Genomic DNA, 109,285 nt, shown 5'->3' with positions numbered 1-109,285 from the left:
GAGACTAGCGTCTCGATTTCTGTCGGCATCTTCAAGATGCGAGGTCTTGAATCGTGCATAGCAGCGACGTGCGGTGAGGAATGGTTGCCCCGTCCACCGCTTGACCGAGTGCCTTTCACTTGGCCTGATCGACCGCACCTGGCAGCCCGACATGGGGATGATAATCGTCGTGGCTCAGCGCAGCCGATGATAGTATTTCGTCGAGCTACATCAATCGCATCAGGGAGTTGTCATGAATCAGGTTATCTATCTCGTCGGCCTTGTGGTCGTCGTGGTCGCGGTGCTGTCGTTTGCGGGCATCCTGTAAGACGATAATTGTCGGCGCGATGTTTAGCGCACAGCAGTACGTGCCGGGATTTTTAAGCCCCACCGACTAAAGGCTGCCGACACGGCCCGTAGATAGAAGCGCCCGAAGTAACGGCTGCAATGGCCAACGCTTCGGGCGCTTTTTTCGTTGGGTAGCGCATGGGCGTCGGATGCGCACGATAGCGGCGGTAAGGTCTTACATTGTGTGTCTGAAATTTCGGATTCACTCCCCGATTAATAATACGTCGACCTCCATACTGGGCCGAATAGCAATTTTTGCGTTTAGCCTCGAAGGGTGTTGTAGGCAGACGACAGCGCCTGAAGCCTGTGCTTTAATCGATCAGAAGCGGCGTAGGCGCTTTTGGTGCCCGGCCGAGTCCGTTGGAGGGGAGACGGATGAATCGAAGCCGGGGCCCGCTATTCTGGGTTTATCTTTTCGTGCTTCTGCTTGGCACGAGCGCGTGCTCGGAGCAGGCCAACGATGCGGAGGCGCCGGCCGAAGCAGTATCGATGTCGGAAGACGCGACCGGCCAGGCGCCCGTCCCCGTGCCGGCTGCAGAGGTCGCGGTGGTCGAGGCGCTGCCACAGCCCGTGGCCACGGCGAGATCAGAAGAGTCTGTTCCGCGTGATCTCGTGGCCCAGACCCGCTACAAGGCAACGCTGGCGGTCGACAAGTCGCTGTCGCATCCGGGGCCGGCGGGCGAGCTGCGCGTGTGGATCGGGCACGAATCGCAAAGCGCCGATGTACCGGCCCATATGGTGTCGGACGATGCGGTGATGCCGGCACTCGGCGACTGGTCGGTCGTTACGCCGTTTGCGCCGGATTTCGATGTCGAGCCGGCTCATTCGGAATGCGTGAAGGTTCACCCCAGCGGTTCCGAACTGCAGTTCGCGATCGTGCCGAAGGCCAGCGGCACGTTCCCGGTGGGTGCGCGGGTGATGCTTTACGACAATGCTCAGTGCAAGGGCGCCGGGATCTCCAAGGCGGCGCGCACCCTGCGCGTGACCGTCGAGGTGAATCAGCGCAGCGTGATCGTCGGGCATCTTCTGCAGGTCTGGGCCGTGGTATGGGACAACATCCTCAAGTTCATCGGCGGCGCGTTGGCGATTCTCGTTGCCTGGCTGTTGGCGCGTATGCGGCGGCGCAGCGGGCAGAGCGAATAGGCATTCAGGCGCGACGGTCAAGACGTGTCGCTCTAGAGCCTTTGCAGCAGGTCCTGTTTCTTTGCGGCGAACTCTTCGTCGGTCAGCACGCCGTCGCGGTGCAGGGCGCCGAGTTCCTTGATGGCATCCAGTATCTCGGTACTGCTCTGTGTTGAACTCGCGTCGGCGCAGTTTTCGCCGTTGTCGGCCATTCGGTCGGATCGGGTCGGGCCGTCGGCGTTTTGCCTGCTGCTATCACAGCGTTCCAACTGCGCCAGCTCGAGTTCGCCGAACGGTGTGGTGAAAACCAGACTCCCGGTTGGGCCCTGCTGTGCCTGGGAGATGCCGGTGATGTGATGATCCGCTGTCTTGTAAAGATCGACATCGTGGCCGTGTTGAATGGCCAGACGCGCGGCATCGTCGAAGAAGGCATAGGCCAGATCGTCGGCCTGGCCGGTGGCGACCGGGTCGCCCCATTCGGCGGGCCACCAGCGTTGCCGGGGTGCCGCACTGGTATCCCAGGCGCGCGCCGTCGGGCTGATTCTTTTTCGGCCCGGCTGCTCCTGTACCTGTTGTGCGCGCAGCAGTGCCGAGAGGCGATTGCACAGTGACTCGATCGCGTTGTTAAGCACGCGGTCGCCGGGGGTGGTCGTCATGATCAAGCCGCCACGCATCCACTGCCCGGGGCCGTGGAATTCGTCGTGATCGAACATCGCCATGTCGCCGCCGCCTTCGGTCACGGCCTCGAACAAGTGGCGTACTGCCGCTTCGCTGAAGCCGTATTGTTCGGCGAGGGCGGCCAGGCGTGTTTCGTTGAAGGTATCGGTCATGGCTGGGACGACATCGTGTGGGGAGTTTCCGGTGCAGAACGCTCGAGTTCGAGACCTTGGCTTTTGCCCGTGACAAGGAAACTAGGGCCGTATTTCCACAGACCAAGTCCGTGATTTATCTCGGGCATGGATAGACTAGTAACGTCCAGGCCCGGTGCAGGCGGTGGACTTCCGGCCCATGCCGCATCGGCTGCATTGCGGACCGCAGTTAGCGTGTGTTCCGCACACGGTTGAAAATTCGTCGTTTCTTGTGTGGCTAGTGATACGATCGAGCTTGATCACAGACGCCGTGATCGTATTACGCATATTGGAGCCAAAAAATGCGCAACATCATCTATCTGATCGGCCTCGTGGTCGTGGTCGTTGCAGTGCTTTCCTTCCTGGGCGTCATGTAGCGACGTACGTCAAAGCCTGGGGCGTCGGCGGACGATGAGTGCCGACGATTCCCGGGCCTGCTGCGGCATGCTCGGACTGCGCACGCGCCATATTCGGGCGTGCGTAGTCCGGTGTGCTGGCGGTGCCTGTGTCGGTCTTCTGGTCTAGAGGGGAGTGGCGATGGCAGGTGAAGAGTTCGAAGGCGGCTGTCAGTGCGGCGCAGTTCGTTACCGCGTAACGGGCGAGCCGATGATGACGGCCATATGCCATTGCAGCATGTGCCGCCGGGCACATTCGGCGCCGGCCGTGGCATGGGCCTTGTGCGCGCAATCGCAGGTGGTGTTCTCGGGCCAGCCGCTCCGTGAGTTTTCCTCCTCCGATGAAGCGCAGCGCGGCTTCTGTGCCGATTGCGGTACGCAGATCAGTTTTACGGCGAGCTTTTTGCCGGAGCTGATCGATATTTCGATCGGCAGTCTGGACGACCCGGACGCCATCCACCCGCAGCTTCACTATTGGCATTCCCGCCATCTCGCCTGGGCCGAGTTTGCGGACACGCTCCCGCGTTATCTCGAGTTGCCGCCCTTCGGCGACGACTAGATATTGCGTTTGTCGGCATACCATGCCGGCCGCCGAATCGATCCCGGCGAGAAGCCCGCAACGGTTTTCGGGATGGGTGGGTTCGCTGGTCGCTTTTCGACACGTCATCCCGTTTTAGCTATACAGCCGCTTGATCCGCTGGCGTGCGCTCGGCAGGTCGCTGAAAGCCGTGTGCAAATAGATGCTTGACGTAGGCCGCCGTACAGCCAAAACTCGAAACGAAAGGCGGTTTCGAATAGTTACGATAAACGTGACTTATACATATAAATCATCCGCCACGAGATAATTACAACAAGCCCACACTCTGGAGGAGGAGTCATGGCGACCAACCCGGATGAATTTGCATCCAGCGCGTCGACGAACGCGCGACCTGCCGTAGCACCCATGCCCGAAGTCGACGCCGAGTCGCTGGCGCAGACCATCGAAGCTCATGCCAAGACCGCGCCCAACGCGCCGTGTCTCGAGTATCTCGGGGTGTCGATCAGCTACGGCGAGCTGGATCGCTGGGCGAATCGCTTTGCGAATCTGTTAAAGGACCTCGGCGCGGGGCGCGGGGACGTCGTCGGCTGTCATTTGCCGAACACGCCGCAGTACGTCATCGCGCTGGTCGCGGCATCGAAACTGGGTTGTGCCGCCTCGGGCGTGTCGCCGTTGCTGACCGCGCCAGAGCTTAAGTACCAGGTGGAGGATGCGGGCATCCGTTTCCTCGTGACGCTCGATCGCCTGTACGAAACAGCGCTTGGCCCCAACGACGGCAAGCTGCCGAACCTGAAGGCCGCGATCGTCTGCTCGCCGATCGATTTCCTGCCGGGCTGGAAGAAGACGCTGGCGCACCTGCTCAAGAAGGTGCCCAAATTCAAGCTGCCGAGCACGCAGCAGCTCAACCTCATCGAATTCTGGCCGGCCATCAACGGTGCGGACGACACGCGCGTGTCCAGCGAAGTGGCGATGGACGACGTCGTGCTCATCCAGTACACCGGCGGCACCACCGGCAAGCCTAAGGGCGCGGAACTCACGCTGCGCAACACGCAGTCGAACGCCGCGCAGAGCGAGGCGATGGTGCACTACGAAGTGGGCACCGAGACGTTCGCTTCGGTCTTTCCGTACTTCCATGTCGCGGGGCTGGGCGTGTGCCTGATGGGCCTGCGTAACCGGGCGAAGCTGATTGTGGTGCCCGATCCGCGCGATCTGAAGTCGTTCTGCAAGGCGATGCAGGCGCACCCGCCGACGTTCTTCGGCAACGTGCCGACGCTGTACCAGATGCTGCTCGGCGAGCCGGAGTTCGCGAAGGTCGATTATTCCAATCTCAAGATCGCAGTGTCCGGCGCCGGGCCGATGCCGGCGGAACTGATTCCCAAGATCGAGGCCATCATCGGGCGGGGCAAGTTCTGCGAGGTCTACGGCCTTACCGAGACCAGCCCTCTGTTGACCATGAACCCGCTCGGCAAGGCCAAGCCGGGCACCATCGGCGTCGCGTTGGCGGGCACGGATATCCGCATCGTCGATGCGGAAACGGGCGACGAGGAAATGCCGGTCGACGAGCCGGGCGAGCTGATCGCCAACGGGCCGCAGGTGTTCGGCGGTTATCTCGGCCTGCCCGAGGAAACCGCGAAAGCACTGCGTGATTTCGACGGCAAGCGCTTCTTCTATACCGGCGACATCGCCAAGCGTGACGCGGATGGCTATTTCACCATCTGCGACCGCAGCAAGGACATGCTGATCGTCGGCGGCTACAAGGTGTTCTCGGTCGAGGTGGAGAACGCGCTCAAGGCGATGGATGAAATCGATCTGTCGGCCGTCATCGGCAAGCCCGACGCGGAGCGTGCCGGCAATGACCAGGTCAATCTCTATGTCCAGCTGTCTGCGGAGGCCCAGTCGCAGCCGCAGGATCAAGTGAAGGAACGGATCATGGCCTTCTGCCGCGAGCACTTGGCGCCCTACAAGGTGCCCAAGCAGATCCACGTCATCGACGAGATTCCGCTCACGCCGGTCGGCAAGGTCGACAAGAAGGCGCTACGCAACTAGGCGCCGCGCAAACAGGAAGGCCGGCGCCCAATGTGGACGCCGGCCTTTTTTTTGCGGTTTGGCTTGCGGCCGCGGCTAGTTTTTCTTGGCGTTCTCGCTGCGGATCTTGGTCACCTTGTCGATGATGTTCTGATTGACCTCGGCACATTGCTTGAGCGAGGTGTCGGCGCCGCATTCGATCATCAAATCCATGGTATTCCCGTTGGCGTCGTTCACCTTGAAGTGAATCGACGGCGACGCGGCCGGCATGACCACCGCGCCATGCTTGCCCTGGGGCGGATGCTTGGGATGGTCCGAACCGCCGCAGGCGGTAAGCGCGAGACTGCCGGTGACAAGCGCGGCGAGGGTGACGGTCCTGAGCATGAATACCTCGGTTGCATTCAGTGGAAACAGCATGCTCGAGTATCCGGCCTGGATACCGCCATGCGCAACCGCGACAAACGTGTTGCCCGCTAGGGCCTGTTGCCGCTTCACGCGACACCGCGCCGAAAGCCATTTTTTCGCAAGACAATACGCAGCGTGCGTCGTGTAGCCGCGCTACATGAGCGAGCTGTAACGCCGTACTGCGGGGAAATGGCCATCGTCCCGGAGGGTTGCGGCCCAAAATCACGCCATCCGGCGTTGCAGGACTTGGCCTTGGAATGCCAAGGCCGGCGCCCTGCGCCTTGTCTGACGCGATTTGGGATGCAACGCGGGGCCGTGTGAAACAGCAACAGGCCCTAAACGTAGGCGTTGAGGAAGGATCGCAGCTGCGGTTCGCGCATGGCGCCGGTCTTGGTGACCTTTTCCTCGCCATCGACATACAACACCAGCATGGGCGTGCCACCCAGGCCGTATTGCGGCCGGGTGTTGTTCGTCGAGGCATCCATGCGAACGATGGTCAGGCGATCGGCGTAGGTCTGTGCCGCGTCGGCGAGCAGCGGTTCGAGACGGGCGCAATAGGCGCAGTTCGGTACATGAAACTCGACCAGGACAGGGGTTTCGGCGCTGGCAAGCAGGGTTTCGAGTTCGGCGTCGGTGGTGTCGGCAAGGTTCTGGCTCATGGCGCTTCCTAGGTTAGCGTTGATCCGGTATCCGGCCGGGGCGTTCTTTATCCGCTAGCGTGCCTTAAAACGCTCGTGTCTACTGCATGATGTCGGGCGCGATCACGGAATTGCCGCGCGATTGGATACGCCCACATCCGCGCCAAACCGGATAAGATCATAGTAGTTGCAGATACAAGGATAGTGATGATCGTTACGAATGCCGCTCGCGCGTCGCGCGCAAACCGCGCCGGCCGTTGCGGGGCATGGCACTGATGGCAAAGATGAAGCTCTCGTCGGTGCTCACGATTGCCAGTGGCGTGCTGGTGACGCTGGTCACGGTCGCACTAGCGCGTCTGTCCTTCGGGCTTATCCTGCCGCCGATGCGCGAATCGCTCGGTCTGAGCTACGAGCAGGCCGGCAATCTCGGTACCGCAACGGCGCTAGGTTATCTCGCGCTGGTGATGGTGGCCGGGGCACTGGCCTCGCGGCGGGGCGGGCGCATATCGATCCTGCTTGGGCTGATATTCGTGATCGTCGGTTTCGCCGGGCTGAGCGTGGCGACCGCCTACTGGCAGCTGCTGGTCTTGATGACGATGCTCGGTTTTGGGACGGCATTTGCCTATACGCCGCTCATTTCGCTCATCGCGACATGGTTTCCACAGCGGCGGGGGCTGGTTATCGGCTTGCTGAACAGCGGTGTGGGTACCGGCATGATGAGCGCGGGGTGGGTCGTGCCCTATCTCAGCCAAGCCTATGGCGACGACGGCTGGCGCTGGGTCTGGGCGTTGTTCGGCGCCGTGGGCGTGCTTGCCTTCGTGGGCGCCGTACTTTTCCTGCATAACCCGCCGCGTCCCGATGTGGCAGCGGCCGCCGGCGAGACGGCCGCCGCGCGGCGCCAGGCTGTACGTCGTGCCGTATTCCGCAATCCTTATGTGATAACGGTTGGGATGGTCTACGGCATTATCGGTATGACCTACATCGTGCAGGCGATTTTCATGTTCAGCTTCGCGCTGGATGAGGGCGTGGACCCCAAAATTGCCGGTTTCATGGCCTCGTTCATGGGTTTTCTGGGGATCGTGTTCGGACCGTTGTGGGGCAGCGTTTCGGATCGCCTGGGCCGTGGCCAGAGTCTGGCGTTGGCGATGGGCATGGCCTTCGTCAGCACCGTGATACCCGTGCTGTGGCCGACGCTGGCCGGGTTTGTCGCGCACTTCGTGATTCTGGGTGTGTGCGTAACCGGCATGTTCACGTCCGCTCTGGCCGCATCGACCGAGCGAGTCACGCCCCACGAAGCGCCCCTGGCGGTGAGCTATGTGACCGTCTTCTTCGCAGCCGGCCAGCTCCTGGGGCCGGCGGCGGCAGGCTGGCTGATCGGCTCGACCGAAGAATTCCGTCTCACCTTCGGCCTGAGTTCCGCGATCATTCTCGCCGGCGCGGTCTTGAGCTGGCGCCTGACCCGGCTCGGCCCGGCAGACGAACCGGCCGTAGCTGAGCACACAGGGCGAACGCGCTGACGCGAGCGCGTATCTGCCGCCTGGTCCGGACCATGCCCACATGCGGAACGTAAGCGGGTTTGGCCGCCCCGGGCTTAGCCTGCGCACGATCCGACCTAACGTATAGCCCGCGAAAACCCTGGTGGATCGATGGCCTGCGCTCGTCGTTCGCAAGGGCGGGTTTGCGCTCCTGTGCTTGTTGCGATATAAGATGCGAATGATTCGCAACTGCGGATAGGGCCGTTTGTCATTAGGACGTCCGGACGGGCGCTAAAACAAATGGATAACTCAGGGGAACGAAGCGCGGCTGGCAGCGCCAGCCCAGCGATTGGATGCGGCCTGAGCGGGCTGATTCATCCGACATCGCTTCGATTGGGGGGCACATGACATTTCGCCGCACCGCCATTACGGCGGCTATTCTTTCCGTCTATGCCGTGCCGCATCTCGCGCGGGCACAGGCCAACGACGCCGAGCAGCCGGAAACGCCGCAGACCGAGTCCGCGATCCTGCAGCTCATGCCGATCGCGGTCGACGGCAACCGAGTCGGCAGCTATCGCGCCCGCGAGATGCAATCACCCAAGTACACGGCGCCGCTGCGGGACACGCCGCAGTCGGTGACCGTGATCACCGAGGAAGTGATGCGTGACTCCGGTGCCACGTCGCTGGAGGAGGCGGTGCGCCAGGTCCCGGGCATTACATTCCTCGCGGGCGAGGGCGGCCAGCCGATTGCCGACCGGCCGGTGATCCGCGGTTTCAACTCCACATCCAACCTGTTCGTCGACGGCGTGCGCGATATCGGCGACCAGAGCCGCGACGTGTTCGATCTGGAAGCGGTGGAAGTCGTCAAGGGCGCCGATTCGGTCTATGCCGGTCGCGGCTCCGGTGGCGGTAGCATCAACCTGGTGTCCAAGACGGCCAAGTTCGCCGACTTTACCCAGGGCAGCTTCACCGTCGGCACGGCAGACAAGTTCCGGGCCACCGTAGATCAGAACTGGAAGCTCGGCGAACAGGCCGGCTTTCGTGTCGGCGTGCTGGCCGAGTCCAGCGGCGTGCCGGGGCGCGATGATGTCGACTACGACAAGTACGGCATTTCGCCGTCGCTGGCCTTCGGCATCGGCGAGGCCACGCGCGTGACGCTCGATTACTACCACCTCACCGACAAGGGCACGCCCGACTACAGCATTCCCTATGATCTCTCGACTGGCCTGCCGGTGACCGAGACGTTGGGCGTGGACTCGGACAACTTCTACGGTCTGCTCAGTCGCGACTTCCGCGAGACCAAGACGGATATCGGCACGGTCATCGTCGAGCACGAGCTCAACGACAGTCTGCGGCTGCGCAACGTCAGCCGCGTCGGGCAGTCGACCAACGATTACGTCGTGACCAATCCGGATGATTCGCGTGGCAACGTCGAGGATGGCTTCGTCTATCGCTCGGTGAAGCAACGCGCGAGCGAGACGGAAACCTTCGCCAACCAGCTCGATCTGTCGGGCGAGTTCAACACGGGCCGATTTGCGCACAGTTTCACCACGGGTCTGGAGCTCAGCCGCGAGAAACGCCGCTCGGACTCCTACAACGTGACCAGCGCCGCCGCGGCCTTCGGCTCGGACTGCAGCAGTACCGACGTGGACCCGGCGACCGGTCTGACGTTCGGCCAGCTGCTGCGCGACAACGGCGACTGCACGAGCCTCTACGATCCCGAGCCCTACGACGACTGGCAGGGCACCATCGAACGCGCGGGCGACCCGACCCATTACCAGACCGACGTTGCCGCGATCTACGGCTTCGACACGATGGAGCTCAACGAGCACTGGCTGGTCAGCGCCGGTCTGCGTCTCGACCACTACGAGACCGAAGCGCATACGCCCTCGGCACCGGGCAGTGATGTCGATGCGAGCGACAGCTTCGTGAACTACCAGGTCGGCCTGGTCTACAAACCGGTCGAGGCGGGTTCGATCTATTTCTCGCATGGCACCAGCACCACGCCGGCGCCGCTGGCCGGCAATGACAGCGACGCGCCGGACGCCGGTGGTGTGGGTCGTCGCGGCTTTACGCCGGATAACACCAATCTCGATCCCGAAGAGACGACCAGTTTCGAGATCGGCACCAAGTGGGAGCTGTTCGACCAGCGGCTGCTGGTCACCGCCGCGGCGTTCCATCTGAAACGCGACAACGCGTATATCCAGACCGGCGCGGGCGATCAGGAGTATTCCTATGCCGGCGAAACCCGGGTGCAGGGCGTCGAGTTCGGCCTGTCCGGGCGAATCACCCCGAGGTGGCAGGTTTTCGGTGGTTACTCCTATCTCGATTCCGAGCTTACCGAAGGCGGCTTCGAGAACGTGGCCGAAGGCGAGCAGCTGCCGAACGTGCCGGAACACAGTTTCACCCTGTTCACCAACTATGCGGTCACGTCGAACGTTGCCGTGGGTGGCGGCGCGACCTATGTCGACGAGGTCTTCGGCAGCCTGTCATCCGAGCCGCCCAAGCGCGTGCCGGACTACTGGCGCTTCGATGCCAATGCGTCCTGGCAGGTCTCACCCTCGACGCGGCTACGTCTTAACGTGCTCAATCTGACCGATGAGACGTACTACACCAAGGCGTACAGTTCGCACTATGCGGCGCAGGGGCCGGGCCGTCAGGTGCTGCTCTCCGCGGACTTCATCTTCGAATAGGCGCACGCGATGCTGATCACCATTCCCGACGTGCTCTCGCCCGAGCATCTGGCGCAGTGTCGTGCGCGGCTGGATGCCGCCGAGTGGGTCGACGGCAACGTCACCTCCGGCCACCAGTCCGCGCGGGCCAAGAGCAACGAACAGGTGCCCGAGGAAAGCGACGCCGCCCGCGAGGTGGGCGGCGCGATCATGCAGGCGTTGTCGTCGCACCCGACCTTCATGGCGGCAGCCTTGCCGCAGCACGTATTTCCGCCGCTGTTCAATCGCTACGGCGTGGGTCACCGCTTCGGCGCGCATATCGACAACTCGATCCGCCAGCATCGCCAGAGCGGGGCACGGATCCGGACCGACCTGTCGGCCACGCTGTTCTTTGCCGGGCCGGAGGAATATGACGGCGGCGAACTGGTGATCGAGGACAACTTCGGCACCCAGAAGGTCAAACTACCGGCAGGCCATCTCGTACTCTATCCGGCGAGTAGCCTGCACCACGTCACCGAAGTCACGCGCGGGCGGCGCATGGGCGCGTTCTTCTGGATCCAGAGCATGATTCGCGACGACGGCCAACGACGCATCCTCTGGGATATGGATCAGGCGATTCAGCAACTCACGCTGTCGGTCCCCGAGCACCCGTCGCTGGTGAGCCTGACCGGCACTTATCACAACCTGTTGCGGCGCTGGGCCGACGTTTAAGCCATAGCGCTTTAAACGCGAACTTTCGGTGCTTTGCTTCTAGGCCGAGCCGGTCGGGCGTTCGGGTTCGAACAGGGCCAGGGCATGCCCGGCACAGATGCGGGTATCCACCGCGGCACCATCGTCCAGCTGGTGCTCGTGGTTGGTGCGTACGCGCAGTTGGGCGCCACTGTTCAGGCGTACGCCGTAGAGGCGCGTTTCCCCCTCGTAGCGGCTCCATTCGATATGGCCGTTACCGTCGTTCGCGGCGGTCACCGAGAGATCGTCCGGGCGCACCAGTACATCGACTCGTGTGTCAGGCGAATGCGCGACGTCGCCGATCGGGGCATCGCCCAGCGCGGTATGCACATGCGTGCTGCCGAGCTCGCCGGGCAGGAAAGCTGCATCGCCAAGAAAGTGTGCGACGAAACGGCTCGCCGGCTTGCGAAAACAGGCATCCGGCTCATCGATCTGTTCCAGCCGGCCGTCACACATGATGCCCATGCGATCACCGACCGAGAGTGCTTCGGTCTGATCGTGGGTCACCCAGATCGCGGGCACGCCTGCAGCCTTGAGCGCCTGGCGGATCTCCCAGCGCAGCTGGGCCTTGAGCGCCGCGTCGAGGCTGGCCAGCGGTTCGTCGAGCAGCAGTAGTGCCGGCGCGTGGGCCAGCGCGCGGGCGAGGGCAACGCGCTGCTTCTGGCCGCCGGACAGCGTATCCGGCATGGCGTGCCGATGTTGTTCCAGGCCAAGTTGTTTCAGCCAGCGCTCGGCCGGTGCGCGATCCTTGAGCCGGAAGGCGATGTTGTCCTCGACGTTCAGGTGCGGGAACAGGGCGAAATCCTGGAACACCAGCCCGACGTGGCGTTTCTCCGGCGGCACGTTGCGCTTGCTGTCGATACGCAGCTTGCCGATCCGGATCTCGCCGGCGGCAGGCTGGATCAGCCCTGCGACGGTACGCAGCACGCTCGTCTTGCCGCAGCCGGTGGGACCAACGAGGGTGAGGATCTCGCCGTCGCCGAGTGTCAGGCTGAGGTCGCGCACGGCCGTGGCGTCGCCGTAGTGCACACACAGGTTGTGTATTTCCAGCATCGTCAATCCCTTGCTAGCCCGCGGTCAGACGTCGGCGCCGGGCTTCACCCGACAGCATGAGCACCAGTGCGACGCCCGAGACGAGCACGAGTGCCAGCGCGGGTACCGCGCCGCGGCCGAGGTGGCCTGCCTCGTAAACCCGCCACAGATAGGTCGCCAGCGTATCGAATCCGGTCGGGCGCAGCAGCAGCGTCGCCGGCAGCTCGCGCATGGCTTCAAGGAACACGAGCGCGGCCGCCGCCACGATGCCGGGCAGTATCAGCGGCAGGCTCACGCGCCTGAACACCTCGCCCGGTGTGGCGCCGAGGCTGCGTGCCGCGCCCACCAGGTTGTTTTCGACCCGTTCGGTGCTGGAGCGCACGGCGCCCACGGCCAGCGGCAGGAATCGCAGTATATAGGCCAGTACCAGCAGGGCCAGTGTCTGATAGAGCAGGGGTAGCCGCAGGCCCAGATAAAGCAGGGCCGTACCCATCACGATGCCCGGAATGCCGAAGCCGAGATAGGTGATGCGCTCGCACAGCCGCCCGAACCATCCGGCAGACGCCGCATAGGCCACCGGCAGGGCCACAATCACCGCACCGAGTGCGGCGAGCAGCGCAGCGTAAGCGGAATTGAGCGCGTAGCGTGGTTCAAAACCGACCACGCCTTCGCGTACCAGCCAGGCCCCGAACACGGCGACCGGCAGCACGATAGCGGCAAGCACGACCACGCCGGCGAGGGCGAACGCGGTACTGTTCACGGCGCGACTCAAGGGCAGCTGAAGTACGCGGCCGGGCCGCTCGCGGCGCACGCGTATACGCGACTCGAAAAACAGCACGATCACCACCAGCGCGAGCAGTTGCAGCGACATGAGCGCGGCGCTATCCAGACCGAACGCGTGGTAGTCGACGTAGATCATGCGCGTGAAAGTATCGAGATGCATGATCGCGGGCGTGGCGAAGTCCGAAAGCGTATAGAGCGCCACCAGCAGCGCGCCGGCGGCGATGCCGTTTGCCGCCCGGGGCAGTACGATCCGGAACATCGCGGCGGGCAACGTCAGGCCGAGAGTGCGCGCGGCATCCACCACGTTGGCGTCGAGACTTTGCAGTGCCGCACGGGTGGAGACGAGCACGAAGGGATACGTATAGAGCGTCATTACCAGCGACGCGCCAATCAGTCCTTCAGCGCGCGGCGTGGCAATGCCGGTAAGGGTTTCGATCTCGCCGCCAGGCCCGAACGCGGCGAAGAACGCGAAGGCGCCGAGATAACTCGGAATCGCCAGTGGTGCGGCCAGCAGCGCAACCCAGACCCGGCGAAAGGGCAAATCGGCATACGTCGTGACCACCGCCAGCGGCACACCAATCAACACAGCGCCGGTCACGGTCAGCACGGCGAGCAGCACGGTGTTGAGTACGATCTCGAAAGTGCGGCCGTCGAAGAGGAGATCGGCGCCGATACTCATGTAGACGAGTACCAGAACCGGCGCGAGGGCTGCGGCGGCGATCAGCGCCGCCGGCACATACGACCACGGCTGTCGCGTCATAACACCCGTGTTTCGCGCAGCAGGTCCAGCGTGGGTTTCAGGTCGCTCAGCTGGGTCAGGTCGAGACTCGGTGGATGGATGGCGTTCGGAAGCCCTTCCGGCAACGCTACGCCAGGCGCCATCGGGATTTCATAGGCTTCCCGGGCAAGATAGGACTGCACTTCCTGGCTGAGCAGATAGCGAAGGAAATTCCGCGCCAAGGGCTTGTTATCGAGCAACAGCACACCCGAGCTGTTCACCAGGCTGCCGGCATCGTCGTTGGTGAGCGCAAGCTTTACGTTGGCGTCCGGCTTACCTTGTTTAAGCCGCAGCGTGTAATAGTGATTGGCGAAGCCGAGATCCACCTCGCCGCGGGCTACGGCCATCACCACACCCAACTCGCCGGCAAAGCTCTTGGCCTGCTTCTTCACCCCGAGCAGCCACTGTTTGGTGCGTTGCTCGCCTTCGAGCAGTCGCATCGCGGTGATGAACGACTGGAACGCGCCGTAGGCCGGCGCCCATCCTATTTTCAGATCGGTATCCGCGAACGCCATGACGTCGTCGGGGATGCGATCCGCGTTCAGCCGAGTCGGGTTATAGGGCAGGGTGCGCAACCGTCCAGATATGGCGGCCCATTCCTTGTAGCGAAAATCCGGCTTGATCTGACGCTGGATCGAATCCGGGATCGGCTGGCTGACGCCTTCCGCGGCTACCGCGCCGAGCGAGCTGGCATCGATCGACCAGAACAGGTCGGCGCGACGCACACCGGCCTTGGCTTCGGCGATCAGCGTGTTGGCGAGCGCGGCCGACGGTGCGCGCCGGATGTTGAGTTCGAGCTCGGGGTTGCGCTTGCGGATGGCCGTGACGATGTCGTCATAGAGACCACCTTCGCCGCGACCCAGATAGACACTGAGCTCGCCGACCAGCGGCGGCAGATCGTCGGCCGACTCGGCCTGCGGTCCGGCATCGGCCGCTACCAGTACACGCGCCGGGCCGAGCAGGCCCAGCGCGGCAGCGCTCTTGAGCAGCGTGCGCCGATCGATCATTGCTAGAACACCGAGCTCTGGTCCTGCGCGGCTTCGTCGAGCAGCGTCTGGGCGCGGTCGAGCTTGCTGTTCATCTTCTCGATTTCAGCGCTCAGCTCGTTTGCGGAAGCTTCTTTCTCCATCAGCAGCGGGAGCGTGGCGTTAAAGTCTTTCTCGAGGTCGGTGACAAGATCTGCGTCGCGCTCGATCAAATCTCCTTCGATACCTTCAAAGCGTTGCATATAGGTCTGATGCAAAAGTGTTTCTGCGGCTTCCGCATCGCCGTCTTCGTAGTGATGCAACACGGTCTGCAGGTTGTCCTGAATGATGGTGATCGTGGGGCGGTCGTCGTCTTCGTCAGCCGCATTCTGGTGCGTCGCGGCGCTGGCATTCATGCCGTTCTTTTGCTGGACGGCGGCAAGCTTGAGCGCGCCGATGCCCTGATGGAGCGCCTGATCGAGACGCTGCTGCCACTGGACGACTTGCGCTTTCGCGTCCTGCTCTTCGACCGCTTCACGCAGCCCGCCCAGGGCGATCCAGATCGGCGGGTACAGCGCCATCGCGTGGGTTTCGACCGCCTCGTGGTATTCGACTTCTTCCCAGGTCTCGACCAATGCGTCTACACGGTCGGCGACGGCGTCGCCGGATTCATAGTCGGCGACGATGCCGTCGACGGTTTCGCTCATCGACGAAACTTCCGCTTCGTAATCGCTGATATGTGCTTGCAGATCCTCGACCTGATCGATATCGCCATGGGCGTGTGCGGTCGCTGAGAGCCCGGCCAGAATAGAGACGAGCAGCGCAGTGCGCGCGAAACGGGTGGGAATAGCGATCATGGGAGTATTGGGTAGGCTGGAAAGTTACAAATCTAACTGATACTCATTCCTATTCCAAGGGCCGCGCCCGCTTAGCTACTGCGGTGGGAATGATCAGGGTGGGTCCGCGCTCTCGCGGTGAGCGCCTGGTGGCTACGCCGTCGACTGACGTGGCAAGGAGGGCGGGCCGGCGCAGTTCGCCAGCCCGTCTCTTTCAGTCCGACAAACGATCGATGTACTTCATCGCCTGACGGGTTGCCAATGGCCCGGCGGCGCCCATCAAGCCCGCACGCAGACGCGGGCTGGCAGCGATAAGCACGCCGGCTGTAAGCGCGCCGATCGTGACAATGCCGCTATTGCGTTTTGCCCAGTCGGTAGTCTGGTTGCCGAGGAGGGGGCGGAGCTGCTGCTCGATCACATTGTCGGTCGAGTGCTCGACGTTCTTCTTCTCTTCCGGCTTCTGCTTCGGTGAAGCAGAGGCCAGCACCGCGACCAGAAGCAGCAGCGCAACGATCGCGATCAGACCGCCGCCCGTGATCAACAGTGCCTGCACCTGGCTCATCTGTGCCGCAAGCAGCAGATAGACGCCGCCCGCGCAGAGCAGCAGACCGCTGAGCACCAGCAGCATCAACATCCAGAGAACGACGTTGAGGCTCATCACCTTGATGAGCTTTTCCTTGATGCCCACCGGCTAGCGGCCGAGCAGCTTGCCCAGCACCAGACCGATGCCGAACGCGGCCATAACGCTCGTGAAGGGTCGGGCTTCGATTTCGCTGCCGACGTCTTGCGTCCGGCGCGAGGCTTCGTCACGAAGCTCGTAATACTTGCCGCGGGCAGAGTCCAGACCGGCCTCGGCCTGTCGTTCGCCGGCGGCCTTGTAGCTCTTGGCCAGCGCCGCGAGGTCGTTACGCAGCTGCTCGATATCCTTCTTGAGGGCTTCGTTCTCGGCGTTTTGACTCATGGGTTCTCCCGGTAGTCGTGATTGTTCAGCCAGCATAACGGGTTGTTCGCTCGACGACTATCGGTATTAGCGCGTGGTGTCGGCGCGGCCATTCGGGCGTGTCGCTGCTGTGGCTAGGCGCTGTCGAGGTTGAAAAACCGTCCGGCATTGGCATGTGTGAGCGCCGCGACCGTTTCCACTGACTGGTCGCGCGCCGCGGCGACGCTTTCCAGGACCCAGGGAAGATTCGCGGGTTCGTTTCGACGCGTCTTGGGCTTCGGGCGAATGGTTCTTGGCATGAGATAGGGCGCGTCGGTTTCGATCATCAGCCGGTCGTCGGGAATGCGCGGCACGTTCTCGTACAGGTCGCGGCCGCGGCGTTCGTCGCAGACCCAACCGGTGATGCCGATATAACAGCCGGCTTCGATATAGCTGTCCAGCGCGTCGCCGCTATCGGTAAAGCAATGAACCACGGCACGCGGCAGATCGGCCATGTGCTCCTTCAGGATCGGCAGAAAACGCTCGTGGGCTTCACGCTGGTGGAGAAAAACGGGCAGCTGGTAGTCGCAGGCCACGGCCAACTGCGCGGCGAACACTTCTTCCTGTGCCGCCCGCGGCGAGATGTCGCGAAAAAAGTCCAGCCCCATTTCGCCGACGGCCGCAAGGCGACCCGCCGCGGCCGATTCGCGCATGAGCTTCTCCAGCGGCGCATCCCAGTCGGTCGCGTGATGCGGATGCAGCCCAGCGGTGGCGAAACACTGGTCCGGGTAGCGCTGGGCGAGATCCAGTGACGCGCGACTGCTTTCCAGGTCGCTGCCGGTCACCACCAGGCGGGTAACGCCGGCTTTTCGCGCACGCTCGAGCACGTCGTCGAGGTCGTCGCTGAAGCTTTCGTGTGCGAGGTTGGCGCCGATGTCGGTCAGCTGCATGACTCTGTCGTGGTCGAATGTCGGCGCACAGTCTAGCGAGCGTCCGATTCGGATGCAGCGGCGATACCCGTCAGCCCTTGTCGGGCCTTGATCGCACGGCGTTTGAAAACAGTGGTCGAAGCCGCGCGGGGGTTTGCTACACTCGCGTGCTTGTCGATTGCCGTGCCTAGTTTCAGACAGGCGCGGCCTACCGTGCCGCAACCAGAGTGGATGGCCTCCCATGCGTTACAAAAACGGGCTGATCGCCGGCCTCATCGGTCTCATGATGTTCAGCACGGCGGCCACGGCCGCTACCCGCTATGTCAGCGACGAACTGTCGATCAACATGCGTCGCGGGCCGGGTACGGGCTATCGCATCAGTGAACTGCTGAACGCGGGCGAACGGCTGACCACGCTATCCGAAGCGAATGGCTGGACGCAGGTGCGCACCACCGACGGCTCGACCGGCTATGTGCTGACGCGTTTCCTGTCCGAGCAGGCGGCGGCCCGTACGCGCATCGCGACGATGCAAGAGCAGACCGAGCAGTTCAAGAAAGAGAACGAAGAGCTCAAGCAACAGATCGAAGAGGTTCGTAGCGGCTCGGAAGAGCTCTCCGAGACCAAGACGTCGCTGCAGGGTGAGAATGAGGACCTGAAAGCGCGTCTCCAGCAGCTGCGTGAAACCTCGGCCGATGCTGTGCGTATCAGCAACGAGAACGAGAAATTCCGCGAGGAACTGTTGTCGATGCGGAGCGAGAACGAGCGCTTGCGCCACGAGAATGCGGCGCTTCAGAGCCGTCGTGATGGGATGAAGATCGGTGCGCTGATCATGATCGGCGGCATCATCATCGGCCTCGTGCTGCCGCTGTTCCGTCGCAAGCGCAAAGGCAGCAGCTGGGATTCGTTGTAAGACGAACGCCGCCATGCAACTGTGCCTCCGGGCCGTTGTTGGTGGCGTACAGCCTCTCCATGTGGTTTTGAACTTGGCCCGCGAGCCCGTGTCGCGTAGCGGACCCTAATGGAACATCATCTTTCCCTAATCCTGATTTCGATCGTCGCGCTGGGCGTGTTCTCGCAATGGGTCGCGTGGTCGCTACGGATTCCCGCAATCGTGCTGTTCCTGGTCAGCGGCGTGCTTGCGGGCCCCGTGTTCGGCGTGATCAACCCGACCCACGACATCGGCGAAGTGCTGTCGCCGATGGTCGGGCTCGCGGTGGCGGTGATCCTGTTCGAGGGCGGGCTGAGCCTGCGCTTGCACGAGTTCAAGGAAGCAGCTTCGGGCGTGAAGCGGCTGGTTTCCGTCGGTGCGGCACTGTCGTGGCTTCTCTATACGCTCGCGGCCTATTACATCGGCAACCTGTCGATGGCCGTGTCGCTGTTGTTTGGCGCGATTCTGATCGTGACCGGCCCGACCGTGATCATTCCCATGCTGCGCCAGGCCGGGTTGAACCGGCGCACGGCGTCGTACCTGAAGTGGGAAGGGATCATCAACGATCCTATTGGCGCGCTGCTGGCGGTGCTGGTCTTCCAGTATTTCGTGTTCGCCGGTGCGGACGCCAGCACGGGCTCGCAGGTGTTCGTGGATCTGGGCTGGGCCATCCTGATCTCGTTTGCACTGGGCGGCGGCGTTGCTTTCGCGCTCGGCTGGGCGTTCAACCATATCTGGGTGCCGGAGTATCTCAAGGCGCCGCTGACCTTCGCCTTCGTGCTCGTCATCTACGGGCTGGCCAGCGAGATCTTTGCCGAAGCCGGCCTGCTGGCGGTCACCGTCATGGGCATGGTGATGGGCAACCTGTCGATCGCCGGCATGGCCGAGCTGCGTCGATTCAAGGAATACATCACGATTCTGCTGGTCTCGACCGTGTTCATCGTGCTCACGGCCGACCTGGACCCGAACGTGCTGCTGCATCTGGATTGGCACGCCGCCGCTCTGGTATTTGCTGTTCTGTTCGTCGTGCGTCCGGCCGCCGTCCTGTTGTCGACGGCTTTCACCGACATGAACTGGCGCGACCGTACGCTGGTCGCGTGGATCGCGCCGCGCGGTATCGTCGCGGCGGCCGTCGCCGGTGTGTTCGGCCCGCGCATGATCGAGGCGGGCTACGGCGGCGCCGAGCAGCTGCTGCCGCTGATCTTCGCCATCGTGTTTTCGACCGTCATCCTGCACGGCTTCTCGATCGGATGGCTGTCGCGCTGGCTGCGCCTGTCGGCCGAACCCAACGGCGTGCTCATCGTCGGCGCGTCGCCTTGGTCGACGGAACTGGCGCGCGCGCTCACCAACGAGCTGAACGTACAGGTTCTGCTGGTGGATTCGTCCTGGCATCGCCTGCGTACCGCACGGTTGGCTGGCGTGCGTGTGCTTTATGGCGAAGTGCTGTCGGACCAGATCCAGCAGTCGCTGGAACTCAACGAGATTGCCTGTCTGCTGGCGGCCACCAGCAACGACGCCTACAACGCGTTGGTGTGTTCACACTTCGTGACCAGTCTCGAACACGACCGCGTGTTCCAGCTGCCGATGTATGCCGCCGACGAGGACAACGACTCCAAGATCGTCGCGCGGCCGCTGCGCGGGCGTCCGGCATTTCACGACAATGCCCAGTACGAAGAGCTCTGGCGCAAGCATTTCCAGAACTGGCAGTTCTACAAGACGCGGATCACGGAAAGCTATACCCGCGAGGATTTCCGTCGCGACTGCCCGCCGGACGCCATCATCATCGCGACCCTGTTTGCCGACAGCACCGTGCTGTTCAATTCGGCCGGCGGCACCGCACGGCCGGAAGAGGGCGACACGGTGATCTATTACGCGCCCAAGAAGAGCGCGACCGAGCGCCGCAAGGTTCGCGCCGAGCGCGCCGAAGCGGCCAGCGAACGCGTCGCCGCAGCGGCCGTCGAGGGCGAGGGTGCCGACGAGGCGGCGAAGCCGCGCGAGCTCGAACAGCCGCCGGCGGACGATTCACAGACCACGAACTGAAGACCGACATGCTTGAATGGCCCGACGACAAGACCCACGCCAGCGGCCTTATCCCGGGCCCGGCCGGGGATCTGCAGGTCGACATCGACCTGCCCGACGACACGCCGCGCGGCCTGGCCCTGGTCTGCCACCCGCATCCGCAGCAGGGCGGTACCAAGGACAACAAGGTTGTGTTCATGATGGCGCGTGCGGCCACCATGGCCGGCTTTGCGGCCGTGCGTTTCAACTTCCGCGGCGTCGGTGAAAGTGAAGGGGCCTACGACGCGGGTGTGGGCGAGGTCGACGACGCCGCCGCTGTTCGCGACTGGGCATTGGAGGCCTCGGGGCTATCTCTGGCAGCCGTTGCTGGCTTTTCGTTCGGTTCGGCTGTTGCCCTGCGCCTGGCCGATCGTGACGCGCCGCCGAGCCTGGTGACGGTCGGTTTCCCTTCCGCCTATTTCGACGGCGCGCTGCCGCGCCCGGACAGCGACTGGCTGGCGGTCTTCGGCGATGCCGACGACGTGATCGACGTAAACGCGTCGATCGAGGCTGTGCGCGAGCTCGAGCCAGCGGTCGATGTCCAGATCCTCGAAGGCGCCGGGCACTTCCTGCACGGACGCCTCACTGATCTGAGAAAACGCGTGATCGCGCATCTGGACGAGGCAGAAGGCTAATGGGACTGTTCGAACGTCTGGCCGAGGCGCTCAATCCGCAGACCGAAGAGGGGCGCGATGTCGAACGTGCCCAGCGGATTGCAGCAGCCGTGCTGCTGCTGGAGATGGCGCATGCCGACCATCGCCACGCGGAAGAGGAATACGACGAGATCCGTCGTCAGCTCAAGACTCATTTCGCGCTCGACGACGCCGAGACCGATGACCTGATGAGCGCGGCGCAGCCCAAGGCGCAGCAGTCGGTATCGTTGTACAGCTATCTCAAGACGCTGAACGAGGGTCTGGATCCGGCTGAAAAACGCCAGGTACTGGAAATGCTCTGGCGCGTGGCGTATGCGGACCGGCATCTGGATGCTCACGAGGAGCATCTGCTGCGTGAGTTGTCGGAGATGCTGTACCTGCCGCACAGCGAGTTCATCAAGGCCAAGCTCGCCGTTACCGGCGAATAGGCGGGTCTCTAGCGGGTGTAGAACCGCTGGTTGAACTGCACCGGCACGGTGGCGCTACCGTCGACCGCTTTCACGTCCAGATCAAAGGTCAGCGTCTGGTCGTCTTTGATCGCCACCGGGGCCAGTGAATAGATGCTGCCGGCGCGGTCGACTCGGCGAAATTCCAGTGGCTTTCGGCCACCCATGAGCGAACGCACGCTGCCCGTCACGTTCGCGGCTACGGCCTGCAGCGGCGCTTCGCGCGTGGGTTTCTGCAGCGTGATCATCACGATGGCCGTATCGCCGTCGCGCGCAATATCATTGCCGGCAGCGACCGCTTCTGGAATATCCAGGCTGTTGACCGCGCTGTAGTGGACGACGTGGTTGCCGCTGTTGATCGAGCCGCCCGCGGCGAAAGCGGGCAGGCTTGCGAATAGCAGCGACGCCAGCGCGATTAGTCCGAGGTGCCGCGCCGCAGCTGATACAGGGCGATCTCGCCGAGCAGATTCGGGAAGGTGCGCATGCCGATATTGCTTCGATGCGCATGATTGACGACGTGTCGCCGTACGATTTCCACACTTTTGTGCCGACATAGCGTCTCGAAGTCTCGCACCGTGCACAGATGGATGTTGGGCGTATCGTACCACCGGTTCGGCAGTGATCCGGATACGGGCATGAGCCCGCGCAGACCCAGCGACAGGCGCGGTTTCCAGTGCCCGAAGTTGGGGAACGTCACGATCGAGTCGCGGCCTATACGCAGCATCTCGTCGATCAGTTCGTCCGGCCGGCGCACTTCCTGCAGCGCGCTGCTCATCACGACGAAATCGAAGCTGTTGTCTTCGAACTCCTCGAGGCCGGCATCGAGATCCAGCTGCAGCACATTCACGCCCGCGGCCACGCAGTCGATGAGATTGTCTGGGTCGATCTCCAGGCCATAGCCGCTGACTTGTTTGGTCTGCTGCAGGTGGGCCAGCAAGGCGCCGTCGCCGCAGCCCAGGTCGAGCACGCGCGCGCCGGGGGTAATCCAGTTCGAGATCAACGCCAGGTCGTCGCGCAGGCCGTCGTGAGTTTCGGTTAGGTGCGTGTTCATGCGCCGATCTCCCGGGCGACACGATCCAGATAGGCGCGCATGGTCTTCACGTAGTGCGGCAGGGTGAGCAGGAAGTCGTCGTGGCCAAGGTCCGAGGTGACCTCGGCATAGGAGACCTGCTTGCCGGCATCGACCAGCGAGTCGACGATCTCGCGCGAGCGGGCCGGCGCAAAACGCCAGTCCGAGGTGAACGAGATCACGAGAAAACGCGCGGTCGCCGGTGCAAAGGCCTTGGCCAGATCGCCGCCGTGGGCGTGGGCCGGATCGAAATAATCGAGCGCCTTGGTCATCAGCAGATAGGTGTTCGCGTCGAAGCGATCGACGAACGATGCCCCTTGATAGCGCAGATAGGACTCGACCTGGAACTCCACGTCGAAACCGTAGGAGATCCGTCCGTCACGCAGATCGCGGCCGAACTTGGCGCGCATCGCCTCGTCGGACAGATAAGTGATATGGCCGAGCATGCGCGCCAGCATCAGCCCGCGGCGCGGCACCACATCGTGTTCGTAGTAGCGCCCGCCATGGAATTCCGGATCGGTCACGATCGCCTGACGGGCGATTTCGTTGAAGGCGATGTTCTGGGCCGACAGTTTAGGTGCCGCAGCAATGACCACCGCATGGCGCAGCCGGTCGGGGAAGTCGATCGACCACTGCATGACCTGCATACCGCCGAGGCTGCCGCCGATCACGGCCGACCACTGCTCGATGCCCAGAGCTTCGCGCAGAATGTCCTGTGAGCGCACCCAGTCGCCGGCGGTGACGACCGGAAAGTCCGGCCCGTAGTGGCGGCCGGTGTCGGGATGGGTGCTGCCCGGGCCGGTCGAGCCGTTGTAGCCGCCGAGATTGGCCGGGCTGACGACGAAGAAACGATCGGTGTCGATCATCTTGCCGGGGCCGATGCATTTGTCCCACCAGCCCGGTTTGGTGTCGTCTTCGCTGTGGTAGCCCGCGGCATGGTGATTGCCGGACAGGGCGTGACAGATAAGGACCGCGTTCGAGGCATCGGCGTTGAGCGTGCCGTAGGTCTCGTAGACGATATCGAAGCGATCCAGCGTCTTGCCGCAGTCCAGCGGCATCGCCTGTTCTACGTGCAGGGTCTGCGGCTCGACCTGCCCGACGGAATGCGGTGCGTCGTGGTTCATCACCATCCGGTTAGCGGAAAAGGCCCGGTAGCGGCAGCAGGCGGCTGATGACCTGCAGGCCGATGATGATGACCAGCGGCGACAGATCCAGCCCGCCGATATTGGGCACGACGTTACGCACCGGGCGCAGCAGCGGCTCGTTGATGGTCCACAGGATCGCCGTCGCCGGCGAATGCTGGCCCGGCGAAATCCACGACATCAGCGCCTGGATCAGAATCGTGAAGAAATAGAAGTTGCAGACCAGCACCGCAGCCTTGAGCACGGCCCACCAGGCCGCCATCGCCGGCTGGGCGCCGAACTCGGGCGCGGCCAGTGCGAGATCGATCTCGATATTGATGAAGCACAGGATGACCGCGAACACGATCGCCGGGATATCCAGATTGCGCCAACGCGGGATGCCGCGCGCGAGTATTCCCACCGGCATCGACGTGGCGCGCCAGACGAACTGCGAGATCGGGTTGCGAAAGTCGGCATGCACCCACTGCAACAGCGCGCGCATGAGCACGACGACGATATACAGCGCAAAAACGGTATCGACGAGAAAGAGCAGGGCGTTGTTGGCGTTATTGAGCATCATGTCTATTTGTCGAGAAGTTCACGGGCGAGGCTGTCGGCCCGGTCGGATGCCGAACGCATAGCGCGCCCCACGAGCTCGCCGAGTTCGCCCTCGGAGAATTCGCCAAGGGCTGCAGCGGTGGTTCCCCCGGGCGAGGTGACCTTCTCGCGCAGTGTGGTCGGGTCGTCACCGGATTCGATGGCCATTCGCGCTGCGCCTAGCGCGGTATGAAGCACCAGTTCGCGCGCCGTGGCCTCGTCCAGACCGAGATCCATCGCGCCGGCCTGCATGGCTTCCATGAAGGCGAAGAAATAAGCCGGGCCGCTGCCGGAAGTCGCCGTTACCGCGTTGAGAAGGGATTCCTCGTCAACCCAGGCGGTAACGCCGGCGGTAGCGAGAATGGTGTCGGCCAGCTCGCGCTGGTCGTCGGTCACACGGTCGTCGGCGTACAGGCCGGTGGCACCCGCGCCGATCAGCGAGGGTGTGTTGGGCATGCAGCGCACATAGGCGTGATCGTTGCCCATCCATTCGCGCAGGCCGGCGATCGGTACGCCCGCGGCAATGGACATGATCAGCGGCTTGCTATCGCCCAGCGGTTCGACCAGGCCCTGTGCCACTTCGCGCAGCATCTGCGGTTTGACCGCGAGCACGACCACTTCTGCCGAAAGCACTTCGGCGTTGGCGCTCGTGGCGGTGTTTACGCCGTACTGACTGGCGAGCTGCTCGCCCTTGGCCTCGTCGGGTTCGATCACGGTGATGCGCTCGCCGGGGCAATCGGCATTGCGCAGGCCGCTGATCAGGCTGGTGGCCATGTTGCCGCCGCCGACGAAAACGATACTGGTATCCATTGCGGTCCCGCTCGACAAACTCGCGGCATGATACGCGATGGCGAGCGCTTACCGCGAGTCGTGATCACACGCGTTCCCCTCACTGCGGCGATGGTCTGCACGGCTCCAAGGGTTTAGCATTGACGCTTGTTCTAACCCTTGCGATTCATGAACAGCAGCCTGAAACAGACCGCCGAGTCGTCGTCCGCGTCGGCCGTGGATATCGGCGACGCCGACTATCTCAAGCGCATCAACACCGCCCGTGTCTATGACGTAGCAATCGAGTCGCCGCTGATGGTGGCGAACCAGTTGAGTGCGCGTATCGGTAACCAGCTTTTCCTCAAGCGCGAGGACTTGCAGCCGGTGCATTCCTTCAAGCTGCGCGGTGCCTACAACAAAATTGCCCAGCTCACGCCCGAAGAGCGCGATCGCGGGGTGATCTGTGCCTCGGCCGGCAACCATGCCCAGGGCGTGGCGCTTGCCGGACGCAACATGGGTATTCGCGCGGTGATCGTGATGCCGCGTACCACGCCGGCGATCAAGGTCCGCGCGGTTGCAGGTTTCGGCGGCGAGATCGTGTTGCACGGCGACGGTTATGACGAAGCCGCGGCCCATGCGGCCGAGTTGCAGGAGCGCGACGGCCTGGTCTATGTCCATCCCTACGACGATCCTGACGTCATCGCCGGGCAGGGTACGATCGGCATGGAGATCGTGCGCCAGCATCCGCAGGATATCCACGCGGTCTTTGTTTGCGTGGGTGGCGGCGGCCTGCTGGCGGGCGTGGCGGCCTATATCAAGAGTGTGCGCCCGGATATCCGCGTGATCGGCGTCGAGCCGGAAGACGCAGCCAGCATGGGTGCCGCGCTTGCTGCCGGAGAGCGCGTACGTCTGCCCGAAGTCGGACTCTTTGCGGACGGCGTGGCCGTCAAGCAGGCCGGCAAGGAGCCGTTCCGTCTGTGCAGCAAGCATGTCGACGCGATGATGACGGTCAGCGTCGACGAGATCTGTGCTGCGGTGCGCGATATCTACGAAGACACGCGCGCGTTGGCCGAGCCGGCCGGTGCGCTCGCCGTGGCCGGGGCCAAGAAGTATGTCGCCGAAACCGGGATCGAGAACGAGGATCTGGTTGCGATCACCTCCGGCGCCAACGTCAATTTCGACCGCCTGAGCTATATCGCCGAGCGCGCCGAGTTGGGCGAACAGCGCGAAGCACTGCTCGCAGTCACGATTCCGGAGGCGCCGGGTTCGTTCCGTCGTTTCTGCACCATCATCGGCGATCGCTCGATCAGCGAGTTCAACTATCGCTACGCGGACGCGGTATCTGCACAGATTTTCGTGGGCGTGAAGCTTTCCAACGGTGTGGCCGAGCGCGATGCGCTGATCGGCGAACTCGAATCCGGCGGCTATGCCGTGCTCGACATGAGCCGCAACGAGATGGCCAAGCTGCATGTGCGCCACATGGTCGGCGGCCGCGCCCAGGGCGCTGGCAACGAGATCCTGTTCCGGGTCGAGTTTCCGGAGCGCCCCGGTGCGCTGCTCAAGTTCCTCGACAGCATCGGCGATCGCTGGAACATCTCGCTGTTCCACTACCGTAATCACGGCCACGCGCATGGCCTGGTGCTGGTCGGGTTGCAGGTGCGGCCCGAGGATCAGGCGGACTGCCGCGCGGCGCTCGATGCGCTCGGCTACGAATATGCCGAGGAGAGCGACAATCCTGCCTACCAGCTGTTTCTGCACACCACCTGAGCATTTCGCGGCGCGCTACGGCGCGGTCATGCCAAGGGAGATAATTTATGGCCTCGGGTTCGAAGACCGTCATCTACGCTGCGCTGGTCGGCAATCTGCTGATCGCGGTGACCAAGTTCATCGCAGCATCCATCACCGGCAGTGCGGCCATGATGGCCGAAGGCATTCACTCTACCGTGGATACCGGCAATCAGGGGCTGTTGCTCTATGGCATGAAGCGCGCCAAGCGCCCGCCGGACGAGCGGTTTCCTTTCGGCTACGGCAAGGAAATCTATTTCTGGAGCTTCATGGTCGCGGTGCTCATCTTCGCGGTGGGTTCCGGTATTTCCATTTATGAAGGTGTGAACCGGCTGCTACATCCGCACCCGGTGGAAAGCCCGGTGATCAACTACGTGGTGCTCGGGCTCGCGATGATCTTCGAAGGCGTGGCCTGGTATATCGCTGCCAAGGAATTCAATCGCTCGAAAGGCAAGTGGGGCGTGTTCGAGGCCGTGCGCCGTGGCAAGGATCCGGTCGCCTTCCTGGTGCTGTTCGAGGACAGCGCAGCGATGCTGGGTCTCATGGTGGCGTTCGTCGCGCTATTGGCTGGCCAGATTACCGGCATCCAGGTCTTTGACGGCATTGCGTCCATCTGCATCGGCATCATCCTCGCGATAACGGCGGTCTGGCTGGCGATCGAGACCAAGGGGCTGCTGCTGGGCGAAGCGGCAAACAAGCACGTGGTCCGTGATATCCGCGAAGTCGTGTCCACGCGCGAGGCGGTAGCAAAGGTTAACGAGGTGCTGACCATGCACGTTGGCCCGAACTTCATCCTGGCCAATATCAGCGTGCGGTTTGCGAGCGGGCTGAGTGGAGAGCAGATCCAGTCTGAAATCGAGCATATGGATCGCGATATCAAGGCCCGCTGCGAAAACGTGAAGCGGGTATTCATCGAAGCCGAGCGGCAGGCGAATAGCAGCGCGCCGGCGCAGGGCGCGAGCGGGCACTGAATGGCGAATGTCGATCGCGCGCAGGTGCCGCGCCGTATCTGCATCCTGCGGCTGTCTGCGCTGGGTGACTGTGCCAATGTCGTGCCTACGATCCGCACGCTGCAGGCGGCGCGGCCGGATGCAGAGATCTGCTGGATCATCAACCGCGCCGAGGCATCGCTGGTGGCCGAGCTGCCGAGGGTGGAATGCCTCGTGTACGACAAGCACGGCGGACGGGGCGCGATCGCCGATCTCAAGCGCCAGCTTGCCGGGCGACGATTCGATGCCTTCCTGAACATGCACGCGAGTTGGCGTGCGAATCGCATCAGCTTGTTGGTGCAGGCGGATCGGCGGATCGGTTTCGATGCACGTCGCGCGCGCGACGCCCAGCGGCTGTTCGTACGCGAACGCATTCCGGCGGTCGCGAGTCGTCATGTGGTCGATGGCTTTCTTGCCTTTGCGGCGGAGCTCGGCGCGACCGAGCCGGTGATGGACTGGCGCGTACCGATCGCCGATGACGACCGGGCCAAAGCCCGGGAACTGATCGGCGACGACCGGCGCGATATCCTGTTCATCAGCCCCTGTTCCAGCCACACACGGCGCAACTGGCTGGCCGAGCGCTATGCCGCGGTGGCCGACCATGCGATACGCGAGCACGACATGCGCGTCGTGCTCGTGGGCGGGCCGAGCGATCTCGAAAAACAGATCGGTACGTCGATTGAGATGGCGATGTCCGAACAAGCCGACAACTTCATCGGCGCGACGAATCTCAAGCAGCTGATCGCGTTGTTTGAGCGGGGCCGTTTGCTCGTCACACCGGACTCGGGGCCGGCGCATATGGCGAATGCCACGGATATCACCACCATCTCGCTGCATGCGGCGACCGATCCACGTCGCAGCGGCGCCTATCGGTCACGGCGTTTCTGTGTCGACTATTTCGCCGAAGCTGCGGCGCAGTATCGCGATGCCACGCCGGATGCGCTTAAGTGGGGCACGCGGATCGAGGACGACGACCGGGTGATGGCGTTGATTCCGGTCGAGGCGGTCACCGAGCGTATCGATCAGGCGATGGTGCATCCGGTGTCTAAATCGTAGCGGGGAACTGCCCGGTCAGATAGCTCTGAGGAATTCGCGCGCACCCGGCACATAAGGCCGCACGCGGGCTCCCGCCTTTGGGTGAGCCGCCGAGCGCAGAACCCGCGATAGCGCTCTGCGGCCGGCGGGGTCGGCCTGAGAATGTCAGCTCATGCGCGAGCCTGAAGCATCTCTCCCATTTTCTGGTGGATCAGGTTCACTGCCTTCAGGGGGCGCAGCATCACCTTGAATTCGGTGATCTTGTCCGCGTCGTTCCACTTGATGATGTCGACGCCGTTGACCTGGATGCCGTCGAGTTCGAGCTCGAATTCCAGCATGGCGTCATGTGCGCTTTCGATCTCGCGGACATAGCGGAACGTGTCGTTGCCAAAGACCTGCAAGGCCGCGGCGAGATAAGCGCGGGTGATCGGCCTGCCGACCTGCGGCGTGTGCACGACGGGTGAGTGAAACACCACGCTCTCGTCGAGGAGGGCGTCCAGGCCGTCGTCACTGCCACTGTCCACGAGTTGATGCCAGGCGGCGATTACGTTGGTCGACATAGGCGTCCTTGTGATTGCTTGTTGTTGTTCGGGAAGACGTGACCGACCGACTCATTCGGGCGGGTTGTTCTCCAGATCCAGAATGAAGTCCCAGTGTTCCTTGTCCACCGGCATCACCGACAGGCGGTTGCCTTTGCGCACCAGCGGGAAGTCGCCCAGTTCCTCGGCGTGATCCTTGATCTCGGCGAGCGACACGATGCGTGAAAGTTCGCGTTCGAAGGTGACGTCCACCCGATACCAGCGCGGCTTTTCGGGGTCGGATTTCGGATCGTAATGCGCGTCCTTGGGGTCGAAAGCCGTATCGTCGGGATAGCCTTCGCGCGAGATGCGCATGATGCCGACGACGCCGGGCACCTTGGTGTTCGAGTGATAGAAGAAGGCGAGATCGCCTTCGGACATGCCGTCGCGCATGAAGTTGCGCGCCTGATAATTACGGACCCCGTCCCAGCCTTCGGTCTGGTTCTTGCGTTCCTGCAGATCCTGGATGCTGAACTCGTCGGGTTCGGATTTCATCAGCCAGTAGCGCATGCGCCTACGTCCTTGTTTGTTGCGATGAGTGAATCGCCCGCCAGTTTATCGTAGCCGCGGCGGGCAGGTCGCCCGACGGTAGACGCGAGCAGGGGCCGCCACTGCGTCCAGCGGGACGTCCCAGGGGCGGGCCTCGATCCGGGCGACCCGCTGCACGTCGAAGGCCAGGCCGAGCAGGCGCGGGCCGCGATAACCGCCACCCGCGGCCACTTGAGCGAGTGTGCGGTCATAGAACCCGCCACCCATGCCAATGCGCCGCGCGGCGCTATCGAACGCTGCGAGCGGCACGATGAGCAGGTCCAGCGCTGTGACCGGTCGTTGCAGGCCGTCTACCGGCTCGGTAATACCCAAGGCGCTGCGGCGGTGACGAAAGCGGGTGGGGTCGATGGCAATGAAGCGAAGGCTCCCGTCGACCACCCGGGGGAGATACGGCTTCTGCCGTGCAGAGAACGCTTCGAATAGAGGCCAGGGATCCGCTTCGTGGGTCATTGGCCAGTACAGGCCGATATCTCGTGCGCGCTTGAACAGGGGCAGGCGTGCAATACGCTCGCAAGCGCGCTGACTCGCGGCATGCCGCAGCGCGGGGTCGAGTGCACGGCGGGCGCGCAGTGCGGTACGGCGTTGATCGGTGACGCTGGCATTCATGGGCCGTAAGGCTCGATGATTGCTGTCGAAAAGGAAAGGACCGCCACTCCCGCCTGTGCCGTCGACCGTCCACTATCCTTGAGACGAATGCTCAAGTGGGGCGTTCCACGCCGCATTAGGTTTCCCGCAGCTAGGGCGGGCGTACTCACCTGCGACGGTTCCCACCCCGGTTTAGGTACTTAGGCTCAAGGGGAACCGGGAGGTCGTCGAACACCGCAGGAGTGCCGGCAAAACCAATAATACGCGGACAATGGACCCACTGACAATTAAGCCATCGCGTGGATGAGAATGTGACTCGCCGCATCGCGATCCCTGTCTCGTATTATGCCGGCGCATAGGGGCTACCGTGCTGGAAGCCTGCCAGATATGCGGGGCGAAAAGGGTGATTCGACAGTAGTCAGCTGTGTCTAGCCACGATCGTCCAGGGCGGATTCGATGCGCAGCTGCAGCTGCGACAGGCGGTCGGTGATCTCGTCGTCGGTGGCGGGCAGTCCGGTCGACTGGCGCTCCAGCTGGCGCTCGGCCGCGATCAGGTCGCGGGCGATGTTCAGCGCGGCCATAACCGCGATGCGGTCGATGCCCAGCGTCTTGCCCTTGCGCTGGATGGCGTGCATGCGCCGCGAAAGATACTCGGCCGAACTCAGCAGGCTTTCGCGTTCGCCTTCCGGGCAGGCGATCGAATAGTCACGGCCGAGGATACGGATGGTCAGCGCGGTCTGTTTTTCTGGCATATGTTTATCGCACGCTTATGGGCTAGGCGTTATCGGCTTCGGCTTCGAGCGCACGGATACGTTCGATCACGCCGTTGAGCCGTTCGCGGGTTTCGCGATTGCGGGCCTGCTCGTCTTCATGCGTCTTCTTGAGGGTCTCGTAATCGGACAGCAGCGCCTGGTAGGCCGTTATCAGGGCCTCCACGCGATCCTCGAAGTGCTTGATCTCGAACTGGCTCATGAACGCTCCCTGGATGGTGCTTCGAGTATAGCCGTAGCACCGGCGTGGGTGAAATCCGCGGCTTGGATGGCCGCCCAAAGAAAAGGCCCGGCATGGAGCCGGGCCTGTACAGGTCGACGTGTTCCGCGTTAGCGGATCAGCAGGAACAGCGCGCCCTGGCCGCGACGTACATGCAGCAGGAGCTGCTTGACGTCCGGGCCGGCAAGCTCGGATAGCTGCGATACATCGCTGATCGCCCGCCGGTTGATCGAAGTGATGATGTCGTCCGGGCGCAGCCCCGCGCGGGCGGCGGCGCTGCCGCGTTCTACGTCGGTGACAACCACGCCCTCGACTTCGCCGGCCATCGCGCTGTCTTCGGTGATCGGGCCGAATGTCGCGCCGTCGAGCCCGGCCGCCAGCTCGCTGGTCGATCCGACATCCGAGCCGCTATTGCTGGCCATCTCTTCAGCGTTGGCGAGCGTCGCCTTGAGTTCACGCTTTTTGCCGTTGCGCATCAGGGTCACGGTGACTTTCTCGCCGGGAGAACGCAGCCCGATGGCATTGGCGAGCTCCGAGAAGTCGTCGATCTTCTTGTCGTTGACGTGGGTGATCACGTCGCGCTCCTTGATGCCTGCCTTGGACGCCGGCGAATCCGGCATGACCTGGGCGACGACCACGCCCTGGGTGATGTCCAGATCGAAGGCGGAGGCGAGATCGCTCGTCAGGTTCTGGCCGACCACACCGAGGCGGGCGCGTTGCACCTCGCCATTTTCGGCGATCTGGCGGTAGACGCTGTTGACCAGGTTGCTCGGGATCGCGAAGCCGATGCCGATATTGCCCCCGGTACGCGACAGGATCGCGCTGTTGATGCCGACCAGCTCACCCTTGAGATTGACCAACGCGCCGCCCGAATTGCCCGGGTTGATGGAGGCATCGGTCTGGATGAAGTCCTCGTAGCGGTTACCCAGCCCGTGGCGGCCGAGGCCACTTACGATGCCGGAGGTGACGGTCTGGCGCAGGCCGAAGGGGTTGCCTATGGCGACCACGAAATCGCCGACGCGCAGGTCGTCTGAATCGGCGATCGGCAGTTCGGTGAGGTTGTCGTCGGCTTCGATCTCGAGCACCGCGATATCGGTTTCCGGGTCGTCGCCGATGAGTTTGGCGTCGTATTCACGATTGTCGTTGAGGCGTACGACGATCTTCTCGGCGTCCTTCACGACGTGATGATTGGTCAGCACGAAACCCCTGTCGGCATCGACGACCACGCCGGACCCCGCCGCCGTGGGCTGGCGCGGTGCGCGCCGCTGTTGCTGCTGGTCCGGCATGTCGAAGAAACGCCGGAAGAACGGATCGTTGAACAGCGGATTGTCGGGCATCTGCTGCGGCTTGCCCGTGACCACCACGTTAACGACGGCTGGCAGGGCCTTGTCGAGCATCGGCGCCAACGAGGGCTGATCGCCGGCGAGCATGCCGCTCGGCACGGCCGCCTGTGCGCTGCTCGTGGCTAGAAAAAGAAGACAGGAAAAGACAAGTGCGATGAAACGCGTGGAAGCTGTTGGCGTCATAGGTCCTTACTCGTTGGTGTCTACACCATACGACCGGCGTGCCCCGGATCGTCCCGTTGCCTATGACCGCTCAGAGGCGGCCAAGTTTCATGCAGGCCAGTTCGAGCGATTCATTGGAAGGCCGGCGCAAGCTGCTGATCACGCACGCCGGCCTCCGCGAGATCAACCGGTCCGATGGACCACGCGCGCGAGACCGCTCTCGGCGAATACCCGGCTCAGGGCGAGGCGCGACTGTTCGGTAAAGCGCGCGACCAGGCCGGTCTTGTGGTGCATGGCGACAGTGAAGACATCGCGGCCTTCCTTGGCCGCCGCGAGCATCACGTCATCGCTGGTCGAAACCTCGTCCACCAGCGCGAGATCCAGCGCCTGGCTGCCGTGCCAGTGCTCGCCGGTGGCGACACGATCGATATCGAGCGCCGGCCGGTACTTGGCCACGAAGTGCTTGAACAGGCCGTGGGTATCCTCGAGCTCCTCACGGAACTTGGCCCGGCCTTCCTCGGTGTTCTCGCCGAACACGGTCAGCGTGCGCTTGTGGTCGCCCGCGGTATGCAGCTCGAAATCGACCTGCTTGTCCTTGAGCAGGCGATGGAAGTTCGGGATCTGCGCCACCACGCCGATCGAACCGATGATCGAGAACGGCGCCGCCACGATCCGTTCGCCCACACAGGCCATCATGTAGCCGCCGCTGGCCGCTAGCTGGTCGACACAGACGGTGAGGCGCACGCCCGAGTCGCGCAGGCGCGCGAGCTGTGACGCAGCGAGGCCGTAGCTGTGAACCATGCCGCCAGCGGATTCGAGACGGATCATGACTTCGTCCTCCGGCTCGACCACCTGCAGCACGGCCGTGATCGACTCGCGCAGCGTGTCGACCGCCGAGGCGCGGATATCGCCGTCGAAGTCGAGCACGAACATACGCGACGGTTCATGACGCTTGCCGAGTTTCTCGGCCTTGCGCTTCTGTTTTTCCTCGACCTTGCGGCGTTTGGCGCGGGCCTTGCGCTCGCTGGGATTGAGCAGCGTGGCGTTGAGCGTCTCGGCCATGCGCTCGAGGCGGTCGTTCACATGGGTGATCCGCAGGCTGTCGCCGTCGCGCTCGGCGCGAGCCTCGGCGAAAATGCTCAGGATCCAGGCAATCGCCAGACCGATCGCGATAACCACAGTGGCCGCCTTAGCGAGAAACAGGCCGTAGTTCACGGCGAAATCGGCAAGCAGCTCCATATATATATGGGTTCCGGTTGGTAGCGCGCAGCGGCCGGTTGCGGCCGCCGTGAGTCCGGCGGCTAGAGCCAGCCGGAAAGCTCGCGCTTGATCAGTTGGGTGAACATGTCGATGTGATCGCCACGCTCGTTGAGCGCGGGAATATAACGCAGCGAGCCACCGCCCGCGTTCTCGAAATACTCGCGGTTTTCTTCCTTGATCTCCTCGAGGGTCTCGAGGCAGTCGGACGAAAAGCCCGGACACATCACATCGACGCTTTTCATGCCGGCCGCGCCCCAGGCCTTCATGGTTTCGTCGAGATAGGGCTGCAGCCAGGGTTCGCGACCGAATCGCGACTGGAAACAGACCTTGTACTCGTTGCGCGACAGGCCAAGCTGGGCGGCCAGCAGCTGCGCGGTGATGCCACAGTCGCGCGGGTAGGGGTCGCCCTGTTTCACGTAGCGCTTGGGAATGCCGTGAAAAGACAGCACGAGCTTCTCACCGCGCCCGTGTTCGGCCCAGTGCTCGCGCACCGAGTTGGCCAGCGCCTGAATATAGGCCGGCTCGTCGTGATAACGATTGACCTGGCGCAGCGCCGGGGGTTCGGGCCAGTCGGCAAGGACTTCGCCCACCTTGTCGAAGGTCGTGGCGACCGTCGTAGCCGAGTACTGCGGGTAGGCCGGCAGGATCAGAACCTGCTTGCAGCCGGCCGCATCGAGCTCGCTCAGACCGGCTTCGATCGACGGGTTGCCGTAACGCATGGCCAGAGCGACATGGACGGGCTGGTCGAGGTCCGCGTCGAGCCGAGCCTGGATGCGTTCGACCTGGCGGCGCGCATAGACCAATAGCGGCGAGCCTTCCTCCATCCAGACCGAGCGATAGCCTTCGGCCGAGTTCTTCGGTCGAAAAGTCAGAATGAAGCCGTAGAGGATGGGCAGCCACAGCGCGCGGTTGAGATCGACGACGCGACGATCACTGAGAAATTCCGCGAGATAGCGGCGAACTGCAGGGACCGAGGTGTCGTCGGGCGTGCCCAGATTAGTGAACAGCACCCCGATGGGGCGCGGCGCGCGGCGGGAAGTCATCATTTGTTCTCGCTATCGTATGGCGGCATACGATACGTAGGGACGATGGCGCGGGATGCAACCGATAGGCGGCATCCCGCGCTTATTCATCGACTCAACCGGACATTACGTCTTGTTGAAGTACGCACGTGTGAGCTTGAACACCACCGGTCCGAGCAGCACCAGGGCGATCAGGTTTGGAATCGCCATCATGGCGTTCATGACATCCGCGACCAGCCAGACGAAATCGAGCTGTGCGATGGCGCCCACGAATACCGCGATCACCCAGAGGATGCGATAGGGCGTGATCACCTTCGAGCCGAAGATGTACTCGGCACTGCGCTCACCGTAGTAACTCCAGGCCAGCATCGTCGAGAAGGCGAAGATCACCAGCCCGAAGCTCACGATCCAGCCGCCCGGTCCCGGCATGCCGGTGGTGAAGGCCTCGGCGGAGAGCTGCGCGCCGGTGGTGCCCGACGACCAGGCGCCGGTGGCGATGATCACGAGCGCGGTCATCGTGCAGACGATGATCGTGTCGATGAACGTGCCCAGCATGGCGACCACGCCCTGGCGCACCGGGCTGTTGGTACGCGCGGCGGCGTGGGCGATCGGCGCGCTACCCAGGCCGGCCTCGTTGGAGAAGATGCCGCGGGCCACGCCGAAACGGATCGCCATGATGATGCCCGCGCCGGCAAAGCCGCCGGTTGCAGCGGTACCGGTGAATGCGTCGGAGAAGATCAGGCCGATGGCCGCCGGTACTTCACCGGCATTGAGCAGCAGCACGAGCGCCGCACCCAGCACGTAGATGATGGCCATGATCGGCACGAGCTTCTCGGTGACCCGGGCCAGGCGCTGCACGCCGCCGATGATCACCGCGAACACGCCCGCAGCCAGTACCAGGCCGGTCAGCCAGGACGGGATGCTCAGAGTTTCACGAAAGACCTGGGATACGGAATTGGACTGCACCGTGTTGCCGATCCCGAACGCCGCCACGGTGGCGAACAGGGCAAAGGCGAAGGCGAGCCATTTCCAGTTCGCGCCGAGACCGTTGCGGATGTAGTACATCGGCCCGCCGACATATTGGCCTTCGGCGTTGGTCTCGCGATACTTGACCGCCAGAACCGCTTCACCGTACTTGGTGGCCATGCCGACGATGGCCGTGACCCACATCCAGAAGATCGCACCGGGGCCGCCAAGATGAATAGCGGTAGCCACGCCGGCGATGTTGCCGGTGCCGACCGTTGCCGCCAGCGCCGTTGCCAGCGCCTGGAAGGGGGTGATGTCGCCCGGTTCCTTGGTCTCCTTGCGGCCCGCAAACATCATCGAGAAGCCGTAGAAGAGCTTGCGCTGCGGAATGCCGCGCAAACCGAAGGTCAGGTAGATGCCGGTGCCCAGTAGCAGGATCAGCATTACCGGGCCCCAGACCCAGCTGCTGATGGTGCCGAGCACGTTAGATAGCGTTTCCATGATCGATTCCCCCAGGAAAAACGGTGAAACGGCCGTGATTGATTGACGTTAGCCGAAAAAGCCCTGAATCAGAATCCAGGCAATGCCCAGCGGTGCCACGAAGCGCAGGATGAACAGCCAGAGGCCGGCCAGCGGCATCGACTGTTCGGGATGCGATTTCAGTGCCTCGACCGCACGCGGGCCCATGAACCAGCCCACGAACAGGGCGATGAACAGGCCGCCGATCGGCATCATCACGGACGATGTCATGAAGTCCGCGAAATCCAGGAAGCTCTTGCCGGCGATGGTGACGTCTGACCAGACGCCCTGCGAAAGGGACACGGGAATACCGATCATGAAAATCACGAGACCCGCCCCGGATGCTGCGATGGTTCGGCTGAAGCCTTTCTCGTCCACGAAATAGCTCACCACCACTTCGAGCAGCGAGACGGCCGAGGTCAGTGCGGCGATCGCCAGCAGTACGAAGAAGGCGATACCGAAGATCGTGCCCGCCGGCATTTCCGCGAACACCGCGGGCAGGGTCATGAAAGTAAGACCGGCACCGGCGCCGGGCTCGAGGCCGGCCGAAAAGACCGCCGGCAGAATGACCAGACCCGCGAGCAGCGCGACGAGCGTATCCAGGCCTACGACCATGGACGCATCGCGCGGCAGGTTCTGCTCATTCGACATGTACGAGCCGTAGGTGAGCATGGCGCCCATGCCCAGCGACAGCGAGAAGAACGCCTGGCTCACCGCGCCGCCCCAGGTGCCGGCGGTGACTTGGCTCCAGTCGGGCATCAGGTAGAACGCTATGCCGGCACCGGCACCGGGCAGGGTGACGGAGCGGATCGCCAGAACAACCAACAGAACGAACAGCAGCGGCATCAGCCACTTGGATGCGCGTTCGATGCCGGAGGCGACGCCGCCCAGCACGACGCCGATCATCGCGACCGTAAACACCGCGGCATACACCAGCGGTTGTACAGGCGAGGAAACGAACTGGGTGAATATGGTGGTGTTCTGATCGACGTTCAGACCGCCGAAGGTATCGGCCGCCATGAACACGACGTAAGCCAGCGTCCAGCCGGCCACCACGACATAGAACGACAGAATGATGAAAGCGGTCGCAACCCCCAGTCCGCCAACAACCGACCAACTGCGTCCGGCGAGCTTGCGGAAGGCGCCCACCGGGTTGAGCTGTGTCGTGCGTCCGATGGCCAATTCGGCCATCACCAGCGACAGGCCGAAGAACAGCACGCAGCCCAGATAGATGATGAGGAACGCGCCGCCGCCATTGGAGCCGGCCATGTAGGGAAACTTCCATACATTACCGAGGCCAACCGCCGAACCCGCGGAGGCCATGATAAAGCCCATCCGGCTGCCCCAATGTTCGCGTACGGCAGTCATACCCACACCATCCGTTCGACAGTTACGACGATCGCTCGCTTGTTCATTCCTGTTGCTCCCCGACGGCGCGGCCAGCGCCGTATCTGCTGCAGCGGTTTTCCAGCTCGGTTCAACTCACACTCGAAGGGTGAGCGAGGCCGGAATACGCGTGTTTTACCCCCAATACCGTTCGTTGAAAACGGCTTGTCGTTATCCTGCCATCTTTGTGCGGGTGTGTCCCGTATCGCCGTAACAAGGGCGTGCAACGCGGCGACCAGACAAAGAAAAAGCGGGCCCGAAGGCCCGCCTTTCATGTGGCAGTGATGCCGGATCAGTCGTCTTTCGAGATTACGGCTTTTCCAGAATCGCAGTCACGCCCTGACCGCCAGCAGCACAGATCGAGATCAGGCCGCGACCGCCGCCATTCTCGTCGAGAATCTTGGCCAGCGTGGCCACGATCCGGGTGCCGGTCGCGGCGAACGGGTGGCCGAGTGCGACCGACGAGCCCTTGACGTTGAGCTTGGCGGTATCGATGGAACCCAGCGGCGTGTCTCGACCGAGACGCTCCTTGCAGTACTTCTTGGACTCCCAGGCCTTGAGCGTGCACAGCACCTGTGCGGCAAAGGCTTCGTGGATCTCGTAGAAGTCGAAGTCCTGCAGGGTCAGGCCGGCGGCGTCGAGCATGTCGGCCACGGCATAGGTCGGTGACATCAGCAGGCCTTCGCCACCGTCGACGAAGTCGACCGCCGCGGTACGCGAATACGGCGTGAAGTAGGCGAGCACCGGCAGGCCGTGTTCCTCGGCGTATTCCTCGCTGGTGAGCAGCACGCTGGAGGCGCCGTCGGTCAGCGGGGTGGAGTTGGCCGCGGTCAGGGTGCCGTTTTCCTTGTCGAAGGCTGGCTTGAGCTTGGCCATCTGGTCGACACTGGTATCGGCGCGCAGGTTGTTGTCGCGCTCGACGCCGAGGTACGGGAAGACGAGGTCGTCATAGAAACCGTCCACATAGGCCTGGGCGGCGTTCTTGTGGCTGGCGACGGCCAGTTCGTCCTGCGCCTTGCGCGAGATCTTCCATTCCTTGGCCATGAGCTCGCAGTGCTCACCCATGGACAGGCCGGTGCGCGGCTCGCCGACGCCGGGGAAGCTCGGTACGAGATGGCGCGGGCGCAGTTTGGCGAACAGGCGCGCACGCTCGGTACCGGTCTTGGCGCGGTTGACGTCGAGCAGGATCTTGCGCAGATCCTCGTTGAGCGCGATCGGCGCATCGGAGGTCGTGTCCACGCCGCCGGCAATACCGGATTCGATCTGGCCCATGGCGATCTTGTTGGCCAGTAGAAGCGTGGCCTCAAGGCTGGTGCCGCAGGCTTGCTGCACGTCGAACGCCGGGGTATGCGGATCGAGATCCGTTCCCAGCACCGCTTCGCGGGCCAGATTGAAATCGCGCGAATGCTTGAGCACCGCGCCGGCGGCGACTTCGCCGATCTGCTTGCCGGCGAGCTTGTACTTCTCGGACAGCGCTTTGAACGAGGCTGTCAGCAAGTCCTTGTTGGACTGATGGGAATACTTGGTATTCGAGCGACAGAAGGGAATACGTGCACCACCGATGATGGCGACGCGACGCGGCATGTTGTCTGCCATGACTCCTCCAGAGTTCGCCGAGCGAAATGCCGGCGCGGTTGATTGATGCGAACAAGATAAATGTTGCACTGCAAAGTGACAAGGCGCCCTTTCAAATTCGCAGCTCGGTCAGGGGCTTCCATAACCCTGGTCAGGATAAAAAAAACCGGGCGCGCTCTTGAAAGGGTCTGGGGTGCCCGCATCAATGGCGGTGATTGAGACCGTCAATGGTGGCGGTCTCGCCCGGCGGTCGATCCGGCACGTCGGGCAGGACATTTGATCTACAACCAACGTTTCGAGGAGAAGGGTGGCATGAATATCCGTCCTTTACATGACCGCGTCGTCATCAAACGGCTCGAGGAAGAGCAGAAGACGGCCGGTGGGATCGTCATTCCCGACACCGCGGCCGAGAAGCCGCAGCGTGGTGAAGTCGTCGCCGTAGGCAACGGCAAACCGCTGGACAATGGCGAAACCCGCAAACCTGAAGTCAAGGTCGGCGACAAAGTCATGTTCGGCAAGTTCTCGGGCACCGAAATCAAGATCGACGGTGACGAAGTCGTGGTAATGCGTGAAGACGACATCTTGGCGGTGGTGGCCTGAAACAGGCCGGTCCACTCCTGTCCACCGTTATCGAACAAGTATTAGGGGAAGCTAGCAATGGCAGCTAAAGAAGTACGTTTTGGCGAAGACGCGCGCTCGCGTCTGGTCCGCGGCGTCAACACGCTCGCGAATGCAGTAAAAGTCACGCTCGGCCCGAAGGGCCGCAACGTCGTGCTCGACAAGAGCTTCGGCGCGCCGACGATCACCAAGGACGGTGTGTCGGTTGCCAAGGAAATCGAACTGGACGACAAGTTCGAGAACATGGGCGTGCAGATGGTCAAGGAAGTCGCTTCCAAGACCTCCGACATCGCCGGCGACGGCACCACGACCGCTACGGTTCTGGCCCAGGCCATCGTTCGCGAAGGCGTGAAGGCCGTGTCCGCCGGCATGAACCCGATGGATCTCAAGCGTGGCATCGACAAGGCTGTGGATGCGGCCGTCGAGGAACTGGCCAAGCTGTCCAAGCCGTGTGACGACGAGAAGGCGATCGCCCAGGTCGGCTCGATCTCGGCCAACTCCGACGCCGACATCGGCAAGATCATCGCCGACGCGATGAACAAGGTCGGCAAGGAAGGCGTGATCACGGTCGAGGAAGGCTCCGGCCTGTCCAACGAACTGGACGTCGTCGAAGGCATGCAGTTCGATCGCGGTTACCTCTCGCCGTACTTCGTCACCGACAACCAGACGATGCAGGCCGAGCTGGAAAACCCGTACATCCTTCTTCATGACAAGAAGATCTCCAACATCCGCGAGATGCTTCCGCTGCTCGAGAACGTGGCCAAGGCCAACCGCCCGCTGATGATCATCTCCGAAGACGTCGAGGGCGAAGCCCTGGCGACGCTGGTGGTCAACAACATGCGTGGCATCGTCAAGGTCGCAGCTGTGAAGGCGCCTGGCTTCGGCGATCGTCGCAAGGCGATGCTGGAAGACATGGCCGTGCTGACCGGCGGCACCGTGATCTCGGAAGATCTCGGCATGAGCCTCGAGAAGGCCACGCTGGATGATCTCGGCGAAGCCAAGAAGGTTCAGATCTCCAAGGAGAACACCACCGTCATCGATGGTTCGGGCTCCAACAAGGATATCGAAGCGCGCATCAAGCAGATCCGTGCGCAGATCGAGGAAAGCTCCTCGGACTACGACAAGGAGAAGCTGCAGGAACGCGTGGCCAAGCTCGCCGGCGGCGTGGCGCTGATCAAGGTCGGTGCCGCTACCGAAGTCGAGATGAAAGAGAAGAAGGCGCGTGTCGAAGACGCCCTGCACGCCACCCGTGCAGCCGTCGAAGAAGGCATCGTGCCCGGCGGTGGCGTAGCGCTGCTTCGCACCCTCAAGGCGGTCGAGAAGGCCAAGGGCGACAACCCGGACCAGGAAGCGGGCATCCGTATCCTGCGTCGTGCGGTCGAAGAGCCCCTGCGCCAGATCGTGTTCAACAGCGGTGCCGAGCCGTCCGTCGTAGTCAACGAAGTGCTTTCCAAGGAAGGCAACTACGGCTACAACGCGGCCACTGGTGAGTACGGTGACATGGTCGCGATGGGTATTCTCGATCCGACGAAGGTCAGCCGTACCGCGCTGCAGAACGCAGCGTCCATTGCCAGCCTGATGCTTACCACCGAGGCAGCCGTTGCCGACGTCCCCGAAGAGGACGACAAGGGCGGTGCCCCGGATATGGGCGGCATGGGTGGCATGGGCGGCATGGGCGGCATGATGTAGATCATCGCCGTTCCACGCCCATGGGATAACCATCCCGCGTGAACAAAGAGCCCCGCTTCGGCGGGGCTTTTTTATGCGTGGCGTTTGCGCCCGGTATGCAATAAGTGCGGCTTGCCGCTAGGCTGATCCCGCCTGCCGCTCTCTGGATCCAGGTTGACCTCAAGGACAACGCATGACCGCTTCTGAATCGCCCGCCATCAACGACACGCTCGCCCGCATCGGACGCTGGAGTGGCTTTCTTGCCGACTGGTGCGAAACCCATGGTGAGCGGCTGGATGCGCTCGCTGAAGACGGACGGCTGGATGCGGCGCACGAGCTGGTTGTCGACGATGCGCCGGATGCCGAGCGAGAAGACTTCATGGCCGCGCTGCGCGCTTATCGGAACGAAACCATGGCCGTGATCGCCTGGCGCGACTTGGCCGATATCGACACGCTCGAAACCACCCTCGATGGGCTGTCACGGCTTGCGGATCGCTGTATCGAGGCCGCCTTGCAGGAAGCCGAACGCGAGGTGGCGAAGCGCTATGGCCGCTTGCTCGATGCCGATGGCAATGCCCAGCAGATGATCGTGATCGGCATGGGCAAGCTCGGCGGCGGCGAGCTGAATTTCTCCTCGGATATCGATCTGATCTTTGCCTATCGCGCCCCCGGCGAGTCGGACGGCGATCGCACACTCGATGCCGACGGCTACTTCAAGCGCGTTGCACGGCGCGTGGTGCAGAATCTGAGCGAGACCACGGGCGAAGGTTTCGCCTATCGCGTGGATACGCGTCTCCGCCCATTCGGCGACGCCGGCGCGCTGACCGCCAGCATCGGGGCGATGGAGAACTACTATCAGGCCCATGGGCGTGAATGGGAGCGTTATGCCTGGGTAAAGGCACGCCCGGTAGCGGGCGATCTGGATGGTGGCGCGCAGTTGATCCGTCGTCTCAAGCCGTTCGTCTATCGCCGTTATCTCGACTACGGCACCTTCGAATCTATCCGCGACATGAAGGCGCTCATCGACCGTCAGGTCGTGCGAGCTGAACTGCAGGACAACATCAAGCTCGGCAGTGGCGGTATCCGCGAGGTCGAGTTCATCGTTCAGGCGTTTCAGCTCATCCGTGGTGGCCAGGAGCCGTCGCTACAGGACAATCGCCTGCTTCCCACGCTGGCGCGTCTGGCCAGCGATGATCATCTGCCCGAGCATACCGCCCGTGAGCTCGAACGAGCGTACCGCTTTCTGCGCCGCGCCGAGAATCGACTGCAGATGGCGGATGATCGCCAGACCCACGACCTGCCCGAAACCGCTGAGGCCAGGGCGGCTCTCGCCGAGTCGATGGACTATGACGACTGGTCGACGTTCGCCGAGGCCATGCAGGAAACCCGAGAAGGCGTACATCAGGCCTTTGAGCAGGTGTTCGTCTCGCCCCAGGCGGACGATACCGGTCGCGATCAGGAAAGCCAGGCCCTGAGTGCGTTCTGGGACGGCGATCTGGACGATGATGCCGCCCGAGAGTTACTGGCCGAGTATGGCATCAAGGATATCGACGCGGTGCGCGACGCGCTCGCCGAAATGCAGGACCAGAGCCTGTATCGCTCGTTGGAGGACCGTGGTCGTCGCTGGATCGCGCGGCTTATTCCGTTGCTTTTCGGTGCCGCGGCGCGGGCGTCGGACCCGGACAAGTCGCTGGCCCGCACGATCAGTGTGCTGTCGGCGATCATTGGCCGCAGTACCTATATGGCATTGCTGGTCGAGCATCCTGCAGCGCTGTCGACCCTCATGCGTCTGTGCGCCGCGAGCGACTGGATTACCAGCCGCATCCGCGAGCAACCGGCGTTACTGGATAGTCTCCTCGACCCGCGCCAGCTTTATAAGCCGCCACGGCGTGCCGAGCTGGCCGAGAATCTCGAGCAGGATCTCGCCGCGATCGACGCGGACGATCTCGAATTACGCATGGATACGCTGCGGCGCTTCAAGCAAAGCGCCAGCCTGCGGATCGCGGCCGCCGACGTCAGCAACTCCATGCCGCTGATGATCGTGTCGGATCATCTCACCGAACTGGCCGAGGTCGTGCTCGATGCCGCGCTGGAAATGGCATGGCACCAGATGACACGCCGTTACGGCACGCCCCGCGACGACAACGGCGAGCGTGCACCCTTCGCGATCGTGGCGTACGGCAAGCTCGGTGGGTTGGAGCTTGGCTATACCTCTGATCTCGACCTGGTCTTCGTCTACGCAGGCAAGACAGAGGCCATGACCGATGGCGATCGCACGCTCACCCATCAGGCCTTCTTCACCCGGCTGGCCCAGCGCCTCATTCATGTGTTGAGCACCCAGACCGCGGCCGGGCGCGTCTATGAGATCGACATGCGTCTTCGCCCGAGCGGCAAGGCCGGCATGATGGTCACCCATATCGATGCGTTCGCGCGCTACCAGAACGAGCAGGCGTGGACCTGGGAACATCAGGCGCTCGTGCGGGCGCGGCATGTGAGCGGCCATGCCGGCGTTGGCGAACGCTTTGCGGAGATTCGCCGCGAGGTACTCGGGCGCGAGCGCGACGTCGGCCGGCTGGCCCGCGAGGTCTGCAACATGCGCGACCGCATGCGCAAGGTGAAGGATGAGACCAGTGGGGACTGGCTCGACGTCAAGCAGATGGCGGGTGGGCTGATCGATATCGAATTCATCGCTCAGTTCTCGGCGCTTCGTTACGGGCATGACTGCCCGGAGCTGCTGCGTTTCACTGATGCCATCCGTGTGCTGGAAACGCTCGAGTCGGGGGGCATTGCCACTTACGATGATGTGAAGACACTTACACGTGCCTATCGCCTTTATCGTCAGCGTATCCACGCGGATTCGTTGCAGCGTAACCGCGCGATGATGCACGCCGACGAGATGCGCGAACTGCGCGACGGCGTTGCCGCGCTTTGGCAGAGCTGGGTCGCGGGCCACGCCGCGGCTGCCGAGAGCGATTAGCCCACAGCGATCGGGGCGGGCACAATACGTGCCCGACGGCGGCCGTTGCCGGCCGCGTGCACGAAAAGGGAGAGCATGAGCGAACGCCGTGCAACGCGCCTGACCCACGTCAATCTCGCCCGGGGCTTTCGTGGCGGCGAACGTCAGACAGAGCTTTTGATTCGCGAACTTGCGGCCCGCGGTGTGCGTCAGCGGGTGGTGTTGCGGCACAACGAGCCGTTGCATGCGCGCCTCGCCGACGTGCCCGACCTCGAGCGGCTGCCCATCGGCAAGCCATTTGCCCTGAACGCACGTGAAGTCCGCGGCGATTTTCTGCACGCGCACGATGGCAAGGGCGCGCACTTCGCCCATGCCGCGCATACCCTCGTTGGCTGTGATTATGTCTTCACCAGGCGGGTCGACAACGTTCCGTCGGCGAGCTGGCTCACCCGACGCATGTATCGCAAGGCGCGCGGCGTCGCGGTACTTTCGCGTGCAATCGACCGAGTCGTGCAGGCGTACGCGCCGGGGACGTCAACCGAGCGTATCCCCAGCGCGGCCGGCAGCTTTCAGGTCGACCGGGTGGCTGCTGCGGCCTTGCGTTCTGAGTTCGGCGGCGGTTGCGTGGTCGGCCACGTTGGTGCACTCGACGACAGTCAGAAAGGCCAGCGCGACTTGATCGCAGCCGCACATATCCTGTCCGCGCGTGATCCCGACTGGCGTTTTGTACTGGTCGGCGGCGGGCGCGACGAAGCGATGCTGCGCGCGCTCGCGGACGACAATGACGCGATCCGGTTTACCGGGCATGTCGACAACGTCGGCGATCACCTGGGCGCGTTCGATATCTTCGCCTTCCCGTCGGTGCATGAGGGCCTGGGTTCGGCGTTGCTCGATGCCATGTACGCCGGGCTGCCGATCGTGGCCAGCAACGTGGACGGCATTCCCGATATCGTGAGCGACGAGGACAATGGTTTGCTCGTGCCGCCGCGCTCGCCCCAAGCCCTGGCCGATGCGCTCCAGCGGCTTCGCGACGACGACGAGCTGGCCTATCGTCTGGCCAATGCGGCGAGCGAAAAATCGCTCGCGTATACTGCGGCCGCGATGGCCGACCGCTACCTGCGCTGGTATCAGGCCCTGGGCCTGGAGCTTGGCGTGGACGTGCCGGCCGGCGATCAAGAGCTTGGACACACGAGGTAGAGCGCCAGTGATCATCGTAACCGGAGCCGCCGGCTTCATCGGCAGCAATATCGTCGCCGGGCTCAACGCCCGTGGGGAGCGCGACATTCTGGTCGTCGACGATCTGTCCGACGGCCGCAAATGTCTCAACCTTGCCGATCTCGACTTCAGCGATTATCTGGAATACGACGATCTGCTTGCCCGGGTCGAGGCGGGCGACGAGCTCGGTGACGTTACGGCCGTGTTCCATCAGGGCGCCTGTTCGGATACCACCGAATGGGACGGCCGCTATGTGATGGACCGCAACTACCGCTACTCGAAGAGCCTGCACGACTGGTGCGTGGCGCGCGGCGTACCGTTCATCTATGCCTCGTCGGCGTCGGTCTACGGCATGGGGCCGGACTTTGTGGAGCAGCGTGCAGCCGAACGCCCGCTCAACATGTATGCGTTCTCCAAGTTCGCCTTCGATCAGTACGTACGCGCGCAATCGGCGAAAACGAACTCCCAGGTGGCCGGCCTGCGTTACTTCAACGTGTATGGCCCGCGCGAGCAGCACAAGGGCAAGATGGCCAGCGTGGCCTGGCATTTCTCGCGCCAGATAGAGGAGGGCGGCGAGTGCCGTCTTTTCGAGGGCAGCGACGGCTACGACGATGGCGGGCAGCGCCGCGACTTCATTTATGTTGGCGACTGTGTCGACGTCAATCTATGGCTGCTCGATTCCGGCGTGTCCGGGATCTTCAATTGCGGCACCGGGCGCAGCCAGACGTTCAACGATGTCGCCGATGCGGTCACCGGCTGGTACGGCCGTGGTGAGAAACGCTATATCGAATTCCCGGAGTCGCTGGTCGGCCGCTACCAGAGCTTTACCCAGGCCGACGTAAATGCCTTGCGAGAAGCGGGTTACGGCCGTGCGTTCGCGACCGTGGACGAGGGCGTGCGCCGTTATCTCGATTGGCTCGCCGAACGTGGCGCGGCCGATGCGACCCACCATTCGGAATAATAACTGCGCAATGCAGCAATAACACTGGCCTGCATGGGCGCCGGTATGGTCAAATAGCGCGCCTTGCCGCAGTCGTTACGCGGCATGCCTGCAAGCCCAAGGAGATGAGCACATGACTTCGATGGCCGACCGAGATGGCCTGATCTGGTTCGACGGGGAACTCGTCGACTGGCGTGACGCCAAGGTTCACGTGCTCACGCACACCCTGCATTACGGCATGGGTGTCTTCGAGGGCGTACGCGCCTACAACACCGACCGGGGCACGGCGATTTTCCGCCTGCAGGATCACACCAAGCGGTTGTGCCGCTCGGCCAAGATCCTCGGCATGCCGATGCCGTACACCGAAGAGCAGCTCAGCGCTGCGCAGATCCAAGTCGTGCGCGAGAACAAGCTCGAGTCGGCCTATATCCGTCCGGTGGTCTTCTACGGCTCGGAGGCGATGGGCCTGCATGCTCACGATCTGACCTCGCATGTCGCGATCGCGGCCTGGACCTGGGGCAGCTATCTGGGCGAAGAGAACATCACCCGCGGTATTCGCGTGAAGACCTCGTCGTTCTCGCGTCACCATGTGAACTCGGCCATGACCAAGGCCAAGGCGAACGGGCCGTACTTCAATTCCATGCTCGCCGTGACCGAGGCCAACAAGGCCGGTTACGACGAAGCACTCATGCTCGACTGCAACGGCTTCGTGTCCGAAGGCAGCGGCGAGAACCTGTTCATCGTCCGCGACGGTGTGCTCTACACGCCAGACCTGACCAGCGCGCTCGACGGCATCACCCGGCGCACGATCATGACCTATGCCGACGAGATGGGCATCGAGTGTCGCGAAAAGAGCATCACCCGCGACGAGGTCTATATCGCGGATGAAGCCTTCCTCACCGGCACGGCCGCCGAGGTTACGCCCATGCGCGAGCTCGACGATCGCACCATCGGCGAGGGCAAGCGAGGCCCGATCACCGAAGCGCTGCAGTCGCGTTATTTCGATCAGGTGAGCGGGCGTCGCGATGATCATGCGGACTGGCTGACGTTCGTCTGAGGGCGCGCGTCGCCCGTCGACGGCCATGACCTTGCGTGAGGCGACAATCCGGGGCGAGCGTTTCGTCTGGGACGATCAGCAGCTCGACGAACCCCGGCCGGAACTGTTCGACGCCGACTGGTGGCGTGCGCGAGATGAGCTGCTGGCCGAGGCCCAGGGGCGCGGCACGGCTTATTTCCTCGCCGGCCTGGGCGATGTGCCCTGGGTGTTGCGACACAACCGTCGGGGCGGGGCGCTCGCCCAGATCAATACTGATCGGTTTCTTTATACGGGACTCGGGCGCACGCGCCCGGTTCGCGAGATTCGCATGCTCGCGCAGCTGCGCGAGCAGGACCTGCCTGTCCCTGCGCCAGTTGCCGCACGGATTCAGTCGTCGCTCGGGTTCTATCGGGGCGATCTGATCACCGCGCAGGTCATGGCCAGCAGGCCGCTGGCCGATCGGCTGGCCCAGTCTGCATTGGCGTCGACGGCCTGGCAGGCGCTGGGTGGCACGCTCGCGCGTTTCCACCGTGCCGGCGTCTGGCATGCGGACCTGAATGCGCGCAACGTGCTGGTTGACGACAGCGATGGGTTTCATCTGATCGATTTCGACAAGGCGCGCCTGCGCAGCCCCGGCAAATGGCGGGAAGCCAATCTCGAGCGCCTGCGCCGTTCGCTGCAGAAATTCCGCGCCGCCTCGATGGATTTCCACTTTCTCGACGCCGACTGGGCCGCGTTGCGTGGTGGCTATACCTCGGTCTTCGCCGCCGGTTTGTAGGGATTGTAGCCGGAGCGCTTGAAGCGCTGATGCAACCAGAAGTACTGCGCGGGTGCTTCGCGCACCACTGACTCGATCATCGCATTGATGCGCTGGGCATCCGCGGTTTCATCCTCGCCAAGGCTATCGCTGATCGATGGCTTGATGATCAGCCGGTAGCCGTTACCGTCTTCGCGGCGCAGGGTGAAAAACGGCACCACGCTGGCCTTGGTCATGCGCGCAAGACGGCTGAGCGCCACATGCGTGCGTGCCGGCTGGCCGAAGAAATCCACCACAACGCCCAGGCGCTTCGGCGGTTTCTGGTCGGCCGCATACCAGACAGCATCCTTGCGTCGCAGCGCCTTCAAAAGCCCCTTGACGTCGTCGTCCCGGATACTCGACCCACCGATATGCGCCTCGCGGCGGGTGCGCATGACGTGGTCGACCACCGGGTCGTGTGGCGCCTTGTACATGGCCGTGGTCACGTACCCGAGCTCGCGCAGCGGCCCCTTGGCCATGCGTACACCCAGCTCGAGGGACGTGAAGTGGGCCGACAGCAGGATGATGCCGCGCCCGCGTTCTGCAGCTGCTTCGAGATGCTCGAGCCCCTCGATATGGGCCAACGACTGGATCTTGTCGGTCGGACCCCACCAGCAGATCGCGGTTTCGATCGCGCCCATGCCAACCGACCGAAAGTGGTCGCGCAGGATCTGATATCGCTCGCGTTCGCCTAGCTCCGGAAAACAAAGGCGCAGGTTCACGTCGGCGACACGGCGCCGCTCGCCAATCACGTGGTAGGCAAGGTTGCCGAAGAACCGGCCAATGCCCATCTGCAATCGGTAAGGCAACTGGGACAGCAGCCAGCCGAGCCCCATCAGGACCCAGCTGCCCCAGTAACGCGGCGCACGCAGGCTGCTGGGGGCATCTTTTTCGGGGGCGGGATCAGCCATGCTAGGCGGGCCGGGTCGGCCGGTCGGCAATCATAGGCGTGGAAGACAACGATGTTGCGAAAAACGGCGCTACACAGCGCGCAACAGGGTTTGTATGATGCGCGAATTGTTCGCCCGGTGAAAGCATGCTGACGATCCCCTCGTTCGACAACGCCCGTGTCCTGGTCGTGGGCGATATCATGCTGGACCGTTACTGGTACGGCGATACCGGACGCATCTCTCCGGAGGCGCCGGTGCCGGTGGTGCGCATCGCCGACGAGGAGCGCCGTCTTGGCGGCGCCGCGAACGTTGCGCTCAATCTTGCCCGTATCGGCGCAGATACGCGGCTGATCGGTGTGGTAGGTGATGACGAGCCCGGCGAAGCCACCGCCGCGCTGCTCGAGCGCGAGGGCGTGACGCCGGACCTACTGATCAGTAAAAGCCATCCCACGATCGCGAAGCTGCGGGTGATGAGCCGCAATCAGCAGTTGATCCGGCTGGATTTTGAAAAGTCCTTCGCGCTCGATGGCGCCTTTGCGCGCGATGCGTTCCTGACGCGCTATCGTGCCGCGCTTGCCGATACCGACGTTGTGATCTGCTCGGACTATGGCAAGGGCACGCTGGCCGATGTCGAGGCGATAATCGCGGCGGCACGCGAGCTGGGTATTCCGGTGCTGGTCGATCCCAAGGGCAGCGACTGGCAGAGATACACGCTGGCCACGATGATCACCCCGAACCTGCACGAGTTCGAAGTCGTAGCCGGCACGGTGACCGACGACTCAAGCCTTCAGAACAACGCGGATGCGCTGCGTGAGCGGCTCGAAGTCGACAGCCTGCTGGTCACCCGTAGCGAAAAGGGCATGAGCCTGTTCTCGCAGGCCGGCCATCTGCACCTGCCGGCGCAGGCCCAGGAAGTATTCGATGTAACCGGAGCCGGCGATACGGTCATCGCGCTCCTTGGCGCCGGACTGGCCGCCGGCCTCGAACTCGGCGACGCGGCTGCCATTGCGAACCTGGGTGCCGGCATTGTGGTCGCCAAGCTGGGTACCGCCACGGTGACACCTGCCGAGCTCAAGCGCGCCGCGCGCAACCAGCGCGGCAGCGCGGCGGGACTGGTTGATGAAGACACGCTCGCCGGCATCGTCGCCGATCTGCGGGGGCGTGGCGAACGCGTAGTCATGACCAACGGCTGCTTCGATCTGCTGCATCCCGGCCATATCGCCTATCTTGAGGCGGCGCGTGCGCTGGGCGACTGGCTGATCGTCGCGGTGAATGACGACGCCTCGGTCGGACGCCTGAAAGGCCCGTCGCGTCCTCTCAACGATCTCGAACATCGCATGCAGGTGCTGCGAGGGCTGTCTGCGGTCGACTGGGTTGTGCCCTTTGCCGAGGACACGCCCGAGCGCGTGATCTGTCGGCTGTGTCCGGATGTGCTGGTCAAGGGCGGCGACTACAAGCCGGACGAGATCGCCGGTGGCGACTGCGTGCGCGCTGCAGGCGGCGAGGTGCGAGTCCTGGATTTCGTCGATGGTTATTCCACCTCGGCGATCATTGAACGCATGAACGACGCGCCCGACACCGACTGACATGCTCTGGCGGGCCGTCTACTGTCTGGCCACATGGCTCGTGCTGCCCCTGGTGTTCGGCTATTTCGCCTGGCGCGGCCGACGCGAACCGGCGTACCGGCAGAATTTTGGCGAGCGCCTGGGTCTTGTTGACGACGTGCCCAAGGACGCGATCTGGGTGCATGCGGCGTCGGTCGGTGAAGTCGTGCTGATCGCACCGCTAGCGGAAGCGCTAGAGCGGCGATTCCCGCAATCAACGCTGTTGATCACCACGATGACGCCCACGGGGCGCGAACGCGCGATCAAACGCTTCGGTGATCGTGTCTGTATCCGCTATGTACCACTCGATACGCTGGGCGCCACGCGTCGATTCATGGCAGCCGCTGCGCCGCGTATCGGCATTCTGGTCGAGACCGAGCTCTGGCCGAACCTGATCGCCGCTGCGGATCGTGCCCATGTGCCGCTGGTGCTGGTCAACGCGAGCGTGTCCCAGCGCTCGGCCGAGCACTACGCGCGCTGGCCGCTGGCGAATGCGACACGCTTCATGCTCGCGCGTATCGACGCGATCGGCGCAGCGAGCGAGGCCCATGCAGAGCGCTTCGCGACGCTCGGTGCGCCGGTCGAGCGCGTGGTGGCGACCGGCAATCTCAAGTACGACACGCCCGACCATGCCGATACCGAGACTGCCGGCAAGGCGTTGCGCCGGCAATGGCAGGCCGATACGCGCGGCATTGTCGTTGCTGCCAGCACCCACGAGGGCGAAGAAGAGATCCTGCTCAAGGCGTTCGAACGGCTGCGATCCCGCGACTGTGGCGGACTTTTGGTGATCGCGCCGCGTCATCCCCAGCGGTTCGATGCCGTGGCGGCGCTGCTCGAAGCCAGCCCCTGGTCGGTCGCACGCCGCAGCGTCGGCGATGCCGTGGGCGAGGCCACGGATATCGTGCTGGCCGATACGCTCGGCGAGGTTCCAATGTTCTACAGCGCGGCCGACGTCGCGGTCGTGGGTGGCAGCTTCGTGCCCGGCATCGGCGGCCACAACGTGCTCGAACCCGCCGCGCTGGGCCGCCCGTTCTGTGTCGGCCCTTATATCGAAGAATGGCAGGACATCGTCGACGGGCTCGTCGGGTGCGGCGCGGCGCGTATCTGCAAGACGCCCGCACAGTTGGCGGACACAGCCGGCCACTGGGGACTGGACCGTGATCGCGCGCTTGCCGCGGGCGCGGCCGGCCGGGCCCATGTGCGCGAACAAGAGGGCGCGCTGGATCGCAGTATCGCGCTGATCGAGACGGCGCTGGGCCGGCACCCGGGTTGAACGGCTTCGAATAAATTCGCCGCCTGTGCTATATGAAGCATTCTAGCCGCGGCAGCGCGCGGTGTGCACAGGGGGAAAACAATGAATAACTCTAATTGGGCGCGTCGAATTGCGCCCTGGATGCTGGTATTCGTGGCGGCCGGGCTGAGTGCCTGCGGTGGCGGAGGCGGCGGCTCCGATGATGATGGCGGCAGTGGGGGCGGCAGTGCCGGTGGCGGAACGGGCGGCGACTCGACCGCCGATCCATCACAGGTTCCCGGCCTCAATGCCGATGGCGATATCGTCGATCCCGGTGAAGCCGCAACCGTGAGCTACGCGCTTCCCGACGATGCCAACATCATTCGGGTCAACCTCACCATAAAGGCGCCCACCAGCGATGCCTGCCAGGCAGACGATCCGGCGACGATCGAGGATGAAGAGGACTACCGAGGCTGCACCCTTACCGATCTCAATGGCGGCGACGACCCGGACAACCGCGGTGACACCGACGGCAGCGACGCGTTCGATCCGGAGCTGCAGATCACGGCCAGCATCCCGGATACCGAGTTCAAGTTCATCGGCGAAATGGAAGTTCGCGGCGCGTCGACCCGCCAGTCGAAACAGAAGTCCTACAAGGTCGAGTTCGACAACGAGGACGACGACGGCTTCGATGACGACTGGTTTGGCATGGAGCGCTTCCAGCTCAACAAGCATCCCTACGACCTAAGCCATATCCGCAACAAGCTCGCTTTCGATCTGTTCACTCAGGTCTCGGACTTTCCGAGCCTGCGCACCCAGTTCATTCATCTGTACGTGACCGACGAGGCCAACCCGGCGGCGGGCGAGCAGGATTTCGGTCTGTTCACCAACGTCGAATACATGGATGACGACTGGGCAGAAAATCACGGCCAGCTGGAGGAATCGAATATCTTCAAGGCAGAACAGTTCGAGTTCCTTTCGCCCGAAGAGACGCCTCTGATTCGTGCCGATGCGGACTCCGACGAGTTCGAGACCCTTCTCGAATCCAAGGGCGACAATGAAAACACCGACGTACTGATCGCCATGCTCGAGGCGATCAACGACGGTGAGCCCGATTTCAACACCGATTTCGCACGCTATTTCCATCCGGACAATTTCCGGACCTGGCTTGCGATCAATATTCTGTTGTCCAACAAGGACACCAACTCACAGAACTTCTATCTTTATCGTCCGGCGGATGTCGACGGCGATGGCGTCGAGGACTTCGAGCGGTTCTACTTCACGCCATGGGACTATGACGGCGCCTGGGATTTCTACGGCCAGCCCAACGAGGCTGCCGAGAACCCGATACGGCCGCGCTGGCAGCAGGGCTTGGCCAACTGGTGGGGCATGGTGCTGGTACGTGAGTACATCAAAGCCGGTGCCGGCAACGTGCAGGCGCTGACCGCCAAACTGGATGCCCTGCAAAGCGCAGAGGTTACGGCTGCGAACGTGCAGCGTCTGATCGACGGTTATCCGATCGACGAAATCAAGGCTGTGCTGACCACAAACCCGGATCTGAACAATCTGCCGCTGCAAGGCTCGGGGAGTGCGGCGGACCAGATCCAGGCCGAGATCGATCGGCTGCCGGCCACCATCGCCGCCGCGCGCGCAGAATACGACGCCACGCTCGAACGGCCCATGCCGGTCTATATGGCCGCCGAAAACCAAGGAGGCAACGTCGTGCTGCGCTGGGATGCCTCCTACGATATCCAGAGCGATGCCCTGCGTTACGACGTACGGTTATCGACGAGTCCGGTGCTGGCAACCGGCCGGTCTGGCGATGCCTGCACGGCCGCCGACGATGAGCCCATGCGACTTCTTGACGGCGATACCTATCAGGAGAACGGGCTGGTCGGTACGTCGACCGTGCCGAGCACGCCTTTGACGCCGGGCACGCGCTACTACCTGCAGGTCGTCGTGCGCGATGCCAAGAATTATTGTCAGAGTGCGTTCGACGAGTACTACGACGAAAGCACTGATCAGGTGTCTTCCGGCATTCTCGCCTTCGACTATCAGTCGGATGGTTCGGTCAGCCTGGTCATCGACTGACCGTCCGCTTCGACGGTGATAGAGCGCCGGCCTCGGGCCGGCGTTTCTTTTGGCGGCGAGATATCCCCTGCGATGCTGGACGCGCGCCGCTGCCGAATAGCTCTGACGACGAATCACTAGGCGAGAGCGGCACTTGTCGCCCTTCACAGCGGGGGTAGGATGTGAAACTCTGGCCAAGCTATGGTTTTTTAAACGGGGGGACCTCATGGCGATAGGCGTCTGGATCAGTCTGATCCTTTACTTCGGGCTGATGATCGGCATCGGCTTTTATTCGTGGCTCAAGTCCACATCCTCATCCGAGGAATACATGCTGGGCGGGAGAAATCTCAGCCCGTCCGTAGCGGCGCTTTCAGCGGGCGCCTCCGATATGAGCGGCTGGTTGCTGTTGGGGTTGCCCGGCGCGCTCTATGCCTCCGGACTGGTCGAAGCCTGGATCGGCATCGGCCTTTTCGTCGGCGCGTTCGTGAACTGGATCGTTGTCGCGCCGCGACTGCGTGAGCAGACCGAGCGTTACGACAACAGCCTGACAATTCCGCAGTTTCTGTCGAAGCGTTTTCCGTCCCGCGCCATGGCCCTCCGGACCGTGTCGGCGGTGATCATTGTGGTGTTCTTCGCGGTCTATACCGCCTCCGGCCTGGTGGCCGGTGGCAAGCTGGTGCAGAGCGCGTTCGGGGACGTCGTCAACATTGCCTCCTTCAGCGACTATTCGGTCGGGATCTGGGGCACGCTTGCTGTCGTGCTGGCCTATACCGTCGTGGGTGGCTTTCTGGCCGTGAGTCTGACCGACTTCTGCCAGGGCGTGATCATGATGCTCGCATTGATCATCATGCCGGCGGTCGTGCTGTTCGGCAGCGGCGGCGGGGGCTTTGCCCAAGCGTCCGAGACGCTGGCCGGGGTCGATCCCAACTTCCTGTCGTTGACCAACGGGTTGACGTTCTTCGGCTTTCTTTCGGCCGTGACCTGGGGGCTGGGTTATTTCGGTCAGCCGCATATTATCGTGCGTTTCATGGCGATACGCACGGTGGGCGAGGTATCGAAAGCCCGGAATATCGGCATGAGCTGGATGGGCATCTCGCTGATCGGTGCGGTCTGCGTGGGCGTATTCGGTCGCGCGTACGCCGTGCGTAACGGCCTGGATGTCGGCGATTCGGAAACGATTTTCATCGTGCTCGCCGATCTACTGTTCCATCCGCTGGTGACGGGCTTCCTGTTCGCGGCACTGCTCGCGGCGGTCATGAGTACGATTTCCAGCCAGCTGTTGGTGGCGTCCTCATCGCTCACCGAGGATTTCTATCGGCTGTTCCTGCGCAAGGAAGCAAGCGAAAGCGAGAGCGTGATGATCGGCCGTATCAGCGTGCTGCTGGTCGGTATCGTGGCAGCCTTTATTGCCAGCGATCCGAACTCGCAGGTGCTTGGTCTGGTCAGTAACGCCTGGGCTGGTTTCGGTGCTGCCTTCGGCCCGCTGATCATCTTGTCGCTGACGTGGTCGCGGATGTCCGGCACGGGCGCTGTAGCGGGCCTGGTCGGCGGTGCAGCCACAGTGATTGTGTGGATCTCGATGGGCTGGAACAGCAGCTTCCTGGGCGGCCCGGGTATCTACGAGATCATCCCCGGCTTCATCGTGGCCTGGCTCGCGATCTATGTCGTCAGTCTTGCAACCCAGACGAGCGGCGAGTTCCGCGCGGTGGAGGCCCGATAGCCAAGACGCACAGCCCGCCTGTCATGGCTGTATAAATGGCCATGGTGGGCGGGGGTTTCTGAACCGAGAACTTAGCAGCCGGTGGAAGGCTGCATTGAGTGCCTCGATTGAACAGGAGGCGGCTTTTCGGTCCAAGCTGGGGAGGGAAGCTGGTGGTGATCACGGCAGGCCGCAGATCGCTTGTCCGACCTTGATACGCCGTTCGCCTTGTGCCCGATTTATATCCAGTAGAAACAAGAAAGCCGGCGGTTCGCACCGCCGGCTTTTTGTATTCCGCTTCGCCTCAGGCGTAGCGTTGCGGCTCCGGGGTGACGAACTCGTTGTGTGTTGGCTCGTCTTCTTCCAGCGACATGAGCGACGCATTGCCACCTGCCGCCGTGGTGTCGCGGCTGATGGCCCGCTCGGTTGCAAAGCGATGCAGGTAGTGCGGGCCGCCGGCTTTCGGGCCGGTGCCGGACAGGCCTTCACCACCGAACGGGTGAACGCCGACCACGGCACCGATCATGTTGCGGTTGACGTACGCATTACCCACCTTGATCCGGCGTACGACGCGTTCGACGGTGGTATCGATTCGGCTGTGAATGCCAAAGGTCAGGCCATAGCCTAGGTTGTTGATGTCATCGACGACCTCGTCGAGCTGCTCTGCCTCGAAGCGTACGACATGCACGATCGGGCCAAACTGCTCGTCGCCGAGATCCTTGATGCTCTCAAGCGCCAGCGCACGCGGGGCGAAATAGGTGCCCGATCTGGTCTGCTCGCCGAGGTTGCAGGTATAGATTGTCTTGAGCTTGTCGCTCGCCTTCTTGGCATAGTCCGCCAAGCCGTCGCGCGCTTCGGCGTCGATAACCGGGGTCACGTCGGTCGAGATTTTCCACGGGTCGCCGATGGACAGCTCGGCCATGGCGCCGGAAAGCATGTCCAGCAGCGTGTCGGCAATGTCGTTCTGGACATAGAGCACTCGTAGTGCCGAACAACGTTGGCCTGCGCTCTGGAAGCCGGAGCGAATCACGTCGGCCACGACCTGTTCGATCAGTGCCGAGGAGTCCACGATCATGGCGTTCTGGCCGCCGGTTTCGGCGATCAGCGGAATGAGCGGACCGTCTCGATCGGCGAGTGTCTTGTTGATTGCCTTGGCAGTGGCCAGCGAGCCCGTGAAGGCAATGCCGGCCACCCGGAGGTCCGCAACCAGTTTGGCGCCTACGGAGGGGCCGTCGCCGGGTAGCAGGTGAAGCACGTCGCCGGGGATGCCGGCTTCGTGCATCAACTCGACCGCGCGATAGCCGATCAGGCTGGTCTGCTCGGCGGGCTTGGCAATGACCGCATTGCCGGCCGCCAATGCTGCCGTAACCTGACCGGTGAAGATGGCGAGCGGGAAGTTCCACGGGCAGATGCATACGAACACGCCGCGACCGTCCAGGCGGTAGGTATTGCGCTCGCCGGTGGGGCCGGGCAGCAGTTTCTCGCCGTCGAACTCGTCCTCGACCTGGCAGGCGTAGTAGCGGCAGAAATCCACGGCTTCGCGCACTTCCGCCACGCCGTCGCCGATATTCTTGCCGGCCTCGCGCGCACACAGCGCGATCAACTCGGCCGTGTGGTGTTCGAGCAGATCGGCGTAGCGGCGCAGCACAGCTGCGCGCTCGGCGCCGGGCGTTGCGCTCCAGCGATCTGCTGCGCCGTGCGCGCTGGCAAGCGCCGCCTCGATATCGTTCTCGTCGGCCCAGATGACGTCACCCACCGTCTGGCCGGTGTCAGCAGGCGAGGGAATGGGGCGCGTGCTGCGTTCCTTGCCCTTAGTGTCGGTGGTTACCGCTTTGCCGTCGATCAATGGTGCGACCCGCCAGACCCGGGCGTCGGCTTCGCGCATGCCTTTCGCGAGCGCATCGAGTTCTCGCACATCCGAGAGATCGACACCCTTGGCGTTCGGCCGACGTTCTCCGTAGAGCTCGTGCGGCATGGGAATCTGCGGATGCTGGGCCACGCTTTGCTGCTCGGCAGCGATGACCGGATCGGCGACGATATCCTCGACGGGTTCGCTTTCGTCCACGAGCCGATTCACGAACGAACTGTTGGCCCCGTTTTCCAGCAGGCGGCGTACCAGATAAGCGAGCAGGTCCTCGTGCGGGCCGACCGGCGCATAGATACGGCAGGGGGCAGGGTTATCGCCTTTCTCGACGATTTCTTCGTACAGGTCTTCGCCCATGCCGTGCAGGCGCTGGAACTCGAAGTCCTTGCGGTCACCTGCGGCCTGGCGAATGTAGGCCAGGGTATGCGCATTATGGGTTGCGAACTGGCCGTAAAACACGTCGGACGCCGCGAGGATGCGCTGCGTACAGGCAAGGAACGACACATCCGTATTGTGCTTGCGCGTGAACACCGGGTAGCCGTCCAGGCCTGCTTCCTGCGCTTTCTTGACTTCGGTATCCCAGTAGGCGCCTTTGACCAGACGAATCATGATCCGGCGGTTATGGCGCCGACCCAGATCCGCGAGCCAATCGATCACATCGAGCGCGCGCTTCTGATAGGCCTGTACGGCGAGGCCAAGACCCTGCCATTCGGATAGGTCGTCTTCCTGCGACACGCAGGCGAAAAGCTCGAGCGACAGGTCCAGCCGCGCGGCTTCCTCCGCATCGATGGTGAGGTTGATGTTGTGCTTCGCAGCCAGACGGGCGAGCTTGAGCAAACGCGGGAGCAGTTCGCGATGTACGCGCTCTCGGTGGCTGAGCTCGTAGCGTGCATGCAGGGCCGAAAGCTTGACGGATACACCCGGAGACTTTTCCGGGCCGCGTTCGCGGCTGGCTTCACCGCAGGCTTCGATAGCGTGCCAGTACTCGTCGAAATAGCGTTGCGCGTCCTTGTCGGTTCGCGCTGCCTCGCCGAGCATGTCGTACGAATAGGTATAGCCGCGCTTTTCCAGCGATCGCGCGTTGCTGATCGCTTCCTCGATCGTGCGGCCCATCACGAACTGTCTGCCCATGATGCGCATCGCCTGGCTGACCGCCTGGCGGATGAACGGCTCACCACTGCGCTTGACCAGGCGCTGCAGTACGCTGCGGAAGTTGCGCTGTGGCGCATCCTCGTAGCGAAGGATTCGACCGGTCAACATCAGGCCCCAGGTCGAAGCATTCACGAACCAGGACTTCGACTCACCCAGATGCGACTCCCAGTTGGAGCCACCGATCTTGTCGTCGATCAACCGGTCGACGGTGGCGTCGTCCGGGATGCGCAGCAGGGCTTCGGCCAGACACATGAGTACGACACCTTCCTGACTGGAAAGCTCGTACTCATGCATGAACGCATCGATCCCGCTGCCGTGGGAGTTCTTCTTGCGAACCGCCTTTACTAGTCGACCGGCCTCGGATTCCACCTGGCCACTCATGGCCGGTTCCAATTTGGCGATCTTGATCAGGCGATCGACCTGTTCGGCTTCGTTGCATCGGTAGGTGTCGAGGACGCCCCGATACGCCGTTTCGTCGATCTGGCTCGGGCGGGAATAATTCATGGAGGCCTTATAAATAAACGATTCCGAGCCAATTTATCGCGTTGTGCCGGCGGCGTCGAATGTGCTGCTGCACTGGATCTGCGCCGGCAACGGTCCCAGCGGATTTCTGGCCCGAATCGGGGAGGGCAAGCGGTGAAACAATCGCCCGCGACCAAGGTGTTGCCCCGTGACGGCCGTGACAGGACTGGTTGTTATCCGCTGTCCAAGCCACAGGGAAACCTGGACCGCGGCCTTCAATGCATCGCGTAGGCACATGCCCGAATGCGCAAAAGGGCGGTGGAATTGCTAGCTAGTCTAGAAAATTATAAAAAATTTCTGTTAGGAATTTCGACGTTTGACAGCGGATGAAAGGACATCAGTGCACCATGAATGCGTAGCTTTAGGCATTTTTTTAAATAAATTATCTGGCACATTCGATCTGCGGCAAAGCGCGAAAGTACAAGTGAAATCGATTAAAGATGCGCTCGTTTGAAAAGTCGGATTTCCTTCCTGTGCTCAAAAAGGGTCAACAATCCCAACCGATCTGTCGGAAAATATTACGAAATATAGTGGTTTTAAGAAAACAAAGGGTTTTGTTCGGGTATTTGACTCTAAAAAAATCGATGAATAGTGTTTCGAGCACGAAAAAGGCATAGCGGCCGAAAGGTCGTGACGCAAAGCTCTCGGGTCTAAAGCGCCACCCGGCGCCATGATGGCCGAGCTACCGGCAACAATGCGTTGGCGGCGTTTAAATAACGGTTCCGCCACGCTTGCACGTCTGCGATGTGTCGCTGGAGCCGCCGTCAATGGTGGTGATCAAATGACACAGAAGGTGCGAGTCAGCATGTTTGCAAACTTCCTGGTTTTCTTTTGCTTTATTCTGCCGGGCTGTAGTTCGGGCGGATCGTCGGACGGCGGTAGCGAGCCGATCACGTCTCCGGCGCCGGTTACCGAGCAAGCCGGTTCGGGATCGAGCAACGGAGAAGGTGGCTCGGGCATGGAGATGCCGACCGAGTCCGAAGACGAAGAAGAAGAGGTGACGGAAGAAGAGGTCACCAATGACACGCCGCCCGTCAGCGGTGGTAATGAGTCGCCTGCCGAGAATGGAGGCGATGGATCCGACCCCGAAGCGGGCGAGGGTAACGCCGACGGCGACAGCACGGGTGCGCCGGCCGATCCCTCGGAACCGGAGACACCCGAACCAGAGCAGCCACAGGAACCCGAGCCTGACGCGCCGGTGGAAGGTGAGTCAGAAGACGGGGAAGCGACGCCCACGACCGGTGGCGTCAGCCAGGAGTGGTCCGACGCCGGGGTGTCCAACTTTCAGGTGCAAAGTCAGTCCGACCGAAACCAGACGGACGTGCTGGTGACTGCGGGCCAGGTGTTCGCGCAGGGCTCGGTTCAGTCCGCTGACTCACTCCAGGCCAGCGCGGATGGTGCGCGTATTCCGCTTCAAGTCGACGCGAAAGCCACGTGGCCCGATGGTTCGCTACGTCATGCGATCGTTACCGTACGCCTGCCGCAGCTTGCCGCTGGCGGCTCGCCACTTGTCGTACTTGATGTGGGCAGCAGTGAGGCCGCCACGGGCGGACCGGTCACCGCTGGGCAATTGCTGGCGACCAGTTTCGACACAACGCTCGATATCTCCTCGGGCAGCGGTAACTACCAGGCGAGTGCTCGTCAGATGTTGCAGAACGCAACCGGTAGTGGGGTCTGTACCGATTGGGGCGTGCAGTGCAAGCAGTGGCTGTCGGGCCCACTCGTGTCGGAATGGATTGTCGGCGGCCCCCTGAGCGCGTCAAACGGGGATCACGACAATCTAGCCGCCTATTTTCATATTCGTGCCTATTCCGACGGCTCGGGCGGTGTCGCGCGGGTACGCGTGGACACGGTGGTCGAAAACAACTGGGCTTATAAATCGGCGCCCCGGAACGTGGACTACGAAGCTACGGTCAATACGGGTACCGAAAGCTACAACGTCAGTGGGCTGACGCATTATGACCATGCCCGTTGGCACAAGGTTCTCTGGTGGCAGGAATCGCCTAAAGCGTATGTGCGCCTGAACAGTGAGCAGTTGCAGGAAAGCCGAGCCGTTTCGCGCTACGCCGACGTGACGCCGACCGACGAATTTCTGGACAAGCAGACCACGGTTTATGAACCGATGAAGAATGGTGACCAGACGGCGCGTATGGGGAATACAGGCGCGCAGCCATCCATCGGGCCGTTGCCGCGCTGGACTTCGGCTTATGTGGTTTCTTCGGACCCGCGGGCATTCAACTGGATGCTCGTCAACGACGACTCGGTGGGTAGCTACAGTTTCCATTATCGCGACGAGCAGACGGGGCGCCCATTGGAGATCACCCGTCACCCTTATGTCTCGATTGCTGCGTTCAGCTTCGCCAACAACACCTCCAAATCCAGCTGGAAAAAGGATCTTTTGCCTAAATGTCCTGGCGGTTCGAATCCTCCCCGAGCCGAAGAGTGCAAGACCCCGCTCGATTTCAACATCGCACACCACCCCTCGACCGGGTATGTGTCATATCTGGCAACGGGCGATTATTACTACCTCGAGGAAATGCAGTTCGTCGCCTCCTATGTCGAACTTTGGATGAACGCCCAGTACCGCGACTACGAAAAGGGCCACCTGGTGGGCCAGGTGCGTGGACAGGCATGGTCGCTGCGCTCGATCCTGGATGCGGCTTTCGCGACGCCTGACGAGGACCCGCTGAAGTCCTATTACGAAGGACTCGTCGAAAACAATATTGCCGAGTACAACCGCGAACTAACCGACAGCGGCAGTCCGATTCACGTGTTGAACAACTCCAGTGCCGTGATCTATCCGATGAACGGGCAGGACCGTGTCGGTATCGCGCCGTGGCAGCAGGACTTCTTTACCTGGGCCGTTGGACACGCGGCGGATCAGGGCGTTGAAGGCGCAGATCGTTTGCTCAAGTGGCTGTCCACTTTCCAGATCGGTCGCATGACCAACTGGAAAGGCAGTGCCGACGGCTACTGCTGGCTCCAGGCCGCCGTCTACAAGTTGCAGATTCGCGACGTGAAAGGTGGAGAAGATTACGCCTCGCTGGATCGCGCCTACGAGCAGACGTTCCCCGAGCTTCAAGGCTTGGAATGCAACAGCCAGGAAATGGTCAATCTCTGGGCCGGTGGCAAGTACGACCGTGGTGAGATGTCCGGTTATGCCTTCTCGCCGACCGGCTTTCCGTCGAATTTCCAGATCGGCCTTGCCATGGCGGCGTCGAGTGGTGTCGCCGACGGAGATCTGGCCTGGCAGATTTTTGCCGATCGCGATGTGCAGCCTGATTACAGCAACTATTCCAACTTTGCGGTAGTACCCAGGGAGTAGCTCTGTACGAGTAGACTTCTTTTTGTGCTCATCGATGACCTAAGCTAGGTCGACACTCCTAGCGACGGGCCTCGAAGTGCGGACGATCCAGATAGACCTGATAGCGGCGGCGCGACCCAATTTCATGAAGGTTGCGCCGCTTTTTCATGCGTTGGCGCCAGAAGACTGGTGCCGCGTGAGACTGGTTCATACGGGGCAGCATTACGACGCGAATATGTCGGACTCCTTCTTCCGGGACTTCGATCTGCCCGCACCCGATATTCATCTCGAGGTTGGCAGCGGGAGTCACGCCGAGCAGACGGGCCGCGTCATGATGGCCTACGAGAAGGTCTGCGTTGAGCAGCGCCCGGACTGGGTGGTCGTGGTCGGTGACGTGAACTCCACCATTGCCTGTGCACTAGCGGCCGTGAAGCTGGGTATCCGTGTTGCGCACCTGGAAGCGGGGCTGCGAAGCCGCGATCGCCGTATGCCGGAAGAGATCAATCGGCTCGCTACTGACGCAATCGTCGATTTGCTGTGGACGCCGTCCGTCGATGCGAATGAAAACCTTCTGGCCGAGGGGGTGTCGCCCGACAAGATCGAATTTGTTGGCAACGTGATGATCGATGCCTTCGAACTGGCTCGAGGGCGCATCGAGGACGAGGGTACGTGCGAAAAGTTCGGTCTCGCAGCAGGGGAGTTCGGCGTCGTAACGCTGCACCGCCCGTCCAACGTCGATGATCCGCAAACGCTTCGGCTGTTGGTGGATCAACTTGTCGACGTCAGTCGCAGCGTGCCATTGGTCTTCGCGGTTCACCCTCGCACACAGGCACGGCTCGCGGAGTTCGGCCTCTCGGAAACACTCGAGCAGGCGCCGTACATCAGGGTGGTGGAGCCGCTAGGTTATCTCGCTTTCATGAACCTGGTGACCCAGTCGCGAATCGTAATAACCGACTCGGGCGGGGTTCAGGAAGAAACGACCTACCTTGGGATTCCGTGCCTCACTCTGCGCGAGAACACCGAGCGCCCGATCACAACGAGCCAAGGTAGTAATCGGCTCATCAAGCCTGCTCAGCTCGTAGACGCGGTGGCCGAAGTCGTGGCGTCCGTGTGCATAAAAGCGGAGCCGCCCGAATTATGGGATGGCCAGGCGGCGCACCGAATTGTTGCCGATTTGCGCCGTCGTACAGGTAGCTGACCGGCGATTCAAGATAGCGTGGACCGCCTTTCCCTGGCGGTGTCAATTCTGCCGACTCCCTCTATTTCTGCTTCGCAGTGCTGTTGCGAGGCCGCTGCACGGCTATGGGGTTGAGTACATGCATGATCGGGGTGTCGGTCAGCGCTACAGTTTTGCGCGCTGTTATCAGCAGATGCATCGTGTTCTCGCGAATTATTGAAACCGTTCGCAAGCCTTTGAGCTAAAATAAAAAAGATCTCATGGTGCTGCAAATTTTCGGCTGATATGCATCGCGCCGGTCCAAAACGTGCAATAAATACCGCCAGTAGCCGGCGATGTAAGTTTTCAGTGCTTGTCAGAAAAACAAACAGAAGACACGTTAATTTTGCGCGCAATTGAAAAATAATAAGAAAAAAAGTCTAATAAACATGAAGATAAGCATTAGTCAGATTTTTTGATTTTTTGGCACATTGATTGCTTAGATCGCCTTACAGTTGTCGGGAGGCTTATCACTGAGCCGTCTCGCACACTGGTTCAGGGGTGGTCCGTGCCGAGAAATTTGCCACTCGTATTGCGCGCAACGATCAGAAGTGTCGCGGCATGGCTTCTGGTGACGGTTTGTCTGACAGCAGCGGCGAGTCCGATTGTGGCAAACCGAAAGGATGAGTCGACCGAGAGATACGTTGGCCAAGGGATCGGGGAAACGGGAGATTCAGGTGCGCCGGCAGATAGGAAGGGCGACGAATCTTCGCGATTGCTGGGACTGGGTTCAGAGGTGGAAGAGCGAACGGAGACCTTGCTGACATATTTCGGTATCGAGCCGCGCTTGGTTTTGCCAGGGTCACAACGGGACGCCGTATCGGCGGGTATGGACATCCAAAGTCAGGAGTCGCAGGAGGCCAATAATCGTACATCCGTGGTCCCGGAGCCGAAGGAGGTGTTGCTGCTGGCAGTAGGCGCCGCCCTGCTGATTGGTGGCGGAGCGCTTAGACGCTGGCTCGCGCGGCGGCCGTGACTCGTTCAGAGGTGTGCAAGGTTTCTGGCTATTCGGTTTCGATTTTGGTGATTAGCGCCGGAAGAGGACGGACACGAAATTGTTGGTGGTGTTGTTGAGAGTGATATAACTCGGCTGTCAGCCGCGGCGGACCAAGGTCTGGTGAGGCGAGGGGACAACGATGTACACGAGGGGCCTGAAGCATTTCATTCAGGTGGGTTGTGGCAAGGCGATTGATTCAGCGGGCATTGTTCGCGAGTCGCCGCACGCCGACCTGTGCGCGCACCGCGAACCGGCTGATCGAACCGATTTGCGTAGTGTCGGCGCGCAACTGATCGCACGTGCAGCGGCCGGTCGCCAACAGCGGTTCATGCGATGAACACGCTACGTGTGTTCAATCATTACATGCATGTCCGCTATCTGCTGCTGGGCGTCTTTCAAGCCCTCATGCTGATTGTTCTGGTCTATGTTGCAGCACGTATCCGATTTCTCGGATACGCGGTGCCCATGACCGAAGAGCCTGTGTTGCTGCTTCCCCAGGCCTTTGTTTTTTCCGCCGCATTGATGTTTGGCATGTGCGCGGTGGGCGTGCTCAATCCGCGTCTTCGGGATGGCCATCTTCAGGTCACGTTGCGTGTACTGACCGGCTGCGGTCTGGGCGCATTGTTGCTGATGCTTCTGTTCTACGTGCTTCCGTCGCTCTATCTTGGCCGGGGGGTGTTCGCGTTGGCGCTTGCATTGGGTTTGGTGCTTTCGCTGACGATACAGATTGCCTTTTATCTTGCTGTGGATCGCAGCGCGTCGCCGTGGCGAGTGCTTTTCCTCGGCGCCGGAGAAAATGCGGGCGCCCTGTTGGCATTTCTTCGCCGGCGCAGTGATCAGAGGCTCTTCCATACGGTAGGTTGCGTCCCCGTAGAGGGCGAGGAACGAAAGGTCTCGCCGTCGTTGCTGCTGGATTCCGACGCGTCGCTGCTCTCGCATGTTCGAGCCCTGCGCGTCGACGAGATCGTGGTCGCTATGGACGACAATCGACGGGGTTTTCCGACCGACGAGTTGCTCGCCTGCCGCATGGCCGGCGTGAATATCATCGACACGGTAACGTTCTACGAGCGCCAGACGGGTAAGGTCAAGACCGAACTGCTCAAGCCGAGCTGGTTCATTTTTTCCTACGGTTTCCGCGTAACGCCGGTCCAGGACTTCGTCAAGCGGGTCGTGGACATTACCGCCTCGTTACTGCTGATGCCCATCGCCTTGCCCGTTATGGCAGGTGTTGCCCTTGCAATCATGATCGAGGAGGGCACAAGCGCGCCCCTGCTGTTTCGTCAGCGGCGAGTTGGTCATCGCGGGCGCGTTTTCGAGATCTGGAAATTCCGCAGCATGATTGTGGACGCGGAACGCGCCGGAGTAGCGCAGTGGGCCACTCGGAATGATCCCCGCGTGACGCGCGTTGGTGGGGTGATTCGCAAGTACCGACTCGACGAGTTGCCGCAGCTGTTCAACGTGTTACGCGGAGAAATGAGCTTGGTTGGCCCGCGGCCGGAGCGTCCGGAATTTGTCTCTGAGTTGGCGGTTCGATTGCCCTATTACCGGATACGCGAGCATGTGCGTCCCGGTATCACCGGATGGGCACAGGTGGGCTATCCCTATGGTGCGTCGGAGGATGACGCCAACAGCAAGCTCCAGCTCGATCTTTATTACATCAAGAATCGCAGCGTCTTTCTTGATCTGCTGATTCTTCTGGGCACGGTCGAAGTCGTACTCCTTCGCAAGGGAGGACGCTGATGAGCCCCACCGATGTCTGGCTGCTTTCCAATAGCGTGGGTGGGTTGGCCTTTGCCGGTCTCACGGTGTTGCTCGCCTGTACCCAAGGGGGTACTCAGACCCGATTGCTGGTGGTGGCATGCGGGGCGAATGCCGCGTGGTGCCTGATGATGGCTGCCGCATTGGTCCTGCAGATCGCTGGCCCATGGCTAGATCTCGCAGAGACCGTACGTGGTGGCGCGTGGCTGGTGTTCCTGTCATGGCTTCTACCGCGCGCCTCCTTCCGACAGAACCGGCTGATCAAGACGATGGCCCTGGCATTGCCGGTGTTGCTCGCGACCATGCTGCTCGGCCAGATGATCTGGCAACCGGCGGCCGAAGCGACAACCCAGCGCAGCACCGGATTCTTCATCGGTGTCGCCGCGATCGCATTTTGTGCGCTGGTGATGCTTGAACAGATTTATCGGACAGCGAATGCGGACGAGCGCTGGGGTATGAAATATCTGGTGCTTGCCGTCGGGCTGCTGTTTGCCTACGACTTCGTGATGTATTCGCATGCGCTGCTTTACGCAGGTATTCCACTTAACGTCTGGGAAGCGCGCGGCGTGGTCAACGCACTGGCTGTTCCGCTCATCGCCGTATCCGCAGACCGCAACCCCTCCTGGTCTCGAAATCTGCGGTTGTCGCATCAGGCGGCATTCCACACCGGCGCGCTTGTGGTGGCGGGCGCCTATCTGCTGTTCACCGCGCTCGGCGGTTATTACATCCGTAACTTCGGTGGCAGCTGGAGCGACGTTCTTGGTGTGTTGTTCGTCGTCGTCACGCTCCTGGCGTTCTCCGTGCTTTTGTTGTCGGGCCAGATCCGGGCGCGAGCGAAGGTCTATATCAAGAAGCACTTTTTCAATTACAAATACGATTACCGCGAGGAGTGGCTCGGTTTGACGCGTCGTCTCACACAGACAGACGAGTCGAGCGATCCTTATGAGCGCTCGATTCGCGCGGTCGCCCATATCCTCGATAGCCCGGCCGGCGCGCTATGGCTCGAGCGCGACGGAGTCTACGACTTCGTCTCCCAGTGGAACATGGCGCCCGCGGAAAATACGGCGGAGGCGATAGATACGTCGTTCGTCGATTTTCTGCGCGATAGGCACTGGATCGTCGATCTCGACGAGTACGCCCGAAACTCGGCCCATTACGAGAATCTGGCGCTGCCGGTATGGCTGTCGCGCATTCCCCGCGCACGTCTGATCGTTCCGCTGTTCTTCGAAGCACGCCTGCTGGGGTTCATGGTGCTTGCGGTGCCCAGAGCGGGTTACGCGCTGACCTGGGAGGACCTCGATCTGCTTCGGACCCTGGGCAGCCAGGTGGGAAGTTTTCTCGGCCAGCAGGAGAGTCACGTCGAGCTTGCGCAGGCGCGTCAGTTCGAAGCCTACAACCGGCTCACGGCGTTCCTCATGCACGACTTGAAGAACATCGCATCACAGCAGTCGCTGATCATTCAGAACGCAGAGAAGCATAAGCGGAACCCGGAATTCATAGACGACATGATCATGACCGTCGAAAGCTCCGTGACGCGAATGCAGCGACTGCTCGAGCAATTGCAGCGTGACGGAGGGGATACCGATCGAGTGCGACGGGTCTCTGTGCTCGCTGTCGCGGACCAGATGATGTCGACGCTCAAGGTTCGTAAGCCCGTACCGTCGCTTGCATGCGAGGACAACGCGTTCGTGACCGTCGATCCCGAGCGGTTCGGGATGATTCTCGGCCACGTTGTTCGCAATGCCCAGGACGCTACGGGGAGCGAAGGCCAGGTCGATGTTCGGGTTATCACCGCGGACAAGACCGTGCGCATTGCCGTTTCCGATGACGGTATCGGCATGAGCGCGGCCTTCATACGTGAATCGCTGTTCAAACCGTTCTGTAGTACGAAATCCTCCCGCGGCATGGGCATCGGGGCATATCAGGCTCGCGTCTTTGCTCGCGCCGCGGGCGGGCATGTGGAAGTTGAAAGTGTTCCGGGTGTGGGGACCACTTTCACGGTAATTCTTCCCTCTGCGGGCATCGAACATCTGGAGGCCCGCCCCATGGCGGTCGGAATGAAATGAAACGCCATACAGCCACACTGATGATTGTCGAAGACGACCTCGCTCTGCAGCGCCAGTTGCGATGGAGTTTCGATTCGTACGAACTCGTATTCGCCGAGAATCGAGGCGATGCGATTGCGACCCTGCGCCGACACGAGCCGCAGGTCGTCGTACTCGATCTGGGGTTGCCTCCCGAGCAGGATGGCGTTGAAGAGGGTATGCGGGCGCTGTCCGAGATTCTGCGTCTCGCGCCGGAAACGAAAGTCATTGTTGCGACCGGTAACGGCGAAGACGATAACGCCCTGAGAGCGATTGCCCTCGGGGCCTACGACTTCTATCCCAAGCCAATCGATACGGCCGTTCTCGGCCTGATCATCGCCCGTGCCTTCCATATCGCCGACCTCGAATCCCAGAACCGGGCGTTACGGCACAGTACCGGTGGTCCGCTGGAAGGGCTTATAGCGGCCAGCGATGTGATGCTCAAGGTGTGTCGTCTGGTCGAGAAGGTTGCACCCACCAACGCTACGACGTTGTTGCTGGGCGAGACCGGCTCGGGCAAGGAGGTTCTTGCCCGAGCGCTTCACAATCTGAGTGCGCGTCGGGACGGACGTTTCGTTGCCATCAATTGTGCGGCGATCCCCGAGAATCTGCTCGAGAGCGAATTGTTCGGTTATGAGAAGGGCGCGTTTACCGGCGCCAATCGCCAGAGTCCGGGCAAGATTGAACTGGCTCAAGGCGGCACGCTATTCCTCGACGAGATCGGTGACATGCCGGCCTCACTCCAGGCGAAGATGTTGCGCTTTCTACAGGAGCGCGTGGTCGAACGCGTCGGCGGTCGTGAAGAGATCCCGGTTGATGTACGGGTGATCTGTGCAACGCACCGCGATCTCACCGCTCGTATTGCGGAAGGCGAGTTTCGCGAGGATCTGTTCTACCGCGTCGCGGAAATATCGATCACGATTCCTCCGCTTCGCGAGCGCGACGGTGATGTAGTGGTGCTTGCCAAAGCCTTCTTTGAAAAGGCTGCCGCGACCAACGGCATCACCCTCCGGGGGCTGGCGCCCGAAGCGATTGTGGCGATCGAACGTTATTCCTGGCCGGGCAACGTGCGTGAACTGGAACATCGCATCAACCGCGCGGTGATCATGGCAGACGGCAAATTCGTGACCGCGGCGGATCTCGGTCTGAACACCACAAGCGAAAGCGATACCCCTCTGCGCTTGAATCTGCGTCAGGTTCGCGACGAAGCCGAGCGGGGAGCGCTGGAACGTGCGCTACGCATGGCCGAGGGCAACGTATCCAAGGCGTCGAGACTGCTGGGCGTTTCGCGTCCCGCGCTGTACGACATGATGAGAAAACACAGCATGCAACCCTCGCAGGTCTGACGGTGAAGCATATGTCGGTCGATCAACACGGGCATGAGGTAAGCACGATGAGCGGGATGCTGCGCAGGCATAACTACCTGATATTCATGGTGCTGGCGGCATGTTTCGCCATCGCGGGCTGTGGCTTTACCGAGAGTATCGACAGTCGGATGGAGAAGGCTTCGGCTGACGTCGAGGCCGGGCGATACCGTGCGGCCGAGATTCATCTGAAGAACGTGCTTCAGAAAGAGCCATCGCACGGCGGCGCGCGGCTGCTCCTCGGACGGCTGTCTCTCGCTACCACGCAGTACGAGGATGCGGTTGAGCATCTCCAGCGTGCGAGTGATCTCGGCGTTTCTGCGCAAGAGATCAACCGGCCTTTGGCAAAGGCGCTGATCGGAGCGGGGCGTTTCGATCAGGCACTCACCCGACTGGCCGACTCGCCAGATGGCGCGGAAATACTCGCGCTGCGCGGCGACGCCTTGCTCGGCCTCGATCGCGACGAAGAGGCCGCAGCAGCTTTTGCCGAGGCCCTCGAATTGCAGGCGGACTATCCGGCGGGGCTGGTAGGCCAGGCGCGGCTGGCTCAGCGGTCGGGCGACGACGCGCGGGCCGGGGAACTGCTGACCCGTGCGCTGCAAGTCAGCCCCGATTTTCTGCCCGCACTCGAGGCGCGTGGCGGGCTCGCCTATAGCGACGGGCGTTGTGCCGATGCAATCAACGATTTCGAGCATGTCGTCGGTTTGCCGGTCACCGAGGTCTCGCGCGTGCAACGGTTTGTGGCCCGCGCCTTCCTCGCTGACTGTCAGTTGCAGCTCCAGGAGTTCGGCCCGGCCGAAGAGAACGTCGCGATTCTTATCAAGGAGGGGCCTGACAACCCTTATGCCAACTACCTGCAGTCGCTGGTGTCGATCCGCCACAAGGATTACGAGACCGCAACTACGCACCTGCAACGGCTGCTCAAGCTAGCGCCGCAGAACCCGCGCGGACTCACGCTGCTCGCATCGGTCAAGATGGCCCAAGGCGAGTATCAGCTTGCCGAGGTTTATCTCAACGAAACCTTGGCGCGAACGCCGGGCAATCGGTCTGCGCTGCGAATGCTGGCCTCGTTGCAAGTAAAACAGGGCCGCGCCCAGATTGCGGTGGAGCGGCTTCAGGACGCATTGGCGGCTTCACCCAACGACCCGCAGATCCGGGCAATGTTGGCCGAGGCGCTCGTAAGTGCCGGCGATAGCGAAAGTGCGTTGCAGTTTGCGCTCGGAGAGTCGGATCAGCAGATCAACGGCGCCTGGTCGATCGGCCTGGCTGCCCGAATGGTCGATGCGGGCAACAGCGAAGCGGCAACGGCCTTGCTTGACGCCGTTGATGGCAGTGATGGCGCCGATGGCCAGAGTACCGCGCAGCTCCGCGTCGCTTTGGCTATCAAGGAAGGCAAGATCGATCAGGCGGTGACGCAAGCTGAGGCGCTTGCCGCAAAAAATCCCGGTTCGCCGGCCATGAAGAGGCTCCTGGCGACCGCCTATGTTGCGGCGGCTCGACTTGACGAGGCTCAGCACGTGCTTGAGGCCGGCCTGGCAGAGAATTTGCAAGACGCAAGTTTCCAGCTCGCGCTAGGTTTGCTGGCGATGCGCCAGGGGGATTTTGATCGGGCTCGCACACAGCTTGAGTCGCTGCTGGATGGTGCTGATCCCAATGCGCATCCGAATGCCCTGCTCGCTATGGCAAAACTTGAGGGCGTGCAGGGAAACGAGGGCGCCGCACTCCAATGGTTGGAGAAGGCCTATGAGTCCAGGCCCGATGATCGGTTCATCGCGGTGGCCTTGAGTCGTGCCTACCTTGCGGCCGGTCTATCGGGCAAGGCAGTCAATGTCACGTCGAAGCTTGCCGATGGGCAGCCCGACGATGCCGAGATGCGGCACCTCAACGGGGTCACCCTGATCACGGCCGATCGGATTGATGAGGGTATCGAGGATCTCGCTCGTGCCGTACAGATCGAGCCCGAGTCGCGTAGCTATCGCATGGATCTAGCACGCGCGCAGCTGGCTGCGAATCGACTGGACGCGGCCCGGGAGCAGTTAACGAATGTCCACGACCGTTTCCCGGATTACGCGCCGGCGATTACCTCACTCGCGATGACACAACTACGCCAAGGGGACGTCGATACGGCCATGGCGACCGCGGACGAGTTGGCCCGTAATCCCGAGGGCAAGGTTGCCGCAGAAGTTCTTAAGGGCAGCATTCATTCTGCTCAGGGTCAGTTCGCGGCAGCCGCGAAGGCGTACGAGCGCGCGCGAAATCTCAAGCCAAGCCAGGCCCTGACTTTCAAAGTGTTCGAGGCGCGCCGACGTTCGGGCGACGAAGCTGCTGGAGAGGCGCTGAAAGAGTGGTTGACCGCACACTCGAGCGACGCCCAGGTGCGTCTCGTGTATGCGCAGTGGCTCGAGTCGGCAAAACGCACGGCACAGGCGGCCAATGCGTACGAAACGGTGCTCGCCAGCGAGCCTGAGAATCCTGCCGCGTTGAACAACCTCGCGCTCTTGTATGCCGAAACGAACAGCGAGCGGGCTCTAAAGCTTGCAGAGCGCGCACACGCACTCGCCCCCGGGAACCCAGCAATCACCGACACGCTGGGTTGGATCGAACTGCGGTCTGGTGATCGGTCACGCGGCCTTGCGCTTATTCGTGAGGCAGCGCAGGCGGCCCCCGGACTGCTTGAGATTCAGTACCACCTGGCGTTTGCACTCGCGGGTTCTTCTGCTGAAGCCGAACGGGCAGAGGCTCGAGAAATACTGGGACGGCTAATGGCAAGCCAGGAGGAGGGCGAGGCCCGTGCTCGTGCGAATCAACTGTCGCAAATGCTTGCTTTGCCCGTAACGCCTACCGACGGCTGATAAATGGCGGAGCAGGCGGATCCTTCATTTCACAGCAAGGTCGGTTTGAATAAGGATCGGGATGAACTCTGATGGATGCTATGTGAGCTAAACATCAAAGCATCAAATAGTTGGACTAAAACAATGTTGCGCGTAATTAAAATACTAATTAGAAATGAAGCGAAGAATATGTCGAAAAATATTACAAAAATATTTTTCGTGAGTAGTTTTTCAAATCGTTTTCTGCCGTTTCCGGAAGTGCGCATTACTGTAATAAGCAGCTGTTAAAAGGTGCTTTATTTGTTTCTGTGTGCGGCTAATTACGCGTTCTCCTTCAAGTGTCAGTTTTTAATAAGAATTAAAAAATAGATAAAAGTGGAAGAAAAAGCTACAGTGTTCAAAAGACCGACAAGATATGAATTTTATCTTTTCGAAGGACTATCTGATGTTCACCTAGAGGCGCATCAGTGAGAGGTCGATAGAGCCAGTAGTGCGTCTCGCTGTGGATCAGGTGAGCCGTGGATCTGTAAACGGGGTAAAAAAAATGAAAGCCAAAACAATTTCTCGTGTGGTCTTCGCTGCGCTGGCACTGATGGTGCTCGGGGCCTGTGCGACCCCGCCGCCACAGCCGGTCGGGGAAACGGCCCAGGCGCCGGATTATCGGATCGGGCCCGGGGATGGGTTGCGAATACACGTTCGCAACAACCCCGATCTATCCATGAGCGTTCCGGTGCGCCCCGACGGGAATATCTCCATTCCACTCGTGGAGCAGATGACCGCGGCCGGGAAGAACCCGATCGAACTCGCGGACGACCTCGAAACCGCCCTGTCGGCTTACATTCGCGACCCACTGGTCACCGTGATCGTCACCAGTTTCGTCGGCACCTATGAGGATCAGGTGCGAGTGGTCGGTGAGGCAGCGCGGCCCCAGTCGATGCCTTACCGGCGCGGTATGACGTTGCTCGACGTCATGATCAACGTGGGAGGCCTTACCCAGTTTGCTGCAGGTAATCGAGCGCGACTCGTGCGCGAGGTGAGTGGGGAACAGAAGACTTATGGGCTTCAACTGCAGGGGCTGCTTGGCGGCGATATAGCCAGCAATGTCGCGATGCAGCCGGGCGATGTCGTGATTATCCCGCGGACGATGTTCTAGCGGGCTGCGGGCATTCGAACTGATTCCTGCCATCTCTCACGAGTAACTCATCATGCAAGAGTTGTTGAGCCGCATTTTCGACGAACTGCGTAATGCGTGGCGGTATCGCTGGCGTGGGTTGCTCATCGCGTGGATTCTGGCGGTCACGGGCTGGTTGTTCGTGTACAGCCTGCCGAACCAGTACCAGGTCGATGCGCGTGTTCACATCGATACGAAGTCCGCGATTCATCCGTTGCTCAAGGGACTCGCGGTGCTGCCGGACGTCAAACAGCAGGTCGATCTGCTCATTCAGACGGTCCTCAGTCGACCCAACCTGAAGGACATTGCGCGCCGTACCGGGCTCGATATCAAGGCAAGTACACCAGAGGCCGAAGTCGCTCTACTGGACAAGCTCGCGAATCGCATACGTATTCGCAACGCCGGCTACAGCATCAACCTGTATAGCGTCTCGTTCTCCAGCAGTAGCGCGGAAACAGCCCGTGCCGTCGTTCAGCAGGTCATTAACATTATGACCAGTATGGCGCTCGCCGATGGTGGGGCGGATTCAGCCCAGGCCATGACATTTCTCAGTCGCGAGGTGGAATCGCACAAGGGCGAGCTCGAATCCCTCGAGCGTGAGCTGGCTAATTTCCAGAAAGACAACGCCAATCTGATGCCGGGCCGTGAAGATTACGTCACGCGCGTCCAGTCGATGCAAGACGAATTGATTGGGTTGAAAGAGAAGCTGGCCGCAGCCAATGAGCAGCGACGCTTGCTCCAGGGCCAGGTCGCATCGGCGCGCAGCGGGGGCAGCCGGATCGTGCCGGCTGAGCAGAGCGAGCAGGTGCGTGAAATAGACGCACGCCTGGAGCAAGCAGAGCGTAATCTCGATCAGCTTTTGAGCCGATATACACCTCAGTATCCGGATGTCGTGAGCCTCCAGCGGGATATCGATCGCATGCGCTCGGAGCGGGCCGGTACGGTCGCTCGACTGCGCCGCAACCCGGAGCGGGTGACCTACGGCGGTGGTGGTGATCGCGTCGCGCAGCGGGAGTTGGCTGAAGTCGAACTCGAAATCGGAGGGCTGGTGCGCACGATCGAACGGCGCCAGGCGACGATAGATGCGCTTGTTGGCGACGCCGACGAGATCACCGAGGCACAGGCGCAACTCGCACAGCTGCGTCGGAACTACGACTCAACCAAGGACCAATACGAGAAGCTTCTGGGTCGTCTGTATTCAGCGCAGTTGTCTGACGAGGTCGAGCGCAGTGGCAACGGTCTGAAGTTCAACGTTATCGACCCACCGGAAACACCTGCGGAACCGGCCGGGCCTCAACGTGCACTGCTGATGGCAGTTGTACTCATTGGCAGCCTGGGCGCGGGCGGGGTGTTCTCTTTCTTGATGAGCCAGATTCGTCCGGTGTTCATCAATCGCCAGACGCTGACCGAGTTCACGGGCCTGCCGGTGCTGGGTGCAGTCACCCAGGCAACAAGCGTGCGTCAGAACGTTCAGCGCCAGACAGCACTCATCCTCTTCCTGGTGGGCGTTGGAACTCTCTTCATCGGCTATGCGGGTGCCGTGGCATTTGCGCCGATGGGGACACGCATGGTGCCTACCTTTGTGAGCAATCAATGGCTATGAGCATCGTCGAAAAGGCCGCGGATCGTCTGCGTCAGAACGATCGGCCGCACGCGCCCGATCGTTCGGCCCGTCAGCAGTCGGCGGCAGTGCCATCGCAGGTTGCGGGTACGGTCGTTACGGCCAGAGAAGAAGCCACCGCAGATCTATCGCGAACCGAGCGGGTCAGCATAGAAGCGGGGCATCTCAGACGTGCCGGACTCCTCGCACCGAAGTCAATGGACAATCAGCTAGCGCGAGAGTATCAGCGGATCAAGCGCCCGTTGCTGGCAACACTCACCTCCGGCGGTAGCTACGGCCCGATCGTCCACGCCAACCGTTTGATGGTGGCCAGTGCTGCCCAGGGCGAAGGAAAAACCTTCACGGCCTTCAATCTGGCTCTCAGCCTGGCCCGAGAGAAGGACCATTCCGTACTGCTGGTAGATGGCGATGTACTCAAGCCGGGTATCTCCCGCGCGCTCGGGATCGACGGACGTCCCGGCCTGATGGACGCGCTTCGAGATGAGAGCGTGCCGTCGTCGAGCCTCATTCTGCAGACAGACGTCCCGGGGCTGTCGGTGCTGCCCGCGGGCGAGCGTTGCGAGGAGATGGCGGAATTGCTGTCGAGTCGTCGTATGAACGAGGTGGTGGAAGAGCTCTCTGCCGAGCCGGCACGAATTGTCATATTCGATTCGTCGCCGCTGCTGGCCACACCCGAATCTCAGGCACTCGCTTTGTCCATGAGCCAAGTGCTCGTCGTCGTCAAAGCGGGCTCCACCGAGCGCCGTGCGCTCGAGGCGGCGCTGTCGTTGATCGATCACCCTTCGCGGCCTACCAGCCTCGTGCTGAACCAGAGCCGCCGCGGGCATGGCGATCTATACGCGGGATATTACGGGGTCTATGGAGGGGGGAAAGACAGTGGCGAGACTCAGAACTGATCTCCGGCGGGGCGAACAGGTGCTCGACCGCGGCGAGCGCCTGCACGTCGTGCGGCGCTGGCTGTTGCCTTTCGCGTGTCTGGCCGCGGCCGGTTATGCCCACGCGCAGTCTGACGACGCGACAGGGGCGCAGGCGCCGGCTTCCGGCTGGAGCAGCGTCGCGCCGCCTTCACCGGAAGACGGCGATATTCGTGGCAGCGATCCGAATCGGGATTATTCCCGGCTGAGCCCGTTTACGTTTGGAGCGGCCTCCTACCAGCCCGGTTTCGACGGTTGCGCGCTGGCAGGTAGTGCGCTGCGCGACCCGCAGGGCGTCTTCGCCGAACTGGTGCGTCCCGAAGGTCTGTCCGGCCGTGATTCGCGCTTCTTTCGTCTGTCGCTCGGCGCTTCGGAGACATATACCGACAATCTCCGACTCGCACCCGAAGGCGAGGAAATCAGCGACTACATCACCCAGATAACGCCACGAGTGGATGCCTGTGCCAATAGTGGCCGCATCCGCGGCGAACTGGCGTATCAGCTGCAAGGCGTGGTGTACGCGCATAACAGTCGATTCAACGACGTTTACAGCAACATTGCGGGCAACACCACAATCGAGCTGCTTGCTGGACGGCTTTTCCTCGGGGCCGATACGAGCTACGGCCAGTCGGTGGTTGACCCGTCGTTGAGCTATTCCCGGTCCAGCCTGCTGCGTGCCGATAACAGCACGAGCGCCTGGATCACCAATATCAGCCCGTATTACCTGCAGCCGTTGGGCCCGCTTGGCGACGCCACGCTGCGTTATCGCTACGGGCGCACCGTTTATGGCGATTCGGATATTCCAGAATCGCGCTTGCAAGGCGCCTATTTCGATCTCTACAGCCCCCCGACTTCCCAAGAGTGGTCGTGGCATGTCAATGCGTTCACGCAGCGAGTCCGGCGCATCGATGGTGATGCCGGCGGTTTTTTCGATGGCGTCGATTTCAACAACGGCTTCTTCGATGAGAACGGACAGCCGATCGACCCGGCGGATTTTTACGACGAACGACCGGACTCGCGTACGACCTATTTCGACAAGGCGACAATCGATATTGGCTATCGTGTATCACCGACCCTGCAATTACTTGTTCTCGGTGGTCTAGAGGATGAGTACGAATCCGACGGCACCAACGATCGCCTGAGCAGCCCACTCTGGAATGTGGGCTTTCGCTGGGACGAACCATCCCGCTTTCTCGAGGCGCGCATAGGGCACCGGTTTTTTGGCACCAGCTACTTCCTGACTGCAGGTTTGCGGGGGCGGATTCTGGACGTTTCTCTTTCCTATACCGAAGAACCCTCGACGCAGGATCTGAACCAACTCAACCGGAACGCAACGGTTCAGAACACCGCCTTCCCGGACCCGACCACGTCGCTTTTCGAACGTTCGGTATTCGTCGAGAAGGAGGTGTCCGTCTCCGCGGCTATGCGCACGGGTCTCGCGCGCACCACGGTGACGGGGTATCACCAGCGCCGCGAGTACATCGCCAATGTTCCGGAGGAGCAGTTGTACGGCGCCGCTGCACGGATCGACTATCAGCTGCGGCCACGCACCGCGCTCGTGCCCTCGGCGGGCTGGGAGCATCGCGAATCGCGCCTTGGTATGGATACCGATGTAACCGATCTCGGTTTGAGTGTTGTGCGTTCCCTGTCGACGTCGCTGCAAGCCTCGCTGGGCTATAGCCACGCCTGGCGCGATGCGGATAGCCGTGAAACGGAGTACGACGAGAATCGTGTCGTGCTGCAGGTCATGAAGTACTACTGATCATGTACGAGCGCTTCTACAAGTTTACTGCGCGGCCGTTCCAGCTCATGCCGGATCCGCGTCTGCTTTTCAAAAGCAGGGAGCACAACCGAGCGCTCGCCTACCTGATCTATGGCCTCGAGCGGCGGGAAGGATTTGTAGTGGTTACTGGCCGTGTTGGCATGGGCAAGACTTTGCTGGTGCAGACACTGCTTGCCGACCCCCGGACACGTAATGTGTCGATCGGCCGGGTTGCCATGGCGAATCTCGATGCCGAAGCGGTACTGCCGATGGTGGCCTCTGCATTCGGTTTACCACACAAGGCACGCAGCAAGATCGAGCTGACCGAAGCCCTCGTGGCACGCCTGCAACCGACGCAGTCCCGGGGTGCCTTGTTGATCGTGGACGAGGCGCAGTGTTGCAACGCGGAGGCGTTGGAAGAGCTGCGAGTCATTTCCAACCTGCAGGCCAATGGTCGCGCGTTACTTCAGGTTTTTCTTATCGGGCAGACCGATCTACGCAAGACTTTGGCCGCGCCACGTATGGAACACCTGCGTCAGCGGATCGTCGCGTCCCATCAGTTGCAGCCGCTTGGCGCCGACGAAGTTGTGGACTACGTTCGCCACAGGCTCGGTGCGGTTGGCTGGCATGGCGATCCGGAGATCGAGGAGGGCGTATACGAGAGAGTGCACGCCTGGTCGGGTGGTGTACCGCGCCGCCTGAACCTGCTCATGGATCGTCTGCTGCTACATGGTTATCTGGAACAGCGCCATACGCTGAGTACCGAAGACGTCGACGTCGTTACCGCGGAGTTCGACCACGAATTTGAAGAGACGATTGTCGAGAGCTCCGAGCCAGAGTATTCAGCGTCGGGCGGAAGTGCACAGGAATACGAGCAGGCTGCCAACGCCATCAGTGCGCGCGTGGCTGCGCTCGAGAAAGCGCTCATCGCGACCTTGGGCCACAGCGCTTCGAGCGAGCTGCTCGTGCGCCATGCGGTGCAGGCGGATAGCGAGGCAATGCGTAGAGCGCAATCACGCCTCGCGCGGCTGGAGAGCGTCCTCGCTGAACTTTCCAGTCAGCAGGCACCGTTCGAGGCGTCGAAGCCAAGGGCAGAGCAGACAGCAGATGCCGGCAAGAGGGCTTCGCCGGAGATTGAACCGCCGCCACGGACAGACCTTTCCGCCCCGACGACGAAGCCGCACGCGCCGGCGAAACACGATGACGTGCTGGACGAGTTCTTCGAAGACGACGGGGCCAAGGTGCGCTGGAGTCTGTTTGGAAGGAGACGTACCGGTGAACACTGATTTTCGTGCGCTCCAGCCCATTTCGAGCGATGTCAACGCCATGACTGTGGATGTGGAGGAATACTTCCAGGTTTCGGCGTTCGAGCAACATGTCGACAAAGCCCGCTGGCACTGTTTCCCCAGCCGGGTCGAAGCGAGCATGGACCGGGTGTTGGCGCTGTTCGAACTCGCCGGAATTCGAGCGACGTTTTTCGTGCTGGGCTGCATCGCCGTGCGTCACCCGGCCATGGTGCGGCGGCTCGTCGCGGCAGGCCACGAGGTTGCCAGCCACGGCATGAGCCACGTGCGCGTCACCAATCAGACACGTCAGGCGTTTTCAGCCGACGTGCGCGAATCGCGCGAGCGGCTCGAGCAGATAAGTGGCGCCCCGGTACAAGGTTATAGGGCCGCCAGTTTCTCCATCAGTGCAGAGAATCTTTGGGCTTTGGATGTGCTTGCTGATGCCGGCTTCAAGTACAGCTCGAGTATCTATCCGGGCGCCCATCCGGCTTACGGCATGCCGGGTGCTCCACGCTTCGCATTTACGAATGGCGAGAACGGCATCGTCGAGATCCCGGTAACGACCGTGGAAATGGCGGGGCGCCGCCTGCCCTGCGCCGGTGGTGGATTCTTTCGTCTCTATCCGTACGCGCTTACGCGCCGGGCGTTCCGGCGACTGAATGCCCGGGACGGTCAGCCGGGGCTGTTCTACTTTCACCCGTGGGAGCTTGATCCGGATCAGCCCCGTGTGCCGGGCGTGAACCTCAAGACACGTATACGGCATTACCTGAATCTTGGTCGAACAGAGCAGCGCCTCGCGCGACTGCTTTCAGATTTCAATTGGGACCGCATGGATCGCGTTTTTCCGGTGTCGCGCGATAAGACCGTCAAGGTCGTGCCAGTAGAGAACTCTTCGTACGCCGGAGCTGATCGGTATATGGGCCATGGCTGATACCAATCTTAAAATTTTAGAACTCGACGACGCGAACAGCGCCCGCTGGGATGCCTTCGTCAAGGCCACGCCCGAGGCGACGTTCTTCCACACGTGCGGCTGGCGCACCGTGATCGAAAGCGCCTTCGGCCACCGATGCCACTATCTCTATGCGGAGCGCGACGGTCGTATCGAGGGCGTGCTGCCGTTGGCACACGTTCGTAGTCGACTGTTTTCAAACGCCCTGGTATCCACGCCGTTCTGTGTCTACGGCGGCGTTGTAGCGGCGAGCGCATCGGCGCGGAGCGCGCTCGAGGAGGCCGCCTGCGAACTGGCGCGTACGCTCAAGGTGGATCATCTCGAATTGCGCGAGGCACAGCCCGGCCCGGCCGATTGGCCACGCAAGCAGCTGTACTACACCTTCCGCAAGCCGATCGAGAACGACGAGCAGGCCAATCTCGCGGCAATTCCGCGCAAGCAGCGTGCGGTGATCCGCAAGTCGCTCGACTCCGGGCTCGATTTCCAGATCGACCGCGATACCGAGCGCCTCTACGACCTGTATGCCTTGAGTCTGCGCGACCTCGGCACGCCGGTTTTCGGTCCGCGCTACATGGCGTTACTCAAGACCGTCTTCGGCTCGGCCTGCGAGATCATGACCGTCACCCGTGGCACAGAGGCCATCACGAGCGTGCTCAGCTTCTATTTCCGCGATGAAGTCCTGCCGTATTACGCGGGCGCGCACAGCAGTGCACGTGAACTCAAGGCCAACGACTACATGTATTGGCAGTTGATGAACCGTGCCGCCGGACGGGGTGTGCGGATGTTCGATTTCGGTCGCAGCAAGATGGATACGGGCCCATTCCAGTTCAAGAGACACTGGGGATTCGAGCCGCAGCCATTGAGCTATGCCTATTACCTTGTGCGCGCGCGCGAGTTGCCGAATCTCAACCCCACAAACCCGCGTTACAAGCATTTCATTCAGGCCTGGCAGCGTATGCCCGTGTCGCTGACGCGCGTGGTCGGCCCGATGCTGGCGCGCAGCCTGGGTTGATGCCGTGAAGGATCTGCTGTTCCTGTCGCATCGAATCCCGTATCCGCCCAACAAAGGGGACAAGATTCGGTCGTTCCACTGGCTCAAGGCGCTGGGCCAGCGGTATCGCGTGCATCTGGGAACATTCGTCGACGACCCAGCGGACCTGGTCCACGAGTCGGCGCTCGCCGAGTATTGCGAGGAATTGTGCGTCCGCCGGCTCGATCCACGCATGGCCAGATTTCGCAGCAGCCGCGCCTTGCTCTCGGGTAAACCTTTGAGTTTTGCCTATTACCGCGATCGAGGACTTCGCCGGTGGGTCAAGCGGATCATGGCTGAGCGGTCGATCGATACCGTGCTCGTTTTCTCTTCACCGATGGCCACCTATATCGATCGCAATCTGTCGTGTCGTCGGGTCATAGATTTCGTGGACGTCGATTCGGAAAAGTGGCGCGAGTATGCCGCGACGCGCCGCGGGCCCGCGCACTGGTTGTTTGCGCGCGAAGCCCGCACGTTGCTGGCGGCCGAGCGTGCGCTGTCACGCGAATTCGATGCGAGCCTGTTCGTGTCCGAGGCAGAAAAGGCGCTGTTCGACGAGCGCGCGCCCGACTCGCGGGCGCGTACCCGAGCAGTCGGCAACGGTGTCGATACCGACTATTTCGATCCGGGGTTGGACTACGCCAACCCGTATCCGGCAGGCAGCGCGCCCCAGCTGGTCTTTACCGGCGTGATGGATTACGCGCCCAACGTCGAAGCCGTGCAGTGGTTTGTCGCCGAAGTTCTGCCGCGGGTGCGCGAGCAGCAACCGGGTGCATCGTTCTGGATCGTGGGTACGCGGCCGACCCGTGACGTGCTTGCGCTGGCACGGGTTGACGGCGTCCAGGTGACCGGATCGGTGCCGGACGTGCGCCCCTATCTACGGCATGCAGATATTGGCGTCGCGCCGATGCGCATTGCGCGCGGTGTGCAGAACAAGGTTCTGGAGGCGCTTGCAATGGGCTGCCCGGTCGCCTTGACCGACGCTGCAGCCACCGGGTTGCGTGTGATGGACGACGACTATGCTGGCGTTGCGGACACTGCCGCGGGGCTGGCGGATCAGATTCTGCGTCTCACACGGGTACGAGCAGAACGTGAAGGACACGAGTCGTTCGCGCGTGCACGCGCTTATACGACTGCGCATTACGGATGGGCAAGTCAGTTCGAGCGTTTGCTCGAGACGCTCGAGGACCGCTCAACGACAGGGGCAGGCCACGTCGGGGGCGCGCCAGCCGCGCAGGAGGCATTCGCATGCGCGCGGCACAGCTGAACACCCGGACGGGCGAGTCGATGATCGGCCTGCAGCAGGGATCGGTATCGCTGCAGCGTGGCAGTTACTGGGTGCATGCCATGGCAGCATGTACAGCAATCGTCTTTGTCGGCTTCTTCTTGCCCACGTTTAGTTCGCTTGCCAGCGCATGGGCAAGCAGCGGTACCTATGAGTACGGCTTCCTCGTCGGGCCGATTTGTCTGTTCCTCGTCTGGATGCGTCGTGATCGACTTGCCGGTGCAAGTGCGCAGCCACGACTTTCCGGACTTTGGGGGGTCGCGTTTTTGTGTTTGCTCTGGCTTGCGGGCGCGCTCGCCTCGGTAAACCTCGCCCAGCACATCGCAGTTCTCGCGCTGCTGCCGGCGCTGGTCTATGCGCTATATGGGGGCGAGGTTCTGCGTGTATTACGTTTTCCCTTGGCGTATCTGCTGTTCGCGGTGCCTTTTGGCGATTTCATGGTCGGTCCGCTTCAAGACGTGACGGCACACCTGAGCGTACTTGCCCTGCAGTTCACCAGCGTGCCCGTATATATGACCGGGCGCATGATTCTTACACCCGCAGCGACCTGGCATGTGGCGGAAGCGTGCAGCGGCGTGAAGTTCTTCTTCGCCACCACAGCCTTCGGTGTGCTCTACGCGAATCTGTTCTTTCGTAGCTGGCGGCGCCGTTTGATCTTCATCGCCTGCGCGGTTGCGGTGCCGGTGCTCGCCAACGGCCTGCGTGTGTTCTTCACCATCCTCATCGGCGAGCGCTTTGGCATCGAGTACGCCACCGGCACGGATCATATGATCTTCGGTTGGCAGTTCTTCGGTCTCGTTCTCTTGCTGTTGTTTTTTGCGGGGTGGCCCTGGCACGAGATGGATACATCGGCGCCCGTCACACGTTCGCCCGTGCAAACCGGTGACGCTTCTGGAATGGTCAGAGCTGTTCTCGTCGGCGTTGGCGCGTGTGTGCTTCTGGCTGCCGGGCCGGTCTGGAGTGCGCATGTCCAGGGGGCTGCGCGGGACCTTGCCGCCGCGACTGAGTGGTCGCAACTTCCTGCCGAACTCGACGGGCAAGCGCGTGTCGGGGGCGTGCCGGGGATTCAGGATGTCGGCACGCATTTTGCCAACCCTGCCTTTAGCGATCGCGGGTATTACGGTAAGGACGATAAGGCCGTGCGTATCGATCATGCTCGCTATTCGAGCGGCGGTGGCAACGGGGGGGAACTGCTGACGTACGGCAACCGAGTGTTCGACGCGAGCCAGTGGCGCGTGGTGGCCCGGGAACCTGCAAGCGCCGGGTTCGAGCGCGTGATCCTGGCACAACGCCACGGTAGCGATACCGCAGTGATCTGGTACGCCTATGCGATCGGTGACCACCTGACCGGGTCGGCTTTTCGTTTCAAATTCTGGCAGGCGTGGTTGGGTTTGCGCGGGGCGACTACAGCGCCGGCCGTGTTCGTCATCACTGGCGCCGATGATGACGCATCACCATCCGAACGCGTGCTGACCGTACTGCGCGAGTTCGCCCGTTCCAGCGATGGTCAGGTGCCATGAACAGGACGATGCCAGGCGCGCCGAGAGTCTCATGCTCGCGTCGCGGCACGACGCTGGAGCGCCGGCGAATTCGGCCGGTGGTAGTGCACGTAATCGATCGGCTGGACATGGGGGGTATGGAATCGCTCGCGGTCAGCTTCATTCAACGCACCCGTGAGCGATATCGACACTGTGTCGTGTGTCTGCGCGGCGAAGGGGCCTTGGCGCCCCGTCTTCATGCGGTCGGGGTTCGTGTGATCTCGATCGACAAGCGGCGCGGGAAAGACTTCGGCGCGTACTGGCGCTTGACTTGCCTATTGCGCACGATTGCGCCGGAAGTCGTTCACACATACAACGTCGGTACCGTCGATGTTGCGCTTTGGGCCCGGCTGGCAGGCGTGCGACATGTGGTGCACGCCGAGCATGGGCGCGATGTATCGGACCCGACCGGCAGCAATCCGCGTTATCGTTGGCTGCGGCGCCTGATGGCGCCGGCTATTGGCCGGTTTGTCGCTGTTTCGGACGAACTCGGAACCTGGCTGATCGAGCGTGTCGGCATTTCCGGAAATCGGACTCAGGTCATCCGCAATGGAATCGATCTGGATCGTTTCGCCGATGCTGCTGAGTCTCGAGTATGGGACGAGGGGTTCGCGCCAGCGGGCAGTCTCGTGATCGGAAGCATAGGGCGCCTGGACCCGGTCAAGGCGTTCGACGTGCTGATCGAGGCATTCGCGCATCTGCAGCAACGCCGGCCCGACCTGAATGCGCGCCTGGTGATCGTGGGAGAGGGCAACGAGCGTAGCCGTCTGACCGCGCTGATAGCCCAGCGTGGACTTGAATCGCACGTACGCTTGATGGGCGCACGTGACGACATCAACGTGGTCCTGCGATCCATGGACATTTATGCCTGCTCATCCGTCACCGAAGGCATCGCGTTGACGATTCTCGAAGCCATGGCATGTGAGCGACCGGTGGTCGCGACCCGTGTCGGCGGCAACCCGGAACTGGTCGCCGACGGCGAGACCGGTCTGATGGTGCCGGCGGACGATGTGCCGGCTCTGGCCAGCGCGCTCGAACGCCTGGCCGATGACAAGCTACTCGCGCGACGTCTGGGCCGAGCGGCGCGAGCGCGAGTCGTCGCGGAATTCAGCCTGGAAACGATGATATCCGCCTACTGCCGTCTCTACGACAGCTTGACTGGCATTCCGACTACCGCTGCGCCGCTTGAAGACGCGGCGGAGGGAAGCTGACGCATGTGTGGTCTTGCAGGCATCGTGACCGCCGATGGTTCCACGCCCGATGGCAGGCTTTTGCTAGCGATGGCGGATGTACAGGCCCATCGCGGTCCCGACCAAGGGGGCAAGATCGCGCTCAGCGGTGCCGGCCTGTCGCATCGTCGGCTTTCCATTCTGGATGCCTCGACCGGCCAGCAGCCGATGCAGAGCGAGGATGGACGCTTCACGCTGGTCTACAACGGCGAGATCTACAACTATCGTGAGCTGAACGGCACATTGGCTGGCGACGGCTATCGTTTTGCCGGGCATTGCGATACCGAAACGCTGTTGCGAGCGTGGCAGCATTCCGGCGTCGATTGTGTCTCGGGCCTGCGGGGTATGTTCGCCTTCGCGGTCTGGGATGCCGGTCGCAGGCGTCTGTTCCTGGCGCGCGATCGCCTCGGCATCAAACCGCTGTATTACGGCTTCACGAGAGATAGAGACCTGGTTTTCGGGTCGGAGCTCAAGGCGTTGCTCGTGCACCCGCGCCTCGAGCGCAAGCTCGATTCCCAGGCGCTGGAAGCCTATCTGGCTCTGGGTTACGTGCCCGATCCGTTGTCGATTTTTCAGACCGTGCGCAAGCTCGAGCCGGGGCACACGCTCAGCTACGACGCCAACAGCAAGAAAGTGCAACTCAACCGCTACTGGGACGTTGATTTCGCCGAGGCCAACACCAGCGATTTCGACAGCGACGCAGCGGAGTTGCTGGAGCGTGTGGACGATACCGTGCGTATGCGTCTGGTTGCCGATGTACCGCTCGGCGCGTTCCTGTCCGGCGGCGTGGATTCGAGCGCCGTGGTCGCTTCGATGGCGCGGCAGACAGGCACGCCAGTCAATACGTGCGCTATCGGATTCGACAACCCCGCGTTCGATGAAACCGAGCATGCGCTTCTGGTCGCGCGTCATCTTGGTACACAGCATCGCGACCAGCAGGTGGCCGTGGGTGATCATGGCCTGATCGATCGCCTCACGGGTATCTACGACGAACCGTTCGCCGACAGCTCTGCGCTGCCGACATATCGCGTGTGCGAGCTGGCGCGTCGACAGGTCAAGGTGGCGTTGTCGGGCGATGGTGGCGACGAGAACTTTGCCGGTTACCGGCGGTATCGGATGCACTGGGCCGAGAGCCGTGCCCGCGCGCGGGTGCCCGAGCGTATTCGGCGGCCGCTGTTCGGTGCTCTGGGACAGGCTTATCCAAAGCTCGATTGGGCGCCGCGCGCGCTACGTGCGAAAAGCACGCTGCAGTCGCTGGCGATGAGTACGGCCGAGGGCTATTGCCATGGCGTATCGATGATCCCCCAGGCTTTGCGAGAAACGTTGTATAGCACGCAGTTCACCCGTGAGCTCCAGGGGTATCGCGCAAGCGAAATTTTTCGCGCACACGCCGCCAATGCAGGCACCGATCACCCGCTATCGCTGGCCCAGTATCTCGACTTCAAGACCTATTTGCCCGGCGACATTCTGACCAAGGTCGATCGGGCCAGCATGGCGCACGGACTCGAAGTTCGGGTGCCGTTGCTCGATCACGAACTGGTCAGTTGGGCTGCTCGGCTACCGGCAACCACGAAACTGCGGCGTGGCGAGACAAAGGCGGTGCTCAAGCGCGCCTTCGAACCACTGCTGCCACACGACATTCTCTATCGACAGAAGAAGGGGTTCAGTGTGCCGTTGGCAGAATGGTTCCGCGGCCCGTTGACCGGGGCTGCTCGCGAAGCGCTGGCGGGCGGCGCTCTGACAGACAGTGGCCTGTTTGATCCGTCGGCGCTGGTCGGCCTGCTGGACGACCATGTGTCCGGACGTGCCGACCATGCGACACCGCTATGGTCGCTTCTGATGCTGTCACGTTTTCTGGAGTCGCAAGGTGGTGTGGCGCGGGCCGACAACGGTACGCCGAACGCCACGGAGCTGCGCCGACATGCCTGAAGCCTATGTAACCCAAGACATCCATAGCACGGGCCAGGCGGTGGACGCGGCGCCTATCCTGCTTTTCGGCATGCCGCGGTCGGGGACCACTTGGGCCGGCAAACTGTTCGACAGCCATCGAAACACGCTGTACCGGCACGAACCCGACACAGTGCATCGGCTTAACGATCTCCTGTCCCTGTTTCCCACGTCCAGCGACGTGTCGGTGCGACATCAGACGGCGATCCGGCGCTATGTCGATGCGCTGCCGGGTCTGACCGAGCCCAAGATATGCTCGAAGCTGCCGGTCTTTCCCAAGGCTTATCTATCCCATGCGCGTTTTCGTGGGCTTCAGGCGAGTATTACGCTCAATAAGCTCGGCGAGCGCGCCGGCCTGCAGCTGCCGATGGTCGGTGCAGGGCGTGCGGGTGCCCGGGCCGGTGCGGCCGTGGTGTGGAAGTCGATCGAATCGCTCGGGCGACTGGGCGTTCTGCTCGACGCTTTGCCCGGCGCGCGTGCCGTGCATCTACTGCGTCATCCCTGTGGAACTATTGCCTCGGTAAGGCGCGGTGAAGCGCATGGCTCGTTCACGTCAAGCACGCCCACGAGCGAGGACTGGCGTTTCTACGAAGCATTGCTGAACACACCGGAGGCGCAGCAGCACGGGCTTACCCTTGAGCGCCTGTCGGCCTGTTCTCCCGTGGAACGCATGGCCTGGAGCTGGGTGATCGTCAACGAAAAGGCCATGGCCGACTGTGCAGGCGACAGTCGTTATCTGCTGATGCGCTATGAAGACCTCTGCGATGACCCGCGTGAGCAGACGCAGCGGATGCTGCAGCACTGCGGGCTGGAACTGGACAATCAGGTCGAGCGCTTCATCGACCGTAGCATCAGCGGCACCAGTGGCAGCTACTACAGTGTCTTCAAGAACCCGACGGAGTCGGCGCAGAAATGGCGGCAGGAGATGCCGGCAGAGGATGTGGCGGCGGTCATGTCTGTGGTCGGATCTACGGCTCCTGGCCAGTTGTTCGTCTAGGCGAGTGTTGCAGTGATTCGGTTGCTCACGTTCTCCAGTCTTTACCCGAACACGATCCAGGGACGTCACGGGATATTCGTGGAACGTCGACTTCGTCATCTGCTGGACACCGGTGCGGTGACAAGCCAAGTGGTCGCGCCGGTTCCCTGGTTTCCGTCTCGCCATCCGCGCTGGGGGCGTTACGCGGAATTCGCGGTCGTACCGCGGACAGAGGTTCGGCACGGCATCGCGGTTTCTCATCCCCGCTACCCGGTTATTCCCAAGATAGGGGCTTCGTTTGCGCCGTGGCTGATGGCGCGTTGGGTCATCCCGGCGATCGAGGCCATGGTGGTGAAGGGGCTCGAGTTCGACGTGATCGACGCGCACTACTTCTATCCCGACGGAGTCGCGGCCGTTGCGCTCGGCGTACACTTTGGCAAGCCGGTGGTGATCACCGCGCGCGGCAGTGATATCAATCTGCTGCCGAATTATCGGGGGCCGCGCCGGCAGATTCTTGCGGCGGCAAACCAGGCGGCAGCGATCATCAGTGTATCCAGTGCGCTCCGGGATGAAATGATTGCGATCGGCGTGGACGGTGGTCGGGTCGAAGTCGTTCGCAACGGCGTCGATACGGGCGTATTCGCACCGCTCGACCGCGAAGCAACCCGCGAAAAACTCGGACACGACGGGCCGATCCTGCTTTCAGTCGGCCACCTGGTGGAGGCCAAGGGCCATCATCTGGCGATCCGCGCACTACCGATGCTGCCGACGGCCAAGCTCGTGATTATCGGCGAAGGCCCGATGGAGCGGGAACTGAAGGATCTCACTGAGTCCCTCGGCGTCGCGCCGCGGGTCATGTTCATTGGCAACAGTTCGCAGGAGCGACTGCGTCGCTACTACACGGCCGCCGACATTCTGGTGCTGGCTACATTGCGCGAGGGCATGCCGAATGTCGTGCTCGAAGCGCTGGCTTGTGGCACGCCGGTTGTTGCGACGGCCGTGGGCGGCATTCCGGAGATCGTGACGCAACCCTGCGCGGGTCGCCTGATGTCCGCCCGTACGCCCGCGGCGATTGCCGATGCCGTGCAAAAGGTGTTGTCCTCGCAGATCGATCGAGCGACGGTACGAGCTTACGCTGAGGACTTTGGCTGGGCGGAAAGTACGTCCCGGCAGTTGGAGCTGTTTCGCCGGGTCACCCACCGCGGCGTTGCAGCCGGTGAAATCGAGGCGCGCCACGCGCGTGCGCACTGGCCCTCGAAGGGGACGGGACAATCGTGAGGATCCTCTACCACCATCGCATCGGATCCAAGGATGGGCAGTATGTCCATATCCGCGAGGTCGTCGCCGCGCTGCAGGCGCAGGGCCATGAGGTCCGCGTTGTGGGTCCCGGCGGGTTCGAGGATCGGCCATTTGGTGGTGAGTCCGGGTTGGTCGCGCGGCTAAAGCAGTTCGTACCCGCCGCGTTCTACGAGATCCTCGAATTCGGCTATAACCTTCTGGACTATCGGCGACTCGCCGCCGAAATCCGGCGGTTTCGACCTGATGTTATCTATGAGCGATACAACCTGTATCTGCTTTCCGGCGTACTGGCACGTCGCGCGTTCCGATTGCCGCTGCTGCTGGAAATCAACGCGCCTCTTTACGAGGAACGAAGCGCGTACGGCGGGTTAAGGCTCAAGCGGCTGGCGCGGTGGGCTGAGCGTCAAGCGTGGCGCAAGGCGGACCGCATATTCACGGTCACGCACGTGCTGGCACAGCACATCACTGCGGCCGGCGTCGCGGCCGAGCGCGTCGTGGTGACCCCGAATGGCGTCGATCTGGGTACTTTCCCACGCTCGTTGCCGGTGTATGCGCGACGGGAGGCGTTGGGCATCGATACGCCACTGGTCGTCGGGTTTGTCGGATTTGCACGCGAGTGGCATGGGCTGGACGCGGTTATTCGCCTGCTCGCGGCGCGGCCGCAATCGCATACTTTTCATTTTCTGCTGGTGGGTGACGGGCCGGCGTGTGAAGGGCTCAGACGCCAGGCTGCTGCGACAGGCGTGGCGCACCGCGTGACGATAACCGGCCTGATCGAACGCGAACAGATTGCAGACTATGTGCGTGTTTTCGATATCGCGCTGCAACCCGCTGTTGTCGCCTACGCGTCGCCGTTGAAGCTGCTGGAATATATGGCCAGCAGCTGCGCGATCGTCGCGCCGGATGCTGCGAACATCAAAGAACTGCTCATCGACAATGAGAATGCACTGCTGTTCGATACCGGTGCGACTCGCGGCTTCGAAACCGCCGTAATGCGGTTGCTCGAGGATGGCAGCCTTCGCGAACGCCTCGGTCGCAGCGCGCGCGCAACAGTCGAGAGCCGAGATCTGACTTGGGCCTGTAACGCTCGGTGCATTGCAAGCACCGCCGGCGAGTTGCTCGCCGGTCGCCGTGATCGCCAGCCGGCATGGTCTCGACGATGATCCTGGAGGCGCCTGACTCATGGCAGGTATAGCGGCGCTCGTGCTGCCGGCGCGTCGCGCCGAAGCCTTCGAATCTTTGAGGGCGTCGTTTGTCGGCGCGCTCGGTCGTAGCCCGGGGCAGCACGTCGAAGCGAAGACCTATCGCGGTGAAAAAGCGGTTTGCCTTCTGCTGCGCCAAGGGCCGGATCCGCTCAACGGCGAGACACAGCCGGTCGAAACGGGACGTCATGCGACCGTGTGCTGCGGTTACTACCTCGGCCCCGACGATCAAGCTCGACGAGCTGCGGGCATTGTCGGCGACAACAGTACCCAGCGCCTCCAGACCGCATTGACGAACAAGGGCACTCAAGGGCTGGCCGATGGGGATGGGGTCTATGCGTTTGCCTGCTGGGATAGCGAGGCCGAGCATCTGACTGCCGGTGTCGACAAGTTGGGTATGCGTCCGCTGTACTGGCGTGCGCTGCCGGGCGGAGGCTATGCGCTGGCTTCTGAACTAAAGGCGCTCCTTGTGCTTGCCCCCATGCCGGCGACGAATTGGGCCGCCTGGGAAGAACAGCTGACTTTCGGTTTTCTGTTCGGCGATCACACGCCGTTCGAAGGTATCGAACGTTTCAGTGTGGCCGAAGCGATTCAGTTCGACGACAAGCGGCTCACGCGTTCTCGTAGCGAAGACCTTTTGGCAGGAATTGATATTCGCGACCGGCCGCTGGGCGAGTTCGTCGAAGAACAGCATGCGGTCTTCGATAACACGATGCGCAGGCTTTGTGGGCTATACGATGCACCGGGGTCGTCGATGTTGACGCTCAGCGGCGGACACGACTCGCGTCGAATGCTCGCATGGCTGCTCACCCACGATATTCGCCCAAATGCGTTTACGGTGCCCGAGGTTCGCCCCGATGGCTCTGAATACGAAAGCGCGATAGTTGCCCAGTTGTGCCGGGATGCGGGGATCGAAGGCTATGCAGTCTATCCGTCGAGCGTTGCGGACCGCGTCGCTGTCGGCGACGCCAGAGATCTCGCGAGCGATTTCCAGTCGGACGAGCATTGCTTTTCTGTCACGCTTGCGATGGCGGTTGCGCCCGGCGGCCGAGTCAACTTCGACGGACTTGCCGCGGGCTCGCAACTCAGTGGGTCGTTTGTGAACCCACGCCTGTTCCAGGACGGCGCGAACGAAGTGTTTCTGGCAAGCCTGCCGTGCAGTGTTCGACGCTGGCTGTCGATCCCGCCAAGCGATGCGCCGCCGTTGGCCGAGCGCGTGCGTCAGCAACTCGAGCGCTGGGGGGATCATCCCAACCGGTTTGCCTATTTCTATCTGCTCTCCCGCACCCGGCGCGAGATTGCGCTCGCGCCGCTGTCGATCCAGGCCAATGTCTTTGAAAGCCTGTGCCCGTTTCTCGACCGCGCGATGATGCTGAGCGCACTCAGCTTCCCGCCGGAGCACAAGATCGGTGCGGGTTTGCAGGGTCGGTTGGCAGACAAGCAGTGCCCGATGCTCGCGCATGTGCCTACGATCTATTCGAAAGGGGTCGCCGAGGACCGTCGCTATGCCACGCAGATGGGCGCGATCGAGCAGGGCGCCCGGCGCGAGACGCTCAAGCGCGCTTCAACGTTGCAGCTGCGGGATGCCGGTTTTCCGAAAGGCTCGCGCCAGCGGTGGCGGTTTCAGGCGGCCCGCATGATGGCCGCCTTGGGCAGGGGCCAGTCACGTTTGCGCTGGGAACAATCCAAGGCCGAGAAACTCTCTCAGCTGGGGCATTTCGAACAGGTCACGGGATCCACGGCCCGTTACCTGGCTGCGGCCGACCAGGTCGCAGCTCAGTACGGCTCCCGCGCCGATTGGTCGCGCAGCCTGCAGGACCCGGGACGGCGTCTATGTTCCTGAAGGCGCGCTACTCAGTGCCTGCGATCGTGCTCGGGGCGGGTGTGAACGGCCTCGGTGTAGTCCGGAGCCTGGCGCGAGCAGGCGTGCCTGTGCACTTGGCCGACCCCGATATGCACTCTTCTGGGGCGCGTACGCGCTATGCGTACAAGCTCAGGGTGCCGGCAGTGAGTGGCGATGCCTTGCTAGCGGCGTTGGACGACTGGGCCCGATCTCGATTCGCAGGCCAACGCCCGGTGCTTGTCCTCACTCAGGAACAGACGGTGCGGACAATCTCGAATGCGCGGGCGCACGTGTCCGAACATTACCGGCTGTCGCTGCCGCCAACTGGGGTGCTGGACGCGCTCGTGACCAAGCAGGGGTTCTACCGGTTGGCCTTGGATGCGCAGGCGTGCGTGCCGAGAACGCTGTACATGCGGCAAGTGCAGGATCTGGACGCATTGGGATCCCTGCAATTTCCGGTCGTGGTAAAGCCGGCCTCGCATAGCCCGGCCTATTCGCAGCGGTTTAAGAAAGCCTACCGCGTGCAAGACGCAGAGTCGGTGGCGGTGCTCTACAGGAAAATCCAGCCGGTAGAGCCGAATATGGTTGTCCAGGAATGGATCGACGGAAGCGATTCCGATATCTATTTCTGTCTTCAGCACGTGGCGAGCGACGGCAGTCTGCGGGCATCCTTCGTGGGGCGAAAAATCCGGTCGTGGCCACCGGGCGTGGGAGGCACAGCAAGCTGTACTTCGGCGCACGAGGTGGCTGACGAACTTACCGCGGCGACCAGTGCGTTCTTTCGTGCGGTCGGTGTGGTTGGCACGGCAAGCATGGAGTTCAAGCGTGACGCACGCAGTGGGCGCTTCATGATGATCGAGCCGACGATCGGCCGTACCGACTACCAGGAAGAAGTCGCGACTCTGCACGGTGTGAATATCCCGCTAGCGGCTTATCGCGACGCGATCGGCGTCGTGAGCGACTTGCCCGATGTGGCGGTTGGGCAAAGGGTCTGGCGCAATCGCGCGATCGATCGCTGGTCGGCGCAAATGCAGGGCCTCGGCTTGAGCGAGGGTATGCCCGAAGGCGCACGGGCGGTCGATGCATACTGGCGGTGGCAGGATCCGGTTCCCGGCTGGGCGGAATGGTCCGGGCGGATGGCCAATCGAATACGGCGGCTTCGACGCGCGCCGGAGTCAACGGGGATGGGTGAAAAGGGATGAGGCATTTGGGGTTGGCGATCAAAGACCGGCTTACCGGTCTGCGTCGGACGAATCAGGCTTCGCGAGAAAGCGCATTGGCCGCGGCCGCCGGCTGGCTGGCGGCCGCGCAGAATGCGACCCCGGACGACGGGGCGGCGGCGTGGTACGACCTCCAGCGATCTGCCTGGAAAGACTCGTATCCGGAAACCACCGGTTACATCATCCCGACCCTGTTCGATTATGCGGCCTTCTCGGGCCGCGAGGAATTTCGCGACCGGGCGCTGCGGATGGCGCATTGGGAAAGTGATATTCAGCTTGGCGAGGGTGGCGTGCGAGCGGGCACGATCGATTCCCAGCCGGTCGCGCCGACGGTATTCAACACCGGGCAAGTATTGTTCGGCTGGGCGAGGGCGTGGCGTGAGACCGGCGACGAGCGATGGCGGACATCGCTTGTGCGTGCCTGCGAGTGGCTCGTGGCGGCCCAGGACAAGGACGGGCACTGGCGACGTTTCGCATCGCCATTCGCCGCTCAGCAGATCAACAGCTATAACACCCGCTCGGCCTTCGGTCTGGCGCGCGCCGGGGTGTTGCTTGAACGCCCGGACTTCGTCGAGAGCGCGCTTGCGAATGTACGCGCGGTGCTCTCCAGAGCAAAGGCTAACGGTTGGCTGGACCATAACTGTCTCGATGATGACAGCCGCCCGCTCACGCATACGATCGCCTACTCGATACGAGGCATACTCGAGGTCGGCGTGGTCGCAGAGGACGAGAATGCCGTGACGGCCGCCAGCCGTATGGCCGAGGCGGTGGCGCTGTCCCAGCGTTCTGACGGCGCGCTGCCCGGGCGGCTGGATGGCGATTGGCGCGCCGCCGCGCGCTGGAGCTGTCTCACCGGCAATTCGCAAATGGCGATCAACTGGCTGCGACTTGCAGAAATCCATGGCGACCGTCGCCTTGTCGATAACGCCGAGCGTGCCAACCGTTTCAATATCTCGGTCCAGGACAGGAGCAGCCGTCATCCCGGCGTACGCGGCGGTGTCAAGGGCTCCCATCCCGTCGACGGCGGCTACATGACTTATCGATATCCCAACTGGGCGGCCAAGTTCTTCATGGACGCGCTTATGCTGGAAGCCGGTTATCCGGCGGACCGATAGCGCCTTCAGGAGCGTTTCATGAACGTGACAGGACAAGATCGGCCATGAGGGATATCGCGCTCAGCATGCTGATTCTCGGGCTACTGCCGCTGATCATCGTCCAGCCCTATATCGGCGTGCTTGCCTGGTCCTGGCTCGGATACATGAACCCGCATCGGCTGACCTACGGATTCGCCTACAGCCTGCCGTGGGTACAGATCGTGGCGCTGCTTACGCTGGCGGGGATGTTCTATGCCCGCGAGAAATGGGCGCCTCCGTCCTCGGCGATCACCTGGCTGATTGCCGCTTTCCTTTTCTGGACTGCAGTAACGACGTTGTTCGCCTTCTCCGGGGACGCGGCTTGGCCCAGTTTCGAGAAGTTCGTCAAGATTCAGGCGATGATTCTGGCGACGCTGGTGCTGGTGCGCGGCCAGACCAAGATTCACTGGCTCGTTGTGGTCATCGCCTTTTCCATCGGGTTCTACGGCATCAAGGGCGGCATATTCACGATTCTTACCGGCGGCGGCAATCGTGTGCTTGGCCCCGCGGGAAGCTTCATCACCGATAACAATGCGTTGGCGCTGGCGCTGTGTATCGTGCTGCCCCTGTTTCGTTATCTTCACCTGCAGGCGACCCACCGGTGGTCACGTATGGGCTTCATGCTCTGCATGGTCCTGATTACGCTGGCCGTGCTCGCCACTTACTCGCGCGGCGGCATGCTTGGTCTGGCCGCCGTTGGAATGTTCCTGCTGCTGAAGTCACGCAAGCGTGCCGGCTTCCTCATCGTCGCACTGCTGGCCGTGCCGCTATTGTTGAGTGTCATGCCCGATAAATGGGCGAGCCGTATGAATACGATCACGGACTACCAGACCGAAGGATCGGCGGTCAGCCGTATCGAAACGTGGCGTTTCGCGGTCAACCTGGGTCTCGATAGACCGGCGCGCGGCGGTGGGTTTGGGGCATCGACGAACAGCACCATCTTCTGGCGCTATGCGCCCCCTAACGCGTCCAAACCGCGCGCGGTGCACAGTATTTTCTTTCAAGTGCTAGCGGAACACGGCTTTGTCGGCCTCGGCCTGTTCCTTGCGCTTTTGATTGCCGGTTGGCGCTCCTGCAACGCGATCAGACGCCAGACTTTCGAAGACCCGGAGAAAAAATGGGCCTACGACTTGGCCTCGATGCTGCAAGTCAGTCTCGTGGCCTATGCTGTCGCAGGCGCCTTTCTGCCGCTGCCGTATTTTGATCTGATCTATCAGTTGCTAGCGATCATCGCCCTGGTTCGCGTGCAGTTCGTCGCCGAGCCAGTCGCCGCAAAATCCCGGCGTGCTGCACGTCCCAATGTCGAGGCCCTGTCATGAGCGATGAGTTGAAGCGGAACGCCACGGACTGGGCCACGTTAATATGGCAGATCGTGATCCTGGCCGGTAGCGTGACGCTCGTGGTGTTGTTTGCCCGATCTTTTCCCTATCCGTCGCCGACGATACAACCGCTGCTCGATCCCCAGAAACGTTGGCCGGTTGAGAAGATCAAGCGTGACTGGGAAGAGGGCAACGTGCCGGCAGGTTTCCTTGACTATTTCCTGCGCGACCCCGAGCGAACGGTGCCCGCTGGGAACAATATCGTCGCGCCCGCGGATGGCATCGTGCGAGCGATTTCCAGCGACGCCGATTGGACGTACCTGGATATCGCGCTGACGCTTTGGGACGTCCATGTCCAGCGGAGCCCGTTGGCGGGGCGTGTGCTGTCGGTGGAGACGAAAGGCGACACGTTCATGAACGGCGAGTTCAAGAACATGGTTTATCTGCGCGACAAGATGGCGCCGGTACAGAAGGTGCTCACGATGGAAACGGAATTCGGCGTGATCAAGACTCGATTGATCACGAGCATCATGGCGCAGCGTATTCGTCTGTGGGTGCAGGAGGGCGACGAGCTGAAGAAAGGCCAGCGGATTGGTCAGATCCTTCTGGGAAGTACCGTCATCCTCCAGCTGCCAAGGGATCTGCCGGTCGCGGTTAAGGTAGGCCAGCGTGTTGCGGCGGGGGAATCGCTGATCATGGAGGCGAACGAATGACCGGTTTCCGCTTTACTGTCGCCGGACGGCTCGCCTGGCCGCCCGTGGTTCTTGTCGCGTTTCATTGCCTGTTCGTGGTGCTCTTTGACTATGCGTGGCGCACGGTCAATGCGCCGTTCGAGTGGTTGCTGCTCGGCGCTGCTGTTGCCTGGCTCGTGACACTAGGCTTGCTGCTGGTGCTGTTTCGGCGGATTGCTCAGAAACGAACTGCAGGGTTGTAGCCGCCTTCCTTTTCCAGTGTTCTCGCGGTGTGTTCCAGCGTCAGTACACGTCCGAGTTGGGTGGTATTCCAGGCGCTGCCTCGGCACGCGCCCTGAATGACATCCTCAAGCTGTTCGGCATTGAATAGATCGGCCATGCGCATGTGATCCATGTCGAGATAATCCTGCACCTCCTGATTTGCCAGCAGTACCTGTATACGCGTCGCGCGCTCGGCGAAAATACGGTTGGGCCGAGCCCGCATGAGTACACGCCGAAACGCCGATTGCGCGCCTGTGACGGCATGCGCCGGCCAGGTCGTGGCGGTTAGGGGGGTCGCGGGCATCCCGCTGTCCAGAGGCATTCGGGCAAGTGCCGGGTCGAGTTCCTGCAACAGAAGTCGGCAGGCCTTGCCGCGATCGCGGCGCCTTGCCGGCACATCGAGAACAGCCTCCAGAACCGGACGCAGCAGGAAGGGCGAGACCACGTCCTGAAAGCGGCTGGTTGAACTTGCGATACGTCCCTGCCAACGCTGCACGCGCATGCGCAGTAGCAGATGATCCATGCGAGCGGTGTTCGGTAGAGCGCTGACCGGCTGATCGACCGCCACCGCGAGATCGCGGAAGTGATCGGCCAGTGAATCGTTAAAAGTATGCTTCAACAGTGCGACTGCTTGTGGGGCCGGCGCAAGACGGCGCGCTGCGACCCGCTCGAACGGAAAGTCTCCCTGCTCGCCCAGACCTGGCTTGAGCAGTTCCCACCAGTAGCCTTGAAGCAGGCCGCCGCCAGAGCCGTTGACACTGAGCCCGAATCGCTGGCGCATTCGCTGCTGTACGGCATGGATGCCTGCGTATTCAAGCAGGTCGTATTCACCATCGGTCAATGCCAGGCAATCTTTCGCAGCCTGCCACAAGTTCACGCTCCCAGGCAGCGGACTTACGGTGTGGTGTGGGCTGCCGAAGCGGGCTGCGATCTGAGTCGCACAGCGTACGTCGGCGTCGCCCGGCGCTCCGGCTACCGTCGTGCTCGGCGGATCGGCAGCGCCTTGTTGACGCGCCGCGCCATAAATAATGCGTGAATCGAACCCGCCAGTCAGGTCGAATACTGGTCGTGGATATTGTGAGCGCAGCGCTGTAATGCAATCACGCAGCCGTTCGCCAACCTCTTTAACGCCTGTGCCGGCCGACGTGTTTTGCGGCAGCGCATCGGCCAGCTGCCAATAGCGGCTGGGAGGTGCTTCCGCGCTTGCATCGAGGTCGATCACCGAAGCGCCGGGTAGTTTGCGGACTGTTGAGAACAGTGTCCGATCCGAGAAGCAATTGCCTCGGGCCACGAATTCTCGAACGCTCGTGCCATCAAAATCCGATGCCGTCAGTGCGGCGAGTAACAGCGACGAGCTTGAATGGAACACGAGTCCATCCTGCCGAGCTGTGTACACATGGAACTGTCCGAGCGGATCGGTCACCAGCAGTGGCGAGCAGGTATCGCCGCGGCAGGCGAGTAGTGCGAACTGGCCGTCGTAGTGTTCCAGCGCGCGAGCAAGTACAGGGGCCGATTGGGCGGCGGCGAGCAGAGCGTTCGCATCAAAATCGCCCCTGGCCGTGTGTATGGGTGAGCCTGCTCGGAACAGAAAAGGTTTTCCGTGGCCACAGCCGATCGAGGGCTGCGGTTCATCAGGTCGCGTGCAAGCGACGACGAGATGGGTGGCACCGGCCCGGCGCTCGATACAGGGCGTGTCGCCAACGAGCATCCGAAATAGCGTGCGCACACGTTCGGCGCGGTCTTGTCGCCGACCGGAATCGCCGCCGCTGATCGTGACAAATTGCTGAATTTTACCGAGCGCTGCGGCCATACTGATCGGAGCGGGACTTTTGTCATTGGTTTTGTGCATGATAGCCGTGCAAAGCCCAGTCGGTGGTAATACGCTCCACTGGCAAGATCATACTGACGGACGATGAAGAACGCCCTTTTTATTGCCTATGATTTTCCGCCTTCGTCGTCGAGCACGGGGCAGCTTAGAACTCTGGCTTTTTGTCGACATCTGCCCGATTTCGGGTGGCAGCCCGCTGTTCTTACGGCGACCGCAAATGCATATCCACGCATAGACCGGTCCAGCCTCGCGGCTATTCCCGATGCCACAGAGGTCGCTCGCGCATTCGCGTTCGACGCCAAAAAAGTCATGGGGCTACGCGGTAACTATCCGGTATGGGTAGCGCAGCCCGATCGCTGGTGGAGTTGGTGGTTTGCGGGTGTCATACGTGGCCTGGCAGCGATTCGCAGGCACAAGCCGCAAGTGATCTGGTCCACCTATCCGATTACGACAGCGCATCTCATAGGGTTGACGCTACATCGCCTGACCGGGCTGCCCTGGATTGCAGATTTCAGGGACCCGGTCGGCACATCGGTACTCAAGAGTCCGCTGACAGACCGGACCCGCGCGTGGGTAGAGCGGGCGACCGTTGCGCACTGCGCACGGGGTGTCTTCACGACACGCGGCGCCGCCGAGCTTTATCGTCAGCGTTTCCCCGAAAAGACCGATGCAACGTGGCAGGTCATTCCCAACGGCTACGATGAAGGCGATTTTTCTGATCTGGCCGACGCTGCACCGCCTGCGGCAAGTGGTCGTCCGGTGAAGCTGTTACACAGCGGTGTACTTTATCGAGAGCATCGTGATCCGCAAGCGTTCTTCGTCGCGCTCGCAAAACTCAAGGCGGAGGGGCTGGTTCGCGCGGATAACCTCGTAGTGGTGCTCAGGGCCAGCGGCAACGAGGCTCACTACGACTCGGTCATCCGATCGATGGGGATCGAGGATATCGTTCGGCTGGAGCCGGCCATTCCCTATCGAGAAGCGCTCGCCGAGCAGATGGGGGCGGACGGGCTGTTGCTCTGGCAGGGGGAGCGCTACAACCGACAGATTCCGGCCAAGGTCTATGAGTACTTTCGCACGGGTCGGCCAATGCTCGCGCTCGTCGAGCCGGGCGGCGATACCGCGAATCTGGTGGACGATATGATTGATGGCGCGTACGCGCCCATGAACGATGCCGACAGAATTCGGGAACAACTGATGCAATTTCTCACGTCGATTCGCTCGGGGTGTGATAAATATAAGATATCGCCCGACAAGGTGAGTGGCTTCTCACGCAGGGGCGGGGCGCGACAACTGGCAGAGATATTCAACACGCTGGCCTGATCGGCGTTCGTCGGTACGGCCTTGGGGAAGGGTGGTGATGGTCGTGCAGCGGTATTTCTTTCCTTGTTGGTTCTTATTGGTTCTGGTCGCATGCCAGCTGCCCGTGCGAGAGGCATACGCCGCCTTTGAGGGGCCGGCGACAGCGAACACGGCCAGCGCGGATATCGTCACGTCGCTGGCGGCGATCGCGAGTGCTGACGATGGCACTCCCTTCATAACCTTCGGGCAACCCTTTGTCGCAGGCGATGTAGCGCGCTCGCAGACGATACGTGTGGAAACCCTGGGCGGTCGCGTATTGCCGACACAGGTGGATTGGAAAACATCCCATCCCGATGGCTCGTGGCGTTTCGGCGTGGTCACGGTGGCATTGCCGGCGATGAAAGATGGTAAACGTCTGCAGTTGAGGCTGCGGCGCGTCAGTGAAAATCCCGGCGCGACCCCTCAGTCCGGCGCGGCGGCACCACGTCAGCCGTTCGATTCACGCGTCCAACTCCGGATCGACGGGGAGGATTATTCGGCCTCGTTCGCCGACCTGTGGGCCGAGAAGCGTCCCGAGGTTTGGCTCGACGGACCGCTGGTCAAGGAGTGGCGGGTGCAGGGACCCGTGCGTGCTGCGGGTCGCGCGCACGATCGAATTGAGGCGTATTTCACACTACGGCAGTACAGCGGCAGCGATGATGCGCGGCTTGAGGTCCTGCTCGAGAACACCTGGACGTTCAAGCCGCAGCCGCGCAACGTCGAGTATGGGGTAAACATCAGCATCAATGGCCAGACGGTCTATGAATCGCCGGTGCTGGTTCACACTGATCATGCCCGCTGGCGGCGCACTTTCATGGCGGGTGGTACGCCCACCCCCCATGTGCAGCACGATCTGGCTTATCTCGTCGCGACCGGCACGATACCCAACTATGACCGCTCGTTGCGTATCCCTTCTGCAACGGTTGCCAACCTGTACCAGCGATATATCGCGAGCGATCGTAATCCGATGGGCATATCGATCGTGACCAATCCCATGGCCCAGAGTGGCGGACGGCCGGATATCGGGCCGCTGCCGCTCTGGACGGTGATGCATCTTCTGACGATGGACCCACGCATGGCGCAAGTCAGCAATAGCGTGGGTGAACTGGCGGGTAGCTGGCCCATTCATCTGCGCGACGAGGCAACCGGGCTTCCGGTGTCTATCGAGGATCATCCGAATCTCACCACGCATTTCAACCTGCTCGACTGGAAGAAGAATCCCCTTCCGGAAGCGGAGTACGGCGAATATCCCAACAACCTAAGGGCGGACTGGACGCATCAGCCTTCGCTTGCGTTTGTGCCGTTCCTTCTGACCGGCGACTACTACTATCTCGAAGAGCTGCAGTTCTGGAGCGCCTGGAACCCGCTGCGGACATCGCCGGACTACCGGGGCAAGGACAAGGGTTGGTACAAGTGGACCCAGGTGCGCGGTCAGGCCTGGTCGCTGCGTACGCTGGCACAGACGGCATACATCACGCCGGACAACCATCCGATGAAGGCGTACTGGAATCGCCAGTTGCAGAACAACATCGATTGGTATCTGGCCCGCTATCCCGATAATCCGGAGGCCAACAAGCTCGGATTCCTTGTCGGCTACATGCCCTACAACAAAGGCAGGGGGCTTGCGCCGTGGCAGGACGACTTCTTTACCTGGGCGATGGGGTACGTCGTAGGTCTGGGGTTCGAGCGCGCTCGCCCCATGCTCGAGTTCAAGGCGCGGTTTCCGGTGGGGCGCATGACCGCTCCGGGCTATTGCTGGGCGCTCGGCGCCATTTATACGCTCAACGTGCGTGACAGCAAGTCCGCGCCTTTCTACGACACGTTCGCCAAGGCCTACGCTGAATCGGCCAAGCCGGAGATCGCACAGGCTGATTGCGCCAGCCAGCAAATGGCATCGCGATTGGGCAAGGGGTATCGCGCTGGCGACATGTCGGGCTATCCATGGAGCGAACAAGGCTTTCCGGCGAACATGCAGCCGGCATTGGCGGCTGCTGTCGATGCAGGCGTTCCCAATGCTGAAAAGGCATGGATGCAGTTCGAAAGCCGCACGACCAAACCCGATTACGCGACGTATCCGAACTGGGCGATCGTGCCCAAGGCTGATGCACCACGCTGATGAGTCTTCGAACCGAAGTACTGCATTCGCTGAAATGGCTGGCCGCGGCGCGTTTTCTCGGTCAGACAATCCTCTGGGCGATCACACTCGTTGTCATCCGCCTTCTATCGCCCGAGGACTACGGGTTGATGGCGCTAGCCACGGTGATGATCGGCTTTGCTGAACTCTTCCGCGAGATGGGGTTGTATTCCGCGATGGTGCAGCGGCGCGACCTGACCCAGCGTGAGATCGAGCAGTCCTTCGGGCTGTTGATCATCGGCAACGGTTGCATCTACGCGTTGCTCTTCGCGGGGGCGCCGGGTATCGCCTTGTTCTTTGGGGATGAACGCCTGACCACGATGATCCGAGTGCTGGGCCTCCAGTTCCCGCTCGCGGCGGTAGGCGTGGTGCAGGACGCGATGCTCAGCCGGAGCATGAAGTTCAAGGCGAAATCGTTCGTGAACTTTGCAGCCATGATGTCCAACGGTGCGTTCACGTTGACCTTCGCGCTCCTGGGCTACGGCGTCTGGGCTTTGGTCTTTGGGAGCCTTGCGGGCGCGGTGGTACGGCCGGTCGGGCTGTTACTGGTTGTGCGACACCGATGTCGGCCGCGTTTTTCTGTAGCCGGTATGGGGCAGATGAGTCGCTTCGGCGGCTATGTCACCGCGAGCCGAGTGTTGTGGTACTTCTATTCCCGCGCGGATATTTTCATTGTCGGCAAGTTGCTCGGCCACGAGATCCTGGGGTTCTATGCGGTATCGCTACAGTTGGCCTCCATGCCGATGCAGAAGCTTTCCGGGCTGATCAACCAGGTCGGGTTGGCCGCGTATTCGTCGGTGCAAGCTGATATCGAGATCGTGCGCGCCCACTACCTCAAGGTCGTCCGGCTGATCAGCTTCTTTGCTTTCCCCGTTTTCTTTGGTCTATCCAGTGTCGCGCCCGAACTGGTTTCTGTCGTGCTTGGGGTGCAGTGGGAGCCGGCGATTCTGCCGCTGCAACTGCTCACGCTCGTGATGCCGTTGCGAATGATCTCCAACGCGGGCAGTCCGGCGCTTGAGGCGATAGGAAAGCCCGAGATCGGTACCGGGAATCTGGTGATCGCATCCGTGATCATGCCACCCGCGTTTTTGCTCGGGACCGTTATGGGTGGGCTCACCGGCGTCTCGATCGCGTGGGTGATCGCGTTCCCGGTTCTCGTGCTGCTGCGGTTGCGTCGCTCGTTGCCACCGATCGGTGTGCGCATCAGCGAGTACTTCCTGGCGATAAGTCGGCCGGCGTTCGGCGCGACCGTCATGTACGGCGCCGTGGTCGTTGCCCGTGAAAGCGTTGCGACATTGTTGCCGAACCCGATCCTGGGTCTGATCTTTCTTATCGGGATCGGGGCGCTTGTATACGCAGCATTGATGGGCGGTGTCTATCGGCGTGAGTCACGCGAAGTATTCGAGCTGGTCAGGCGATGAGTACGACGGGCCGTCGAATCAGGCTGGCGTTCGTCGGTGACATATCGCTCGGTTTCATGAAGCGGCAGGTGCCGCCACCGAAGGTCATTCCGGACTGGGGCGCCATCGAGGCCGCGATAGGCGAGCCGGACCTTCTGGTCGGCAACCTGGAATGCTGTCTGGTAGACGAGCGCTGTACAGCGCAGGAAAGTAGCCAGCCGATGGCCACGCCGGTGTCGGCCGCGCCACTGCTTGCAAACGCCGGATTCTCCGTTCTATGTCTGGCCAACAATCACATGCTTGATTGCGGACCTGAGTCGCTAGCCGTCACCCGAGCGAATCTGGATAAGGCCGGAATCAGCGCGTTCGGAGCAGGCGCAAATGTGGACGAAGCCGAAGCTCCGGCGTATCGGAGCGTACGCGGTACGCGTATCGCGTTTCTGGGTGCTTGTGACAGTGAGCGCTACTATGCGAGCGCAGATCGTGCAGGGGTCGCACCTTTGCAGGAGACTCGGTTAATACAACGTATACGCGACGCAGCGGCCGAAGCCGACCTGATTGTCGTCACGCTGCACGCGGATCTGGAGTTCACGACGATGCCCGCGCCCTGGCGACAGCGTCTTGCGCGCCGGCTCGTGTCCGAGGGCGCCGACCTGGTGATCCAGCACCACCCCCATGTTTTACAAGGCGCAGAAAAGTGGCGCGATGGCCTGATTGCCTATTCCCTAGGGAACTTCATCTTCTCAATCCAGGGCAATAGTTATCAGGAGTCGCACGCGGGCGTGTCTGATAGCGCTGTGCTCATCGTGGATATCGACGTGGCCGCCAATACCCGGACGCTCTCGCGCCACGTTGTACCGGTATCGATTACGTCGACGGGCTTCCCGCGTTTGGTCACTGCGGGCTTGGATGAAGCGAGCGACGCTTTCGAGTCGCTGTCTTGTGCACTCGCGCACGACAGGCAAGTCAGGGCGATATGGTTCGCGCGTTGTCGCGCCGAAGCCAGTCTTCACTTCTGGGCTTTCTATTATGGCCTCAGGCGACTCCGCTTCAAACAGGCGCTTGGCGATCTGGCACGGCTATTTGTGCGCCGCCAGAATAGACGCTGGTTACTCGGATTGTTGTCGGGCGGTTATATCTAGCCTTGAGTTTCTGCCGCGCCGCGCGCGGTGTTTGTCGGTAACGACGATGAGAGTTAAAAAGCTTGCGGTTCGGTTGGCAGGCGGCGCCGTTAAGGACGTGGAGAAGATGCTGTGCCGTCAGAACCTGACCTCGATGCCCGCGGCAACACGCGTCGTCGATGATGGTTTCATCGGGTGCCTGGGGGCTGCTTCATTGCCGGATACCGGCAACCTGTTGCTCTTCTCAGGCGTGCCGATCAACGCGCCGGACGATCGACAGTTCACCGACGCGAGTGCTGCTCAGCGCCTGTTTCCTCAATGCGACGGGGCATTCGCAGGAATTTTCTGGGATGCGCAAAACCGTGTGCTGGTGGTGGCGACCGACTGCCTCGGCATGCAACCGCTTTACATGCGTCATGATGAAACGGGTTTGACCCTAGTGTCGGAGACCAAGGCCTTGGAGGGCGAACCCGACCTGGCCGCCTGGGGTGCGTTCATATCGATGGGGCATCCGATCGGTGACCGTAGCTTGATGCATGGTGTTACACGGGTGCCGGCAGCGAGCCTTCTAACCTATGACTGCCGGCGGCGTGAACTTCGCATAGAGTGTCATTGGCATTGGCCGGAGCCCTCGGATGCATGGCGCGAATACGATTTTGTGGGCGCGCTGGAGTCCGAGGTCAGAGCCTACGGAAAGGTCGGGCCGCCGGGTACCCTATTGCTGAGCGGTGGTTTTGACTCGCGCTTGCTTCTGTTCCTGCTCAAGCGCGCGGGTGTGCCGGTGACAGCGCTCGCGGTCGCGCACGAGGACGAGCATGGCGATATTGACGGCCGTCTCGCCGAGCGCGTCGCGCGGCAAGCGGGTGTGGCCTTGCGGAAAGTACGGCCTGCGGCGAACTTTTTTTCTTCGGCCGCTTATCTGGATTATCTCGCGGCGAGCGATGTAGGCTTTCCAAGCCTCGATCTGTTTATCGCCAAGGTCGGCGCGCAGGCCGAACCTGGCGCGGTCTGGGATGGCTTGGCGCCGGGCTTCTGGTTCATGCCGCTGCACCAGCCGGAGGGCGGGTTTCACGCCTACAGGCAGCAGGAGATCCAGGGTCCGGACAGTGCCAACTGGCGCGCTGCGGCGCAGTTATTTAAGTCCGAAGTCGTCCGTGCGATGCGCCGTGGCTTCGAAGAGGACCTCGAAAGCCAGTTTGATCGCTTGACTCGCGATGGCTACGGCCTCGCCAGGTTCGTGATCGAAAACCGCAGTCGCAACCGGCCCGCGATGAATCCGTTGAAGGTGTACGCCAATCACGCATTGTCCTACACGCCCGGTTTATCCCGGGAGTTCATCGATCACGCGGCCTTGATCCCGATTGAAGCGAAGCGCAACGCGGCGTTCTACTACGATCTCTTCTCAAGGCTCGACCGACGTGGTCTGAGGTTGCCGTTTCTCAGCGGCGGCCTGTTGCTCAAGGCGCCAGGGTTCAATCCGGCGTTTCACGGTCAGCGTGCGCGCATCGCGTGGACTCGAGCGCGGGAGCGTTATCCAAGCCTGTTCGGTGCCGTGGCGGGCGCGTTGCAGTACAGAAGTCCGCCGCATTCGCGATTCCTGTCGGAGGCTCTTGTCGCGAAAGACGATGCCTGGCTGGATTCAGGGTGTCTCGGTGCATTACAGAGCGAGTCAAAGAGAGCATCTCGGCCCTGGAAGTTGCTGTTCCACTGGAAGGCATGGCGTGCCTTACATGGTGACGGCCTGTCGCGCGTGTTTGATCGTTGACTGGCGGTGTCCAGGGAGAGGCAAATGCGGGTGAATAGCAAGCGCGCGAACTTCATCCTGTATCGAAGTTCAAGCGAGTGACCGCGGGCAGTGCAAGGGAGGGGGAATGACAGATCGCAATCCAATTCAGAGCGTTAGCACGCTCTGGCGTGACGGGCGCAGCTTGAAACAGCAGAAGTTGATGTGTAATAGCCAGCCTTGATGGGCCATATTGAGGCCCGTAATGCTTTCATGCGGCGGCCGTCGCCATTGGTAAATCCTCGCCTCAATGCCTAGTGGAAGTTGTACGTGGTCGAGGAGGGGCTGGGGATACCTGTTTTTACAAACCTGCACACGCCATGGCATTTCGAAGACAAGCTGGCTGAGCAATATTCTCTTCGCGCGGCGGATATCCCTCAGCCGAGGACGCAGGTGTTCTGGCGCCGCGATCAGGCTGAGGCTTTCTGCGAGAGCGCCGACTATCCGTTTGGGCTCGAGCTTCCCAGTGGTATCAAGCTCGCAACGTTCGACTCGTCAACAGCGTGGAAGACGCACTCGCGTTCGTAGACCAGTTGTTCGGTCCGGCGCGCTCTCGCTCGGCTATGCCCCGGCAGCCGGTGCTCGCAAACTAGACCGCCGTGGCCGCGTTGCGGTCGAAGTTCTGCGGCGGCGATTTCCGAATAGCCCGACCGCCGAGGCCTAACTGGAGCACGGCTACCTCCTCGCTAAGGAATTCTGCCGGATAACCATTTCGATACGCGCGTTACGGTCTTCGGCAGTCGAGCATTCGCCTTTTGTCGATTGCACCGCCCAGGCGACTTCCGCGCCAGTGGGAGCAGACGGTTCGAACTCGACCCGGCCCTGATCGACGAGCGCGCTCTGCGGTTGGCGTTTCGAGTCGCGCGGCATCTCCAGACGCAAACTGCCGGCGTCGATTTCCTGAGTCGGACGGGTACGCCCGTAGTCGTCGAGCTGACGTTCAGCTACGCGAACTGGGCCGTACGGGACTGTGCGGGACACTGGCTGCTCGCAGGTGAGGCCGATGCCGGGAGGCTTTTTTGGAGCGAGGAATCCCCGGCGCCGGAAGACGCGATATTCGAGGATTTCTTGAACCATCTGGAGACAACGGTTCGCGGCAAATCATGAGGCAAGCAGGTGGCGGGCTGACCATAGATAGTCGGCAGGAAGCACGCCGCGCGGCTTATCGCCGTGCAGGACCGGGATCTATCGTCTGGAGAATGCAGAACGCGCGCCCGACGCTTGGCCAGGGCCGCAAATGGTGGGCGGTACTAGGTTCGAACTAGTGACCCCTGCCGTGTGAAGGCAGTGCTCTACCGCTGAGCTAACCGCCCATTCCGCGTTGCGAGCGCAGGATTCTAGTGCCGGTGGCGGTCCGGGTCAACGAAAATCGGCTGCGCTCGGCTGGGC

The 109,285-nt window shown here is 62.0% G+C and carries 86 protein-coding genes, 1 tRNA gene, 1 other RNA gene and 1 riboswitch; of the genes, 57 read left to right on the top strand and 31 right to left on the bottom strand.

The window, feature by feature from the left end; translation table 11 throughout:
• Positions 1 to 816 precede the first annotated feature (816 nt).
• Positions 817 to 1,470: a hypothetical protein gene (locus SADO_RS16185; RefSeq protein WP_353113255.1), complete on the top strand. Its 654-nt coding sequence runs from the start codon at positions 817 to 819 to the stop codon at positions 1,468 to 1,470.
• Between the two features lie 32 nt (positions 1,471 to 1,502).
• On the opposite strand, the gene SADO_RS16180 is transcribed toward SADO_RS16185, so the two are convergent.
• A complete protein-coding gene (locus SADO_RS16180) occupies positions 1,503 to 2,279 on the bottom strand; it encodes an SHOCT domain-containing protein (RefSeq protein WP_353113253.1) in 777 nt (258 codons plus the stop codon).
• Positions 2,280 to 2,834: 555 nt separating this feature from the next.
• Between SADO_RS16180 and SADO_RS16175 the strand changes: the two genes are divergently transcribed.
• Positions 2,835 to 3,251, top strand: coding sequence for a GFA family protein (locus SADO_RS16175; protein WP_434547919.1), 417 nt, complete (start codon positions 2,835 to 2,837; stop codon positions 3,249 to 3,251).
• 384 nt (positions 3,252 to 3,635) lie between these two features.
• Positions 3,636 to 5,276, top strand: a complete 1,641-nt coding sequence (locus SADO_RS16170; RefSeq protein ID WP_353113251.1) for a class I adenylate-forming enzyme family protein — start codon at positions 3,636 to 3,638, stop codon at positions 5,274 to 5,276.
• A 75-nt stretch (positions 5,277 to 5,351) separates the two neighbouring features.
• Here the strand turns inward: SADO_RS16170 and SADO_RS16165 are convergent, their stop codons facing one another.
• Positions 5,352 to 5,672, bottom strand: coding sequence for a hypothetical protein (locus tag SADO_RS16165; RefSeq protein WP_353113249.1), 321 nt, complete (start codon positions 5,670 to 5,672; stop codon positions 5,352 to 5,354).
• 323 nt (positions 5,673 to 5,995) lie between these two features.
• A complete protein-coding gene (locus tag SADO_RS16160) occupies positions 5,996 to 6,319 on the bottom strand; it encodes a thioredoxin family protein (protein ID WP_353113247.1) in 324 nt (107 codons plus the stop codon).
• Between the two features lie 245 nt (positions 6,320 to 6,564).
• Here SADO_RS16160 and SADO_RS16155 point away from each other — a divergent pair, with 245 nt between their 5' ends.
• The 3 genes from SADO_RS16155 to SADO_RS16145 all read left to right on the top strand — a co-directional run bounded on the left by SADO_RS16155 (position 6,565) and on the right by SADO_RS16145 (position 11,156).
• Positions 6,565 to 7,815, top strand: a complete 1,251-nt coding sequence (locus SADO_RS16155; RefSeq protein WP_353113245.1) for an MFS transporter — start codon at positions 6,565 to 6,567, stop codon at positions 7,813 to 7,815.
• Positions 7,816 to 8,177: 362 nt separating this feature from the next.
• Entirely contained in the window at positions 8,178 to 10,466 is a 2,289-nt protein-coding gene (locus tag SADO_RS16150) for a TonB-dependent receptor (RefSeq protein WP_353113243.1), read from the top strand.
• Between the two features lie 9 nt (positions 10,467 to 10,475).
• Positions 10,476 to 11,156: a Fe2+-dependent dioxygenase gene (locus SADO_RS16145; protein WP_353113241.1), complete on the top strand. Its 681-nt coding sequence runs from the start codon at positions 10,476 to 10,478 to the stop codon at positions 11,154 to 11,156.
• A gap of 39 nt (positions 11,157 to 11,195) precedes the next feature.
• Here the strand turns inward: SADO_RS16145 and SADO_RS16140 are convergent, their stop codons facing one another.
• The 7 genes from SADO_RS16140 to SADO_RS16110 form a co-directional block, all read right to left on the bottom strand.
• Positions 11,196 to 12,227 carry an ABC transporter ATP-binding protein gene (locus SADO_RS16140; protein ID WP_353113239.1) on the bottom strand — a complete coding sequence of 344 codons (1,032 nt, stop codon included), beginning with the start codon at positions 12,225 to 12,227 and terminating at the stop codon, positions 11,196 to 11,198.
• Positions 12,228 to 12,240: 13 nt separating this feature from the next.
• Entirely contained in the window at positions 12,241 to 13,749 is a 1,509-nt protein-coding gene (locus SADO_RS16135; protein WP_353113237.1) for an ABC transporter permease, read from the bottom strand.
• Positions 13,746 to 14,774 (bottom strand): extracellular solute-binding protein, encoded by a 1,029-nt coding sequence (locus tag SADO_RS16130; RefSeq protein WP_434547918.1) that lies wholly within the window; start codon positions 14,772 to 14,774, stop codon positions 13,746 to 13,748. Before SADO_RS16130 ends, SADO_RS16135 begins: the two co-directional genes overlap by 4 nt.
• Positions 14,775 to 14,776: 2 nt before the next feature.
• Positions 14,777 to 15,589, bottom strand: coding sequence for a hypothetical protein (locus tag SADO_RS16125; RefSeq protein WP_353113235.1), 813 nt, complete (start codon positions 15,587 to 15,589; stop codon positions 14,777 to 14,779).
• A gap of 193 nt (positions 15,590 to 15,782) precedes the next feature.
• On the bottom strand, positions 15,783 to 16,256 hold the full coding sequence (locus SADO_RS16120; protein WP_353113233.1) for a hypothetical protein: 474 nt from the start codon (positions 16,254 to 16,256) through the stop codon (positions 15,783 to 15,785).
• A gap of 3 nt (positions 16,257 to 16,259) precedes the next feature.
• Entirely contained in the window at positions 16,260 to 16,529 is a 270-nt protein-coding gene (locus tag SADO_RS16115) for an ElaB/YgaM/YqjD family protein (RefSeq protein ID WP_353113231.1), read from the bottom strand.
• Between the two features lie 113 nt (positions 16,530 to 16,642).
• Positions 16,643 to 17,437, bottom strand: coding sequence for a TatD family hydrolase (locus tag SADO_RS16110; RefSeq protein WP_353113229.1), 795 nt, complete (start codon positions 17,435 to 17,437; stop codon positions 16,643 to 16,645).
• 220 nt (positions 17,438 to 17,657) lie between these two features.
• Between SADO_RS16110 and SADO_RS16105 the strand changes: the two genes are divergently transcribed.
• The 4 genes from SADO_RS16105 (at position 17,658) to SADO_RS16090 (ending at position 21,483) form a co-directional block, all read left to right on the top strand.
• On the top strand, positions 17,658 to 18,326 hold the full coding sequence (locus SADO_RS16105) for a TIGR04211 family SH3 domain-containing protein (protein WP_353113227.1): 669 nt from the start codon (positions 17,658 to 17,660) through the stop codon (positions 18,324 to 18,326).
• Between the two features lie 108 nt (positions 18,327 to 18,434).
• Positions 18,435 to 20,384: a cation:proton antiporter gene (locus SADO_RS16100; RefSeq protein ID WP_353113225.1), complete on the top strand. Its 1,950-nt coding sequence runs from the start codon at positions 18,435 to 18,437 to the stop codon at positions 20,382 to 20,384.
• Positions 20,385 to 20,392: 8 nt separating this feature from the next.
• Complete coding sequence (locus SADO_RS16095; protein ID WP_353113223.1) at positions 20,393 to 21,037, top strand: alpha/beta hydrolase; 645 nt, start codon at positions 20,393 to 20,395, stop codon at positions 21,035 to 21,037.
• Entirely contained in the window at positions 21,037 to 21,483 is a 447-nt protein-coding gene (locus SADO_RS16090) for a tellurite resistance TerB family protein (protein ID WP_353113221.1), read from the top strand. The genes SADO_RS16095 and SADO_RS16090 overlap by 1 nt, the downstream gene beginning before the upstream one ends.
• A gap of 8 nt (positions 21,484 to 21,491) precedes the next feature.
• Here SADO_RS16090 and SADO_RS16085 read toward each other — a convergent pair whose 3' ends face one another.
• Genes SADO_RS16085 through proC form a run of 5 tightly spaced genes read right to left on the bottom strand, consistent with a single transcriptional unit; the run spans position 21,492 to position 25,098 of the window.
• Positions 21,492 to 21,860 carry a DUF4426 domain-containing protein gene (locus tag SADO_RS16085; RefSeq protein WP_353113275.1) on the bottom strand — a complete coding sequence of 123 codons (369 nt, stop codon included), beginning with the start codon at positions 21,858 to 21,860 and terminating at the stop codon, positions 21,492 to 21,494.
• 56 nt (positions 21,861 to 21,916) lie between these two features.
• Positions 21,917 to 22,552 (bottom strand): methionine biosynthesis protein MetW, encoded by a 636-nt coding sequence (gene metW / locus SADO_RS16080; protein ID WP_353113219.1) that lies wholly within the window; start codon positions 22,550 to 22,552, stop codon positions 21,917 to 21,919.
• The gene (gene metX / locus SADO_RS16075; RefSeq protein ID WP_353113217.1) at positions 22,549 to 23,694 is read right to left on the bottom strand and encodes a homoserine O-succinyltransferase MetX; all 1,146 of its coding nucleotides are present in this window, start codon (positions 23,692 to 23,694) and stop codon (positions 22,549 to 22,551) included. The genes metW and metX overlap by 4 nt, the downstream gene beginning before the upstream one ends.
• A 10-nt stretch (positions 23,695 to 23,704) precedes the next feature.
• The gene (locus tag SADO_RS16070) at positions 23,705 to 24,271 is read right to left on the bottom strand and encodes a YggT family protein (RefSeq protein ID WP_353113216.1); all 567 of its coding nucleotides are present in this window, start codon (positions 24,269 to 24,271) and stop codon (positions 23,705 to 23,707) included.
• Between the two features lie 2 nt (positions 24,272 to 24,273).
• On the bottom strand, positions 24,274 to 25,098 hold the full coding sequence (gene proC, locus SADO_RS16065; protein WP_353113215.1) for a pyrroline-5-carboxylate reductase: 825 nt from the start codon (positions 25,096 to 25,098) through the stop codon (positions 24,274 to 24,276).
• 147 nt (positions 25,099 to 25,245) lie between these two features.
• Here proC and ilvA point away from each other — a divergent pair, with 147 nt between their 5' ends.
• From ilvA to SADO_RS16050, 3 genes are read left to right on the top strand one after another with little or no spacing between them, the layout of a single operon-like run.
• Positions 25,246 to 26,823, top strand: coding sequence for a threonine ammonia-lyase, biosynthetic (ilvA, locus tag SADO_RS16060; RefSeq protein ID WP_353113214.1), 1,578 nt, complete (start codon positions 25,246 to 25,248; stop codon positions 26,821 to 26,823).
• A gap of 47 nt (positions 26,824 to 26,870) precedes the next feature.
• Entirely contained in the window at positions 26,871 to 27,812 is a 942-nt protein-coding gene (locus SADO_RS16055) for a cation diffusion facilitator family transporter (protein WP_353113212.1), read from the top strand.
• Positions 27,813 to 28,886: a glycosyltransferase family 9 protein gene (locus tag SADO_RS16050; protein ID WP_353113210.1), complete on the top strand. Its 1,074-nt coding sequence runs from the start codon at positions 27,813 to 27,815 to the stop codon at positions 28,884 to 28,886.
• 149 nt (positions 28,887 to 29,035) lie between these two features.
• Here SADO_RS16050 and SADO_RS16045 read toward each other — a convergent pair whose 3' ends face one another.
• The 12 genes from SADO_RS16045 to SADO_RS15990 form a co-directional block, all read right to left on the bottom strand.
• Complete coding sequence (locus SADO_RS16045; RefSeq protein ID WP_353113208.1) at positions 29,036 to 29,425, bottom strand: nuclear transport factor 2 family protein; 390 nt, start codon at positions 29,423 to 29,425, stop codon at positions 29,036 to 29,038.
• A gap of 51 nt (positions 29,426 to 29,476) precedes the next feature.
• Complete coding sequence (locus SADO_RS16040) at positions 29,477 to 29,953, bottom strand: EVE domain-containing protein (RefSeq protein WP_353113206.1); 477 nt, start codon at positions 29,951 to 29,953, stop codon at positions 29,477 to 29,479.
• Positions 29,954 to 29,998: 45 nt separating this feature from the next.
• Positions 29,999 to 30,598: a 5-formyltetrahydrofolate cyclo-ligase gene (locus SADO_RS16035; RefSeq protein ID WP_353113204.1), complete on the bottom strand. Its 600-nt coding sequence runs from the start codon at positions 30,596 to 30,598 to the stop codon at positions 29,999 to 30,001.
• 42 nt (positions 30,599 to 30,640) lie between these two features.
• A non-coding RNA gene (gene ssrS / locus SADO_RS16030) (6S RNA) lies at positions 30,641 to 30,823 on the bottom strand.
• A gap of 182 nt (positions 30,824 to 31,005) precedes the next feature.
• Complete coding sequence (locus tag SADO_RS16025) at positions 31,006 to 31,329, bottom strand: cell division protein ZapA (RefSeq protein ID WP_353113202.1); 324 nt, start codon at positions 31,327 to 31,329, stop codon at positions 31,006 to 31,008.
• A gap of 22 nt (positions 31,330 to 31,351) precedes the next feature.
• On the bottom strand, positions 31,352 to 31,549 hold the full coding sequence (locus tag SADO_RS16020) for a hypothetical protein (protein WP_353113200.1): 198 nt from the start codon (positions 31,547 to 31,549) through the stop codon (positions 31,352 to 31,354).
• Positions 31,550 to 31,677: 128 nt separating this feature from the next.
• Positions 31,678 to 33,093 (bottom strand): DegQ family serine endoprotease, encoded by a 1,416-nt coding sequence (locus tag SADO_RS16015; RefSeq protein WP_353113198.1) that lies wholly within the window; start codon positions 33,091 to 33,093, stop codon positions 31,678 to 31,680.
• Between the two features lie 162 nt (positions 33,094 to 33,255).
• On the bottom strand, positions 33,256 to 34,311 hold the full coding sequence (gene sohB, locus SADO_RS16010) for a protease SohB (protein ID WP_353113196.1): 1,056 nt from the start codon (positions 34,309 to 34,311) through the stop codon (positions 33,256 to 33,258).
• A gap of 62 nt (positions 34,312 to 34,373) precedes the next feature.
• Positions 34,374 to 35,378 carry a ferrochelatase gene (hemH, locus tag SADO_RS16005; protein ID WP_434547917.1) on the bottom strand — a complete coding sequence of 335 codons (1,005 nt, stop codon included), beginning with the start codon at positions 35,376 to 35,378 and terminating at the stop codon, positions 34,374 to 34,376.
• Between the two features lie 102 nt (positions 35,379 to 35,480).
• A complete protein-coding gene (locus SADO_RS16000) occupies positions 35,481 to 36,821 on the bottom strand; it encodes an alanine/glycine:cation symporter family protein (protein WP_353113194.1) in 1,341 nt (446 codons plus the stop codon).
• 48 nt (positions 36,822 to 36,869) lie between these two features.
• Entirely contained in the window at positions 36,870 to 38,207 is a 1,338-nt protein-coding gene (locus tag SADO_RS15995) for a sodium-dependent transporter (protein ID WP_353113192.1), read from the bottom strand.
• Between the two features lie 327 nt (positions 38,208 to 38,534).
• The gene (locus SADO_RS15990) at positions 38,535 to 39,821 is read right to left on the bottom strand and encodes an acetyl-CoA C-acetyltransferase (protein WP_353113190.1); all 1,287 of its coding nucleotides are present in this window, start codon (positions 39,819 to 39,821) and stop codon (positions 38,535 to 38,537) included.
• Positions 39,822 to 40,112: 291 nt separating this feature from the next.
• Here SADO_RS15990 and groES point away from each other — a divergent pair, with 291 nt between their 5' ends.
• The 7 genes from groES to SADO_RS15955 all read left to right on the top strand — a co-directional run bounded on the left by groES (position 40,113) and on the right by SADO_RS15955 (position 49,011).
• Entirely contained in the window at positions 40,113 to 40,400 is a 288-nt protein-coding gene (groES, locus tag SADO_RS15985) for a co-chaperone GroES (protein ID WP_353113271.1), read from the top strand.
• 57 nt (positions 40,401 to 40,457) lie between these two features.
• Positions 40,458 to 42,107, top strand: coding sequence for a chaperonin GroEL (groL, locus tag SADO_RS15980; protein ID WP_353113188.1), 1,650 nt, complete (start codon positions 40,458 to 40,460; stop codon positions 42,105 to 42,107).
• Positions 42,108 to 42,279: 172 nt separating this feature from the next.
• Positions 42,280 to 45,063 carry a bifunctional [glutamate--ammonia ligase]-adenylyl-L-tyrosine phosphorylase/[glutamate--ammonia-ligase] adenylyltransferase gene (gene glnE, locus SADO_RS15975; RefSeq protein ID WP_353113186.1) on the top strand — a complete coding sequence of 928 codons (2,784 nt, stop codon included), beginning with the start codon at positions 42,280 to 42,282 and terminating at the stop codon, positions 45,061 to 45,063.
• Between the two features lie 75 nt (positions 45,064 to 45,138).
• Positions 45,139 to 46,239 carry a glycosyltransferase family 4 protein gene (locus SADO_RS15970; RefSeq protein WP_353113184.1) on the top strand — a complete coding sequence of 367 codons (1,101 nt, stop codon included), beginning with the start codon at positions 45,139 to 45,141 and terminating at the stop codon, positions 46,237 to 46,239.
• A gap of 7 nt (positions 46,240 to 46,246) precedes the next feature.
• The gene (gene rfaD, locus SADO_RS15965; protein ID WP_353113182.1) at positions 46,247 to 47,218 is read left to right on the top strand and encodes an ADP-glyceromanno-heptose 6-epimerase; all 972 of its coding nucleotides are present in this window, start codon (positions 46,247 to 46,249) and stop codon (positions 47,216 to 47,218) included.
• Positions 47,219 to 47,330: 112 nt separating this feature from the next.
• Positions 47,331 to 48,254 (top strand): branched-chain amino acid transaminase, encoded by a 924-nt coding sequence (locus SADO_RS15960; RefSeq protein WP_353113180.1) that lies wholly within the window; start codon positions 47,331 to 47,333, stop codon positions 48,252 to 48,254.
• A 25-nt stretch (positions 48,255 to 48,279) separates the two neighbouring features.
• On the top strand, positions 48,280 to 49,011 hold the full coding sequence (locus SADO_RS15955) for a 3-deoxy-D-manno-octulosonic acid kinase (RefSeq protein ID WP_353113178.1): 732 nt from the start codon (positions 48,280 to 48,282) through the stop codon (positions 49,009 to 49,011).
• Here the strand turns inward: SADO_RS15955 and SADO_RS15950 are convergent.
• Positions 48,981 to 49,940 (bottom strand): lysophospholipid acyltransferase family protein, encoded by a 960-nt coding sequence (locus SADO_RS15950; protein WP_353113176.1) that lies wholly within the window; start codon positions 49,938 to 49,940, stop codon positions 48,981 to 48,983. The two genes, SADO_RS15955 and SADO_RS15950, sit on opposite strands and share 31 nt — an antisense overlap.
• Before the next feature lie 125 nt (positions 49,941 to 50,065).
• On the opposite strand from SADO_RS15950, the gene hldE reads away from it, so the two are divergent.
• From hldE to putP, 4 genes are all read left to right on the top strand, one after another.
• Entirely contained in the window at positions 50,066 to 51,505 is a 1,440-nt protein-coding gene (gene hldE, locus SADO_RS15945) for a bifunctional D-glycero-beta-D-manno-heptose-7-phosphate kinase/D-glycero-beta-D-manno-heptose 1-phosphate adenylyltransferase HldE (protein WP_353113174.1), read from the top strand.
• Between the two features lies 1 nt (position 51,506).
• Positions 51,507 to 52,796, top strand: a complete 1,290-nt coding sequence (locus SADO_RS15940; protein ID WP_353113172.1) for a 3-deoxy-D-manno-octulosonic acid transferase — start codon at positions 51,507 to 51,509, stop codon at positions 52,794 to 52,796.
• Positions 52,797 to 52,877: 81 nt separating this feature from the next.
• Positions 52,878 to 54,845, top strand: a complete 1,968-nt coding sequence (locus SADO_RS15935; RefSeq protein ID WP_353113170.1) for a CotH kinase family protein — start codon at positions 52,878 to 52,880, stop codon at positions 54,843 to 54,845.
• A 205-nt stretch (positions 54,846 to 55,050) separates the two neighbouring features.
• Positions 55,051 to 56,544, top strand: coding sequence for a sodium/proline symporter PutP (gene putP, locus SADO_RS15930; protein ID WP_353113168.1), 1,494 nt, complete (start codon positions 55,051 to 55,053; stop codon positions 56,542 to 56,544).
• 283 nt (positions 56,545 to 56,827) lie between these two features.
• On the opposite strand, the gene putA is transcribed toward putP, so the two are convergent.
• Positions 56,828 to 60,043 carry a bifunctional proline dehydrogenase/L-glutamate gamma-semialdehyde dehydrogenase PutA gene (gene putA, locus SADO_RS15925; RefSeq protein WP_353113166.1) on the bottom strand — a complete coding sequence of 1,072 codons (3,216 nt, stop codon included), beginning with the start codon at positions 60,041 to 60,043 and terminating at the stop codon, positions 56,828 to 56,830.
• 618 nt (positions 60,044 to 60,661) lie between these two features.
• Positions 60,662 to 60,751, top strand: a riboswitch (cyclic di-GMP riboswitch).
• Positions 60,752 to 60,842: 91 nt separating this feature from the next.
• Here putA and SADO_RS15920 point away from each other — a divergent pair.
• The 26 genes from SADO_RS15920 (at position 60,843) to SADO_RS15795 (ending at position 98,273) form a co-directional block, all read left to right on the top strand.
• The gene (locus SADO_RS15920; protein WP_353113164.1) at positions 60,843 to 63,386 is read left to right on the top strand and encodes an RIFT barrel domain-containing protein; all 2,544 of its coding nucleotides are present in this window, start codon (positions 60,843 to 60,845) and stop codon (positions 63,384 to 63,386) included.
• A 76-nt stretch (positions 63,387 to 63,462) separates the two neighbouring features.
• Complete coding sequence (wecB, locus tag SADO_RS15915) at positions 63,463 to 64,563, top strand: non-hydrolyzing UDP-N-acetylglucosamine 2-epimerase (protein WP_353113162.1); 1,101 nt, start codon at positions 63,463 to 63,465, stop codon at positions 64,561 to 64,563.
• A 1,348-nt stretch (positions 64,564 to 65,911) separates the two neighbouring features.
• Complete coding sequence (locus SADO_RS15910) at positions 65,912 to 67,318, top strand: TIGR03013 family XrtA/PEP-CTERM system glycosyltransferase (RefSeq protein ID WP_353113160.1); 1,407 nt, start codon at positions 65,912 to 65,914, stop codon at positions 67,316 to 67,318.
• Positions 67,318 to 69,402, top strand: a complete 2,085-nt coding sequence (gene prsK / locus SADO_RS15905; RefSeq protein ID WP_353113158.1) for an XrtA/PEP-CTERM system histidine kinase PrsK — start codon at positions 67,318 to 67,320, stop codon at positions 69,400 to 69,402. Before SADO_RS15910 ends, prsK begins: the two co-directional genes overlap by 1 nt.
• The gene (gene prsR / locus SADO_RS15900; protein ID WP_353113156.1) at positions 69,399 to 70,766 is read left to right on the top strand and encodes a PEP-CTERM-box response regulator transcription factor; all 1,368 of its coding nucleotides are present in this window, start codon (positions 69,399 to 69,401) and stop codon (positions 70,764 to 70,766) included. The genes prsK and prsR overlap by 4 nt, the downstream gene beginning before the upstream one ends.
• A gap of 11 nt (positions 70,767 to 70,777) precedes the next feature.
• Complete coding sequence (prsT, locus tag SADO_RS15895) at positions 70,778 to 73,636, top strand: XrtA/PEP-CTERM system TPR-repeat protein PrsT (protein ID WP_353113154.1); 2,859 nt, start codon at positions 70,778 to 70,780, stop codon at positions 73,634 to 73,636.
• A 523-nt stretch (positions 73,637 to 74,159) separates the two neighbouring features.
• Complete coding sequence (locus tag SADO_RS15890; protein ID WP_353113152.1) at positions 74,160 to 74,768, top strand: XrtA/PEP-CTERM system exopolysaccharide export protein; 609 nt, start codon at positions 74,160 to 74,162, stop codon at positions 74,766 to 74,768.
• Positions 74,769 to 74,820: 52 nt separating this feature from the next.
• A complete protein-coding gene (locus tag SADO_RS15885) occupies positions 74,821 to 76,389 on the top strand; it encodes an XrtA system polysaccharide chain length determinant (protein ID WP_353113150.1) in 1,569 nt (522 codons plus the stop codon).
• The gene (locus SADO_RS15880; RefSeq protein WP_353113148.1) at positions 76,386 to 77,303 is read left to right on the top strand and encodes an AAA family ATPase; all 918 of its coding nucleotides are present in this window, start codon (positions 76,386 to 76,388) and stop codon (positions 77,301 to 77,303) included. The genes SADO_RS15885 and SADO_RS15880 overlap by 4 nt, the downstream gene beginning before the upstream one ends.
• Positions 77,284 to 79,083: a TIGR03016 family PEP-CTERM system-associated outer membrane protein gene (locus SADO_RS15875; protein WP_353113146.1), complete on the top strand. Its 1,800-nt coding sequence runs from the start codon at positions 77,284 to 77,286 to the stop codon at positions 79,081 to 79,083. Before SADO_RS15880 ends, SADO_RS15875 begins: the two co-directional genes overlap by 20 nt.
• A 2-nt stretch (positions 79,084 to 79,085) precedes the next feature.
• Positions 79,086 to 80,369 carry an AAA family ATPase gene (locus SADO_RS15870; RefSeq protein WP_353113144.1) on the top strand — a complete coding sequence of 428 codons (1,284 nt, stop codon included), beginning with the start codon at positions 79,086 to 79,088 and terminating at the stop codon, positions 80,367 to 80,369.
• 40 nt (positions 80,370 to 80,409) lie between these two features.
• Positions 80,410 to 81,300 carry an XrtA system polysaccharide deacetylase gene (locus SADO_RS15865; protein ID WP_434547922.1) on the top strand — a complete coding sequence of 297 codons (891 nt, stop codon included), beginning with the start codon at positions 80,410 to 80,412 and terminating at the stop codon, positions 81,298 to 81,300.
• On the top strand, positions 81,293 to 82,330 hold the full coding sequence (locus tag SADO_RS15860; RefSeq protein WP_353113140.1) for a FemAB family XrtA/PEP-CTERM system-associated protein: 1,038 nt from the start codon (positions 81,293 to 81,295) through the stop codon (positions 82,328 to 82,330). Before SADO_RS15865 ends, SADO_RS15860 begins: the two co-directional genes overlap by 8 nt.
• Positions 82,331 to 82,334: 4 nt before the next feature.
• On the top strand, positions 82,335 to 83,615 hold the full coding sequence (locus SADO_RS15855; protein WP_353113138.1) for a TIGR03087 family PEP-CTERM/XrtA system glycosyltransferase: 1,281 nt from the start codon (positions 82,335 to 82,337) through the stop codon (positions 83,613 to 83,615).
• Positions 83,597 to 85,153 carry an exosortase A gene (gene xrtA, locus SADO_RS15850; RefSeq protein ID WP_353113136.1) on the top strand — a complete coding sequence of 519 codons (1,557 nt, stop codon included), beginning with the start codon at positions 83,597 to 83,599 and terminating at the stop codon, positions 85,151 to 85,153. Before SADO_RS15855 ends, xrtA begins: the two co-directional genes overlap by 19 nt.
• Positions 85,154 to 85,230: 77 nt before the next feature.
• On the top strand, positions 85,231 to 86,382 hold the full coding sequence (locus tag SADO_RS15845) for a TIGR03088 family PEP-CTERM/XrtA system glycosyltransferase (RefSeq protein ID WP_353113134.1): 1,152 nt from the start codon (positions 85,231 to 85,233) through the stop codon (positions 86,380 to 86,382).
• A 3-nt stretch (positions 86,383 to 86,385) separates the two neighbouring features.
• Complete coding sequence (locus SADO_RS15840; protein ID WP_353113132.1) at positions 86,386 to 88,329, top strand: XrtA/PEP-CTERM system amidotransferase; 1,944 nt, start codon at positions 86,386 to 86,388, stop codon at positions 88,327 to 88,329.
• The gene (locus SADO_RS15835) at positions 88,322 to 89,344 is read left to right on the top strand and encodes a sulfotransferase (protein WP_353113130.1); all 1,023 of its coding nucleotides are present in this window, start codon (positions 88,322 to 88,324) and stop codon (positions 89,342 to 89,344) included. The genes SADO_RS15840 and SADO_RS15835 overlap by 8 nt, the downstream gene beginning before the upstream one ends.
• 12 nt (positions 89,345 to 89,356) lie before the next feature.
• Entirely contained in the window at positions 89,357 to 90,601 is a 1,245-nt protein-coding gene (locus SADO_RS15830) for a glycosyltransferase family 4 protein (protein WP_353113128.1), read from the top strand.
• Positions 90,598 to 91,785 carry a glycosyltransferase family 4 protein gene (locus SADO_RS15825; RefSeq protein WP_353113126.1) on the top strand — a complete coding sequence of 396 codons (1,188 nt, stop codon included), beginning with the start codon at positions 90,598 to 90,600 and terminating at the stop codon, positions 91,783 to 91,785. The genes SADO_RS15830 and SADO_RS15825 overlap by 4 nt, the downstream gene beginning before the upstream one ends.
• 19 nt (positions 91,786 to 91,804) lie before the next feature.
• Positions 91,805 to 93,667, top strand: coding sequence for an asparagine synthetase B family protein (locus tag SADO_RS15820; RefSeq protein ID WP_353113124.1), 1,863 nt, complete (start codon positions 91,805 to 91,807; stop codon positions 93,665 to 93,667).
• Positions 93,658 to 94,869 (top strand): carboxylate--amine ligase, encoded by a 1,212-nt coding sequence (locus SADO_RS15815; RefSeq protein WP_353113122.1) that lies wholly within the window; start codon positions 93,658 to 93,660, stop codon positions 94,867 to 94,869. Before SADO_RS15820 ends, SADO_RS15815 begins: the two co-directional genes overlap by 10 nt.
• Positions 94,870 to 94,880: 11 nt before the next feature.
• Positions 94,881 to 96,002, top strand: coding sequence for a hypothetical protein (locus SADO_RS15810; protein WP_353113120.1), 1,122 nt, complete (start codon positions 94,881 to 94,883; stop codon positions 96,000 to 96,002).
• A 44-nt stretch (positions 96,003 to 96,046) separates the two neighbouring features.
• The gene (locus SADO_RS15805) at positions 96,047 to 97,339 is read left to right on the top strand and encodes a putative O-glycosylation ligase, exosortase A system-associated (protein ID WP_353113118.1); all 1,293 of its coding nucleotides are present in this window, start codon (positions 96,047 to 96,049) and stop codon (positions 97,337 to 97,339) included.
• Positions 97,336 to 98,052: a phosphatidylserine decarboxylase gene (locus SADO_RS15800; protein WP_353113116.1), complete on the top strand. Its 717-nt coding sequence runs from the start codon at positions 97,336 to 97,338 to the stop codon at positions 98,050 to 98,052. The genes SADO_RS15805 and SADO_RS15800 overlap by 4 nt, the downstream gene beginning before the upstream one ends.
• A complete protein-coding gene (locus tag SADO_RS15795) occupies positions 98,049 to 98,273 on the top strand; it encodes a hypothetical protein (protein WP_353113114.1) in 225 nt (74 codons plus the stop codon). Before SADO_RS15800 ends, SADO_RS15795 begins: the two co-directional genes overlap by 4 nt.
• Here the strand turns inward: SADO_RS15795 and SADO_RS15790 are convergent.
• Complete coding sequence (locus SADO_RS15790) at positions 98,249 to 100,141, bottom strand: asparagine synthetase B family protein (protein WP_353113112.1); 1,893 nt, start codon at positions 100,139 to 100,141, stop codon at positions 98,249 to 98,251. The genes SADO_RS15795 and SADO_RS15790 overlap by 25 nt on opposite strands.
• Positions 100,142 to 100,204: 63 nt before the next feature.
• Here SADO_RS15790 and SADO_RS15785 point away from each other — a divergent pair, with 63 nt between their 5' ends.
• The 7 genes from SADO_RS15785 to SADO_RS15755 all read left to right on the top strand — a co-directional run bounded on the left by SADO_RS15785 (position 100,205) and on the right by SADO_RS15755 (position 109,003).
• Positions 100,205 to 101,440, top strand: a complete 1,236-nt coding sequence (locus SADO_RS15785) for a glycosyltransferase (RefSeq protein WP_353113110.1) — start codon at positions 100,205 to 100,207, stop codon at positions 101,438 to 101,440.
• A gap of 34 nt (positions 101,441 to 101,474) precedes the next feature.
• Complete coding sequence (locus SADO_RS15780) at positions 101,475 to 103,574, top strand: RNA-binding protein (RefSeq protein WP_353113108.1); 2,100 nt, start codon at positions 101,475 to 101,477, stop codon at positions 103,572 to 103,574.
• A complete protein-coding gene (locus tag SADO_RS15775) occupies positions 103,574 to 105,013 on the top strand; it encodes a lipopolysaccharide biosynthesis protein (RefSeq protein ID WP_353113106.1) in 1,440 nt (479 codons plus the stop codon). Before SADO_RS15780 ends, SADO_RS15775 begins: the two co-directional genes overlap by 1 nt.
• The gene (locus SADO_RS15770) at positions 105,010 to 106,134 is read left to right on the top strand and encodes a CapA family protein (RefSeq protein WP_353113104.1); all 1,125 of its coding nucleotides are present in this window, start codon (positions 105,010 to 105,012) and stop codon (positions 106,132 to 106,134) included. The genes SADO_RS15775 and SADO_RS15770 overlap by 4 nt, the downstream gene beginning before the upstream one ends.
• 46 nt (positions 106,135 to 106,180) lie before the next feature.
• The gene (locus SADO_RS15765) at positions 106,181 to 107,878 is read left to right on the top strand and encodes an asparagine synthetase B family protein (protein ID WP_353113102.1); all 1,698 of its coding nucleotides are present in this window, start codon (positions 106,181 to 106,183) and stop codon (positions 107,876 to 107,878) included.
• 288 nt (positions 107,879 to 108,166) lie between these two features.
• Positions 108,167 to 108,424 carry a hypothetical protein gene (locus SADO_RS15760; protein ID WP_353113100.1) on the top strand — a complete coding sequence of 86 codons (258 nt, stop codon included), beginning with the start codon at positions 108,167 to 108,169 and terminating at the stop codon, positions 108,422 to 108,424.
• A 234-nt stretch (positions 108,425 to 108,658) separates the two neighbouring features.
• Positions 108,659 to 109,003: an ATP-grasp domain-containing protein gene (locus tag SADO_RS15755; protein WP_353113098.1), complete on the top strand. Its 345-nt coding sequence runs from the start codon at positions 108,659 to 108,661 to the stop codon at positions 109,001 to 109,003.
• A 131-nt stretch (positions 109,004 to 109,134) separates the two neighbouring features.
• Here SADO_RS15755 and SADO_RS15750 read toward each other — a convergent pair.
• A tRNA-Val gene (locus SADO_RS15750) sits at positions 109,135 to 109,209 on the bottom strand.
• Between the last annotated feature and the right edge of the window lie 76 nt (positions 109,210 to 109,285).

The organism is Salinisphaera dokdonensis CL-ES53, from assembly GCF_040361215.1.
GTDB lineage: Bacteria > Pseudomonadota > Gammaproteobacteria > Nevskiales > Salinisphaeraceae > Salinisphaera > Salinisphaera dokdonensis.
This window is presented reverse-complemented; position numbering and strand designations above follow the sequence as displayed.

What these genes read in the sequence shown, in the direction of transcription:
- metX (WP_353113217.1), bottom strand. Translation starts at nt 23,694, where the DNA reads ATGAACCACGACGCACCGCATTCCGTCGGGCAGGTCGAGCCGCAGACC.
- SADO_RS15885 (WP_353113150.1), top strand. Translation starts at nt 74,821, where the DNA reads ATGCAAGAGTTGTTGAGCCGCATTTTCGACGAACTGCGTAATGCGTGG.
- SADO_RS15990 (WP_353113190.1), bottom strand. Translation starts at nt 39,821, where the DNA reads ATGGCAGACAACATGCCGCGTCGCGTCGCCATCATCGGTGGTGCACGT.
- SADO_RS16025 (WP_353113202.1), bottom strand. Translation starts at nt 31,329, where the DNA reads ATGCCAGAAAAACAGACCGCGCTGACCATCCGTATCCTCGGCCGTGAC.
- SADO_RS15950 (WP_353113176.1), bottom strand. Translation starts at nt 49,940, where the DNA reads ATGGCTGATCCCGCCCCCGAAAAAGATGCCCCCAGCAGCCTGCGTGCG.
- SADO_RS15940 (WP_353113172.1), top strand. Translation starts at nt 51,507, where the DNA reads ATGCTCTGGCGGGCCGTCTACTGTCTGGCCACATGGCTCGTGCTGCCC.
- SADO_RS15960 (WP_353113180.1), top strand. Translation starts at nt 47,331, where the DNA reads ATGACTTCGATGGCCGACCGAGATGGCCTGATCTGGTTCGACGGGGAA.
- SADO_RS16090 (WP_353113221.1), top strand. Translation starts at nt 21,037, where the DNA reads ATGGGACTGTTCGAACGTCTGGCCGAGGCGCTCAATCCGCAGACCGAA.
- SADO_RS16130 (WP_434547918.1), bottom strand. Translation starts at nt 14,774, where the DNA reads ATGATCGATCGGCGCACGCTGCTCAAGAGCGCTGCCGCGCTGGGCCTG.
- SADO_RS16110 (WP_353113229.1), bottom strand. Translation starts at nt 17,437, where the DNA reads ATGCAGCTGACCGACATCGGCGCCAACCTCGCACACGAAAGCTTCAGC.
- SADO_RS15775 (WP_353113106.1), top strand. Translation starts at nt 103,574, where the DNA reads ATGAGTCTTCGAACCGAAGTACTGCATTCGCTGAAATGGCTGGCCGCG.
- SADO_RS16125 (WP_353113235.1), bottom strand. Translation starts at nt 15,589, where the DNA reads ATGATCGCTATTCCCACCCGTTTCGCGCGCACTGCGCTGCTCGTCTCT.
- groL (WP_353113188.1), top strand. Translation starts at nt 40,458, where the DNA reads ATGGCAGCTAAAGAAGTACGTTTTGGCGAAGACGCGCGCTCGCGTCTG.
- SADO_RS15800 (WP_353113116.1), top strand. Translation starts at nt 97,336, where the DNA reads ATGAGCGATGAGTTGAAGCGGAACGCCACGGACTGGGCCACGTTAATA.
- SADO_RS15785 (WP_353113110.1), top strand. Translation starts at nt 100,205, where the DNA reads ATGAAGAACGCCCTTTTTATTGCCTATGATTTTCCGCCTTCGTCGTCG.
- SADO_RS15820 (WP_353113124.1), top strand. Translation starts at nt 91,805, where the DNA reads ATGGCAGGTATAGCGGCGCTCGTGCTGCCGGCGCGTCGCGCCGAAGCC.
- ilvA (WP_353113214.1), top strand. Translation starts at nt 25,246, where the DNA reads ATGAACAGCAGCCTGAAACAGACCGCCGAGTCGTCGTCCGCGTCGGCC.
- SADO_RS15955 (WP_353113178.1), top strand. Translation starts at nt 48,280, where the DNA reads ATGACCTTGCGTGAGGCGACAATCCGGGGCGAGCGTTTCGTCTGGGAC.
- SADO_RS15795 (WP_353113114.1), top strand. Translation starts at nt 98,049, where the DNA reads ATGACCGGTTTCCGCTTTACTGTCGCCGGACGGCTCGCCTGGCCGCCC.
- SADO_RS15935 (WP_353113170.1), top strand. Translation starts at nt 52,878, where the DNA reads ATGAATAACTCTAATTGGGCGCGTCGAATTGCGCCCTGGATGCTGGTA.
- SADO_RS15890 (WP_353113152.1), top strand. Translation starts at nt 74,160, where the DNA reads ATGAAAGCCAAAACAATTTCTCGTGTGGTCTTCGCTGCGCTGGCACTG.
- SADO_RS16020 (WP_353113200.1), bottom strand. Translation starts at nt 31,549, where the DNA reads ATGAGCCAGTTCGAGATCAAGCACTTCGAGGATCGCGTGGAGGCCCTG.
- hemH (WP_434547917.1), bottom strand. Translation starts at nt 35,378, where the DNA reads ATGATGACTTCCCGCCGCGCGCCGCGCCCCATCGGGGTGCTGTTCACT.
- SADO_RS16040 (WP_353113206.1), bottom strand. Translation starts at nt 29,953, where the DNA reads ATGCGCTACTGGCTGATGAAATCCGAACCCGACGAGTTCAGCATCCAG.
- SADO_RS16165 (WP_353113249.1), bottom strand. Translation starts at nt 5,672, where the DNA reads ATGCTGTTTCCACTGAATGCAACCGAGGTATTCATGCTCAGGACCGTC.
- prsT (WP_353113154.1), top strand. Translation starts at nt 70,778, where the DNA reads ATGTCGGTCGATCAACACGGGCATGAGGTAAGCACGATGAGCGGGATG.
- SADO_RS16050 (WP_353113210.1), top strand. Translation starts at nt 27,813, where the DNA reads ATGGCGAATGTCGATCGCGCGCAGGTGCCGCGCCGTATCTGCATCCTG.
- SADO_RS15860 (WP_353113140.1), top strand. Translation starts at nt 81,293, where the DNA reads ATGGCTGATACCAATCTTAAAATTTTAGAACTCGACGACGCGAACAGC.
- SADO_RS15880 (WP_353113148.1), top strand. Translation starts at nt 76,386, where the DNA reads ATGAGCATCGTCGAAAAGGCCGCGGATCGTCTGCGTCAGAACGATCGG.
- SADO_RS15910 (WP_353113160.1), top strand. Translation starts at nt 65,912, where the DNA reads ATGAACACGCTACGTGTGTTCAATCATTACATGCATGTCCGCTATCTG.
- SADO_RS16000 (WP_353113194.1), bottom strand. Translation starts at nt 36,821, where the DNA reads ATGGAAACGCTATCTAACGTGCTCGGCACCATCAGCAGCTGGGTCTGG.
- SADO_RS15865 (WP_434547922.1), top strand. Translation starts at nt 80,410, where the DNA reads ATGACTGTGGATGTGGAGGAATACTTCCAGGTTTCGGCGTTCGAGCAA.
- SADO_RS16155 (WP_353113245.1), top strand. Translation starts at nt 6,565, where the DNA reads ATGGCACTGATGGCAAAGATGAAGCTCTCGTCGGTGCTCACGATTGCC.
- SADO_RS15870 (WP_353113144.1), top strand. Translation starts at nt 79,086, where the DNA reads ATGTACGAGCGCTTCTACAAGTTTACTGCGCGGCCGTTCCAGCTCATG.
- SADO_RS16095 (WP_353113223.1), top strand. Translation starts at nt 20,393, where the DNA reads ATGCTTGAATGGCCCGACGACAAGACCCACGCCAGCGGCCTTATCCCG.
- metW (WP_353113219.1), bottom strand. Translation starts at nt 22,552, where the DNA reads ATGAACACGCACCTAACCGAAACTCACGACGGCCTGCGCGACGACCTG.
- SADO_RS16145 (WP_353113241.1), top strand. Translation starts at nt 10,476, where the DNA reads ATGCTGATCACCATTCCCGACGTGCTCTCGCCCGAGCATCTGGCGCAG.
- SADO_RS16055 (WP_353113212.1), top strand. Translation starts at nt 26,871, where the DNA reads ATGGCCTCGGGTTCGAAGACCGTCATCTACGCTGCGCTGGTCGGCAAT.
- SADO_RS16035 (WP_353113204.1), bottom strand. Translation starts at nt 30,598, where the DNA reads ATGAATGCCAGCGTCACCGATCAACGCCGTACCGCACTGCGCGCCCGC.
- SADO_RS16160 (WP_353113247.1), bottom strand. Translation starts at nt 6,319, where the DNA reads ATGAGCCAGAACCTTGCCGACACCACCGACGCCGAACTCGAAACCCTG.
- SADO_RS15805 (WP_353113118.1), top strand. Translation starts at nt 96,047, where the DNA reads ATGAGGGATATCGCGCTCAGCATGCTGATTCTCGGGCTACTGCCGCTG.
- prsR (WP_353113156.1), top strand. Translation starts at nt 69,399, where the DNA reads ATGAAACGCCATACAGCCACACTGATGATTGTCGAAGACGACCTCGCT.
- SADO_RS16045 (WP_353113208.1), bottom strand. Translation starts at nt 29,425, where the DNA reads ATGTCGACCAACGTAATCGCCGCCTGGCATCAACTCGTGGACAGTGGC.
- SADO_RS16175 (WP_434547919.1), top strand. Translation starts at nt 2,835, where the DNA reads ATGGCAGGTGAAGAGTTCGAAGGCGGCTGTCAGTGCGGCGCAGTTCGT.
- SADO_RS16070 (WP_353113216.1), bottom strand. Translation starts at nt 24,271, where the DNA reads ATGATGCTCAATAACGCCAACAACGCCCTGCTCTTTCTCGTCGATACC.
- putA (WP_353113166.1), bottom strand. Translation starts at nt 60,043, where the DNA reads ATGAATTATTCCCGCCCGAGCCAGATCGACGAAACGGCGTATCGGGGC.
- glnE (WP_353113186.1), top strand. Translation starts at nt 42,280, where the DNA reads ATGACCGCTTCTGAATCGCCCGCCATCAACGACACGCTCGCCCGCATC.
- SADO_RS15770 (WP_353113104.1), top strand. Translation starts at nt 105,010, where the DNA reads ATGAGTACGACGGGCCGTCGAATCAGGCTGGCGTTCGTCGGTGACATA.
- SADO_RS15790 (WP_353113112.1), bottom strand. Translation starts at nt 100,141, where the DNA reads ATGCACAAAACCAATGACAAAAGTCCCGCTCCGATCAGTATGGCCGCA.
- SADO_RS15970 (WP_353113184.1), top strand. Translation starts at nt 45,139, where the DNA reads ATGAGCGAACGCCGTGCAACGCGCCTGACCCACGTCAATCTCGCCCGG.
- xrtA (WP_353113136.1), top strand. Translation starts at nt 83,597, where the DNA reads ATGCGCGCGGCACAGCTGAACACCCGGACGGGCGAGTCGATGATCGGC.
- groES (WP_353113271.1), top strand. Translation starts at nt 40,113, where the DNA reads ATGAATATCCGTCCTTTACATGACCGCGTCGTCATCAAACGGCTCGAG.
- SADO_RS16150 (WP_353113243.1), top strand. Translation starts at nt 8,178, where the DNA reads ATGACATTTCGCCGCACCGCCATTACGGCGGCTATTCTTTCCGTCTAT.
- SADO_RS15765 (WP_353113102.1), top strand. Translation starts at nt 106,181, where the DNA reads ATGAGAGTTAAAAAGCTTGCGGTTCGGTTGGCAGGCGGCGCCGTTAAG.
- hldE (WP_353113174.1), top strand. Translation starts at nt 50,066, where the DNA reads ATGCTGACGATCCCCTCGTTCGACAACGCCCGTGTCCTGGTCGTGGGC.
- SADO_RS15995 (WP_353113192.1), bottom strand. Translation starts at nt 38,207, where the DNA reads ATGACTGCCGTACGCGAACATTGGGGCAGCCGGATGGGCTTTATCATG.
- SADO_RS16180 (WP_353113253.1), bottom strand. Translation starts at nt 2,279, where the DNA reads ATGACCGATACCTTCAACGAAACACGCCTGGCCGCCCTCGCCGAACAA.
- SADO_RS16140 (WP_353113239.1), bottom strand. Translation starts at nt 12,227, where the DNA reads ATGCTGGAAATACACAACCTGTGTGTGCACTACGGCGACGCCACGGCC.
- sohB (WP_353113196.1), bottom strand. Translation starts at nt 34,311, where the DNA reads ATGGAGCTGCTTGCCGATTTCGCCGTGAACTACGGCCTGTTTCTCGCT.
- SADO_RS16115 (WP_353113231.1), bottom strand. Translation starts at nt 16,529, where the DNA reads ATGAGTCAAAACGCCGAGAACGAAGCCCTCAAGAAGGATATCGAGCAG.
- SADO_RS15835 (WP_353113130.1), top strand. Translation starts at nt 88,322, where the DNA reads ATGCCTGAAGCCTATGTAACCCAAGACATCCATAGCACGGGCCAGGCG.
- SADO_RS15840 (WP_353113132.1), top strand. Translation starts at nt 86,386, where the DNA reads ATGTGTGGTCTTGCAGGCATCGTGACCGCCGATGGTTCCACGCCCGAT.
- SADO_RS16135 (WP_353113237.1), bottom strand. Translation starts at nt 13,749, where the DNA reads ATGACGCGACAGCCGTGGTCGTATGTGCCGGCGGCGCTGATCGCCGCC.
- SADO_RS16170 (WP_353113251.1), top strand. Translation starts at nt 3,636, where the DNA reads ATGCCCGAAGTCGACGCCGAGTCGCTGGCGCAGACCATCGAAGCTCAT.
- putP (WP_353113168.1), top strand. Translation starts at nt 55,051, where the DNA reads ATGGCGATAGGCGTCTGGATCAGTCTGATCCTTTACTTCGGGCTGATG.
- SADO_RS15920 (WP_353113164.1), top strand. Translation starts at nt 60,843, where the DNA reads ATGACACAGAAGGTGCGAGTCAGCATGTTTGCAAACTTCCTGGTTTTC.
- SADO_RS15815 (WP_353113122.1), top strand. Translation starts at nt 93,658, where the DNA reads ATGTTCCTGAAGGCGCGCTACTCAGTGCCTGCGATCGTGCTCGGGGCG.
- SADO_RS16015 (WP_353113198.1), bottom strand. Translation starts at nt 33,093, where the DNA reads ATGACGCCAACAGCTTCCACGCGTTTCATCGCACTTGTCTTTTCCTGT.
- SADO_RS16185 (WP_353113255.1), top strand. Translation starts at nt 817, where the DNA reads ATGTCGGAAGACGCGACCGGCCAGGCGCCCGTCCCCGTGCCGGCTGCA.
- prsK (WP_353113158.1), top strand. Translation starts at nt 67,318, where the DNA reads ATGAGCCCCACCGATGTCTGGCTGCTTTCCAATAGCGTGGGTGGGTTG.
- SADO_RS16105 (WP_353113227.1), top strand. Translation starts at nt 17,658, where the DNA reads ATGCGTTACAAAAACGGGCTGATCGCCGGCCTCATCGGTCTCATGATG.
- SADO_RS16100 (WP_353113225.1), top strand. Translation starts at nt 18,435, where the DNA reads ATGGAACATCATCTTTCCCTAATCCTGATTTCGATCGTCGCGCTGGGC.
- proC (WP_353113215.1), bottom strand. Translation starts at nt 25,098, where the DNA reads ATGGATACCAGTATCGTTTTCGTCGGCGGCGGCAACATGGCCACCAGC.